Here is a 115,343-nt window from a genome sequence, read left to right as displayed (position 1 = left end):
GCAAAAAAAAGATTCCTGGCGTATTGACATCGACCATTCTGGAGCGTGGAATTACCATTCCAAATGTGCAGGTGGCTGTAGTTGGAGCTGACCAGCCAATCTTTGATGCAGCAGCATTGATCCAAATATCAGGGCGCACTGGCCGAGCTATAGACTATCCGGAGGGTGAGGTCATATTTTTTCACAATGGCATTGTTCGACAAATGGATAAAGCAAAAAAACGCATCATTTCTTACAATAGAGAGGTGATAAAGTGAACTGTTATTTATGTGATCGTGACATGCCCCTTCAGGTCAGCTGGAACAGCATCTTTTTCAATGAACTGGAAGAAGTGATTTGTGGGCGCTGCCGCAGCGGTTTCGAACGGATAGCAGGAGGCTGCCCTTTCTGCAGCGCGCCAGGAGAAGGGATATGCCGTAATTGCTCTAACTGGGAAGCTACTGAATATGCAGGAGTGATTGATTCGGGCAAAAGTTTGTACTGCTACAATCCAGCGATGAAAAACTACTTGCATCAATTTAAATTTCTTAAAGACGTGGTATTGTCAGAAGTTTTTGCGGAAGTTTTAAAAGAAGAATTACGCAGCCAAAAATCACTGATTGTTCCTATCCCGATGAATGAAAATAAGATGAAAGAACGTACATTCCCCCAAGTTGATCGCTTGCTTGATTCGGCCGCTGTACCCTATATACATTTACTTGGGAAAAATGAAGTGGGTCTGGCTGGGAAATCAAAGTTTGAGAGAATGGCCTTACAAGACGTTTTTTGGTGGAATGGAAATCCAGTACCTGAAAAAGTATTGCTGTTTGATGATTTATATACGACAGGCAGTACAATGCGTTTGGCTGCAAAAGTCCTAAAGGAAAAGGGCGTAAAGGAGATTAAGGTTTTGGCGCTTATCCGTGCATAGCTAAGAGTTTATAATGGAAGAACAATAGGAGGGACAGCCATGTTTTATAAACGGTCAGAAAGTTTTCGCTATACATTCGGCACTCCACCGGAAATATTTCTGCGAGTGAGAGATCTGCTTAAAAATAAAGTTTTGCCTGCCAACATCTATTGCCTATTGTTTGATATTTCTCCTAAGGGAGCAAAACTGTTTTCCGAAAAAGAATTCAAATCAGGAGAAGAAACCGTAAGATTGGAATTTATTCTGAATCACGAAACAATTATTGCGAATGCGGAGATCGTCTGGAAGCAGCCATACGAAGAGGGCTGGATGTATGGAGCTGATTTTGAACGAAACCCAATAAAAGAAATGCTCATTTTAAATGAAATCAGAGAACTGAAGGAAATCGAAATGAATTGAAAAAAACCGGCTTCTGCCGGTTTTTTTCAATGGTTTAAGAAATAATCAACGTTAACTCTTTATTTCTTATGCCTGTCGGAGCCGAACAGGCGCTTCCGCTTTTCTTGGTGTCCAGACTCCAGCGCTTAGCTCCTCGGGTCATAAGTCAACCCATCTGCGTGGCAACGAACGCCACACTGCTGGTCTGCCTTATGCCTGTCGGAGCTGAACAGGCGCTTCCGCTTTTCTTGGTGTCCAGACTCCAGCGCCTAGCTCCTCGGGTCATAAGTCAACCCATCTGCGTGGCAACGAACGCCACACTGCTGGTCTGCCTTATGCCTGTCGGAGCTGAACAGGCGCTTCCGCTTTTCTTGGTGTCCAGACTCCAGCGCCTAGCTCCTCGGGTCATAAGTCAACCCATCTGCGTGGCAACGAACGCCACACTGCTGGTCTGCCTTATGCCTGTCGGAGCTGAACAGGCGCTTCCGCTTTTCGTTAGTGCTCATAAATCATTTTTCTTGTCATGCCGCCATCTATGTTCAGGCATTCTCCTGTGATAAAGGAGTTTTGTGGGTTGCTTAAGAACAAGCAAGCGCGGGCAACATCGGCGGGTTCTCCGGCGCGGCCGCTCCAATGTTGCTGATGATCGACGTCACGCAGTTTTGCTGTGTCGCCCGTATGAATCCAGCCTGGAGCGATTGAATTGACGCGAATTTCCTTTTCACTTAAAGTCGCTGCGAGTGAATGGGTTAAAGCGAAGATGCCGCCTTTTGATGCCGAATAGGTTTCGGTATTGGGTTCCGACATGAATGCCCGTGTCGAGGTCATATTGATAATGGAACGGATGTCCTCCGACATATAGCGTGCTGCTTCTCGGCTACAAATAAAGACGCTTTTCAAATTAGTATCCAGAACATGGTCCCATTCCTGCTCATCCACTTCCCAGATGGATTTGAATGTTGAAATTCCGGCATTGTTGATCAATGCATGGATAGCACCGTAATCTTCATTGATTTTTTTGAATACAGCTATGACGTCTTCGAAGTTGCCGACATCGCATTTTCGGTATTCAACGCCTTCTAGTTGAATTGGCTGAATGTCCAACCCAATGACACGTGCGTTTTCAGTGGCAAAATGCGCCGCAATGCTCTTGCCGATGCCTTGGGAAGCACCGGTTACAACGATGGTTTTATTAGTAAACATGAACTTCATCTCCTTGTCATACTGTTTACCTGTAATCCATATTCTTAAAACTTTTTTGGTTTTAAGAAGGAAAGACAAGGGAAGATGTAGAAGTGTACAAGTAGCATAATAGAAGGAGGAGTTAACATGTTGCAATTTAACATCAGAGGCGAAAATATTGAGGTAACTCCCGCAATACGTGAACACATCGAAAAGAAAGTAGAAAAGATTGAAAGATATTTCACAGACGGTGCAAATGCTACCGCAATGGTCAACCTGAAATCATACAATCACAACCAAACAAAAGTGGAAGTTACTATACCGATGAAAAACCTGACATTACGTGCTGAAGAACGACATGATGATATGTACGCAGCAATAGATTTGATCGTCAGCAAGCTAGAGCGTCAAATTCGCAAGTACAAAACAAAAGTAAATCGTAAATTCCGTGAGCGCGATGGTATGGGCCTTGCATTCGCCACTGCTGAAAATGATACACGCGTCCAAAATGAAGCAGAAGAAGATGACGAGGATTTCACAATTGTCCGCACAAAGCAGTTTGACTTGAAACCGATGGATGAAGAAGAAGCAGTTCTGCAGATGAACATGCTTGGGCATAATTTCTTTGTCTTTACAGATGCGGAATCTAATGAAACAAACATTGTCTACAAACGAAAAGATGGAAGCTATGGGTTGATTGAAACTTCTGCACAATAAAAATTGATCATGTATTTTCTGTTACTAGTTCTTATAGCCAGACATTAAAGCCTCTCTAAATGAGAGGCTTTTGGTTTGCTTTCTTTTATGAAGATTCTGAAGGCGTTAATAATTTTGAATAAGTTGGATCTGTTTTAAGCTCTTTTATCGATAAAGGAACTATCATCATTATTTGCACGCATTTCTGCACAGTGTTAAAATGAATAGTGAGATTTTTTTAAAATTGACTGATGATGATTTGGATAAATATGTTCTTTAGGCGCCAGCGCTTAACAGGGCACTATAAAAGCTAAAGCGATCACCCGGCATGTTAGATGCCGGCGGACACTTACGCAGGGAGCGGTATAATTATGCTAGGAGTATTGAATAAAGTATTTGATCCGAATAAACGGGATTTAAAACGATTGGAAAAAGTAGCGGATCGAGTTGAAGCATTGGCTTCAGATTTTTCAGCTTTGACCGATGAAGCATTAAAAGCGAAGACAGAAGAATTTGTAGAGCGTCATGCTAAAGGTGAGTCCTTGAATGACTTGCTACCAGAAGCCTTCGCGACGACTCGTGAAGCATCGAAGCGCATCCTTGGACTATATCCATTCCGCGTGCAGATTATGGGTGCTGTTTCTCTTCATGAAGGGAATATTTCAGAAATGAAGACAGGTGAAGGTAAAACCTTAACCTCAACTCTATCTGTTTACTTGAATGCCATCAGTAAAAAAGGAGTTCACGTAGTAACGGTCAATGAATACTTGGCCAGCCGTGATGCTTTGGAAATGGGCGAGCTGTACGAATGGCTTGGATTGTCTGTCGGCTTAAACTTAAATAGTTTGACCAAAGATGAAAAGCGAGCAGCTTACTTGTCTGACGTAACGTATAGTACGAATAACGAACTGGGCTTTGATTACTTGCGGGATAATATGGTGCTTTATAAAGAAGATATGGTCCAACGTCCATTGAATTACGCCGTAATCGATGAAGTCGACTCTATTTTGATCGATGAAGCGCGGACGCCTCTGATTATTTCAGGACAGGCAGCCAAAGCGGCACAATTGTACCAACAGTCAAACGCGTTTGCGCGTTTGCTGACAAAAGATACGGATTACACCTATGACGAGACGACCAAAGGTGTTGTTTTGACAGAAGAAGGTATCGGAAAAGTTGAAAAAGCATTCGGTATCGACAATCTTTTTGATATTAGCCATGTTCGCCTGAATCACACAATCAATCAATCATTGAAGGCATATGTGACGATGCACAAAGATGTGGACTATATTGTCCAGGAAGAGGAAGTTGTCATTGTCGATCAGTTTACCGGTCGTTTAATGAAAGGCCGGCGTTATTCTGATGGTTTGCATCAGGCGATTGAGGCTAAAGAAGGCCTAGAAATCCAAAATGAATCGATGACGATGGCTACCATCACTTTCCAGAACTATTTCCGTATGTACGATAAATTGTCTGGTATGACCGGTACAGCGAAGACAGAAGAAGAAGAATTCCGCAATATCTACAATATGTACGTCATTGTAATTCCAACCAATCAACCAATTATCCGTGAAGATCACGTTGATTTGATTTATTCTACTACTGCGGGTAAATACAAAGCGGTAGGGGACGATATTGCAACTCGCCATGCCAAAGGTCAGCCGGTGCTTGTCGGAACAGTGGCCATTGAAACATCAGAAATCATTTCGGAGTATTTGACGAAAAAAGGCATTAAACATTCCGTATTGAACGCGAAAAATCATGAGCATGAAGCGGAAATTATTTTAAATGCTGGTCAAAAAGGTTCTGTAACGATTGCTACTAATATGGCGGGTCGAGGAACTGATATTAAACTCGGAGAAGGTGTTATTGAAGCGGGTGGACTTGCAGTTATCGGTACAGAACGTCACGAATCACGACGCATTGATAACCAGTTGCGTGGACGTTCAGGTCGTCAAGGTGACCCCGGTGTTACTCAATTTTACCTGTCTCTTGAAGATGATTTGATGCGCCGTTTCGGTTCAGACGCAATGCGTACGATGATGGGCAAATTAGGTATGGACGATTCCCAGCCATTGCAATCGAAAATGGTAACACGTTCTGTTGAGTCCGCGCAAAAACGAGTGGAAGGTAATAACTTCGACGCTCGAAAACGCCTGCTTCAATACGATGATGTTCTTCGTCAACAACGAGAAATCATCTACAAAGAGCGTATGGAAGTGTTGGAAACTGAAAATATGCGTGCACTGGTTGAAAATATGATCAATAGTTCAATTGAGCGTATGGTCTACACGCATACAGCAGAAGAAAAACAGGAAGACTGGCACTTGAAATCACTGAATGAATTGATTGCTGCAAATCTTCTTCCAGAAAACACAGTAACTGAAGCTGACCTTCAGGGTAAATCCCAAGAAGAGCTGATTGCTAACATTAAAGAAGCGGTTAGCATGCGTTACGATGAAAAAGAAATAGAAATGACGCCTGTACGTATGCGTGAATTTGAGAAGGTTGTCTTGCTCCGTTCAATCGATACAAAATGGATTGATCATATTGATGCAATGGATCAACTTCGTCAAGGGATTCACTTGCGTGCTTATGGACAGAACGATCCACTTCGTGAATACCAAAGTGAAGGCTTTGCGATGTTCGAAGCAATGGTCGAGGCTATTGAAGAAGATGTAGCGAAGTATTCGATGAAGGCTGAGATTCGCAACAATCTTGAGCGTGAAGAAGTTGCGAAAGGTCAAGCAGTCAATCCGAAAGAAGACGGACCGGCTCCAAAAAAGAAAAAGGCACCTGTCCGCAAAGAAATGGAAGTTGGGCGAAACGATCTTTGCCCGTGCGGCAGCGGCAAGAAGTATAAGAACTGTCATGGGACAGTTTCATAAGAGAGTGTGAAAAGACCGAAGAGCTTTTGCTCTTCGGTGTTATTTTGAGGAGGAACATACGATGGAATTAGCAGACATCCGTAACGAGCTCGACAAATCAGCCAGTAAATTGGCGGACTTTAGGGGGTCTCTTTGACTTAGAAAACAAAGAATCCCGCATACAAGAGTTAGATGAAATGATGCTCGATCCTGATTTTTGGAACAACCAGGAATCTGCGCAAACGGTCATTTCAGAATTGAATGGACTAAAAGAAATCGTCAATACCTATTACAGCTTCATGGAAACGCAGGAGAACATGGAAATGTCTTTAGAGCTGTTAAGAGAAGAAGACGATGATGATCTGCATGAAGATGTCAATAAGGATATGAAGCAATTTATCTCCGACCTGGCAGATTACGAATTGACTATGCTGCTCAGTGAGCCTTACGATAAAAACAATGCCATTTTGGAATTGCATCCGGGTGCAGGTGGAACAGAATCTCAGGATTGGTGCTCGATGCTGTTGCGTATGTATACGCGATGGGCAGAAAAACGGGGTTTTAAAGTTGAGACTTTGGATTATCTGGCTGGCGACGAGGCAGGCGTCAAATCCGTTACTCTTGGTATTCGGGGACACAATGCGTATGGCTACTTGAAAGCTGAAAAAGGTGTTCACCGTTTAGTTCGGATTTCACCTTTTGATTCATCTGGGCGCCGCCACACTTCATTTGTTTCTTGTGAAGTAATGCCGGAATTTACTGGTGAAATTGAAATCGATATCCGCACGGAAGATTTGAAAGTCGATACGTATCGGGCAAGTGGAGCCGGTGGACAACATATCAATACCACAGATTCTGCTGTTCGAATCACTCACCTTCCAACAGGCGCCGTCGTGACATGCCAGCAGGAACGTTCGCAAATCAAAAACCGTGAAAAAGCGATGCAGATGCTGAAAGCGAAATTGTATACATTAAAAGTTGAGGAAGAAGAAGCCCGTCTTCTAGAAATCCGTGGAGAACAAAAGGAAATTGGCTGGGGAAGTCAGATCCGTTCATATGTATTCCATCCGTATTCGATGGTCAAAGATCACCGAACCAACTACGAGACAGGCAATTTAGGAGCTGTCATGGATGGCGATATTGATGGATTTATCAATTCCTTATTGCGCTCCAAAATGGAATAGGAAAAGAGCAGAACGAAAGGTCCGAAGCATATCCGCTTTCGGACTTTTTTTATATTCTTCAGCTCTGTGAAGTCTTGCTTTACCCGGATGAAGTTCACAAAGCTGTAAGCGTTTGGTATACTCTGACAGGGTTTAATCGAACATAAAAGAGAAGAGGACGAAAAACAAATGACAAAAAAAAATCGACGTATTCGCAAAGATCCTCATCCCTTGCTGACTTTGTTCATAGACTATGCCAGCGTTATCATCGGATCAACGATTGTCGCTATCTCCTTCAACGTATTTTTATTGCCGAACGAAGTGGCTTCAGGTGGCGTGAGCGGCATTAGTACTATATTGAAGGGTTTGTTTGAATGGAAGCCGGCATTTGTTCAGTGGGCTTTTAATATCCCTTTGTTTGCTGCAGGATTAATTTTATTGGGGAGAAATTTTGGCATTAAAACCGCTGTAGGTACAGTGTTCCTGCCCCTTGTGGTGTTTTTGACAGAATCATGGGAGCCTTGGACGCAAGATCCTCTGCTGGGAGCTTTATTTGGCGGGATTATGGTAGGACTTGGACTTGGCATCGTTTTCCGGGGCAAGGCATCCACCGGGGGAACCGATCTGGCTGCACAGATTATCACAAAATATACCGGCTGGACTCTGGGTACCAGTGTGGCGATGATTGACGGCTTTATTGTTTTGGCTGCCGCATTGGTCTTTGATATTGAAAAAGGGCTATACGCATTGATCGGCTTGTATGTCACGACCAAAACCATTGATCTTGTCCAAGTGGGATTCGGCCAATCAAAACTGGTCTATATCATCACTACAAAGCAAATGGAAATCCGCGATGCTATCTACGAAGAAGTCGATCGCGGAGTAACGGAACTGACAGCGACAGGCGGCTATTCTGGAACTGAGAAGCCATTATTGATGGTAGTTATTCCTCAAACAGAATTTACAAGACTCAAACAATTGGTTAAATTTATCGATCCCTCAGCTTTTGTCATCGTCTCAGACGCTTCTGAAGTTTTAGGTGAAGGTTTCAAAAGACCGTAACTTTGGTATACTCTAATAGAAAGAAACAATTCATTAGAGGAGGTCACCAAATGAAAAAGCAATTGATGGCGATGCTGTTCGGTGCGACACTTTTATTGGGCGCATGCGGAGGCGGCGATGAAACAACAGAACCAGAAGAAGCGCCTGCTGATAATGGCGGGGAAGAAACAGCCTCAATTGATGCTGAGCAAGTGGTTCAACAAAATTGTATTTCATGCCACGGTGAGAACTTGGAAGGTGCAGGGAATTTTCCGGCCTTGAACGACGTAGGATCGCGTTTGTCCCAAGACGAAATTCGTTCGATCATCGAGAATGGGCAAGGCGCAATGCCAGCCAACATTATTGAAGGCGACGAAGCAGACGCAGTTGCGGAGTATTTGGCGAATATGAAATAAACTTGCTAAAAAGCAAGTTTATTTTTTTTGTTTATTAAAAATGCGTATAATACTTTTTTGTTGTATAAAGTTATAATATGGAAGTTAAATAATAGGTTAGTATCTGCTAATTTATTTTTTCTTATAGTTCAGATTATTCAGATTGTATTTTAAATGATACAGAAATGTAATAAAAATATATGTTTAAGGTGTTATAATGAGTTTGCTGCAAAATTCTATGGAAATAATTTGGCTTAAGCCAATTACTAATAGGTGGGTAATAAAAATGATACAAATGAAAAACGTCTACAAAAAATATCCCAACGGAATTGTCGCTTTGAACGGCTTGAATGTTGAAATCGAACAAGGTGAATTCGTTTATATCGTGGGTCCAAGTGGTGCAGGAAAATCAACATTCATTAAAATGATGTATCGCGAAGAACGACCATCTTCTGGTCAAATGTTCGTCGATGATATTGATATAGCAACATTAAAACGCAGAAAAGTGCCAATGCTGCGCCGTCAGATCGGTGTCGTGTTCCAGGACTTCAAATTGCTGACAAAGTTGAGTGTCTATGAAAACGTAGCATTTGCGCTCGAAGTCATTGAAGAAAAGCCTGAAGACATCAGAAAGCGGGTTATGGAAGTATTGGATCTAGTCGGGTTAAAGCACAAAGCTAAAATGTTTCCAACAGAACTATCCGGTGGAGAACAACAGCGTGTGTCCATCGCAAGGTCTATCGTCAACATGCCAAAAGTGATGATCGCGGATGAGCCAACAGGAAATTTGGACCCTGAAACGGCCTGGGATATCATGAATCTGTTTGAACGCATCAACAAAGCAGGGACCACCGTTATCATGGCAACTCATAATCAACAAATCGTCAATACGCGGAGACATCGCGTAATCGCAATAGAAGGCGGATTAATTGTCCGCGATGTAGCTGGAGGTGACTACGGCTATGAAGGCTAGAACAATGGTGCGCCATTTTAAGGAAAGTTTTAAAAGCCTGGGACGCAATAGCTGGATGACATTTGCATCTGTAAGTGCTGTAACAGTAACGTTATTGTTGGTCGGTGTATTCGTTTTAATCATGATGAACCTGAACAAAGTAGCTGATGATCTCGAAAATGACGTCGAAATGAAAGTTTTTATTTCATTGGATGCTACAGAAGAGACAGTGCAAAGCCTAGAATCGCAAATTAGTGAAATACCAGGTGTCGAATCGACCGATTTCTCAACCAAAGAAGAAGAGTTGACGGATTTAGTTCTTGATTTCGGTGATGAGTTAAGCTTATTCGAGCAAAACAATCCATTATTCGATGTTTTTTATGTAAAAGCAGTAGATCCTCAGCAAACTGAAAAAGTAGCTACAGGTATTGCAGCTTTAGAGAATATAGAAAGAGTTGAATACGGCAAAGACAAAATACAGAAACTTTTTGATTTCTTGAATGCCGGAAGAAATGTCGGATTGATTTTAATCCTGGCATTGTTGTTTACCGCCATGTTCTTGATTTCAAACACGATTCGCATTACGATCGTCGCTAGACGTCGAGAAATTGAGATCATGAAATTAGTCGGTGCCACTAACTGGTTTGTCCGCATTCCATTTATCTTGGAAGGCATGTGGCTTGGAATATTGGGATCCATAGTACCGATTGGCCTGGTAGCGTTGCTTTACAACGAGGTAACTAAACTTGTACAGCCTCGTTTAAGTGGAGAACTGTTTCAGTTGCTGGAATTCACTCCGTTTATCTACCAGGTAAGTGCCTTAATTTTATTAATGGGCGTATTTATTGGCATTTGGGGAAGCTTTATGTCGATTAGAAAATTTTTACGGGTTTAAGATAGTGTTAGTAACGGTCTGAATCTACTAGAGAGACTCCAGGCAGTTTGGGTAAAATAGAGAAAACTTAGAGAGATAGAAAAGAACGTAAAGCCGAAAGGGGAACGCGAACTTGAACTCGAAGTCGAAATGGTTGTTGACTGGTGTTTCATCTGTATTGGCGCTTACCTTGTTGATTCCAACAGTTAACGCAGATACTTTAAGTGAATTGCAGCAAGAGCAGCAAAAAATGGAAGAAAAACAAAATGAGTTAAATTCAGGTATTACTGTGAAATCCACTGAAATAAACCAAAACCAATCCACACTGGAAAGTATTATGGCTGAAATCCAGGATCTGGAGAACAAAATACAAGAAACTCAGTCAAAAATTAGCGGAGTTCAAGGTGAAATCGATCAGACTATCATCGAAATTGATGAACTGAAGAAATCTATTGTAGAATTGGAAAGAAAGATCGCTGAACGTACAGAGTTGCTTCAAGAACGTGCACGTGCCATTCAGCTGAGCGGAGGCTCGGTTGATTACATAGATGTATTGTTGGGCGCCAATAGCTTTGTAGATTTCATTGACCGTTTTTCAGCAGTGAACACATTAATCGATGCAGATCGTGAAATCATGAGCGAACAAGCGGAAGATAAAAAGCTGTTAGGCGAACAGCAAGCTCAAGTTGAAACAAAGCTTGCTGAACAGGAAGAACGCCGCGCAGAACTTGTCGGCCTTAGAGAATCATTGGACGGACAGAAAGCCGTGCAGGCGGGTCTTGTTAAGGATTTGAAAGCTGAGCAAGAACGCTTGGCAAAAGAAAAAACCACACTTGTTCAACAGCGTGACGAAACGATTGATGTGAGTGCGGAATTGGAGACGAAAATTGTCAACGAACAAGCCCGTCTCGCAGAGCTGGCTAGAAAAGCTGAAGAAGAACGCTTGCGCAAACTAGCGGCAGAACGCGCAGCAGCAGAAAAAGCAGCAGCAGAAAAAGCAGTGGCAGAAAAAGCAACAGCAGAAAAAGCAACGGCAGAACGTCTAGCGGCAGAACGAGCAGCAGAGCAGGCAACAGCAGAAAAAGTAGCGGCAGAAAATGCAGCCTCACAAAAAGCTGCAAGTAAGCCTGAAGCCTCAAGTGCTCCTGCTTCACCGAGCGCACCAAGTACTCCAACACCAGCATACAGCGCGCCTGAACCAGCAGTTTCTGTTAATACAAGTTCTGGATTTATCCGTCCAACTGCTGGGCGCTTTACTTCTAAATTCGGGTGGCGTGATATCGGTTCTGGACCAGAGTTCCACCAGGGCGTAGATATTGCCAACAGCAAAGGCACGGCTATTATCGCTGCGGCAAACGGATTCGTGTCCTATGCCGGTTCAATGGGTGGATACGGCAACGTAGTTATCATCACCCATTCGATTAATGGGCAAACGCATGCGACAGTTTACGCGCATCTAAATTCAATTGGCGTTTCAGTAGGCCAACAAGTATCGCAAGGGCAGAATGTAGGCGGAATGGGGAATACCGGACGTTCATTCGGCGATCACCTGCACTTCGAAATCCATGTTGGACCTTGGAACGGCGGCCGGACAAACGCAGTCAATCCAGCAAGCTATATTTCATTATAAGTTCAAGACAGCCGGCATCTTAATGTCGGCTGTTTTTTTAGATCCTAGTTATTCTGTCACATTTTCAAAGAAACTTAGTGGAATAACCGGTCTCATTTATCGTATGATGAAAGTTGAATGGAGTGAATAACAGATGCCTAAAAAAATAATCGGCTTATTGGTACTGGCCACTATGGTAGTACTCGTTATAATCGGGGCTGTTAAAAACAACATGGCGGAGTCCGAAGCGCTTGATAATATGGCAATCGGCAGTAATGTAGATTTTTTGCCAACGGACGAGGGCTTGGCTAAAGGAGAAAAAGCTCCAGATTTTCAGTTGACCGCATTAGATGGTCAAGAGGTCACATTATCGGATTATCAAGGACAGAAAGTGTTATTGAACTTCTGGGCGACTTGGTGTCCTCCGTGCAGAGCGGAAATGCCGCACATGCAAACTTATTTTGATGAGCATGCTGAAGATGAAAATGTAGTCATTTTGTCGGTCAATTTAACGACAGAAGACAAAGGGTTGGAAGAAATCGAAGAGTTTGTCGAAGAATTTGGACTAGAGTTCGCCATTCCGATGGACGAAAAAGGCGATGTTGGTGCCACTTACCAAGCGGTATCTATTCCGACATCTTATATGATTGATACTGAAGGGCGTATTCAGAACAAAGTTGTGGGTCCAATGGATTTACCAATGATGGAGCAATTAGTGGAAGCAATGGAATAGGAGATGGAAAAATGACATCAATCGAAACAAAATCAGTGCATACCGCTACAATGAAGGAACGGACGATTCAATCGAAAGTCATGCCGCTTTATCAAACTTCGGCGTTTTCTTTTTCATCTTTGGAAGAGCTTGAAGGTTATTACGAGGGCAATGGTACTTATTTGTATTCACGGACAGCCAATCCGAACACTGATGCACTTGGTCAGACCGTAGCTGATTTAGAACAAGCACCTAAAGGAGTTTCGGCGTCTTCTGGAACTTCAGCGATTCTAGCTGGAATCCTATCTGTAGTAAAATCCGGCGATCATGTTCTAGCCGCTCAGGATGTTTACGGCGGAACGTTTCATTTGCTAAAGGAAGAATTGGTGCTGATGGGAATCCAAGTTCATTTTGCAGATTTTTCAGATCGTAGTGAAATCGAACAAATTTTAATTGATTTCCCTGAAGTCAAATTGCTATTTAGTGAATCAATCACTAATCCATTTTTGCGCTTAGAAGATATGGAAGTTTTATGCCAATTGAAAGACCATTACGGAGTGCGTGTCATGATCGATAACACCTTTGCTACACCTTACACAATGTCTCCTTACTTGCTTGGGGCAGATTTAGTAGCACACAGTGCGACAAAGTATCTAGGAGGTCACAGTGACGTTACATCTGGCGTTTTAGTTGGAGATGCAGACTTGATTGGTATTGCTGAAAAGCGTGTGGTCAATTTAGGGTTGAATTTAAGCCCATTTGAAGCATGGCTGACGATTCGCGGGATTAAAACCTTAGCGCTACGAATGAAAACACAAACAGCAAACGCTGTGGCAATTGCTGCTTTTTTAGAAGATAAAGCACGCGTCTGGTATCCAGGAGTTGGAGCAATCGTATCGTTTGAATTGCCGGAAACAGTTGATGTGTCGAAGTTTTTTTCATCACTTGGCTGGATCAAAATTGTCCCAACATTAGCTGGTGTGGAAACGACTGTATCGTATCCATATGGAACGTCGCATAGAGCACTTTCGACAGAAGAAAAAGAGAAAGTCGGCGTGACACGCCAAGTAATTCGACTGTCTGCTGGAATTGAAGGCATTGAAGATATTTTGGAACAATTGGGTACCGCATTTGGTTAACTGAAAAAGAAGTGTAGAAAGCCGGCTATTTTTGGTACAATGAGAGATAGCGTTTATTGTCGGTGATAGGATGGTGTAAGTATAGTGATAATGGATTTAATGTTAGCGATTGGTGGATTTTTTATAAATCCGGTTTTATACATAGCATTGCTCGCTGCAGTGCTGTTGGGATATTATCGTGTAAAGAAAGAACGTAAAATTTTTAGGATTCGGATTGTCTACGGATTGACCGAATTTAAACGGCTGATAAAGGATGGCTGGTTGTATGCCCTCATCTTTTCTGTGTTGTTTGCAGGAATTGGCTTGGTTGTGCCAATCGGATGGCTGATTGCTTTAAGTATCGTTTCTATTCTATTGATGGTAACGACTTTTTATCAGGCAGGCTCGTTCATTTATTTGGCTGCAGCGGCAGTTGGGCTAAGTTGGTTATTTGATGCTAACGAATGGTCCTTAAATTTTGGGTTATTCCGATTCGAAGGAACAGAGTTTAACTATCAGTGGTTGATTCCTGTAGCACTTATTACAGGAGCATTGGTATTTACTGAGGGTAAAATGATTGATAAAGCGGCAGCAGAAGCGGCTTCTCCAAGGTTGCATAAATCAGGACGGGGACTTAAGGCCGCAGCTTATATTTCGAAACGTTTATGGCTGCTGCCGATTCTTTTGGTGGTGCCGGGTGAATTGATCGATTCGTATGCGCCATACTGGCCTCAGTTGCCGATTGGGGAAACCAGCTTTTCGCTGATTCTGTTCCCGTTCATCTTTGGCTTCAAGGGACGTTCTCAACGGACATTGCCGGTTTACCTTTATCCTGTGGTTAGTAAAGCTGTCTCCACTTTGGGAATCATTATCGTTGTGCCAGGTTTAGCTGCGTTATTGTGGCAGCCGTTAGCATTTGTCGCACTGGCCGTCGGAGTGATTGGGCGCATAGCCATCTCGGTCCATTTCGCACTGAAAGAGCGCAGCGGTAACTATGCGGTCACACCTCAGTCTCAAGGGGTTATGATTGTTGATGTGTTGCCGGGTTCTCCAGCTGACAAAATGGGCTTATTGCGCGGAGAAGTCATCCGTAAAGTAAACGGCATTGCGATTGCAAACGAGTCGGAGTTGTATGAAGCAATTCAAGTTAATGCTGCACACTGTCGTTTGGAAGTGCTGGACCATAACCTTGAAGTGCGTTTGCGCCAGCATGTTATTTTCCGTCACGATCATCATCGATTGGGATTATTAGTAGTCAATTAAGGAGATAACTAAATGGAATCAATGGTAACGAAATTTTTCCTGTCACTGCTAGTACCGGGATTGCTCGTCATCTTATTTACGAGAGTCACGTTTAACCACATTGTTGCATTGATTTTGACTGTGGCACTTATAGCGGCCGCTGTTTATGCGGGTTATACCCAAACTTGGCTGCTGTTCATCGCAAATGCGGCTTCTCTTACTGCCGGGTTCTGGTATTCCACAAGGATGTTCAATCGCAGAAAAAAAGCCGAAGCTCATGAAAATGAGTAACGGCTTTTTTTGTGTTTTATAAAGTTTATGTTTGCTGTAACACTTGCTACCTGCATTTTTTAGATGAACAGGCTATAAACCGCAAGCACTGCGATAGAACCGAGAACGACAATCATGACATTTGCGCCTGCACTAGCGATACCGAATGCTGCAATGGCACCAATGACACCGAACCAGATATTTTCTTGGATAAAAAAGATAGCTGGAAAAATTAGCGCTCCTAAGACGGCGTAGGGAATATTCCGCAAAACACCTTGCACTGCTTCAGGCAACTCGCGACCTTCCAGGAAAGTCAGCGGGATGGCACGAGGGATATAGGTCACTACAGCCATGCCAAGTATCATCCACCAATACCAAGAATTCATACGGCTTTCACACCTTTCCGGGAAATCCATTCAATGAAGATAGCGGATACCAAAGTTGAAACCATGATGGCCCAGCCAGTCGATAGCCATTCTGTAAAATAAAAAAAAGAATTGAGCAGACCCGCTATGAGCGCCAGACTGGCTACTTTTCGATTGCCGCGCATCGATGGCACCAACAATCCGACAAACATAGCATAAAGTGCAATCGTCATGGAAGCCTGGAGAAATTGAGGCAGATTGGCGCCAATCAAATGACCGACTGCTGTAAAAATGACCCAACTGCCATAGGCGATGACGATAACACCAGCCGCAAAAGCAGTAGATAATTTATTGCCTTTTTGTGTAGCTAACACTGAAAAAGTTTCATCTGTGATTCCAAAAGCGTAAAGTGCTTTTTTCCAGCGATCATCTGTTTGCATCTTTTCATTGAGTGAAGCCGTCATAAGAAAATGGCGGATATTGACGATAAAGGTGTTCAAAACAATTAAGACTGGAGCGACTCCAGCTGTGATGAGCGATAGTGAAATATACTGTGCTGCACCCGCAAAAACAAAAATACTCATCGCCGTCGCTTCTAGTAAGGAAAGCCCGGTGGTTTTTGCCAGCAAACCAAAGGTCAATGCGATTGGGAAATAACCAATCGCGATGCTAGTCCCAGCCCTTAATCCGGCAAAAAACTCACGTCCGTTCATTTTTCTCGCTCCCTATGTATAAGTATTTCCTTTTCCAAACTCTTTAAAAGAGTGTAAAGTAATTACAATAGCATATCACAAAAACTTTTTGGTTTGGACTAATATTTTGAAAAATTAAACAGATTAAAGGACTGAGCTTATGTCAGAGTTTTTTTCTATGGAGAACATTGTTGAATTGACCCAGTCCTACCGGGCTTTTGGTCCGTTAATTGGTTTCTTGTTGCCATTTGTCGAAGCATTCTTGCCGTTTTTGCCGCTATTTGTTTTCGTCTTTGCTAATGCCACAGCTTATGGATTATGGTTCGGGTTCTTATTATCCTGGGGTGGGTCAGTAATCGGCGCTTATGCTGTGTTCTTATTGGTGCGTAAATATGGCCGTGCACGTTTCATGAATTTTATGACTCGTCACGAGAAAGTACAAAAGCTCATCCATTGGGTAGAACGCAACGGCTTTGGTCCACTGTTTCTTTTGCTTTGTTTGCCTTTTACTCCATCTGCACTCGTTAACCTTGTAGCTGGCTTATCAAATATTCGCAAACATTATTACTTGTTGACGGTTATGGCAGGTAAATTTGTCATGGTATTGACCATCTCTTATGTGGGATATGACCTGCGTGCACTTTTTACGCAGCCAATCAGGACAGCAATTGTATTATTGGTAATCATTTTGCTGTATGTAGTCGGCAAAATTCTTGAAAAGCGATTGCATAAAAAAGTAGAAGCGGATTTCCGCTTGGCAAAAGAAGAACGCAAAAAACAGAAGCTGTAAAAGATGTTTTCAAAGTAGCAATCAAAGTAAGAAAAAAGTATAATTAGAACAAACGTTCTTATTCAGAGGAGTGATATATGTGTCTTTACGCATTGTATACGGCAGAGCAGGAGCGGGAAAAACTCGTTTTGTTCAGGAGGAAATTGTTGATGAGTTAAAGCGGCAGGCAGATGGAAATCCGGTCTTCCTTATCGTGCCGGACCAAATGTCATTTTCCACCGAATACAGCCTTGCTACCGCATATGGTATGAATGGCATGATTCGGGCACAAGCTGTCACCTTTAAGCGGCTGGCCTGGCGGGTGTTGCAGGAAGTAGGAGGCATCAGTAGGAAAGAAGTGGATACCTTCGGTTATCGCATGCTGATCCGCAGTTTGCTGGAGGAACATCGTGATGACTTTCAATTATTTCGCAGAGTGGCCGGAAAGCGGGGCTTTACCGATCAAATTGAACAATTGGTAAAGGAATTTGCCCGCTATTGTGTGAACTGCGAAGAATTGAGTTCGATCCGCTCTTCATTATTGGAAGCGGGTGCACCAAAAACCCTGCTCGATAAGGCTGAGGATCTGGAATTGATCCTGACAGAAATCGAAAGCCGTCTGGGTAAAGTGTTTGTAGATTCTGAAGGCCATTTGGCACTGCTAAGTGAGAAAATTTCTTACTCCGATTTAATCAAATCGGCGACCATCTACATCGATGGATTTGTAACATTTACAGCGAGAGAGTATGAAATTCTCTTTGAATTGATGAAGTATGCCAAATCGGTGACCATTGCCTTACCAATGGACGAACGCACAGATCCGAATGACGAGCAGGCTTTGTTTTACCAGTCTGCCAATACGGCTCGCCGCCTAAGCGAACAAGCAGCCAAAGAGGGTATCGAGATTGACAATCCGGTGCACCTTGATTTGTCGCGTCGATTTGTACAGCCGGAACTAGAGCATATCGAACGGCATTTTGATAATTACCCAACCCAAAAAATTCAAGGTCAAGGCCATGTTTCGCTCATCGAATCTTCGAACAGAAGAGCTGAAATGCATGCTGTGGCTCGGAATATCAGGGATCAAGTGAGAAATGGATTTCGCTACAACGAAATTGCGATTTTGTACCGTCAGCCTGAAATTTATGATGAGTTGATCAATACCATTTTTCCGCAATATGAAATTCCGTATTTCATCAGCCAGAAAAAATCGATGCTGCACCATCCTTTAATTGAATTTAGCCGCTCGGTTCTTGAAGCCGCTGTCTCCAATTATTCTTATGAGTCAGTGTTTCGGGCCGTTAAAACGGATTTGTTTTTTCCGGTAGGACCGGTTTCCAAATGGCGTGAACGCAGCGATGTACTAGAGAACTTCGTCATTGCTAATGGCATATATGGGGAACGCTGGTTTGAGGAAAAACGCTGGTTTTATAAGAAATACCGCGGCCTCGAGTTCCATACATCCATACAAACAGACGAAGAATTGGTAGCTCAGATGGAGCTTCACGCTGTCCGTGATTTAATTAGAGAACCTCTAGCTCAATTAAAAGAACACCTGAAAAGCAGCAAAACCGGAAGAGACGTCGCGGAAGCTTTGTTCTTGTTTGTTGAAAAATTGAATGTTTACGCGAAAATCCAGGCATTGAGAGAACGTGAAGAAAAAGAGCATCGCCTATTGGCGGCTACTGAACATGAACAGGCTTGGAACCAATGGGTCGGTGTGTTAGATCAGTTTGTGCTAATGTTTGGAGACAAAGAGATCAATTTGGCGACAGCTGTCAAAATATTAGACGAAGGATTTGAAACTCTTGAATTTTCTCGCATCCCTCCGTCCCTAGATCAAGTAACGGTGTCCAAAATCGATTTGGCGCGTTTAATGGATATTAAATCTGTATTCGTTATCGGAGCCAATGATGGCGTACTGCCCAAACGCATTGAACAAGAAGGACTTCTGACCGATACGGACCGTGACTGGTTTGCACAGATCGGCTTTGAACTCGCTCCGACTTCAAAAATGCGCTTAATGGACGAAACTTATATGGTCTACCGTGCATTTACATCAGCCTCGGAACTGCTGACTGTATCGTTTCCGATTGCAGATGAAGAAGGAAAAGCGCTGCTGCCTTCTCTCTACATCCAAAAACTAAAAGATATGCTGTCAATCGATACAGTTCCTGCAGTTATCGACCCCGAAGAGCTGCTGGACAGCTCACCATTGGCTTATATTTCACATCCACGGTCGACCTTGGCTTATTTGACCTCACAGATTCGCAACGGGGAATTGACAGCCGAATGGCGTGCCGTTTTGAATTATTACCGCGAAGATCCATTTTGGTCTTCTGTCATTGAGCGGATTTTAGCGCCGATCAAACGAAATACAGCGGATTCACTGCGTCAAGATATTGCCGATCCCCTGTATGGCACGCCAATCTCCTCCAGTGTATCAAGGGTTGAAACTTATTACGGCTGTCCTTTTGCGCATTATGTCGCCTATGGTCTACGGCTTGAAGAACGCAGCCAATATAAATTGGCTGCGCCAGCAATGGGTGACTTATTTCATGCCGCAATTAAATGGATTTCAGATGAAGTTTTACGGCTTGGAGTTTCGTGGTCTTCTCTGACTAGACAGCAATGCCAGAATTTGGCTAAAGAAGCAATCGAGCAGTTGTCGCCTTATTTCGTCAATCACATTCTGATCAGTTCACATCGTTATCGCTATATCCAGCATAAATTAGAGGGCATCATCCGCCAGACAGCATTCATGCTCAGTAAGCACGCCAAAGTTTCCGGATTTGTGCCAGTCGCTTTGGAAGTCGGATTCGGCCCTCAAGAAACGATTCCGCCGCTCGACATTCCATTGAATAACGGACGTAAAATGAATGTCCGTGGTCGGATCGACCGGATCGATTCGACTGAAATTCATGGCAAACCGTATTTGCGCATTGTCGACTACAAATCATCCAAGCAAGGGCTTGACCTCAGCAATGTCTATCACGGGTTGTCTTTGCAAACATTCACATATCTGGATGTAGCATTGACCCATTCTGACCGTTGGTTTGGAGAGGAAGCGGAACCAGCTGGCGTACTTTACTTCCACATGCACAATCCCATACTGAAGCTGACCAAGTTGATGACAGCCGAAGAGCTGGAAGAGGAAATGGCTAAATCATTTAAAATGAATGGCTTGGTTGTTGAAGATCCCGAGGTGATCCAGGCAATGGATGATGGAATTGAGGGTTATTCTAATGTCATACCGGTAAGACTCAATAAAAGTGGCTCAGTGTCTGTATCCCAGTCAAAAACGGTAGTCAAAGAGGACATGCAGACCATACGCCGGTTTGTCCGCGGCAAGCATCAGCGTGCTGGCAATGGCATATTGGAAGGAAATACGAGCATAACGCCATATAAATTGAAGGAAGACACCCCTTGTCAATTTTGTTCTTACCGCTCCGTTTGCCAGTTTGATCCGACAGATCCGGAACAAAGCTACCGCAAACTTCCGGCTTTATCGGTGGATAAGGCAGTAGAATTGATCAGAAAGGAGACCGCCGAAGATGATACCAAAAAAACCGATTGATGCCACATGGACCGATGAACAATGGCAGGCGATTTGGGCAAAAGGCCAGGATATGCTCGTGTCAGCTGCAGCCGGTTCAGGAAAAACAGCTGTCCTGATCAATCGGATGATTGAAAAGGTGCTGGCTGAAGAAAATTCCATTTCAGTGGACGAGCTGTTGGTCGTTACTTTCACCAATGCCTCAGCTGCTGAAATGCGACATCGCATGTCGAATGCATTGGAAAAAGCAGTGGCAGAAAATCCTCAATCAAACCATCTGAAAAAACAATTACGGTTGATTAATAAAGCTCAAATCTCTACGCTGCATTCTTTTTGCCTGCAGGTGGTAAAACAATATGCCTATTTGCTCGAGATTGACCCAGGTTTCCGAATTGCGGGAGAAACAGAAGCAGCCTTGCTAAGGGATGATGTGCTTGAAGCGGTTCTTGAAAATGCCTATGAGGGAGAAGACGCGGATGCGGTATATCGGCTGGCGGACAGCTTCACTTCTGACCGCAGCGACCAAGCGATGGAAGTACTGCTGAGTAAACTCTATGATTATTCGCGTGTGCACCCTGACCCAGAAAGATGGCTGCAGCAAGTGCCGAACTTATACGACGTGTCAGAATCTGCCACCATCGACGAACTGCCGTTTATCGGTGACCTCAAACTAACGATACGACATGCTTTAGAGGAAGCGTTGCAGCTGGCGCAGGAAGGCCTTCAATTGGCCCTGCAGCCGGAAGGTCCTTCCTTATTGGAAGTGACTTTCCGAACAGATGCAGAAGTAATCAAAACTGCCATTTCTTCATTGGAAACATCCTGGGACAGCCTTTACGCTTTTTCCCAGTCGTTCAAGTGGGAAAAGGCGGCCAGCATCCGGAAGGACTCGTGCGATCCGGCAATTGCAGAAGAATCGAAGGCTATGCGCAATGAAGTGAAGAAAATCGTCAGTGGCCTGTTTGACGCCTATTTTACGCGGTCGCCAAAGCGGCTTCTTGACGAAATGCGCGAAATGGCACCGTTGATGAAGACCTTAGTAGAGCTGACGCAGGTTTTTGCTGATCAATACAAAGCGTTGAAAATCGACCGAGCATTGGTTGATTTCTCTGATCTTGAGCATTATGCGCTGGAGATTTTATCAGACGGTGGCGAATCTTCCGCCATAGCAAAAGAATACCAGAATCGTTTTAAAGAAGTCCTCGTGGATGAATACCAGGACACCAACTTATTGCAGGAAACTATTTTGAAACTAGTAAAGTCCGGAGATGAACACGATGGTAATCTGTTCATGGTAGGAGACGTTAAGCAATCGATTTATCGCTTCCGGCTCGCTGAACCGATGTTGTTTTTAGGGAAATATTCTCGTTTTCGTCATGACGCGAAAAATTCAGGACTGCGCATCGATTTGAATGCGAATTTCAGAAGCCGCAAAGAAATACTGGATGGCACCAATTATATTTTTTCTCAGATTATGGGAGAGCGGGTCGGAGAAATCGATTATGATGAAGCCGCTGCATTAAAAGCGAAAGCCCCTTATCCAGAGCAGCAGGTTCCAATTGAATTGGCCTTGATTCACGAGCCGGAAACTGAAGAGGAAGCAGTGGATGAGGACCTGGCTAAATCCCAGTGGGAAGCACGCTTTATCGCAAAGAAAATAAAAGAAATGATAGATCAGGAAATGCTTGTAAATGATCCCTGGACACAGCAGCAACGGAAACTGGAATACCGTGACATTGTTGTCTTGATGCGCTCCATGACATGGTCGGGAGATTTTGTGGACGAGTTCAAAATGGCTGGTGTTCCTTTATATGCAGAATTGACCGGCGGCTATTTTGATGCACTTGAAGTGATGATTATGCTCAATACGCTGCGTGTCATCGATAATCCATATCAAGACATTCCACTTGCTTCTGTTTTGCGTGCGCCGTTTATCGGCTTGAAAGAAAATGAATTGGCCGAGATTCGCTTAGCAGCGCCACAAGGCTCGTATTACGAAGCAGTGAAAATTTTTATGCGCACCGGTACAGGAATCGATTCTGCAGCGGCTGAAAAGCTTCAGCGTTTTGTGCTGCAGTTGAAAGGCTGGAGAAATCTGGCGCGCCGTGGCTCCCTAGCAGAGTTGATCTGGCAGGTCTATATGGACACAAATTATTACGAGATGGCAGGTGCCATGACTAATGGCAAGCAGCGGCAAGCAAATTTGCACGCTTTACATGACCGTGCCTTGGAGTATGAAAAAACTTCTTTCCGCGGATTGTTTCGCTTTTTACGTTTTATTGATCGAATGCGTGAACGGGGTGATGATTTAGGAACAGCTAAATCACTCAGTGAAAAAGAAAATGTCGTTCGGCTCATGACTGTCCACAAGTCAAAAGGACTTGAGTTTCCAGTGGTCTTTTTTGCAGGTACTGGCCGATTCTTTAATGAAATGGATTTCCGGAAATCTTACTTGTTCGATCAGGACTATGGATTGGCGGTCAAGGCGATCAATCCAGATACCAGAATTGAATACACATCTTTACCTTTCCTAGCGGTCAAAGAAATGAAGCAGCTCCAGATGAAAGCGGAAGAGATGCGGGTGTTGTATGTAGCGATGACACGGGCAAAAGAACGACTGTATTTGACGGCTTCTGTAAAAGACATCGATCAACTCTTGGGGAAATGGAGAGTTGGCACCGAAGATGTCCGGCTACCAGATTTCATGCGTTCACGTGCAAAAGGCTATTTGGATTGGATTGGACCGGCCATTGCCAGACATCCTGACGCTGCGGAACAATTGAATGTTAACAGCCATATTCTCAGTCATACATCTCGCTTCCATATTGAAATCATTGAATCCCAAACTTTACTTCCTGGAATTGTGAATCTGGATGAGTTGCTAAAAGGCGGTAATTCGAATTCAGATTACCAACAGCTTGTCAACGAGCGCTTTAATTACCGCTATCCGCATCAGCAAGCAGTTGAGAAGCGCTCCAAACAGTCGGTGACTGAAATGAAAAGGCTGCAAATGCTGCAGCGTTTGAATGAACCTGAATCCTTCATTCAAACGGCAAAACCTGAAAGATCGATGCTGCTGCACCGACCGAATTTCATGATGGACAAACGATTGTCAGCTGCTGATGTCGGTACAGCAGTCCATGCGGTCATGCAGCACATTCCACTGGATCGTACGATGGATTCCGCAGAGATAAAAGAATTCATCGAAACGCTAGTAGGGATGGAAATCTTATCGCCTGATGAAGGAAAAGCGGTGAAGGTTGAAGAGATTGAACGCTTTTATGCCAGCGAAACCGCATCCCGTCTCCGTTCGGCGAAAAATATCAAACGGGAGGTTCCTTTCACATATGCGAAAGCCGATGCGGACGGAGATCATCAGATTATCCAGGGAATCGTCGATTGCCTGTTTGAGGAACCGGATGGCTGGGTGCTGCTCGATTACAAGACTGATCGAGTGACACATATCAGCGATGTTACTATGGAAATGAACGAACGATATGCTGTCCAGTTAACTGTCTATCAGGAAGCTGTTGAAGCGGTTCTTCGCATCCCAATCAAAGAGCGACTGCTATACTTATTTGCGGCAAGCCAAGAAGTGAACATTTAGGGGGATTATTTTGAACTTACAGCCAGTTTCTATAAATGAACGAGTAAAAGCAATTGATTTGATGAGAGGGTTTTCACTTTTTGGTATTTTAATCATTAATATGCTGGCTTTTCATTCGCCACTTTCCTATATCGATCCCTATAAATGGTTTGATGGAAATGTGAATGAAGGTGTATACCTGTTTATCGATATATTTATCCAAGCCAGTTTCTATCCTTTATTTGCCATGTTGTTCGGCTATGGGTTGGCGATGCAATTTATGCGTGCAGAAGCTAAGCAACGTCCCTTTACGCTATTAGCCGTCAAACGCTTAGCAGTGCTACTGCTGTTCGGCATCATCCATGCTTTTTTAATCTGGTATGGGGATATTCTGATTACTTACGCCATCATGGGCTTTTTGCTGATTGGCATGATCCGACTGCCATCTAGCTGGCTGATGGGCTTTGCGGCCATCATCTATGCCGTTCCGCATTTGCTGCTATTGGGTATTATGTTTATAGCAGTTGCAGCGGATCCGAATACTTATGTAGGTTACTTGGAAATCGAAAGCTCAATCCAATTTTACCAATCAGGCAGTTTTGCAGAAATTTTCAGTCAACGGTTAGCGGATTGGACCTACAGCAATAATTTAGTAGGCTATGTTATTCTGATCGCCACGATCCTGCCATTCCTGATGGTTGGAGCGGCTGCAGCAAAATGGCAGCTGATTGAGCGGACTCAGGAAAAACGCAAACTGTGGCTGTTTTTAGCCGTCGTTCCTTTGCTGATGGGTTTGTTGCTGAAGACTGCGCCATTTCTATTTGAACCAAACTACGCGTTTATCTATCTGCAAGATATTTTCGGAGGACCGCTTGTAGCAATCGGCTATGCGGCAATAATCGCTTTGTTGGCACAAAAAACTAGTATGCAGAAGCTGTTATCTCCGGTTGCCAAAGTGGGGCGGATGTCGCTGACGACATACATCACGCAATCCATATTGGCAACACTGATCTTTTATTCGTACGGCTTTGGTCTGTATGGACAAGTGGATCTGCTGACTGGAACATTGATTGCCATCGGAATTTTTATAGTTCAGCTGATTTTTGCTGAACTTTGGTTCGAAAAGTTTTCAAGAGGACCGCTCGAAAGTGTCTGGAGAAAATGGACATATGGAAATAATTTCGAAAAAACTAACAATTCAAAACCCTAAATGTGTATAATGAATTCAATCAAAGAAAAGGAGTGTTTGACGAATGAAGCTGTTATCATTTCGCTATGAAGAAAAAGAAGGATTCGGACCAAAGGTTAAAAAGGAGGAAGCTGTCTGGGATTTGCTTGCCATCCAACAGCAATTAGAGGTCCTGCCGGCATTCCCATCACAGTTGATTGATGGAATTCCACAAGGATTAGAGTTTGTCGAACAAATTCGCAAATTGACGGAAGCTGCTGTCCAATCTGAACGCTCTGAAGAATTCAAACACTCATTTTCAGAAATTGAATGGTTAGCTCCAATTTCCAGAACACCTAAAAACATTATTGGTATTGGAAAGAACTATGCGGATCACGCCAAAGAAATGGGTGGGGAAGCTCCTGTAGACCTAGTGGTTTTCACAAAGTCGCCTACTTGTATTTCAGCAGACGGCGAAACTGTTTCTGTTCATAGTGACGTGACCGATGCCTATGATTACGAAGGGGAACTCGCTATCATCATTGGAAAAGCGGGTCACAAAATACCAAAGCAAATGGCTTATGATTATGTTTTTGGCTACAGCATCGCGAATGATTTGACTGCCCGAGACCTACAGGAAAAGCACCAGCAGTATTTCCTTGGGAAAAGCTTGCCGGGCTCATGTCCACTAGGGCCTTATATTGTGACCAAAGATGAAATTCCTCAATCACAGAATTTGTCGATCGTAACAAAAGTCAATGACGAAGTACGCCAAAATGGCAATACAGAAAATATGATTCGCCGTGTGGATGACCTCATAGCGGAAGTTTCACAGTATGTTGAACTGGAACCAGGGGATGTTCTGCTTACTGGCACACCGGCTGGAGTTGGAAAAGGCTTTAATCCACCAAAATTCCTTAAAGCGGGAGACACTGTTAAAGTATCAATTGAATCCATTGGCACCCTCGTCACACATTTGTCATAAGATATGAGCTCTTCCCATCGTCCGATTTGTGATAAACTGGAAAGGACTTTATTAGAAGAGGTGAGCTTTTGGATATTTTTACACAGACTACACATCTACACATCACAACATGGGTCATTGCCGTCGTCTTGTTCCTAATTGCGGCATTTATGCAGCGCGATAGCAAAGGCCGCAAGATTTTGCACATGGTCTTGAGGTTGTTCTACATTTTGATCATCATCACAGGACTTACTTTATTCATCGAATGGTCTTCATCAGATCCGATGCTGTACGGCATTAAGTTCTTATTGGGTGTTTTGGCGATCGGAATGATGGAAATGATTTTGGTTCGTTCGAAAAAACAAAAACCGGTTACGATGTTTTGGGCATTGTTTGTCTTATTCCTATTTGCCACAATGTTCATCGGTTTCATGTTGCCGATCGGTTTGAATTTCTTTTAAGAAAAGCAGGCAGGTGCTCAATGCACTTGCCTTTTTCTATGGAGATTTTCACAGTTTAGACGAAACTTAGGCAAGTCATTGCTGAAACCCTAACTTAACATGGCAGCGGTAGCTTGAATTTGATAAAATTAACCGTGTGGCACGCAATAGCAACCTCATTGAAGGAGGATTTCAGATTGAAGGCAAAATGGATTTTAAGCATCATATCAAGCGTACTAGTGTTAACACTCGTTAATCCGGCTTTTGCTGCAGACGAGCGCGAACTAAAAGATGAGCTCATCTATGATGTACTGGTTGACCGTTATTTCAATAAAAAGATCGATAATGATTACGAAGTAAATGCATTGGATCCTGCAAGTTTCAATGGAGGCGACTTTGATGGCATGGCCAGTGAACTATTATTTGTGAAAGAAATGGGCTTTACCGCTCTTTCGATAGGACCTGTGTTTTCGACAGCTACATATGATGGGAAAAGAGTATTGGACTACACCAAATTTGAGCGCCATTTTGGAACAAAAGAAGAATTTGAAGAATTGGTAGCTGAAATCCATGATCAGGATATGAAAGTGATTGTGGATGTCCCAACGCAGCAAGTAAGTGAGGAACATGTTTGGGTAGCTGAAAATCCAGATTGGTTTACGGAAAATGAAGATGGCAGCCTGGCTTTGGATACTTCGAATCTAGAAGCACAGGAAGCATTGATTTCCACTTTTACGGAATTTAGTGAGACTTATGAAATTGATGGCTTCCGTCTGCAGAATGCAGACCAGTTGGATGAGTCATTTGTAAGTGATTTTTCTGACGCCATTAAAGACGTCCGGGACAGCTACATCTTAAGCGACAGAGAAATGGCAGAGATGCCTGGGGTTGATGCAGTGGTCTTGCCAGGAGTAGAAGAAACCCTGCGTGCGGCTTATAAGAATTTCGACCAGGATTTGACTGGAATTTCTTCTATCATGGAAGAAAGCGAAGACAACCTCATTCAAGTGGATTCTTTAATAGGATCTCGGTTTACAGCCGATATTGTCGAAGAAAATGGTTTTCCACCAACACGCTGGACACTGCTGTTGACTCAGTTATTGACAATGCCCGGAATCCCAGTCGTCCAGTATGGCTCCGAATCAGCAATGAACGGCACTGAGCTGCCCGAATCACATCAAATTTTGGATTTAGCTGTGGACAAAGAACTAGTTGATCATATCACGGACTTGACATCATTGCGCAATTCATCTGAGGCTTTACGGACAGGCGAATTGGAAATTCTACATGACGAAGATGGCTGGCTGGTCTACAAACGCTCCAATGATGAAGAAACGTGGATTATCGCCATCAACAATTCTTCAGTAACTAAGAATATTAACCTACCTGCTGAGGTTATTGGAGAAGGACAGGAAATGCGCGGTTTGTTTGAAAGCGATATTATCCGCCAAGAAGACAATGGAGAATACCGTTTGACGCAGGACCGTGAAATTGCAGAAGTTTTCCATGTGACCGAAGAAACTAAACTAAATTCCGCTTACATTGCGGTTCTTGCTATCATGTATGTCGTGTTCATGCTGTTTTTGTGGGTTGTTTGGCGCAAAGGCAAGCAGCGTAAAGCAGACGCAGCAAAACAAAAGGCAAATGAAAAAACGGTATAATAGTTTTATCAAAATAAAACAGGCAAAGAAAAAGCGATTCGCTTTTTCTTTGCCTGTTTTCGTGTGGGTACTATTTGGTGATGGCCTTATAGCCAACCATATTGATCGGATCTTTGGGTGAAGAATAAGGCGGTGCATAACAGAGCTCGAGTGCCTGCAAGTCGTCAATTGTCAATCCGCCGTAAATAGCTGTAACGATAACATCTATTCGCTTATCAACCCCTTTGCCGCCAATGCATTGCGCTCCAAGAATCTTTCGAGTCTGTGGATCGTAATGGACCTTTAATGTGAGTTTCGCATGCTCGGGATAATAGCCTGCATTCGAGTTGCCGGTATGTGTAACTGTTGCGAAAGCCAGATTTTTGTCCTGAATGGCTTTTTCGTTCAACCCGGTCATCGCAGCGGTCAACGAAAAAATCTTTAAGACAGAAGTTCCGAGTAATCCTTTTTTCGCTATTTTATCTCCCGTCAGATGACGTGCTGCGACGAATGCTTGACGATGAGCGGGGGACGCAAGAGGCACTCTCTTTGGATCTCCCGTTACCATATCAAAATTCTCTGAAGCATCACCGATTGCATAAATTGATGGATCATTTGTCTGCATGAATTCATTGGTTTGAATGCCGCCGGTTTCACCGATTTTCAACCCGGCTTTCACAGCAAGGCCGGTATTAGGGCGCAAGCCAATGCTCATAATGATGAAATCAGACTGTAGCTCAATGCCATTCTGTAATTTAATGGTTTTGCCTTCAGTCTTTTCAATCGTGGTTCCAGTAATAAGCTTGACGCCGTGTTGTGACAGTTCTTTTTCGATGATCACCGAAATATCGGTGTCCAAAATGGACATGATAGTCGGAGATTTGTGCACCAGCGATACGTCCAAGCCCAGGTTTTTGAGGTTTTCAGCCATTTCAAGACCGATAAATCCGCCGCCTGAAACCACACAATTTTTAGGCCGCTCGTCCTTAATGAACTGATCAATCTGCTGCATATCATCAAAATTGCGTAAAGTGAAGACCTTTGAAGAATCCAGTCCCTCGACTTTAGGCACAATGGCAGAACCGCCTGGAGCCAAGATTAAAGCATCATAGGGCTCCTCAAATTGTTCGCTTGTTTCCAGGTTCCGCACACGGACTTTCTTAGCTGCTCTATCGATTTCCAGCACTTCATGTCGCAAATGAACATCAATATCTCGCTTTTTCTTAAATTGCTCGGGATCCGTCATGATGATTGAGCGTTCATCTTCAATGACATCGCCTATAACGTATGGTGTTCCACACGCTGCGTAGGACATTGTTGAATCACGATCAAACACAACGATGCGTGCTTCCGGATCGTAGAATCGAATTTGGCCAGCGGCTGTGGCTCCTCCACCTACTGCACCTACAATGACTATTTTTTTCAAAGCCCAATCAGCTCCTGATCAATCTGATTAAAGAAGAACAAAGCCAAAGTACCCGGTCCGGTATGTGCGGCAATGACAGAGCCAATCATATGGATTTCAACACTACGGGGATGGAAATTCTCTTCTATTTCCTGCTTCAGGACATTGGCGAACTCTTCATCGTCACCATGGCTGATGGCGATTATTTGCTGGTCCAAGTCAGTGCCACGTTCTTTCATTAGTTCAATCATGCGTTTAATGACTTTTTTGCGTCCACGCAGTTTCTCGATCGGCACTAATTTGCCGTCTTCTACATGGAGTAATGGTTTAATGTTCAGTAACCCCCCAACAAAAGCACTGCCTTTGGAGATACGCCCCCCCTTAGCCATATAGTCGAGATCTTCCACGGTAAAGAGACTTTCCAAATGATCGGCCATAAAACGGGTCTTTTCAATAATTTTATCCAGTGGCTGTTGGGCATCCCGCAATTTTACCGCTTCTTTAACCAGTAGCCCATAGCCAAGTGATGCGGCTTTTGAATCCAGTATCGTAAGCTTTAAATCAGGATGTTCTTCGCGTACCTGATCTGCAACCATCACCGCAGTGCTGTATGTGCCCGACAGTTCAGAAGAGAAGGCAATGTAATAGCCCTCATCGCCGTCTTTTGCCAGTTGCTCAAAGGCAGACAGCATTTCCTCAGGTGAAACCTGCGATGTTTTTGGATGGTTGCCATTCCGGATATTATCGTACACTTTGATCGATTGAATGCCTCTTATGTCTTCAAAATCCTGGTCTCCAATGTGGACACGCAACGGGAATAAAACAACATTTTCGTTTTCGAAAAAATCCTTTGGCAAATCCGATGCGCTGTCAGCGAATAATCTCATAGGTAATCCCCCTTTTTATTTACAGTTTCAATCTGTCAATCAGCAATTCTGCGATACCGTCATCGTTATTTGTTAAAGTGATTTCATTGGCGATATTTTTTAAAGGATCGATGGCATTGCCCATGGCCACACCAACTCCTGCAAAATCAATCATTTCAAGATCATTATCTTCATCGCCAAAAGCAATGATGTTTTCCCGCGAAATGCCCAGTGATTTGGAAACACGGTCTAGTCCAACAGCTTTACTCATGCCGCTTTTGACAATTTCAATAACGTGCCAAGGAGCTCCCCAGCGGCGATGGTCGATCATTTCGGCGTGGACGGAAGACAAATGATCATGGATTTCCTGCACTCGCTCAAATGGTGCGTGGATTAAAATAGACGTCGGGTCAGTTTTTAAATAATTACGCAAATCCCCCGTTGTGATGGTCGGATCTCCAAAACGGAAAATATCCATCAATTTTTCATCATGATGGTGAACATAAACATCATCCAGAACTTCAGCGACGATATTGTGGAAATCGTAATCGTGCATTGATTCCACCACTTCGTGGACTACGTCCAATCCGATAGGCGTATGATGCGTCCCCCAATGCCGATTGGTCGGATGATGGACAAATGCACCGTTAAAGTTGACGATTGGTGTCGTTAGCCCCAGTTCCTTGTAATAGGTTTCACTCGAACGATAGGGCCGGCCAGTTGCAATCATTACCTGATGCCCTGCTTCAAGTGCTTTATTTAAAGTCAGTTTCGTTTTTTGTGAAATGACTTTCTGATCTGTCAATAAGGTTCCATCTAAATCAAGAACGATTAAATGTTGTTTCATAAAATAGCCATCTCCTTTCTATATATTACTAGTGTAGCGATAAAGCAAGGGATTCGTCAAAAAAATTTAAGTAAATCAAAAGACTTTAATTGGAAAGGAATTGGTGTTTGCCAGGTATCTGGAAGATTGGTACGATTGATGATGAAGGAAGTGAATTCAGTTGAGAGTTCAACGACAAATTTGGGGACATATCCCTTTGCTTCATATAACTCCGAATCAGGATGCGGAAGTAGCATTGCCAACAGTTGTTTTTTTTCATGGTCATATGAGTGCCAAAGAGCATAATTTGCATTATGCCTACCAGTTGGCTGAAAAAGGACTTCGTGTAATTTTGCCGGATGCGCATCTTCACGGAGAACGCAGCGAAGGATTGGATGAAGTTCAAATAAGCTTGCGGTTTTGGGAAATCGTGCTTACTTCAATAGAAGAGCTAGCATTTCTGCATAAAGAACTACATAAGCGTGAGCTGGTCACTGGTGAACCGGGGATAGGTGGAACTTCCATGGGCGGCATCACCACTCTGGGGGCAATGACGGTTTATCCATGGATCCAAGCGGCGGCCGTTATGATGGGCGCAGGAAATTACGTAGAGTTGGCGCAGGCGCAAATGGCTCAATATGAATCGAGAGGTTTCCAGTTGCCAATCAGTGCAGAAGAACGCGAACGCATGCTTTCGACTTTAGCTATTTTTGATAGTGGCCGGAACAAGCCGAAATTCAACGGACGGCCGATTTATTTCTGGCATGGGGAACAGGATGTGACGGTGCCATTTGAACCGACCTATCGTCTGTTTAAAGAGCTTAAGAATCAGTACGAAGCAGTACCTGAAAAAATTAACTTTACCCGTGAAAGAGAAGCTGGACACGCGGTAAGTCGAAACGGAATGCTCGAGGCCACAGACTGGCTCGCAAAATACTTAATCGAGTAAGCGTGTCAATTTCAATTCTGTACGAAGTTTGTTAAGATAGTATTATTAGTAAAGGGAGGGATTCTAAATGGATCAAGATATGAAAGACAGCATGATGGGTGCGTTGGAAACAGTAATCGATCCCGAATTGGGAGTAGATATTGTCAATCTCGGGCTAGTATATGATGTAATGGTGACTGAAGATGGCTTTGCGGTTGTTACTATGACCTTAACGTCGATGGGATGTCCAATGGGACCTCAAATCGTGGAAATGGTCAAAGCTTCCTTGTATGAATTGCCTGAAGTCGAAGAAGTCGATGTTAAAATCGTCTGGACACCAGTATGGGGCAAAGACCATATGTCACGTTATGCAAAAATGGCGCTTGGCGTCCGATAATCGATATTCAAAAAGCCTTGCCGAAATTTATTCCGGCAAGGCTTTTCTGTTCGCTAATGATATGCACAATCCTTAGAAGAAGGAGCAGATGATGGCACCTGTCCGAGCAGGCGTTTTGACGAACCCCTTTTCCTTCATCGCTGCGCCAGCTTAATCACAAAGAGGTGTTCCAAAAAACTTTAGGTGTGTCTTTTCGAAAGCGTTTGCTTGGGGTGATTTCTTTAAATAATATATCAATTTGAAAGAACAATAAATTTGGGTCATAATAATTGATTATTCCTGAAAAATTGACTATAATTTAATTAGTCAAAGATAGTCAAACAATTTGAAAGGTGTGATTATTATGGTTCAATTCCCGAATAACACAGATCAAAAATCCCCGTTGGAGCAGTTTGGACGAAATATGGTGGAACAGGCGCAAGCGGGGAAAATGGACCCTGTTATCGGCAGAGACCAAGAAATCCGCAACGTTATCCGGATCTTGTCACGGAAGACCAAAAACAATCCAGTATTGATCGGAGAACCTGGTGTCGGTAAAACGGCGATTGTCGAAGGGCTGGCACAGCGGATTGTCCGTAATGATGTCCCGGAAGGCTTGAAAAACCGGACTATTTACGAGCTTGATATGAGCGCATTGATTGCTGGAGCCAAGTACCGTGGTGAATTCGAAGAGCGTTTGAAAAGTGTCCTAAAGCAGGTCAAAGACAGTGAAGGACAGATTATTCTCTTTATCGATGAAATCCACACCATTGTCGGAGCCGGTAAAACAGAAGGGGCGATGGATGCAGGGAATATGCTGAAACCGATGCTTGCGCGCGGGGAATTGTATTGTATTGGAGCAACCACTCTGGACGAATACCGGAAGCATATCGAAAAAGATCCAGCATTAGAGCGTCGTTTCCAACAGGTGATGGTACGAGAGCCTTCGGTCGAAGATACGGTCTCCATTTTACGCGGGTTGAAGGAACGCTTTGAATTGCATCACGCTGTTCGGATTCATGACCGGGCGATTGTAGCTGCAGCTGCAATGTCAGACCGTTATATTACAGAGCGATTTTTGCCGGACAAAGCCATTGACTTGATAGATGAAGCTTGTGCAATGATCCGCACGGAAATCGACTCGATGCCTCAGGAGCTTGATGAAGTGACACGTCGCCTTATGCAGCTCGAAATTGAAGAGCAGGCTCTAATGAAAGAAAAAGATGAGGCGAGTAAAATTCGATTGAAAACCTTGCGCGAAGAAATCACCGACCTGCGTGACTCTTCGGCCGGAATGAAAAATCAATGGACCGAAGAAAAAGAGTCATTGAAAAAAATTCAGGAAAAGCGTGAGCGGCTAGATCAATTCCGCCGACAGCTGGAAGATGCTGAAAACCGGTATGATCTGAACGCAGCTGCTGTTTTGCAGCATGGTAAGATTCCAGAATTGGAAAAAGAGTTGGTGGCACTAGAAGCGGATCTGGAAAAAGGTGGTGCTGAGCGCTTGCTGCGTGAAGAAGTCACCGAAGAAGAAATTGCAGGAATCGTAGGCAGATGGACCGGCATTCCAGTGACAAAATTGGTGGAAGGTGAGCGGGAGAAGCTGCTTCGTTTGGATGAAACCCTGAAAGAACGGGTAATCGGTCAAGACAAAGCAGTTGAGCTAGTCACTGAAGCAGTATGGAGAGCACGCGCAGGCATCAAAGACGAAAGAAAACCAATCGGTTCTTTTATTTTCCTTGGGCCAACAGGCGTTGGTAAAACGGAATTGGCCAAATCTCTGGCAGCCAATCTATTTGACTCAGAAGATCATTTTATCCGGATCGACATGTCCGAATATATGGAAAAACATAGTGTTTCCCGTCTGATTGGAGCACCTCCTGGCTATATTGGCTACGAAGAAGGGGGTCAACTGACAGAAGCGGTGCGCCGCAATCCTTACTCCGTTGTGTTGCTTGATGAAATTGAAAAAGCACATCCGGATGTCGCAAATATTCTGTTGCAGATATTAGATGATGGACGCATTACCGATAGCCAAGGGCGGCTGGTCAACTTCTCGAACACCGTGGTGATTATGACTTCCAACATCGGATCGGCTTACATCAACGATACCAGTAGCGAACATGATATTGAAGACATTGTTATGGGGGAATTGCGCCGGCATTTTAAACCGGAACTGTTGAATCGCATCGACGATATCGTCATATTCCATGCGCTCAATAATCGTCATTTTTATGGCATTGCCAAGAAAATGATCGCGGAACTTGCTGCCCGTATCAGCCAGCAGCACATCAAACTTACTGTAGATGATTCAGTCATCAGTTATATTGTAGAAGCTGGAACCGATCCATTATTTGGTGCACGTCCGTTAAAACGTTTTATTCAGCGGAATATTGAAACGAATATTGCACGTGAATTGATTAAAGGCGGAATTGTCGCCAATTCGGAATTGGAATTGACTATGGGAGAAAATAAACAAATCATCATCAACAAAAAAGAAGCGTAATCCGGATTTCCGGATTGCGCTTCTTTTCTTATTAATGCTTTTCAGGAGCAGGTCCTTCTGGAATAATGGCCGACATAACAAAAATCAGAATTGAAACTCCGACTGAAATGTAAACGCCGATCATGAAATCGAAAGGTACGTTCTGTACTGCACTTACCACGTAGTTAACCAATGAAATCAATAAAAATGACCATAAAAATGTTCCAATATATTGCATCTAGTTTCACCTCTACATAGAATATCTAGCCTAATCATAGCACAAGCCTCAACGGACAGAAAGAAAGATTCCAGACAATGAAGAATTTTTGTCGAAATTATGTCAGTTAGTTGAAATTACAGACATGGTGGCGTATTATTAATACCAGGTACTAATATATGATGATAACTGAAATGAGGGATATAAGATGAATGCTGGAATTATCGGTTTGGGTAGATGCCTTCCGGAAGATATATTGACGAACTTTCAATTAGAGCAGCGCATGGATACCAGTGACGAGTGGATCCGTACAATGACAGGCATAGAAGAGCGCCGAATTGCAAAAGACGATCAGGATACTTCTGACATGTCACGGGAAGCTGCAAAAAAAGCGATTGAAGATGCTGGCATCGATCCTGCTGAAATCGGTTTGATCTTAGTGGCGACAGTCACACCCGATCAGCCCTTTCCATCGATGTCTTGCGTGATTCAGCAGGAAATTGGAGCTGTTAATGCTGCAGCCATGGATATTTCTGCTGCATGCGCAGGATTCATGTATGGAGTGATTACTGCAAAACAATTCATTGATTCTGATGTTTATAAATATGTACTGGTTGTTGGTGTCGAAAAATTATCGAAAATCACCAACTGGGAAGATCGTAACACTGCTGTGCTGTTCGGTGATGGTGCAGGAGCTGCAGTAATCGGAAAAGTTTCCGAAGGACGAGGAATCCTATCTTTTGAACTTGGGGCAGATGGTTCAGGGGGAAAACACCTTTACCAGGACGAAGAAGACCATTTACAGATGAATGGTAGAGAAGTATTCAAGTTTGCTGTACGCCAAATGGGTGAGTCAGCGATAAATGTTATCAAAAAAGCGGGATTACAAAAAGAAGATGTCGATTTTCTCATCCCGCATCAAGCCAATATCCGCATTATGGAGGCGTCTAGAGAACGTTTAGGCCTTCCGGTTGAGAAAATGTCGAAAACAATCCATAAATATGGAAACACTTCAGCCGCATCGATTCCGGTTTCTCTCGTCGAAGACGTCGAAGAGGGCCGTGTTAAAGACGATGATGTCATCGTCATGGTCGGATTTGGCGGCGGTTTGACATGGGGCGCGATTGCTATGAAGTGGGGTAAATAATCAGGTATGCGAAAGGAAGAAGATAGAATGGAAAATCGTCGTGTAGTTATTACAGGAATTGGTGCTGTCACACCTTTAGGCAATGATATTGAAACAACTTGGGAAGCTGTCAAAAGTGGGAAATCCGGAGTTGGTCCTTTAACCAGATTGGATGCAGATTTATATTCAGCGAAAGTTGCCGCAGAAGTAAATGACTTTTCGATAGAAGATTATATTGAAAAGAAAGATGCTCGGAAAATGGACCGCTTTACGCATTATGCACTTGCTGCTTCGATCATGGCAATGAAAGATGCCAAGCTTGAACTGGATGAAAAAACAGCTCTACGGACAGGTGTCTGGATCGGTTCAGGTATTGGTGGTATGGAGACAATTGAAAACCAGATGAACGTGCTGAATACGAGAGGCGTTCGCCGCATCAGTCCATTCTTAATTCCAATGATTATTCCAGATATGGCATCAGGTCAGGTCTCGATTTACTTTGGCGCCAAAGCGATCAACTCTTGTTCAGTAACAGCTTGTGCTTCAGGCACAAACTCGATAGGCGATGCTTTTAAAGTTATTCAACGCGGAGATGCAGATGCTATGATTTCCGGCGGAGCAGAAGCACCTATCACACAATTGTCAGTAGCCGGATTTACAGCGAACACGGCATTGACGACAAATACCGACGCAGCGACAGCCTCTCGTCCATTCGATAAAAACCGTGATGGATTTGTCATTGGAGAAGGTGCAGGAATTGTTATCCTTGAAGAGTATGAATTCGCAAAAGCACGAGGTGCCAAGATTTATGCCGAAATTGTTGGATATGGTTCAACTGGAGACGCCTATCATATTACTGCTCCTGCTGAAGGTGGAGAAGGTGCAGCTCGTGCAATGGCACAAGCCTTGGCAGATGCAGGAATTGAAACAACGGATATCGGATACATTAATGCACATGGTACAAGTACAGCCTATAATGATCTATACGAGACCATGGCGGTTAAAACGGTATTTGGAGAACATGCCTATAAATTAGGAATGAGCTCAACCAAATCCATGACGGGCCACTTGCTTGGCGCTGCCGGTGGAGTCGAAGCGATTTTCACCGCATTGGCGTTGAAGGAAGGCATTATGCCTCCGACAACCAATTATGAAACGCCTGATGAACAATGTGATTTGGATTATGTTCCAAACGAAGCACGGAAAGCAGAATTTGAATTTGCAATGAGTAATTCACTTGGATTTGGTGGACATAACGCTTCGCTAGTATTCAAGAAAGTGTAAGACTACTTGTTAAAAATGGCAATTTGCAGCTTTTTTCTGCAAGTTGTCTTTTTTATTTTTTGAAAGTAAATCATTAGGGGATGAACCCATAATTTTATAAAAATTGAAAAAGTTTTCCGATTGCTGATTATCTTATGTTATTCTAAATAAGAGCAATAGTATTGAGTTATTTGGATGTACATTACAAGTTATGTAAATAATACCGACTACGCGAAAAACCAGCATCAAAAGTGTTCATACCTATTTGCCAGTAAAACAAATTATTTTCCATTAGCTAGTAACCGTCGAACTCTCAGAAGAAAGAATGGAATGCTTCTGCATTAAGCGATTTCTTCAAACTTGCTCCTCTTTAAAAGTCCCAAAAAAGCTTGCTCTTTACTTCAACTTATACAAAATGAATTAAAGCGAAGACTGTCGATGGAATTGGATTTAAGCGATGAAAAATAAGCTTTGTACAAATTTAATTTTTGCAAAATTGAAAATTTTTCTTTGATTTCATTGTAATAAAATCAATCAAAGAAACTAGTTTCCTAAAAAAAGTAGTGTAGCTTAGTTGCAGTGTTGCGTAGGCACGGTGGACCAGTTCCTATTTCTTTTTTTGATACAATAAATCAGAAGATTTAATTTTTTTGATTTAAAAACCAATTGTAACGAGAAGACAGCCATAGAATGGCTCTATGTTGAGGGGGGATAACTGTGAATGAGGTTTTACTGAATATCAAAAATCTAAAAACGTCCTTCAGAATTAAAGATGCACATTACGCTGCGGTTGATGACGTTTCATTAACAGTCAGAAAAAATGAGGTATTGGCGATTGTGGGTGAATCGGGTTCTGGAAAAAGCGCATTTGCGTTTTCTATTATGGGGCTTCATACGAGAGCTAAAATTGAAGGAGAAATCAATTACAAGGGCAATAATTTGGTCGCAGCAAATCCTAATCAAATGAAAAAGTTACGAGGCAGTGAGATGGGAATGATTTTTCAAGATGCCCTTTCAGCGCTTAATCCGCTTATGGTAGTGGGTGCTCAGATTGATGAAGCGATCTTCCTTCACAATCCGAAAAGTTCAAAAAGTCTGAGAAAAAAGCAAGTTATTAACTTACTGAATCAGGTAGGTATTCCGCGGCCTGAAAAAACATTTTACCAATATCCGCACGAGCTATCAGGAGGGATGCGTCAGCGCATTGTCATCGCAATGGCAATTTCAAACCAGCCTGAGCTTCTGATTGCGGATGAACCGACTACTGCTTTGGATGTGACCATCCAATCACAGATTCTAGATTTAATCAAAGAATTAAAAGAAACGATTCATGCTGGCATTATCCTGATTACGCATGATTTAGGCGTAGTTGCTGAAATGGCAGATCGAGTAGCTGTGATGTACGCGGGGCAGATTGTTGAAATTGCAGATATTTACTCATTAATGGAAAATCCCCAGCATCCATATACACGATCGCTGTTGAATTCTATACCGACCTTGTCTGAAGTGAAATCCGACCTCCATGTTATCCAAGGCGTCGTGCCGTCACTTCAGAACTTGCCACGAACAGGGTGCCGGTTTGCTTCTCGAATTCCCTGGATCGAAGAATCGGCCCACGAGGCTTCACCGGAACTTCACGAAATTAGTACTGGCCACTTTGTGCGGTGCACATGCTATAAGGACTTTTACTTCCCAGAACAAGCCGAGGAGGAACTCACCTATGCCACTAATTGAAGTCGAAAATCTGAAAGTCCATTTTCCGGTTCGTGGAGGTGTCTTTCAGACAGTGAAAGACCATGTTAGAGCAGTTGATGGTGTCTCATTCTCGATTGAACAAGGCCAGACATATGGGCTTGTAGGGGAATCTGGATCAGGAAAAACGACGACAGGCCGTGCGATTATCGGATTGAATGATATAACTTCAGGAAAAGTCATGTTTGAAGGCAGGGACTTGGCTTCTGTCAGCAAAAAGGAATATATTGATGTGCGAAAAGATATCCAGATGATCTTTCAAGATCCATTTTCATCGCTGAACCCGAAAAAACGGGTAGCGGATATTGTTGCTGAACCGCTTCGCAATTATGAAAACTTATCTCCCAAAGAAGAACGGATCCGTATTCAGGAATTGATGGAGTTGGTGGGGCTGAGTCCGGAAGCAATTTATAAGTACCCGCATGAATTTTCTGGGGGACAGCGGCAACGGATTGGTATTGCCCGTGCTATTGCGCTGAACCCGAAATTGATTATTGCGGATGAACCGGTTTCTGCTCTAGATGTATCCGTTCAGGCTCAGGTTTTGAACTTTATGCGGGAAATCCAAAAAGAACTGAACTTGACGTATTTATTCATCAGTCATGACTTAGGTATTATCCAGCATATGTGTGATCATATCGGCATCATGTACAAAGGGCGGTATGTCGAACACGGCACTTCACAGGAGATTTTCAACAACCCGCAGCATATTTACACAAAACGCTTGATTGCGGCAATTCCGGATAGCAATCCGCGCAATCGGGAAATGCATTACGAAAATCGCAAACTGGTGAAAACCGAGTATGACAAGCTGGAAAACGAATTTTTTGATGAAGAAGGTTTGCCTTTCTCGTTAAAATCAATTTCAGCCACCCATCAAGTAGCGTTGCCTGAGAGAGGTTGAATGGTATGTGGAAATTAATTGTACGCAGAACACTCATAACAATTCCGCAAATTATTGTCTTGAGCATTTTGGTATTTATTTTAGCTCAAGCAATGCCCGGAGATGCATTGACCGGGCTGATTGATCCAAGTATTGACCCAGCAACGATTGAAGCGATGCGAGAGCGTCTTGGATTGAATAACCCCTGGTATGTACAGTATTTCGAGTGGGTCAAAGGAGTTTTGCAGGGAGATTTCGGCCAGTCATTCCGCTTTAAGATGCCGGTATCTGAATTGATCGGTGAACGTATCATTAACACAATGTGGCTATCGTTGGCAACGTTGGTCCTGACATACCTAATCGCCATCCCTTTAGGAATCATCAGCGGCCGTTTTAATGATACATGGTTGGACCGTGCTATTACAGGCTATACGTATATTGGCTTTGCAGCTCCATTATTTATTTTTGCATTGGTTATGCTGTTCATTTTTGGATTCCAGCTGGCGTGGTTCCCGACAAGTGGCAGTGTTGCCCCCGGCACAGAACCGGGTACCTTCGCATATTTCATCAGCAAACTGAATCATTTATTATTGCCGGCGTTGTCTATGGCATTGATTACAACTGTCTCTACTGTCCAGTATTTAAGAAGTGAGATCATTGATACAAAACAAAAAGATTTTATCGTAACAGCCCGTGCTAAAGGGGCTTCTGAGTCAAGAGTCTATAATCGCCACGTGCTGCGAAACTCTTTGCTTCCAATAGCTGCTTTCTTTGGCTACGAGATTACAGGGCTGATTGGCGGAACCATATTCATCGAAAACATTTTTGGCTATCCAGGAATGGGTGAATTGTTCCTTTCTTCCATCAGCTTGCGTGATTACAGTGTAATGACGGCCCTTGTTCTGTTGTTCGGACTTGCAGCAATTATTGGCGCATTATTATCTGATATCATCTTGAGTTTGGTAGATCCACGTATCCGGATTAAATAATAAATGATAATTTTGAGGTGTAAATATGAGAATTGACAAAGACAGCGGAACACAAATTCCAGATGTGGATCTCGGCAAAAGCCTATCTGGATTCAGTATATTACTAAGAGAGTTAATAAGGGACAAGATAGCATTTGTTTCCCTGCTGTTCCTGTTTTTGATCATTGTCGGTGTTTTTGGTACATCGCTTATCATGGATCAATCTGAAATCATCAAAGTCGATCTTTTCGCTCTTTATGAACCGCCATCGGCCACTTATTGGCTGGGCACGGATTACGGTGGGCGGGATATTTTTGGTCAATTGATCATTGGGACACGCAATTCATTAGCCATTGGTTTTTTGGTCACGCTGTTGACAGGAATTATTGGCATATTGGTCGGACTAATTTCTGGATATTATGGTGGCACCGTGGACAATGTTTTCATGCGCCTTGTTGATTTCTTTATGGTTTTGCCAATATTGATGATCGTCATCGCGTTTGTAACAGCTGTACCTGGATACAGCATCGTGTCTTTCTCGTTAATTATGACTGCTTTCTTATGGATGGGGATTGCACGGCTGATTCGTTCAAAAGCGCTTCAGGAAAAAGAATTAGATTATGTAAAAGCCTCTAAGACATTAGGGACATCCGATTTCAAAATTATGTTTTTCCAAGTTTTGCCGAATTTAAGTTCGATCATCATCGTTACGATGACGTTAAATTTGGCAGGTAATATCGGAATTGAGTCAGGGCTGTCCTTTTTAGGATTTGGCTTTCCGGAATCGACTCCGAGTTTAGGGACCTTGATAAGTTATGCAAGAAATCCTCAAACACTGGAATTAAGATGGTGGATTTGGTTACCTGCATCAATTCTAATTTTTGTGTTGATGCTTAGTATAAATAATGTCGGGCAGGCCTTAAAGCGCGCTACCGATGCTCGACAGCGCAGAGGGTAACAAAAAAGTGGGGGAAAAGGGGGATTAGGGTTCTCGGTACCAGAAAAAAACAACTCTATTCACGTGCAACAGCAGTCCGAAAGAGCTTTATCTAAGAGGAAAGAGGAGGAAACAGAGAATGCCGAAAAATAAATGGTCTAGACATTTAGCTTTACCAATGTTGTCTTTTGTGTTGATCTTGGCAGCTTGTACTGGTGATGATACGTCCACTGAAGAAAGTGGCGGAGAAACGGGCACTGATGGTGGGCAGGAACTTGAGAACGGTGGTATGTATTCAATTGATGACTTCAGCAATGTGAAAACAAATGAAGGAGAAGCCATTGATGGCGGAACTATTACATTTGGTTTAGTATCAGATACAGTGTTTGAAGGAACATTAAACTGGAATTTCTACTCTGGTGCACCTGATGCAGAAATTTTGGAATGGTTTGATGAAGGGTTACTAACTTGGGATGAAAACTACGTTTACACAAATGATGGAGCTGCAACCTATGAAGTTTCAGAAGACGGCCGTACCTTCACTTTCAAGATTGGTGATAATGTCAACTGGCATGACGGTGAACCTGTGACAGCAGAAGATTGGTTGTTTGCACACGAAGTAATCGGTAACCCTGATTACGACGGCCCACGCTATAATTCGGACTTTACCAATATTGAAGGAATGGAAGAGTATAACAGCGGATCGGCTGATACGATTTCTGGTATTGAAGTTATTGACGATAAGACATTATCAATTACGTATATCGAGTCAACGCCTTCTTTATTGACAGGAAGTATCTGGTCTTATCCATTGGCTAAGCACATTTTTGGAGACATGTCAGTTGCCGATATCTCTTCTTCACCTGAAGTTCGTGAAAATCCAATCGGTTTTGGACCATTCAAAGTGGATAGCATCGTACCTGGTGAGTCTGTAACTCTTACTAAGAACGAAGACTACTGGCGCGGTGAACCAAATCTTGATGGCGTCACGATCAAAGTAATCAGCAGTTCAACAGTAGTTCAGGAGCTGGAAACTGGAGGAGTTGACTTGATCAGCGAATTCCCAGTGGATCAATTCCCTGACAATGCTGAAATGTCGAATGTAGAATATTTGGGAGCGATTGATCGCGCCTATACTTATATTGGCTTTAAATTGGGAACATGGGATGCTGAAAGCAACACAGTTGCCTACGATCCTGAAGCGAAAATGAACGATGTGGCGCTCCGTCAAGCAATGTGGCATGCGGTGGACAATGCAACAGTTGGTGAACGTTTCTACAACGGTTTGCGTTGGAATGCAACAACGTTGATTCCACCATCCCATCCTGAATTCCATGATGACAGCAATGAAGGAAGAACGTACGATCCTGAAGCAGCAAATCAGCTCTTGGAAGATGCGGGATACGTTGACACAGACGGAGATGGCTTGCGTGAAGATCCGGAAGGCAACCCGCTTGAAATCAACTTCATTTCAATGACTGGCGGCGATACAGCAGAACCATTGGCACAATATTATGTTCAGTCGTGGGAAGCGGTTGGGTTGAAAGTTAACTTGGAAATGCTCGAGTTCAACTCATTTTATGACCGCGTCGGAAACGGTGGAGAAGATGATCCAACTGTAGATGTCTTCCAGGCAGCATGGGGAGTTGGCATTGACGTAGATCCTTCAGGACTATACGGAGCGAACGCCATCTACAACTTTGCGCGTTGGGAAAATGAAGACAACGAACGTCTTCTTGCAGAAGGGCGCTCAGCAGAATCGTTTGACCTTGCATACCGCCAGGAAGTTTACAACGAATGGCAGCAGTTGATGGTCGACGAAGTGCCAGTATTCCCGACATTGTACCGTGCAGTCTTAAGCCCGGTTAACGATCGTGTATTAAACTATGCAATCGGCGATGGCACCGAAGTTTACTTGAATGAACTTGCAGTTAGTGCAGAATCACCAGTCACTGCAAAATAACAACCAAAGGAAAAGGAGCTGCGATTTTGCAGCTCCTTTTTATGTTATTTTCTTTTACGTCCAAGACCCATAGCATTTTCCATTTTGTTTAATGTCTTGTTTGCCAAGGAATTGGCTTTTACAGCGCCACTATCAAGAATTTTGTCCAACTCGTCCGAGTCGATCAAAGCAGCATATCGTTCTTGGATGGGTGCCAAATGTTCAGTAACGGCTTTAGCAACGGAAGCTTTGAAATCTCCATAGCCAGAACCTTCGTATTTGGCTACCAGATCGTCGATTGATACACCGGTCAGCGCAGTTTCAATGGTCAATAGGTTGGCTACACCCGGTTTGTTGATAGGGTCATAGCTGACGATGCCTTCAGAGTCGGTAACTGCGCTTTTAATTTTCTTTTCAATTGTTTTCAGATCATCCAGTAAAGTAATGATCGATTTTTTATTGGTATCGGATTTGCTCATCTTTTTCGTTGGGTCCTGAAGAGACATAATGCGTGCTCCATTTTTCGGTACACGGATGTCAGGAATCGTAAAAATATCGCTGTATTTGCGGTTAAACCTCTCTGCTAGGTCGCGTGTCAATTCGATATGCTGCTTTTGATCATCGCCGACAGGCACGATATCGGTCTGGTACAACAGGATATCAGCAGCCATAAGTGGAGGGTACGTCAACAATCCAGCTAGTACAGAAGCATTTTTGGCTGACTTGTCCTTATACTGCGTCATACGTTCAAGTTCGCCGATGGTCGAAACACATTGAAGCATCCATCCGGCTTGGGCGTGCGCTGGAACTTCCGACTGAACAAACAAAGTCACTTTCTCTGGATCGATTCCGACAGCCAGATAAAGCGCTGCTAACGCTTTGATGTTCTTACGGAGCTCTAAGCGGTCCTGGGGCATCGTGATGGCATGCTGGTCAACGATGCAAAAGATGCAGTCATATTCATCCTGTAGATCTGTGAATTGCTTAAAGGCTCCTATGTAATTGCCAAGTGTAACCGTACCGGTAGGCTGAACGCCTGAAAAGATTTTTTTCATCCCAATTCCTCCTCAAAATAAAAAACACAGCACACATCCCTTAAAAAAGGGACGAATGATGTGTTTTCCGCGGTACCACCCTAGTTGCCGTAAACGGCCACTTTTCTTCATAACGTGAAGAACACGGAACCGGCTACTGTTCATTCACCGGTTCAGCTCAAAAGTCCATTCAATGCAGCACTTCGTCTGTTTTCACCAACCACAGACTCTCTTTATAGAAGGAACTGCATTTACTTATCTTTTTCATCGCTCATTAATATATCTTATTATTATAATACATAAGCAATTTAAGAAGCAATACTAGAAACCGTAAATTACTAGACAAATCACCATTAACAGTAAGGTGACAGTTCCAGTAACAAGCAATAGAGAACTTGAAAATCCTAGTGCTTCGGAGGGTGGACGCATTTCATCATTTTCTAATGTGGTTTTTAACCTGAAGGCTTTTCTCATGCTAATCGTAAATATATCAAATACACCTGTCCGTACGACGAAAACCCACAAACCTAAAAACAGTAAAACTCCGCCATACATAAATGAGTTATTAATATATGACAGTAGCGAGAGATTTTCTTCTCGAAAAAATATAGTAGTAAAAATTAAGATTTGAATGATTCCTATGGAAAAAACAAATTTTTTCAAACTTTGCACCTCGATTCTTATCAATTGTAGAAGAAATATAAAAAAAAATCAAAAAAATCTTCATTTATCGTAGACGCCGAAAACGCTTACAAATCCAATATTCGTGCGGTGTCCTGTAATGTTAATGTAACGGAATTGTTACAAGAGTGTAAAAATTTCCAAAAAAAGTTCTGTACAAGAAAAAAATAATATGTATAATTAGCAGTGTACCAAAATTTTCAGAAAATTTAAGGGGGTCAATTTAGTGAAGAACAGCAAGATTTTTTGGCTATTAAGCCTAGTTTTAGTTCTAAGTGCTTTTCTAGCAGCATGTGGCGGTGGAGATACTGACACAGGGACTGATACTACAGACGACGCAGAAGGTACAGAAACAGCTGGGGATTTAGACTCAGAGCAAGTCCTTAACTTGATGGAAACTGCAGAAATTCCTACAATGGATATTTCTTTAGCTGAGGATGCGGTTGCGTTTAACATTTTCAACAATGTTAACGAAGGTTTATTCCGCTTAGATCAAGAAAATATTGCTAAACCAGCACTTGCTGATGGCGAACCTGAAGTCAGCGAAGATGGATTAACTTACACATTCAAATTGCGCGATTCTAACTGGTCAGATGGTACTCCAGTTACTGCCAACGATTTCGTTTACTCTTGGCAACGTTCAATTGATCCTGACACAGGTTCTCCATACGGAGCTTACATGATGGCTGGTTCAATTGTTAATGCTACTGAAATTGCTGCCGGCGAAATGGAAGTATCTGAACTTGGAGTGACTGCTGTAGACGATAACACTCTTGAAGTAAAACTTGAGCGTCCAGTACCTTACTTCATGTCACTAATGTCTTTCCCAACTTTCTATCCGCAGAACGAAGCTTTCGTAACTGAAAAAGGCGACGCTTATGCTTCTAACTCTGAAAACTTGATTTTTAACGGACCATTCACATTAACTGATTGGGACGGAACTGGTTTAACTTGGAAAATGCAAAAAAATCCTGAGTACTGGGATGCAGAAACAGTTAAACTTGAAACAATCAACGTAGACGTAGTAAAAGAACCTGCTACTGCGGTTAACCTTTACAACTCTGGTGAAAAAGACCGCGCTGGTTTGAGCGGAGAATTTGCTAGACAATATGCAAACGACGAAAACCTGATTACTGATTTGGAGCCAACAGTTTTCTACTTCAAACTTAACCAAGAACGTAACGGTGAAGAAAATGCACTTTCGAACGTTAACATTCGTAAAGCAATTGCAAAAGGCTTTAATAAACAAGATCTAGTTGACGTAGTTTTGGCTAACGGTTCATTGCCTGCCAACTACTTGGTACCAACTGAATTCACTATCGATGAAAGCAATGCCGATTTCCGCGAAGTCAATGGAGATCTAATCGAATTTGACGCTGAGGAAGCAGCAGAATTATTTGCTACTGGCCTTGAAGAACTAGGAGTAGAAGAAGTTACGCTTGAAATCCTAGGCGGCGACACTGAAACTGCTAAAAACATGGATGCATACTTGAAAGAACAACTTGAAACGAATCTTGAAGGCTTGACGATCAACCTTAAAGCTGTTCCTTTCGGAGTTCGCTTAGAGCTTGACGAATCACAGGATTATGATATCCAAACTGCTGGATGGGGACCAGATTACCAAGATCCTATGACATTCATCGACTTGTTTGTTACTGGATCTGCACAAAACAAAATGTCTTACTCTAACCCAGAGTATGATGCTTTAGTTGAATCAGCTAAAGGTGAATTGGCAACAGACCCTGCAGCACGTTGGGAAGCAATGGCACAGGCTGAAAAAATCCTTTTGGAAGATGACGCTGCAATCGCGCCAATCTATCAGCGTGGAGCAATGGCTCTTCAACAACCTTATGTTAACGACATTATCAAACATACATTTGGTGGAGACTTCTCTTACAAATGGGCATACATTTCGGGCAAATAATAATTTAATCCCGCTACTGTGAAAACAAAATAGAAAGAGAGTATATCGCATTTATGGATCGATATACTCTCTTTTCTAATGCTGAGTAATTGACGGAAAATTAACACTTTTTCGCTAAATAATGAATGCTGCAAGTCTGCATTTTCGATATGTTGGATTTGTTAAATAGAATCATTTTGGAGGTGCACTATGGCGAAGTATATTGGCAAGCGTTTAATTTATATGGTGATCACTTTAGCACTGATCGCTACTTTTACTTTTTTCTTAATAAAAGTTTTACCAGGGTCCCCCGTCGCTTCCGCAGATAAATTATCTCCAGAACAAAGGGCAGTCGTAGAAGCCAGATATGGATTGGATAAACCACTTCCGGTTCAGTATTTTGATTACATGTTTGGGCTATTACAAGGTGATTTAGGAATTTCCATTAACCAGTTTAAAGGAGCGGAAGTTACAGATGTCATTTTAAGCCGAATGGGTCCTTCAGCTCAAATAGGTTTTCAGGGAATGGTTTTGGGAACCGTTTTGGGAATTTTGTTGGGAATGATTGCAGCTCTAAGGCAAAACACATGGATTGACTACACCAGCACATTTGTAGCGATTGTCGGAATATCGATTCCTTCTTTCGTCTTTGCTTCACTGCTGCAATATTGGTTCGGATTAAAATGGGATTTGTTCCCGGTAGCTTTATGGAAGGATGGCTTCATGTCCAGCGTCCTGCCATCTGTTGCGCTAGCAATGTTCCCACTCGCTACGGCAGCACGTTTCATCCGTACTGAAATGATTGAAGTTCTTGGTTCGGATTATATTACACTAGCGAAAGCTAAAGGTGCCAGTGGATCAGAAATCGCATTCAAACATGCATTCCGGAACGCATTAATCCCGTTAATTACGGTTTTAGGACCGATGGCTGTAGCTATTCTTACAGGATCACTCGTTGTCGAACAGATTTTCGCAATTCCAGGCATCGGGGAACAGTTTGTTAAATCGATTATCGTCAGCGATTTCTCCATCATTATGGGAACCACTATTTTCTTCTCAGTATTTCTGATTGTGATTATCTTGCTGGTAGACATTTTGTATGGTGTCATTGATCCCCGTATCCGTCTTTCAGGAGGTAAAAGTTAATGACTCAGAAAATTGATAAAATTCCAGAATTGCCAAAAGGTTCGTTTGAGCGGATTACATTGGATTCTCAGCAGGCTGAACGTATCACAAAACCAAGTGTCAGCTTTTGGCAAGATGCCTGGTATCGCATCCGTAAAAACAAAGGTGCGTTGTTTAGCATGATCCTATTTGGCTTGATCGTTATCATGGCATTTTTAGGACCGGTCATCAGTCCGTACGAACCAAACGATCAAACCATCACTCATGCAAATCTGCCGCCAAAAATTCCAGTCATTGAGAACTTGGGAATTCTTAATGGTGTCGGTACTTTGGCTGGTGAAGAAGTTGACTTATATGAGATGAAAAATGTTGAAGTCAACTATTGGTTCGGGACAGATGGACTTGGACGCGATATGTTCTCGCGTGTCTGGAAAGGGACTCAAGTATCTTTATTTATTGCCTTCGTTGCGGCAGCAATTGATATGCTAATTGGGGTCATTTACGGAGGAGTTTCAGGATACTTCGGCGGACGTATTGATGACTTTATGCAGCGGATCGTTGAAATTTTAACAGGAATTCCAAACCTGGTTGTGGTAATCCTCTTTATCTTAATTATGGACCCAGGGATACTAGCCATTATCATCGCTTTGACCATCACCGGATGGACGGGAATGTCCCGAGTCGTTCGTGGACAAGTCCTCAAATATAAGAGCCAGGAATTCGTTTTGGCTGCCCGTACCTTAGGTGCGAGCGATAGCCGCATTATCTGGAAGCATTTAATGCCGAACGTTTTAGGGGTAATCATCATCAATACGATGTTCACCATCCCAAGTGCTATTTTCTTTGAAGCTTTCCTAAGCTTTATCGGACTTGGACTTCAGGCGCCGGATGCTTCGCTCGGAACCTTGATTAACGACGGTTATGCGTTAATTCAATTTGCACCGCATATTCTAGCATTCCCGGCCGTCTTGTTGAGCTTAATTATGATTGCATTTAACTTGATCGGTGATGGACTTCGTGATGCCCTCGATCCGAAGATGAAAGATTAAGGAGGAAAGTTAATAATGGAGAAAATTTTACAAGTAAAAGACCTTGAACTTTCCTTTAACACCCAAGGCGGGGAAGTTAAAGCGATACGTGGGGTCAACTTTGATCTATATAAAGGTGAAACTTTAGCAATCGTAGGAGAGTCGGGTTCAGGGAAATCTGTTACGACAAAATCCATTATGCGTTTACTGCCAGAACAATCGGCAGAATTTAAAAGTGGTGAAATTTTATTTGGTGGTCGAGATTTGACAAAATTGAGTGATCGGGAGATGCAGAAAATCCGAGGAAAAGAAATTTCAATGATTTTCCAAGATCCGATGACTTCCTTAAACCCAACGATGCCGATTGGCCGGCAATTGACAGAACCTTTGCTGAAGCACCAGAAAATTAGCAAAGGCGAAGCGAAAAAAGTAGCAATCGACTTGTTGCGTCTAGTCGGTATGCCAAAACCTGAATTGCGGATGAAACAATACCCTCACCAATTTTCAGGCGGACAGCGCCAACGGATCGTTATCGCCATATCACTGGCATGCAATCCGAAAATCTTGATTGCAGATGAGCCTACAACTGCTCTTGATGTAACAATTCAAGCGCAAATTTTGGAATTGATGAAAGACTTACAGAAAAAAATCGATACATCTATTATTTTCATCACACACGATCTTGGTGTTGTGGCGAACGTAGCAGATCGTGTAGCTGTTATGTACGGTGGGAAAATTGTTGAAATCGGTACGGTTGATGAAATTTTCTATAATCCGCAACATCCTTATACATGGGGCTTATTGAGCTCGATGCCATCATTGGACACTGAAGATGCAAAATTATATGCAATCCCAGGAACACCACCTGATTTATTGGATCCACCGAAGGGAGATGCCTTTGCTCTTCGAAGTGAGTATGCACTGAAAATCGATATGGAACAAAATCCTCCATTCTTTAAAGTCAGTGATACACATTCAGCTGCAACATGGTTGTTGCATCCGGATGCGCCTCAGGTAGAACCGCCTTTAACTGTTATTGAACGCATGAAAAAATTCCCAGGAAGCAGATATTATGAAGGGGGCGCGGTGTAATGGCTGAGAAATTACTCGAAATTAAAAACCTAAAACAATATTTCAATATCGGTAAAGCGAATGAAGTCCGCGCGGTAGATGATATCAGCTTTGATATTTACAGGGGAGAAACTTTGGGGTTAGTTGGCGAATCAGGTTGTGGAAAATCCACAACTGGACGCTCCATTATTCGTTTATATGATGCAACGGATGGCGATGTTTTCTATGAAGGCGAAAATGTTCACGGCAAGAAATCAAAGCAGGACTTGAAAAAATTCAACCGTAAAATGCAGATGATCTTTCAAGATCCGTATGCTTCGTTAAACCAGCGTATGAAAGTAATGGATATTATTGCTGAAGGTATCGATATCCATGGCTTAGCAAAAAACCAGACTGAACGTAAACAGATGGTCTATGATTTACTCGAGACAGTTGGGTTGAACAAAGAGCACGCCAACCGCTACCCGCATGAGTTCTCCGGCGGACAGCGGCAGCGTCTTGGCATCGCTCGTGCTTTAGCTGTAGAACCAGATTTTATCATTGCGGATGAGCCGATCTCTGCATTGGATGTTTCTATCCAGGCACAGGTTGTTAACCTATTGAAGGAACTTCAAGAGGAAAAAGGATTGACTTTCCTGTTTATCGCCCATGATCTATCAATGGTTAAATACATTTCAGATCGCATCGGTGTTATGTATTTTGGCAAATTAGTGGAGCTTGCACCTGCTGAAGAGCTATACAATAACCCGTTGCATCCATATACACAATCTTTATTGTCGGCGATTCCACTGCCAGATCCAAACTATGAGCGCAACCGGATCCGTAAATCCTACGATCCGGCAGTACACGACTATACAAAAGCTGATGATGTTCGCATGAGAGAAATCAGCCCTGGCCATTTTGTACAATGTTCAGAACGCGAACTAGAATCGATCAAAGCGGCTTCAGTGACCCTTTAATAGCAGAACGATGTCCTCTGGGACATCGTTTTTTTGATGGCTAGCATCCTTCTTTCTGCGCCGGAGGCTATGTTTACAGTGTCCATGGTGTTTCTTTCGAGAATGGCCCATGTATCGACAATTTTCTTATTTCAATTAGTCAAATAAATGATAGAATGGAAGAACAATGGATATAAGGGAGCTTTGATTGATAAAGATTCTTCAACCCTGGTTGATTGCTAGGAAATCCAATTGAACTTTTGCGATGTAGAGTCTCCGCTTGGAGAAATGAATGTTTTGTTGACCGCAAAAGCAAGTTAAAGGGGTGCAGAGGATGGCAAAATCTTGGAAATGGCTGGCAATTTTTGCAGCAAGTATCAATATAGCAAGTGCAGGCAACGTATACGCTGCTGAGGAAGACAAGGCTCCAGATTTTACACCACGAGCTTACCATACCGTTGAAATGGACTCACGGGTACTGGCAACATCGAAGCTATATAAGTTTGATTCAGGGTTGGAATTTGCCTATCCGGATGCTGTCCGCGGAATTTTCGTAACAGCCAATTCTGCTGGAGGAGAACGGTTTGACTCGTTGATTAACCTGGTCGATGAAACAGATTTAAATACTATGGTCATTGACATAAAAGAAGATATTGGCCACTTGACATACATACCTGAAGAAAGTTCCGCCTTGGCAGAGCTTGGAATGGGAAAAGCTTTAATAAAGGATCCGAGAGCAATGCTGGAACGATTAGAGGATAAAGAAATTTACCCGATTGCCCGTGTTGTTGTTTTTAAAGATACAGTTCTGGCGGAAAGCAAGCCGGAACTAACATTCATGGATGGTGATCAGGTCTGGAAAAATAACCGCGGAGAATCATTCGTTAATCCGTTTCTCCAGGAGGTATGGGATCATAACGTCCAGATTGCTATCGAAGCGGCTAAACTAGGGTTTAAAGAAATTCAATTCGATTATGTCCGGTTCCCCGAAGGATTTGAAAACCGTGCTGATGATTTAAGCTATTCACTTGGCGACTATGCAGATTCTGAAGTTGATCCTGTACAGAGAAGAGTCGAAGCAGTCACTGATTTTGTTGCTTATGCAAGAGAGCAATTAGAGCCTTACGGAGTTGAAGTGTCGGTAGACATTTTCGGTTATGCTGCAACTTTAAAGGAAGCACCAGGCATCGGACAAAATTTCTCAAAGATCTCCGGGAATGTGGATGTCATTTCATCTATGATTTATCCTAGTCATTGGACCTCTTATTTTGGGATCGCCAAACCGGATCTTGAACCTTACCAGCTGGTGGCTGAGTATGCCAAGGTGGAAAACCAAGTACTATCCACTTTGGACAATCCACCTGTCTCACGACCGTGGCTACAGGACTTCACAGCGAGTTACCTTGGGAGCGGCAACTACATGAGATACGGCAAAACGGAGGTAGAAGCTCAAATCAAAGCCTTGAATGATAATGGAATTGATGAATTCCTTCTTTGGAACGCGAGCAATTCCTATTCACCAGGCGTGGATTATACACCTTGACCTTTCGTGGAGAAATCGGTCTTAGGATTAAAAATAGTTTTTCCACATGCACAAAAGGGGTCTTCAAATAAATCGCTTAGCGCTAACCTCAAAACGGATCTTGTTAGTAGAAAGTGCAAGGCGATCTGTTCGGTCAAAACGATTTGTTCAGTATGTATTTGTGGTTTGTATGAAACTATTTTCTTTTTGAAACGTAATATATATGTAAAGGATTTATGTATAGGATTTTCAAAAGGAAGCTGTAACTGAGAATAAATAAATCCAGTTTGGAAGTTTACGACAAAAGAAAAAGGGGTAAATTAAGTTATATAGTCATGAAAGTATAAAGAATATATAGCTATTTTGTGACAAAAAGGGTAGTTTTTATTTTTTTTCTTGATAAATACTATTAAAACTCCTAGATACATTGTATAATGAATGTAGAGCCTCTAAACTATAATGATTCTAATTTGAAAAATGAATTACACTAATTTTCAAGAATCCGAAAGGAAGTGCTCCATTATGATGGTTACATTATTCACTTCTCCGAGCTGTACATCTTGCAGAAAAGCAAAAGCTTGGCTTGAGGAACACGAGATCCCGTATACAGAACGCAATATTTTTTCTGAACCTTTGACAATCAGTGAAATTAAAGAAATTTTACGCATGACTGAAGACGGCACAGATGAAATCATCTCTACCCGTTCTAAGATATTTCAAAAATTGAATGTAGATGTTGAGAGTTTACCGCTTCAGCGCCTATATGAGTTAATTCAAGAGCATCCAGGACTGTTGCGTCGCCCGATCATTATGGACGAGAAACGCCTGCAGGTTGGCTACAATGAAGATGAAATCCGTCGATTCCTACCACGTAAAGTTAGAGCTTATCAATTGCTCGAAGCTCAACGAATGGTGAACTAACAATAAGCACATCAGCTGTCCGGTCTTTATGGTATTTCATAAGAGATCTGGGACAGCTTTTCTTTATTTTAAATTAGTTGCAAAAATCAGTTGAGTAGATTAAACTCTATGTACTTGAAACTTGTCTTTGGGTATAGGCATAAACTTTTTCTTTGTCCGTGAAAAAAGTTATACTTGTGAAAAGAAACATAGCACGGCTCTGAGGAATGTTCTCTTAGTCCAAACCGTAAAGGAGAGGTGTAAAATGGAAATAGAACGTATCAACGACAACACAGTTAAATTTTACATTTCCTATCTCGACGTTGAAGAGCGAGGGTTTAGCCGTGACGAAATCTGGTTTAACAGAGATAAGAGCGAAGAGCTTTTTTGGGAAATGATGGATGAAGTCAATGAAGAAGCAGATTTCGTAATGGAAGGTCCGCTTTGGATCCAAGTCCAGGCTATGGACAAAGGTCTTGAAGTTACTGTCACACGTGCTCAATTAACTAAAGATGGGCAGAAGCTTGATATGCCTGATGATATAGAAGAACGTCGTAAAATGTTTGCAAGTGAAGACGCGGCCACTCCGGAATTTGATGAGTTCGAACCGGTTTTCGATGAACCTGATATTAAGAAACTTGAATATACGTTTGTTTTCTCTGAAGTGGAAGAATTGTTGCCGATTGCGCGCCGGTTGATGTATGTTCCAATCGAATCCGCAGTTTATCATTTCGACAACAAGTATTACCTTTATACAAATTTTGATGAAATCCTTCATTCAGAAGAAGATATTAAAAATAATGTCAGCATCATCTCAGAATATTTGCGCACATCACCGGTAACGGTGCACCGTCTTGAGGAATACGGAAAACCAATTTTCAAAAAAGACGCGCTCTCAAACGTACTTCATTATTTTGGCTAAGATCTCCTTCCGAGGAGGTCTTTTTTTATTGCCAAAGTCACTCTCGTTCCATAAACTAGAAGAAAGGAGAGTGATTACTATATTAGTGGCCAAAACTAGACAACAGGAATTGTTCTATTTGACCGGAAAACATGCTCGGGCAGAACTTAAGGAGATTCGTTTGCGGGAGAAATTCTTCTGTCCTTCCTGCAAGGCGCCGCTGCTTTTGAAAATCGGAGAAATTAATATCCCTCATTTTGCGCACCAAACTCGTTCAGACTGCGATCATTTCAGTGAACCTGAATCCTCTCTACATCTTCAAGGAAAACTTCTTCTATATCAATTCTTTCAACGGTTAGACTTAAAAGTCGAATTAGAAAGCTATATTCCTCAAATCCGTCAGCGTGCGGACCTTTTGGTCAATGGGCAGTTTGCGATTGAATTTCAATGTAGCACAATACCAGTCCCACTACTTAAACAGCGGTCAGAAGGTTATCGCAAGCTGAATATACGTGCCATTTGGATAAAAGGCTTAAAAGCGCCTTGTCGTGAAGAAATTGGGATGTTGCATCTAAAGACACATGAAGTAGAGATGAGAAGAAGTACTGAGCAAGTTTCTTTTCTTCTTTTGTTTTATCCACCAAGTAATCGATTTTATTATCATTCAAATTTGTTTTATGTGAGTACGAATCGTTGGGTGGGGAAAACCAAATCGATTGGGACGAACAAACAGGTTTTTCCTTTCGCTGTACCAAAAGCACTGACAAAAGAGGAATTTAATGTGGTGTTGGGAATTTTTCGGAATGCCAGACAGCAATACATCCGAAGTCAGCTGTATTTCGACAACCGGATAAAAAGTTTATATTGTCGCCTATGCTATGAACTGCGTCTGGATATGACGAATTTGCCGGCTTGGTTTGGGATTCCTATACTCGGTGCTGAATGTTTGAAGCAGCCTGCGGTATTGTGGCAATTACAGGCAGTTGCTGGCTGGGAGAAAGGTATTTCGGTGGATATGCTGATTGCTTCCGGAAAATTGGTGTTATCCAATCCTGCCCGAGCAACTCAAGCGACAGTACTGGTGTCAGATTACCTGGCCTTATATCTGATTTCGAAGGATCATTCTTCGAAAGATTTCAAACTTTTGGATATCGCCTATGATAACTATTGCAAAAGCTTGCGAAAATTGAGAAAATAAGATGTAGTTCGTTTCCCGAAAGAACGGGACAGAGGAGGAAATTAAATGGTGAACAAAGTATTGGCAAGAGAAGAAGTTCCGACAGAACTAACGTGGAAATTGGAAGATATATTTGAAACCGATGCATTTTGGGAAAAAGAGTTTGTCGAAGTTGCAGCTATCGGAGACAAAGCAGAGTCGTATCAAGGAAAACTACAGGAAAGCGCTGAATCCCTTTACGAAGTGCTGGTTTACAAAGATGAATTGACCGAGCGCCTAAGACGCCTTTATACGTATTCGCATATGCGCTACGATCAAGATACGACAAACTCGAAATACCAGGCGATGGATAGCCGTGTGAAATCTTTATTTGCAAAGGTATCGGCTGGCTTGTCGTTTCTGACGCCTGAAATTTTGGCTTTGGAGGAATCTGTATTAAACGGCTATGTGGAAAGCCATGAAGGTCTCAGTTTATACAAGCAAGCGCTTGAGGAATTGAATGCGCTCCGTCCGCACGTGTTGCCCGCAGAGCAGGAATCCCTGCTGGCGCAGATGTCCGAAGTAAGCCGAGCGTCTTCAGAAACTTTCGGTATGCTGAACAATGCAGATTTAGAGTTTCCGGAAATAGAAGATGAGTCGGGTGAAAAAGTACAGATTACGCATGGCAATTATATCCGATTTCTGGAAAGCAAGGATCGCCGCGTGCGTGAGGATGCATTTAAAGCAGTTTATGCAACCTATGGCAAGTTTCGTAATACATTCGCTTCAACGCTATCCGGCAACATCAAGCGTGATAATGTTGATGCAAGAATTCGTAAATTTGAATCGGCGCGCCAGGCAGCATTAGCTGACGATCATATTCCGGAAGCGGTATACGATAACCTAGTGGAGACCGTCAACAACAATCTGCATCTTTTACACCGCTACGCAGCACTGCGCAAGGAAGTACTTGGAATCGACAAAGTTCATATGTGGGACATGCATACACCTTTGGTCAAAGAAGTAAAAATGGAAATTCCGTATGAAAGAGCTATAGAACTTATGCTTAAAGGGCTTGGAGCACTTGGTGAGGAATACGTAGGCATTGTCAAAGAAGGCATCGATAATCGCTGGGTAGACGTGAAAGAGAACAAAGGAAAGCGCAGCGGGGCATATTCATCGGGCGCCTATGGAACTAATCCCTATATCCTGATGAACTGGCAGGACAATGTAGACAATCTATTTACTTTGGCGCACGAATTCGGACACAGTGTCCACAGCTACTATACCCGCGCCAATCAGCCATACGTCTACGGAGATTATTCGATTTTTGTAGCAGAAGTGGCTTCGACGACCAATGAAGCATTACTAAACGAATACATGGTAAATTCTACACAAGATGACCAGGAGCGTATTTACCTGCTGAACCACTGGCTTGATGGATTCCGTGGAACGGTATTCCGCCAGACGATGTTTGCCGAGTTCGAACACTTGATTCACAAAATGGACCAAGACGGTGAAGCATTGACTGCAGATCGCTTAACAGAAGTCTATTATGAGCTAAATCAAAAATATTACGGACCTGACGTCGCGGCTGACGAAGAAATTGGTATGGAGTGGGCACGTATTCCACACTTTTACTATAATTATTATGTCTTCCAATACGCTACAGGCTTTAGCGCAGCTACAGCATTAAGTAAAGTGATTTTGGAAGAAGGACAACCAGCAGTCGATCGTTACATCAATGAATTCCTCAAGGCAGGAAGCTCAGATTATCCAATAGAAGTGCTGAAAAAAGCCGGTGTTGACATGACCCAATCAAAAGCTGTTAAAGAAGCTTGCATGGTGTTCGAACAAAAATTAAACGAACTCGAAAAATTATTGCTGAATAAATAAAGCATAAAAAGAAGCAGCCTTAATGGGGTTGCTTCTTTTTTATATTATTTTTAAATAACGATTAGATGGATAAAAAATTTCATTCTGACTACAAATATGACAAGTTTGTGAAACTGCTTGTGAAATATTGATTTAACTATTATTCCGTGATAAGATAATCTTGTGAAATAAATCACATACAAACATACACCCCTTTGTTTGAGCGTGAATATTTCTCCCATCCCCTTTGTGTAATATAGAAAGACGCCTTCCGGACGTGGAAGGCGTCTTTTACTTTGTCTACAATGTGAGTAGCTATGCTGAGGTCTTTTTTTGCCAGTTAATTGGATATACTTTCTGATTGCATCTAAATACTTTCTGTTTGAGGCAGAATACTTTCCGAAAGAGATCAAATACTTTCTGGAGATCTCCAAATACTTTCTCAAGCCACTTATACGCCTAAAAAAATAACCTGTCTCCCGTAATTGGGAGACAGGTTATTTTACTTTCCATAAGGTTTCTTTTGGCATGCAGATGCGTTCGAGTTTTTGTTGCAGAACCTGCTTTTTCAGTTCGCATTCTGCTGTTTGTTCGGAAATATTGTATATAGAAGCAATTTCTTTAGTTGCCATAGTTGAATATTTGGTAAAGAGATCGTCCAAGGATGGCGGGGTTTGCCGATTCAGGCTTTCTTCTCCCAGCATTTCCTGTAAAATTGTTTGATAAACATCATATGAATAAAGTCCGGATACTTTGACGCCTTCGTCTTCAATACATTCATTGAAAAAGACAATACTTGGCACTTCGTTGATTTCCATCTCGCGTGTGATCTGTAAATCGCATTGGAACGCTTTTGCGGTATGTACAGAATGGAAATCCAATTTGAATTCTTCTTGATCTAGTTCTGCTTCTTCCGCTATTTCCAGTAAGACGCTGTAAGAAGAGACATCTTTCGATTGAAGAAACAGGTGCTCCTGTAATTTGTGAAGGAAGCGGTTCCCAGAACGTTTTCCCTGGAGTTCTGCAGCCTTGATCGCTACAGAAGGCAAGACGGGATGGGTTAAGTTATCCGTGTCAATATTTGATGAAGGTGTTGTTTTATTTAAGTTAAATAATTGCGTACTCAACACAATGCGCATGGAAAAATAATGACCGTATTCAATCTGTAATTTTCGGATAATCCCCTGAAGTTCCCAACACTCTGAGTTCAAAGGATCTACGAAAACATACAATTCCATTGGTTTAAAGGAATTCGCAGGCTCACGAGTTTCCTGAGCCAAGTCTAGGTTGCTCACTCCAACTCCTCCTCACTATCAGACTCATTGATCATATGATGTGCAGTTAAAACAAGTCGGTTGTATAAGGTTTCACGGAACATTCCATTCAGTCCCACTTCATCCATTGCCTCGCTCATACACTCCAACCAAGCTTGAGCTCTAGTAGGTGTGATGGCAAACGGGTTATGTCTTGCCTTTAGTCTCGGGTGTCCATGTTCTTCTGAATAAAGATTCGGTCCACCTAGGTATTGGGTTAAAAATTGTTTTTGTTTACGGGCGGTTTCTGAAAGATCATTTGGAAAAATGGGCTGCAGCTTTGGATGTGCCCCTACGCGAGCATAAAATGCATCGACTAACTGTGACAATGTTTCCGCACCAATCTCTTCGTACGGAATAATCGGTTTTCCAGTCATCATCGTGTCTCCTTTGCTTTAGCTATCATTTCATTCTAACAACGCAGCACAAATATCTCAAATAAATCGATTGAAATGCTGGTAGAATTTAGGTTTAAAAATGCTATTCTGCAGATCGAGCAGAAGCTGAGTCCATAAAGCGTGCGATTTTCTTGTTAGCCGGACGTTCAGGTATCTCTCGCTGCTGCAGAAAAGCTAGGAAGCGTTCATGGCCTGCAGTAGCATCTGTTACTTCGAATTCTACTTCGAAATCTTCCTGGCCGTTATACTCGGAATGGTCGATTACTAACAAGCCTTCCAAGTGGTCGAATTCCACACGGTGCGTGGTCAATGTGCCAATCGCTTTCAAATCTGCAACCGATACATCAAGTTTTTGCATAGCATCTGATACTTCAGCAGCTTCAAAGGTTTTTAATTCGAGCATGCGGCCTGCTTGCTCTTTGGTCAATTGATCGGTAATTTCGTAATATCCGATAGCTGCAGGAGTTTTCAGCGTGCACTCGAAGTGGTCGTTTTTATTTCGGATGCGCAGAGCGCTGCGCTGTTTTTTCAATTGAAAATCACTAGTATCAAAATAATGATTGTGCTGTGTGACAGGGCCGTTGTGAAAAACAGCGAAGTCTTTTAGCAAGCGTCTGTATTCTTCTTTGGTCAGCATGTTTTTAAATTCGATTTCAAGTTCTTTTGTCATGTCGAACACCTCTTCATATTAGTTAAACTAAAGACTTTATCTGTTATATATCGATTCGGCCTTTTGCGCTATGGTTTCCGCAAAGAGTTAAAAAAAGAACGCCAGTTTACGTGCTTGACTCATTTTATGGACGTGCCTTCACAAAAAAATAATGAATTTAGAGAGAAGCCTCCATTTTCCACTGTTTACATAATGACATGGGGCAAGTCCGTAGCAAAGCGCAGCTGTTTTGCAGAATAGTAACTAATGAAAATCGTTGGTCCAACTTATTCATAACTTCATTATCGGATAGTTCCGTGCAAACTGCAACGAATGACAGAGCTGTGTTAAAATATCATTATTAAGAAGCTAGAAAGGAAGGATCAATTTGCATAAATTAGTGGCGATAAACCGAACCGAGATTACTGAAAACAAAATTGAATTTTTCATCGAAGAAACCGAACCGGCTGAAGCAATTGAAGCGTCGGGGCAAATGCTGACAGATTCCGACAATCAAGCGTTTGTCTATTTGCTGGATACGGGTACAGACTATATATACGTTCAGTTTGATGTACATACATGGCCAGCCCTAACCAAAGCGCTGCAGCAAGAAAAAGTTCCGCTCCTGACTTGGGGTAAACAAGTCATGCCGCTGGCAAATTTCCATGAAGAGCTGTGGATGCTGGTAGAAAATATAGAGGGCAACGACAACTACGGGGAAGCTTTCCGTACTGCTGTAGAACAGTCATTTCATGAGGCACTTGCTTCACGATCTTAAAAGAAGTGAGGAGGACCGGACATGGGTCAATGGAATCGATTTTTAGCACCCTATAAACAGGCAGTAGATGAATTGAAGATAAAATTCAAGGGGATGCGAAGCCAATTTGAAAACGACAATACAAATTCGCCGATTGAGTTTGTGACCGGCCGTGTCAAACCTTTGGCGAGCATCTACGATAAGACCTTGGAAAAAGGTATTCCGTTTGAGCCATCCAAAGAGCTTGCCCACCAATTGCAGGATATTGCAGGAATTCGAATGATGTGCCAATTTGTTGGGGATATCGAGACTGTAATTGGCTTGCTGAGGCAGCGAAAAGACTTGCGAATTGTGGAAGAAAAAGATTATATCTCTCATGAAAAACAAAGCGGCTATCGATCCTACCACGTTATTGTGGAATATCCGGTTCAGACCATCAACGGAGAGCGGCTAATTTTAGCAGAAATCCAGATTCGGACCTTAGCAATGAATTTCTGGGCGTCCATTGAGCATTCCTTGAATTACAAATATAAAGGTGTTTTTCCAGAGGAGATAAAGAACCGTCTTCAGCGTGCCGCCGAAGCCGCGTTTCAACTGGATGAGGAAATGTCGCAGATTCGGGACGAAATTCAAGAAGCTCAAGCCTATTTCACTGAGTTCAAGGAATCGCCTGGAACCCATTTTCGAAATGACAGAGAGGGAGGTCGACCAGAACGATGAAATTTTTTATCATATCGAGAAGTGACAAATTATCCAATGAATTGATGTCCACCGCAAAGAATTACCTGGAGGATTTCGGGATGGAGTGGAATGAAGAATCGCCTGATGTTGTCCTGTCGATTGGTGGAGATGGGACATTGCTTCACGCATTCCATAAATACAGCGAGAAACTGGCAGATGTGGCCTTTGTTGGGATACATACAGGCCATTTAGGTTTTTATGCCGACTGGAAGCCGATTGAAATTGAGAAGCTGGTTTTATCAATTGCTAAAAAGGAATATGAAGTGATCGAATATCCTTTATTGGAAGTCAGTATTCACTATCAGAACTTAGATGAACCAGCCGTTTACCTAGCGCTGAACGAGTCGACTGTCAAGTCTCCGGACGTTACATTGGTCATGGATGTCTTTTTGAACGAAAGCCATTTCGAGCGCTTTAGAGGAGATGGCTTGTGCATGTCTACGCCTTCCGGCAGTACAGCCTACAACAAAGCGTTAGGAGGAGCCATCATCCACCCATCACTGCAGGCGATGCAATTGACGGAGATGGCCTCTATCAACAATCGGGTCTTCCGTACAGTCGGATCACCGCTGGTTCTGCCTGGCCATCACCGGTGTGCATTGCGGCCAGTGAAAGCACCTGATTTCATGGTCACTGTTGATCATTTGCAATTGCTCCATAAAGATGTCAAATCAATTGAATACAAGGTAGCAAATGAAAAAGTCCGATTTGCCAGGTTCCGCGCCTTTCCGTTTTGGCAGCGGGTTCACGATTCCTTTATTGACAGTGAGCTTTCAGATTGAATGACATGAAACCCTTCCAACTGACGTATACTGCTGAAGCTCCGAACTTGTTGCGCGAGGCACTCGGGGAGTGGGGCATTTCCAAACGAACACTGGCTTCCGTCAAGTACGGCGGCGGACAGATTTTAGTGAATGGCACAGAAGTAACGGTCAGGCATGCCTTGGAAAAAGGCGATGCTGTGACCGTTATTTTTCCGAATGAAGAGCATGGAAAAGGGCTGGTTGCAGAAGAGGGTGACTTGAAAATTGTCTATGAAGATGCGGCCCTGTTAATCGTTGAAAAGCCGCCTTTCCAAAATACCATTCCATCGCGAGAGCATCCGTTTGGCAGCTTGGCCAATATTGTCGCCAAGCATTTCAACGACCACGGCATTCCTTCTACTTTGCATATCGCGACCAGGCTTGACCGTGACACTTCTGGACTTGTCTGCATCGCAAAAAACCGCCATATTCATCATATGATCTCGCTGCAGCAACAGGAAAAAAAGATGAAGCGGCGGTACGAGGCACTGGTTCATGGACTGATAGACAAAGATGAATTTACGATAACTGCTCCCATCGGACGAAAGAATACGAGCATCATCGAACGGGAAGTCCGTGAAGGCGGGCAATTTGCTGAAACCGAAGTCCGTGTACTACAGAGACTAGAAGGCTACTCACATATCATCCTGCAATTGAATACTGGCAGAACCCATCAGATACGCGTTCATATGACCCATATCGGCTATCCGCTGTTAGGTGACGATCTGTATGGCGGCAAAAGAGACCTGTTGGGACGTCAGGCGCTTCATTGTTCGAAATTGGAATTGATCCATCCAGTTTCAGGAGATCCACTGTTTTTTAGTTCTTCGTTGAATAAAGACATGCAGTCATTGGTTTAACTGAACCTGTGAAAACGATCAGGTTGATAAGGTTGCAAGGAAGGCACAGAAACGATTTCTTTTTCGGGATAACGGAAGGCAGTCAATAAGCCACCGAATACGCAACCAGTATCGATATTGACGGTGTTGTTGATAAAATAAGGCGTTTCAGTCGGCGTATGACCATAGACCACCCATTTCTGACCTCTATAGGATTTAGCCCAGTCGCGCCGAACGGGAGTGCCATCGGCATGAAACCTCCCGGTGATGTCGCCGTACAGCACAAAAATTGCAATGCCTTTGCTGAGCGGTTTTCCGATCATTTCAGCCTTTAAACCGGCGTGGGCGACAATGAGCTCATTTTCCAACTGTTGATAGTGAGGAAGCTGTTCATAAAAATGAATATAACGGTTTCTAAATTTCTGTCTATCCGGTTCGGACAGCTGCTTCCATTCGGCTACGGTCATCTCTAAGCCGTGAGCCAGTTCGACATCATGCCCTTTAAAAAATCGAAAAAGTTTATTGCAGTGATTTCCAGGGGAATAGTAAAGAATGCCCTCATCCTGTAGCGCAAACAACAATCTCAAAACATTGAGAGACTCAGGGCCGCGGTCCGTGGCATCACCGACAAAAGCGAGTTTCCGGTTTTCCGGATGAACGAATCCATTGCCTTGCTTTTCGTAGCCAAGACGTTGAATGAGTTGGATCAGCTCCTGATAGCAACCGTGTATATCACCGATAACATCATATTTCATATTAGACACCCCTTTATTTAAAATTTACTATACATACCCATGGTGTAGCGTATAGACTACTATAGCAAGCATAGAAGATCTTCGAAAGGAGGGAGTATACATGATGGAAGAAAAAGTAGTACGTGATGAAGAATTGAATGACGCATTGTTTACTGAATTGCTTATCCGCGGGGACGTCAAGGAATTCCGCGATGAGTTCTTGTCCCACCATCCATACGACCAAGCAAGTTTTTATGAAAAGGCAAATTCTGAGACCAGGCAGTTGCTGTATCAGTATCTCTCTCCTAAAGAGATGGCGGATATTTTTGAAGCTATTGAATTGGATGACGATGAATACGAAGATTTATTCGATGAGATGGATGCCCGTTATGCCTCAGATTTATTATCTTATATGTATACAGATGACGCGGTGGATGTCTTAAACGAATTAAATAAAGAACAAGTTGCCAGTTATTTGACAATCATGGACAAAGAGTCAGCACAGCAAATCAAAGACCTGCTACATTACGAAGAGTATACGGCAGGTTCCATTATGACGACAGAATTTGTGGCCATACCGAAAAACTCCACGGTCCGGTCGGCGATGAACATTCTAAGAAATGCAGCACCGAATGCTGAAACCATCTATTATGTTTTTGTGATTGATGATGATAAAAAGCTTTCGGGCATCGTGACTTTAAGAGATCTGATTCTTGCCGAGGAAGATACCCTCATCAGCTCCATCATGAACGAACGGGTCGTCAGTGTTTCTGTCAGTGAAGACCAGGAAGAAGTGGCGCGGATGATCAAAGATTACGATTTCCTAGCCTTGCCGGTTGTCGATTTCCAGCAGCATCTGCTCGGTATCATCACGGTCGATGATATAATTGATGTACTAGAAGAAGAGGCGTCGGACGATTACTCCAAATTGGCGGCTGTCTCCGATATGGATACGTTTGATAAAGGACCATTGACTGCTGCGAAAAAACGGCTGCCTTGGTTGCTATTGTTGACATTTCTTGGGATGTTGACAGCTAATTTGATGGGAATGTTCGAAGCGACACTGGACCAAGTGGCACTGCTGGCGGTTTTTATCCCGCTTATTGCCGGGATGGCTGGGAACAGCGGCACACAGGCATTGGCCGTAGCTGTCCGAGGAATTGCGACGGGCGACATTGAAGAACAAAGCAAGATGAAACTGTTGTTCCGCGAAGCCGGTACAGGACTGATCACAGGTGTTGTCTGCGGAGTCGTCGTTGTTGGATTGGTTTATTTCTGGAAAGGTGAGTTACTGATTGGGATGCTGGTCGGAACAGCGGTCATGAGCTCCATTTTCGTGGCAACATTGGCAGGATCGTTCATTCCGTTATTGATCCACCGAATGAAAATTGATCCAGCCGTAGCATCAGGGCCTTTTATAACTACCTTAAATGACATCATTTCAATTTTAATTTATTTGGGTTTAGCAACTACGTTCCTAAGCCGGCTCTAGAAAAGTGCGAATTGCACTTTTCTTTTTTGTGAGGTATTATTAGTACCAGGTAATAATAACAGACGCAGGGGGAATAGACATGTCAATATCATTAAAAGGAAAGACTTTTGTCATTATGGGCGTAGCCAACAAGCGAAGCATTGCTTGGGGAATTGCACGTTCGTTGGATCAATCCGGAGCAAATCTAATTTTTACGTATGCAGGTGAACGCTTTGAAAAATCGGTGCGTGATTTGGTGGCGACACTTGATGGCAACCATGAACTGATCTTGCCATGTGACGTAACAAATGATGAAGCTGTGGCTACGTGTTTCACGACCATTAACGACCAGGTAGGAACGATCCACGGACTCGCCCATTGTATCGCTTTTGCAAAAGGTGAAGAACTTGCAGGTGATTTTTCAGATACCTCACGAGACGGATTCTTATTGGCGCATAATATCAGCGCCTACTCATTGACGAACATTGCGAAAAACGCCAAGCCGTTGATGGCTGAAGGCGGCAGCATCGTAGCACTGACCTATATTGGTGGCGAACGCGTAATGCCAAATTATAATGTCATGGGTGTTGCGAAAGCTTCCCTTGAAATGTCCGTCCGTTATTTAGCCGCTGATCTTGGCAAACACGGCATTCGCGTGAATGCAATTTCTTCAGGTCCAATCCGGACATTGTCGTCAAAAGGCGTTAGCGACTTTAATTCAATTCTTCACGAAATCGAGGAGAAAGCACCGTTGCGCCGCAATACGACACCTGAAGAAGTTGGCGATACAGCTGCTTTCCTATTCAGCGATATGTCACGAGGAATCACTGGTGAAACCATTCATGTAGACAGCGGATTCCACATTCTATAGAAAATACAAAAAGCAGCTCAACCGATAACTCGGCTGAGCTGCTTTTTTCTTTTAATAACGCATTAGTTCACGATTTTCTCCATCGACTTATGGGGAATACCAGCATCCATGAATTCATCGGATGTGATGTCATAGCCGAGTTTCTCATAGAAAGCTAAAGCATGGGTCTGGGCATTCAATTTGAGCCTAAAAATGCCGTTTGCCCGTGCATGCTCCTCCATCTCATTCATCATCAGAACGCCGATGTGTTGGCCGCGGTATTCAGAAAGTACGCATACCCGCTCAACCTTTCCAAGACCTGCTTCCACTTCACGGATTCGCCCCGCAGCAATTGGCTGTTCGAGCTGGTAGCCGACAAAATGAATCGCAGTGTCATCGTATTCATCCATTTCAATGTGAATTGGAACGTGTTGTTCCTCTACGAAAACTTTTCTGCGAATATCAAAAGCCTGTTCTTTTTCCAGTTGGTTTTCAGCAATTTTTACTTTCAGCACTTATTGATCATCTCCAGTTAATCGGAATGTCTCGTAGACCGTCCATGAGCCACCTTCTAGTTGATAAAGCAGATGCATGCGGTCAATAACTTCTTCGTGGTCGATGCCGGCCATCTTCAATTGGCCAAAGACATCGGCATGTTCCGTATCGGATAATTTTTGTCCAATCGTGATATGAGGCACGAAAGAATGTTTTGGCATGCCACCGAAGAAATCAGAATGCAGATCTTCGTGTAAAGCGACGACTTCAGCATTCGTTTCCACCTTGAAATACAAGGTATTGGTAATCGGTGAAAACGTACTGACACGAGTGGTGTGCAGTTTAAACGGTTTATGACGGTTGGCGATGTTCAGCATTTCTGCTGCGACATCTTTAATTGTTGTTGCATCGACCTCAAATGGTTCTTTCAATGTCATATGAGGGGTAATTAGCTCGTAATGCGGATCGTAACGTTTTCGGTATGAATTGGCAAGATCCTGCAATTTTTTTGAAGGAAAAGCTGCAACTCCATATTTCATCTTAACGACCTCCTTGTCTGTGATAACCATTCATGGTTGTGGTGCCAACTATGTTTTGGAATATTGTCAACTTCTACATGCCGAAGTTTTGAATAAGGGCACGCCGCAAATCGGGTTGCCAGTGCTTCCAAGTATGGTCTCCTTCAAATTCTTCATAAAAGATCGAAAACCCTTTATTTTTCATTAAATTATTTAATTTCCGGTTTGGTTCAACGAAATCCTCGGTTTCCCCATTTCCCAGTTTGACAGCTGTTTCTTCTTTTCCGATCACATGGTAAACCGTGAAGGAGTTGGCCGATTGGAATGCTTCCACTGCTGTCAGCATTTCTTCCCCGACCTTTGGCGATTGCAGGATGACACGGCCAAAAATATTTGGGTATTTTAAAGCAGCCATCAATGACGCCGTCGCTGCCAATGAATCTCCGATTAACGCGCGCCCCATGCCAACTTGATAAGTTGGATATTTTTCATCGAGGAACGGTACCAGTTCGTGTGCCAAGAAGCGCAGATAGGCGCCGTGCTGTTCACCGGTAGGTTCGTATTTTTTGTTTCGATCTGCGACGCTCTTGTAGGGAACGCCGACTACAATAATATTTTCGATGTCTTGATTTTCCAATAATTCGTCCACAACACGCGGAATTCTGCCCAATTGAAAATAGTCTTTGCCATCAGAAGCGATGACCAGCGTGTATTTATATAATGGCGTGAAATTGGAAGGAAGATAGACGAGCAATTGCATGTCTTCTTGGAGTTCCTTGCTGTAGATGGATAAATCTTCTACCTTTCCAGTAGTCATTTATATGCCTCCTCTAAGGTTCTGTAAGAAAATTGTACCATATTGAATGTCCAAGGTATAATGGGAAAGAACACCAACTTATTAAGGCGAAAGGGGTTTTGGAAATGGATGGTGGAAAGTTCCGAGTTCACTCAGATGACGTGACAAAAGCGACACATGGAGCACTAGAGCGCAGAGGAGTCACGAATGAAGACATAGCCAAAATTGTTTTGGATATGCAACTGCCTTTTAATGAAGGACTTAAGATGGAGCACTGCATGGAATCGGTTGAAAGTGTTTTGCGTAAACGCGAAATACAGCACGCGCTGCTGGTGGGAATCGAATTGGATGAACTGGCAGAGCAAGGAAAACTATCACGCCCGCTTCAGCAGATCGTTGGCTCGGATGAAGGGCTCTTTGGCGTTGATGAAATGATCGGACTGGGTGCGGTATTGACTTATGGCAGTATTGCTGTAACGACATTCGGGCATCTGGACAAAAACAAAACGGGAATCATCCATAAGCTTGATACGAAATACGGCGGCCAAGTCCACACCTTTCTGGATGACTTGGTAGCAAGTGTGGCTGCATGTGCATCAGCTCGTATTGCCCACCGGACTCGTGACCTTGAAGAGCAGGGAAAAACCTTTGAAGACTTAGCTCCAGAAGATACAACGCCTGAAATATACGTAGAAGGTACTGAAACATAAGAAGTTTTCTAAATGTTCCCGCTGTAAGCGGTTGTATTTTTTGAAATGCATTGAAACTAGTAAGAAAGGCATGCTATTATGAAGTTGAAACATAGAAAACTATTATCGGAAAGGGAGGTCACTTTATGTCGAAAAAGAAATTTGGCTTGTTTGTTGCAGCAACTCTTGCAGGATCTGTATTTTTGGCAGGTTGCGGAGATGACGCAGAAACAGAAGGCGAAGGCGGCGGAGCATCTGATCCTGAATTCCTTAGCATCTTGACGGGCGGAACGACAGGAACGTATTATCCACTTGGTGGTGCAATGGCAGTAATCGTTGAAAACGAAACAGGCTTGGATACAACTGCTGAAGTTTCTCAGGCTTCTGCTGCGAACATGACGGCACTTGCTGATGGAGCTGCACAAATCGCTTTTGTTCAGACCGATACAGCATTTTATGCTGCTGAAGGATCGAATATGTTTGATGGTGAAGTAATCGATAATGTCTCTGCTATCGGTGCACTTTATCCAGAAACAATTCAATTGGTTACCACTGCAAATTCCGGAATTGCCTCATTTGATGATTTAGCAGGCAAAAGCGTCTCTGTTGGTGCACCTGGATCTGGGACTTATATTAATGCTGAACAATTATTGGAAATCCACGGTATGACAATGGATGATGTCAATGCTCAGAATCTTGACTTTGGTGAGTCACAGGAAAGCCTGCAGTCAGGTCAAATTGATGCGGCATTCATTACTGCCGGTACTCCGACAGGCGCAGTTGAAAGCCTTGGAGCGACATCAGACGTTGTAATTGTACCTGTAGAGCAGGACAAGGCCGACGAACTGATCGAAAAATATCCATACTATGCTAATGATGTAGTACCGTCAGGCATTTATGGATTGACTGAGGAAGTTCCAACTGTCTCTGTTTTGGCTATGCTAGTGGTTCAGAACGATCTTTCAGAAGATCTTGTCTACGACATCACGAAGGCAATTTACGAAAACACAGATCAGATCCAGCATGCAAAAGCTGAATTCATCAAAGCAGAAACAGCTCTTGATGGAATCGGCATCGATATTCACCCGGGAGCGCAAAAATATTTCGACGAAGTAAATTAATTGAATGAGCGATTGACTGACGGTAAAGCGCAAGCTCTGCCGTCAGTTATTTGTTTTGCAGATGGAGGAGAATGGACTATGCGGTTTACCCGGATACAAGTATTTCTTCTGTTAATCATTGCCCTCATCTTAATCGGCTCCTTGATCGCATTCACCCCTTTCCAGAAGTATTATGTGTTTATCGATAATGAGACTGAAGACATTGCGGCTTATGTGCCGTTGGAAAGCCCATATTTTCAACTAAATTATACGCATTCAATCCATCTGTCCGAAGTTATCGAGAGCTATAAAGTAGTAGACAATGATGATTTGATGATGACAGAGCTAGAGTATGAAGATTTTAACATCGGCATGCCCTCAAATGCAGGAGAAGGAGAGACCTTTGTCGAAAAGGACGGGAAATACTTTATCAAAAATATGACAAGGAAACTTCCAGAGTTCCGGCTGTTTGTAGGAGATGTTGATGCGAATTTGTCATTTATTACTAAAGGGTATCAGCTGGATTTAAAAAGAACGCTTGAAAGAGGTAAGTCGTATACTTTTCGAGTAGAGCGCCTATCCCTATTGCAACTAAGAGAAGGAGTGAGAATTGATGAGTGATAAGTTGCCTCCAGAAGAACGCGAAAAGCAAAAACTTCCGCCTGAGGATGAATCTTACATCTCAAAAGAAAAGCAAAAGGAGGTTTTACAGAAATACGATCCTGAGTCCAACACGCGCGATTTGAGTGGCATGATTAAACATGTGGTCTTTTTCGGGTTATTGGCATTTTCTCTATTCCAGCTATATACCGCTATTTTCGGACAGTATACCGCCTATATTCAGCGGTCGATTCACCTAGGGTTTGCTTTGTCCTTAATTTTTCTATTATTCCCTGCCAGAAAGCGCAAAGGCGTTCGCCATAAAGTTGCCTGGTATGATTACATACTGGCGCTGCTGTCAATTGGTGTAGCCGCCTATTGGCCAATTATGTATGAAGATTTGGTATTCCGTCTTGGACGGGTTACCGAATTGGACTTGATCGTCGGAATTTTAGCAATCCTGCTGACGCTTGAAGCGACGCGTCGGGCAGTAGGTATGCCGATTACAATCATTGCCAGTTTGTTTTTGACATACGCCTTTTTCGGACCCTATTTCCCTGGGTTTTTACGTCACAGGGGACAGGATTTGGACTCAATTGTCCAACTGATGTTCTACACTACTGACGGAATACTGGGAACTCCGATCGGCGTATCGGCAACTTTCATTTTCACCTTCTTGTTATTCGGTTCATTCCTGGTGAAAACAGGAGTAGGGCAGTATTTCAATGACTTGGCCGTATCACTGGCCGGAAATTTGACAGGCGGCCCGGCAAAAGTAGCGATTTTCTCCAGCGCCTTGCAAGGAACCATTTCGGGAAGTTCGGTAGCCAACGTCGTCACATCGGGTTCTTATACAATTCCCATGATGAAAAAACTGGGCTACAAAAAAGAATTTGCCGGTGGGGTAGAGGCAGCAGCTTCAACAGGTGGACAGTTAATGCCGCCGATCATGGGTGCTGCAGCCTTCCTGATGGTGGAATTTATCGGGGGAGTGACTTACTGGGAAATTGCCAAAGCTGCCACAATACCGGCTCTTTTGTATTTCACAGGTGTTTGGATCATGACTCATTTCGAAGCGAAACGGATCGGCCTAAAAGGTCTTTCTCCGGAAGAGATGCCGGATCGCAAAGAAGTATTGAAAAAGATTTATCTTCTGCTGCCAATTGTCGCAATCATCGTATTCTTGCTGATCGGCATTCCGACTATGCAGGCGGCACTTTACGGAATTCTTTTGACGATTTTCGTCAGTGCTTTCAATAAAGAAACACGCTTGAATTTCAAAGACGTCATTTTAGCGCTGGTCGACGGTGCGCGAACGGCTTTGGCTGTTGCAGCTGCAACAGCAGCAGCCGGTATTATTGTCGGCGTAGTCGTAAAGACTGGACTCGGATTGAGTTTAGCGAATGGACTGGTTTCAGCTTCAGGAGGAAATATCCTGTTGACTCTTTTCTTCACGATGCTAGCGGCAATTGTCCTTGGTATGGGATCTCCAACAACTGCTAACTATGTCATCACGTCTACGATAGCAGCACCAGCTATTATCACGCTGTTGATGCTAGATGAGCCAGTTGGAGCAGCTGTGCCGCTTGTGGTCGCTTTATCTGCCCATTTATTCGTTTTCTACTTTGGGATTATCGCAGATATTACACCACCTGTTGCGCTTGCAGCATTTGCCGCATCAGGCATCTCAGGTGGGGAGCCGATACGGACTGGTTTCACTGCAGCCAAATTAGCAGCAGCGGCGTTTATCATTCCGTATATGTTCGTTCTGTCTCCATCGCTCCTGATGATCGATACGACCTGGCCTGAATTGATCTGGGTATTGATCACTGCTTTGACGGGTATGATTGCCATCGGAGCAGGGCTTATCGGTTATTGGTACCGGCAGCTCAACTGGTTTGAGCGCATCATTACATTTGCAACCGGATTGGCTTTGATTTATCCAGAAGGTTTGTCTGATACGATTGGTTCAATTTTGTTCGTGATCCTGTTCGGAATCCAATGGATGGCACGCGATAAGAAACCTGCTAAAACAGCAGAAGCTTAATGAAAGACAAAACCGGTTGGGCTGATGCCCGGCCGGTTTTTTTATTGTTTTGTAATTTTAGTTTATCGAAGAACGAAAAAAGCCATCACCCGAAGGCGATGACTTTTTCAAAGCAAACTTTGTTCCTAAAGCTTGCAGTGGGTTTGGCACCCAATGATTCCTACTGATTTCAAGAAATCATAAGAACTATGGATGTCGAACTTCTTATTAATTGAATCATATATGGTTAATGGCTAAATGTAAAGTTGTTAGAAAGTTTGACGTTTTGAGAGAGAAATCAACTCTTCTTTGAATTGCGGACAGATAAATTAGGTAGAAAAGCCATAAAGATTTTTTTGGAAATGACTTTTAACTTGATTCAGACTTGCTGAATCAAAGGATAAATTTTTATATTTTCTCGAAAAGGATTGCCGTCAGCATATTCGTGGTATAGAATAAGAACATACGTTCCATTTTGAGAGGTGGTAATTATGAAAGTTCTTGAATTACCAGAACGATATATATTTTGCATCGACATGCGCGGCTTTTATGCCAGCGTTTCTGCAGTCGAACTGGGATTGGATCCACTGGAAGTTTGTCTTGCGGTTGTCGGCAATCAGGAACGGAAAGGAAGTGTGGTCTTAGCTGCTTCGCCGATGATGAAAAAAAGGTTTGGTGTAAAAACCGGTACACGGCTTTTTGAAATTCCAAACCATAAGGATATTGTGTTAATTGAACCGAAAATGAAGCTTTATTTACAGAAGTCCATGGCTATCACTGAGTTGTTAGGAGCCTATGTGCCGAAAGAATCGCTCCATATTTATAGTGTGGATGAAAGTTTTATCGAACTTACAGGAACTGAAAAGCTATGGGGGCCACCAACATTCACTATGCGCCGTATTCAGCAAGAGATATTGGATTGTTTTAAATTGCCTTCTTCAGTTGGTGGAGGACCGAACATGCTACTGGCGAAACTAGCATTAGATTTGGAAGCGAAAAGAACGGGATTTGCCTATTGGTCTTATGCCGATGTGGCAATGAAATTGTGGCTTGTGAGGCCTTTAAGCAGAGTGTGGGGTATCGGCTCCCGGACAGAAAAGACTTTGAATAACATGGGGATTTATTCTGTCGGCGATTTGGCCTGTGCAGATGTTTCCATCCTTGAAAATCAGTTTGGCATTTTAGGCAACCAACTGCACCAGCATGCTAATGGCATCGATTTGTCGGATATGGGTTCTCCCTTGATTGAGGGGCAGGTCAGTTACGGGAAGGGGCAGATTCTATACCGGGATTATATACAAGAAAAAGACATCATGACCATCATCCTGGAAATGTGCGAAGATGTTGCGATGCGGACGCGCCAAGCCCGGCGTGCAGGGCGGACCATCCACTTGAGCATCATCTACAGCAAGACGGCTTTTGGCGGTGGATTTTCCCGCTCGCGGTCCATTGATGAAGCCACAAACGACACGTTAAAGATGTACCAGGTCTGTCTGGAAATTTTTCGTGAGCATTTCCAGCATAAACCGGTGCGGCAAATTTCACTGGCCATCAGCAACCTGGAAGAGGAATCATCGATGCAGTTAAGCCTTTTTGATGAAAGGAAGTTCGAAAACAGAAGCCTAGGAGAAGCGATGGACACGATCCGAAAAAGGTACGGTTATTCGGCAATCTACCGGGGCGTATCAGGTACACGGGCAGGCACCGCCATTGCACGAACGAAATTGATTGGCGGACACAATAAAGAATAAGGGAGTGGTCCGATGAAACGCAATAAATACTTCAAAACAGTAGGTGACATCAAAGACCGCGGACGAATTAAGTGGACAGCATTAATGCTGCCAGAGCACGTCGAGATGATTCGGGAATGGTACGCGAAAGATGAACAAGTGCCGAAGCCAGATTTAACTGAAGACGATTTGCAGTTGCTCCAGGAGGAGATGGACATTGCGCTGAAGCGCCAATGCGAAGTTGTTATTCAAAGTTGGAAGGAAGGCATAATCCATGAGCGCAGGGGAACGATTGAGGGCATCGATGTAAGAAGTCGGATGTTGATTTGCGTGGAGTCAGAAAAAAAGTATAGGTTACGAATTGATGAAGTTGTTGCGATTGTCATGGTTGATTGAAAAACTGGCAGCGCCTCCGAAAAAAATGCGCAATCGTTGAAGGGCGCGCGGTTACTCTCATAAATCGAAGGAAATTTTTGTGGTACATCATCATGAATTGTAAGAATGCATTTGGAATGAGTTTTTAGAAAACGGAAGGGAGTTTAAACCTAGGCCCCCATTTCTAAGCAATTTGCTACTGTAAAAGCAGACCACGCAAAACAGGTTATTGAATAAAAATGTTTTTTACCAGTTTGAAAATCGATCATATCTTAGCATCTTGACGAAAAAAGCACAACAAAAAAGAGGCCCAAAGCATAATAGCTTCAAGACCTCTAATTCTTTAAAACATTGATATACCAATGGTTTAATGAGTTTCTTTAGATATGATTCCTACTGGGCTCGAACCAGCGACCTCTACCCTGTCAAGGTAGCGCTCTCCCAGCTGAGCTAAGGAATCTCAATTTCCAGGACAAATATAAGTATAGCTTGTCCACAGAAAAAGTCAATAGTTATCGAGGAAGAAAAAATTGCCCGTATTTGGGGTCATTCGACTAGTAGCGTGTTGGCAATCCACACTGCTTCGTGGAGCTAACCATCCTACTGCCCCACACCTCTAAAGCCAGCATCCTTTGCTTTCTGTTCCGAACAAAACCATTCTTCGGGATTGGTTTGTTCGTAAGAAGAATCGCTTGGCAGGTGATAGATTTTATTGCCGCTGCGATTGATATTGCCTTTAATGTCACAGTCGCCGTTCGCTTGCTCTTCGTTGGAAGAGCTGGCATTTCCGGCAGATTTTTGTCTGTACGCTTCCGAATCAAAGCCCCGTTCAGTCGAATAATTTTCGTATTGCCAGACGCCTGTTTCATTTTCTTTGGCAACTTGTTCCGCTTGCTCGAAGTCGCTGAGGTAGCGAGTGTTTGGAGGGAAGACATAAGCCACTCTCGCCAGGCCAGACTCCAGCATCTGCACCTGGATGCTTTCGCCATCAACATAAATATAAGCCAGCAGCCGGTCATAATCATCGAAACGATCTCCGACATCAAATTCGATCGACACATCACCCGATTCAATCAGCCGTTTGTTCGCTTCAGTAGCTTTCTTGCCAAGGGGCTGTTCGCCGAGTCGCGGGTGATTGGTTTCCGGCGTATCCACCAACAGATACCGCACGGTCACTTCTTCGCCTTCGTAGATGATTTTAATGGTGTCGCCGTCAATGACCTGTGTCACTTCTACTGGAATCTGATCGGTCGTGCCGGATGTGTCAGTCGAATCCGATATACCGCAGCCTGATAGGAAGAATAGGCACAGCAGTATAAGTTTTAGTTTCATAGGGATCCCCGCTTTCATCTCTTTCATATTATATGAACAAACTAACTTCCTTGCAATCAGGCGATTGTTTGCGGAACTCTGTCGGGGGTATCTCTAAAATTTTGCATAACAAAACGTCTTGTTCAATCCGAAAAATTGAACAAGACGCTAAAGTCCGATTAGATCAACTAACACTCAGTAGGGAATAACCCCACTAGGTGGAGTTTCTCTTTATGTACCCAAGCAACAAAAACGGGCAAGCTTCAGCAATTAAAGGGCTAACTCCATTGTTGATGCAGCTTCATCGTAATACAAGAAAGATTCCTCAGTAGTGCTTTCCAGCTTTTCTTTATTGACGCCGACTTCTAATTGGCCTGTGAAGATAGGCTCCCACCAATTTTTTTGTTCATTCATGTGATTTCCTCCTCGAGGGTGTAATGGTATTGTTTGACTATTCTATACCCTTACAGGTTACACTAATAAACAAACGGCGAAAAAAGCCAAAAGGTTTTACAAAGGGAGAGATTTTTAGTGATTTCAATCGGCATCATTGGAGCAGGAATTGTTGGAGAACGAATCATTAAACAAATTCAGCAGGAAAGCCATGTGGAAATAAAGATGGTCTATGATCAACAGACAGAACGTCTTAGTGAAATCAGCGAAACTTACGGAATTCCAATGGCGAAATCAGTAGAGGAAGTGCTGCATGCAGATGTCAACTGGGTTTACATTGCGACGCCACCGGCCTTTCATGCAGAAATCGCTGAACTTGCGGCCAGTGCAGGGATCAATATCCTGTGTGAAAAACCATTGGCACATAATGTAGAAGCCGGCGAAATGATGGCAGTAGCCGTGCAAGATAATCGTGTCCAAACGGCCATGCATTTCCCGTTAATGTATAAGCCGGCAGTTCGTGAAATGGCGAAACGCATCAAAGGGGGACAGATCGGAAAAGTGATCCGTATCGAACTGCAAACCTTCTTTCCGGATTGGCCAAGATTGTGGCAGCAAAATCCATGGATCGGTTCAAGAAGCCAAGGAGGCTTTGTCCGTGAAGTTTTCCCCCATTATTTCCAATTGATGAACCGGCTCTTTGGTGAGCTATCGTTTACGTCCCATCACATCACTTACCCAGAGCAGGCTGAAGAATGTGAAACTGGACTGATTGCCCACGGGCTTACCGCTGAACAGATTCCATTCTTGTTGACGGGTATCAGTAGCATCGGCCAGAAAGAATGCTTACAGTTCAAGGTTTACGGGGAGCAAGGGGTTATGACGCTGGAAAATTGGTCGAATCTCTACGAATCAAGAAAAGGCGAAGATCGTCAATTGATCACTGAATTTGAACAGGTCCCATCGCTTTTTGAGGAAATGGAAAACCAGTCAACTCTTTTGGTCAATTTTGAAGAAGGCCTGGTAGTCCAACGCTATATCGATCATTTATTAGCTGAGTAAGCTTTAGTTCTGAATCTTTACCAGATTTGATCAAAGAAATGCCTTTACATACCGCTGCGTAAAAACCATTGCCGCTGCGTTGCGGAATGTCGACAATCTAAATCATTAACTTAGCTTATACAAGCCCTTAATTGGTATAATGTAGAAAATCAAAGGAGGTTGAAAAGTGAATTTTACAGCAAACGACGTAGAACAAATGATAGAAGAACAGCGTACTTATTTTTATACAGGTGACACAAAATCAGCAGATTTTCGGATTGAACAATTGCACCGGTTGAAAAGTGTTATCCAATCCCATGAAGCGGAAGTAATCGATGCTTTGAAGAAAGATTTAGGCAAAAGCGAATTTGAAGCTTATGCGACAGAAGTCGGTTTTGTGCTCGACAGCATCAGCAGCATGGCAAAAAAATTGGAAGACTGGATGAAGCCTGAACAAGTCAAGACACCCATCCATCTTCAACCCGCTAAAAGCTTTGTCATTCGTGAACCGTATGGCTCTGTATTAATCATCGGGCCTTTCAACTACCCGTTCCAGCTGGTGATGGAGCCATTAATCGGAGCCGTTATTGGCGGGAATTGTGCGGTAGTCAAGCCTTCTGAAGCAACGCCTCATGTGGCAAAAGTCATCCGCACTATCATTGAAGAAGCATTTCCTGCCTATTATATTCGAGTGGTCGAAGGAGAGCGTGAAGAAGTGACAGCCTTGATCCACGCTTCATTTGATTATATTTTCTTTACGGGCAGTGTCAATGTCGGGAAAGTTATCATGAAAGCAGCGTCGGAGCGCTTGACGCCTATTACGTTGGAGCTTGGGGGCAAAAGCCCGGCAATTGTGGACCAGACAGCGAATCTTGATCTTGCTGCAAAACGAATTGCTTGGGGAAAATTGATGAATACAGGTCAAACTTGTGTTGCGCCTGACTATATTTGCGTACATGAGTCCGTCAAAGAAGAATTCCTAAAAAAATTAACAAAAACAATACAAAATTTTTACGGCAAAGATGCACAAAAAAGTCCGGATTACGGGCGTATTGTCAATCTTCAACATTTTGACCGCTTAGCGGAAATTGTACAAAAAGAAGCCAATCAGGTTATTTACGGTGGCAATATGGACCGTAATGATCTGTACATTGAACCTGTGATTTTGGATAATATCGGGTGGGATAACCCGTCGATGGAAGATGAAATTTTCGGACCGATTTTGCCGGTTATCAGCTATACGGACCTGCCACTGCTGCTACGCCAAATCCGTAAGTTGCCAAAGCCTTTATCGGCTTACTTGTTCTCAGAAAATGATCGTGCAACTCGGTTCTTCCTAGACCAATTGCCGTTCGGTGGCGGCTGCATCAACGACACAGTTTCCCACGTTGGCAGCACTTATCTGCCGTTTGGCGGGATCGGCACATCCGGAATCAATTCCTATCATGGCAAATCCAGCTTTGAAACCTTTACACACGCCAAATCGATTTTGAAGAAATCAACTAAATTATCGACAAATCTGGTCTTTCCGCCTTATAAAAATAAAGCGAAATGGATTAAGACTGTATTGAGATAAGCGGCCTGCGGGTCGCTTTTTTTCTGTTTTCAGGCGCCTGCGCTTGTCGGTGTCCAGACTCCGGCGCCCAGATTCTCGGGTCATAAGCCAACCCAGCTGCGTGGCAAAGAACGCCACACTGCTGGTCTGACTTGTGGCTGTCGAATCTACACGGGCGCCTGCGCTCTTCTAAATTCTGCTATTATAAACATTAAGAGGTGATGGCAATGGCAGAACGCATTTTAATTGTCGAAGATGAAAAAAGCATTGCGCGTGTGTTGGAATTGGAATTAAAATTTGAAGGATATGAAACAGGTGTGGCCCATACAGGGGCGGAAGGGTTAATTCAATTTCGAGAGCAGGACTGGGATTTGATTCTGCTCGATTTGATGCTGCCAGAAATTCATGGTCTGGATGTATTGAAACGCATCCGTTCTTCTGATGCGGTGATTCCAGTTGTTTTGCTGACCGCCAAAAACGAAGTGAAAGACAAAGTGGCCGGCCTGGATCTGGGTGCCAACGATTATGTCACCAAACCATTTGAGATTGAAGAGTTGCTGGCGCGGATCCGTGCCTGCCTGCGCTTGTCGAACGGCAACAGAAATTCAGCACTGCACCGTTTCCATGAGCTGGAGATGAACGAAAGTACGCGTGATGTCAAACGCAATGGACGCTTGATTGAATTGACACCACGTGAATTCGCTCTCTTACTGTACCTGATCAAAAATCCGCAGCAAGTACTGAGCCATGAACAAGTGCTGAATGCTGTATGGGGCTATGATTATTACGGAGATACCAATGTTATAGATGTCTATATCCGTTATTTGCGGAGGAAAGTAGATACCGGTGAAAGTTCAACCTATATCCAGACTGTCCGTGGAGTCGGATATGTATTGAAGGAGCACGACAATGAAGCTGAAAAATAAAATTTACATTTCGTCCGCATTGCTGATGCTGGTCATTTTGCTAGTATTGGCCATTGTTATTTATTTTTCCTTCAGCCAATTGACGTATTCAACAGAAGTGGATCAGCTGCAGGCAGAAACAAACGCACTGGTGGCTGAACTCAATGAAACTGAAGCTGCAGATCCCGGAATTGTGCTGCGGGCATATTTACCGGTTAACGGACTTGTCAAGGTAACTCTACCAGAAGGTAATCAGCCGTCACCCATCCAATCCCCGTCAGTGACTGTTGAGCTTCCCGCTGAACTAGATGGCCAGTCCGGAACTGTGGAAGTTGAAGGAGAGCGCTTTGCCTATGGTAAAGCGCCCATCATCTGGACAGACGGCCAAGTAGCTGAATTGACAGTTGCTCAGTCTCTAAGGGAAACGACAAATAATTTGAATACATTGCGCTTGGTCCTGGTAGTGGGGACCTTATTGGCCATGATTCCTGTCATTATTTCCAGCATCGTGCTGGGCAAAATCGTTACATTGCCGATTACGAACCTGACAAAGACTATGATGCGCATCCAGCGCAACGGCCAATTTGAAAAGCTTCCGGTAGAAGGAAAATCACAAGATGAGCTGGCGCAAATGGGCAATACGTTCAATGAAATGATGGGCTTGCTGGAAGAAAATTATTCCAAGCAGGAGGAGTTTGTTTCCAACGCTTCCCATGAGCTGAAGACGCCGCTGACAGTAATCGGCAGCTATGCAAAACTTCTGCAGCGACAAGGCATGCAGGATAAAAAGATCGCAGAGGAAAGCGTGTCCGCCATCCGTGCAGAAACCGATCGAATGAAGGCATTGATTGAACAATTGCTGCACATTGCCCGCCGAAGTGAATCCCAGATGGAGTGGGAAAAAGTGGATGTACTCGAGTTGTTGGAACAAACGGTCACAGCGCTGAACGCATCCTATGACCGTGAATTCAAGCTGATCACAACCGAACAGTCGCTACCAGTCGTTACGGACATTGCGAAGTTCAAGCAACTATTGTACATTCTGCTAGACAATGCACGGAAATACAGCTCCGACAAGGTCGAAGTGGTGGCCAGAAAGAATGGAGATACGGTCATTCAAATCCGCGATACGGGGATTGGCATTCCAAAAGAAGCCGTACCTTTGGTCTTTGAACGTTTTTACCGAGTAGATAAAGCGCGAAACAGAGAAACAGGTGGCTTCGGCTTAGGCCTGGCGCTGGCGAAACAATTGAGTGATTCGTTGAAAGTCGAAATCGAGTTGGAAAGTATCGAACTGCTGGGGACTACGGTATCCATCATTTTCTCAGAGAATTTTAATGTTGATGATGTACACTCAAATCAGGAGGGATTGTGATGCGTAAATGGATGTTAATGGCGTCAACAACGATCTTGTTTGGAGTGGCAGTTTTGGCTTTTCTACTGTTTCCGCGTTCCTCACCGGAAGTTACAGCAGAACAAGCCAATGAAACCGTGATTAGCCAGTATGGAGGAAAAGTGACGAAAAATACAGAGTCCGGAGATATCTATGAAGTGGAATTTCTGCGTCCGGATGGTCTTTATCTAGCGCTTGTCAACCGCCAGAACGGGCAAATAGAAACAATTGAATTGATAAAAAAAACAGAGCCTGCAAAAGAACTCACGGAACAGCAAGCAGAGGAGATTGCATTGGAACGGGCAATTGGAACGATTGAGGGAGTTACTTATAACGAAGAACGTAACGAATATGACGTCAAAGTGATGGAAGAAACGCAGTTGTCGACGATTGTCTTATCCGCAGCTACAGGAGAAGTGCGAAGCATCAGTCAAGAGCCGGTCGAAGCGGCAGCGCCAGCAGAAGAACCAGAGCAGGAACCCGATCGAATCATTACACGCGATGAGGCGGTCAGGCTGGCAAAAAATACGCTAAATGGAGAACTTCAAGAAGTCGAATTTGTGCAGACAGACGATGGTGGTTACTACCTGGTGGAAATTGAAAATGACCAGACTGAACAAGAAGCAACTATTCAAATCCATGCAATCCGTGGCGATACGATGTCAGTGGAGCGGAACGATTGATGCTGAGAATAGTTTCATGGATTTCTCATCAAATTCTCATAAACCCTTAACCTTCTACTCAGAAGAGAAGGTTATTGTAAGAGTAACAACAAATGAGGAGGAGAAATCACATGAAAAAACTAATTTATATTCCGGTAGCAGTAGGGATTTTGGTTTTTGGAGGAATTGTATTGGCAAACTCCCAAACTCCTGCAACAAATCCATCATCTGCAACAGGAGTGGTGACAAATGGAGTACAGGGAGCTTCAACAGCTAAAGAAATGCTCAGTTTTGAAGAAGTTTCAACGAAAGCTTTGGAATTGGCAAATGGCCGCATTACCGATATTGAATTGGACAAAGATGACAGAAGAGTCCACTACGAAGTCGATGTTGATTTTGATGGTTACGAATATGATTTTAAATTTGATGCCTACACAGGAGAAGTACTCGAGCAAAAATGTGAAAAAGACAGAGATAACAATTCCGAGCAATCGAGTGAAGCGACCTCTGTTTCATCGGTCGATCCATCTTCAGCTGTAAGTAATTCAAACAGCAAAACCACTCCATCAAGCGAAGGGCTGATTGGTTCTGAAAAAGCGATTGAGGCGGCTCTAGCCGTGGTAGATGGTACAGTTGAAGGCTTCGAACTTGAAAATGACGATGGTGTTTCATATTATGAAATCGGAATTAAAGATGGACGTTCTGAGCATGATGTCGAGGTCAATGCCAAGGACGGCTCTATCCTAAAAGTCGATTCGGAGACTGACGACGACTATAATGATGACTGGGATTGACCAAAATCGGTTCGCCCGACAAACAGCTAAGGTAAAAAAGACAGAAGGAGAAAAATCTAGTGATTTTTCTCCTTCTGTCTTTTACTTATTCTACTGGCAAAAGAATGGTGGCTACTGTTCCCACTCCCAGTTTGCTTGATATGGTGAGAGCGCCTTTGTGTTCTTGAATGATTTTCTGCGAAATAAGCAGCCCCAATCCTGTACCAGTTGCTTTTGTTGTATAAAAAGGCTGGAAAATTTCACCCAGATCTTTTTCTGAAATCCCATCTCCCGAATCGTTAAAGCTGATAGACAGCATGGAGTCACTTTCAGCCTTCAGCCGTATTCGAATTTCTCCAGGCTCATCCATCGATTCAATAGCATTTTTCAATAAGTTGATGAAAACCTGTTTCATGTGATGTTCTTCTCCATTAACCTGGAAATCTTCTTGCCACTCTTTTTTTATGTTGATGCCATGCATATTAAGCTCTGGACCGAAAAGTAGCAAAATATCGTCCAGTGCACTCTGTATGCTGAATTTCTTCAATGACGAAGCTTGTGGTTTAGCCAAAACCAAAAATTCGCTAATAATCAAATTAATGCGTTCCATCTCAGACTGGATCAAAGCCGTATATTCAGGAAAGCGATGGTCTGGGTCGTGGTGCATCATTTGAACAAACCCAGAAATAACGGTCATGGGGTTTCTGATTTCGTGTGCAACACCCGCGGCAATTTCTCCAGCGAGCTTTAATTTTTCCGATTGTAAAATCAGTTTTTCTGACTCTTTTTGATAACTGATGTCCCGCGATATGATCGAGGTGGCTATAACTTTTTCAGATTGGTCAAAGATCGGTGACAATGTAATCTGGGCGTGAAAGCGGCTGCCGTCTTTTCGGACATCCACAGTTTCCAGAAGAGAATAGCTTTTCCCTTGTTGGACTTCCAATGTTCGCATTTCGACGGCTTCTTTCATATCCTGTGGATAAAGCGGCAGCGTTTTTCCAATGGATTCTTCAGAAGTCCATCCGTACAGCTCTTCGAAAGCGGGGTTTACGGCGATGATTTTATTATTCGAATCGAAAACAGCAATGGCATCTTTGGCTGTTTCAAAAAACAACTGTAGATAGCCTTCTTTTGACATCAGTGCCATTTCCATTGACACATTTTTCATCTCCAATTGCTTCCAATACCGGCTGAAATAAATACTGTGAAGCAAGGTAATCGACAACACCGCAACAAAAAAAACGATGATGGACAATTGAATATAAGGCAGCGGGGCACTTGCAGAAAAGCGGTCAAATACCAATAACAAAAGAAAAAATTCAAAAGAAGTGACAAGGGCAAGCAGGACAATTGGCTTCGTGTCGTTGTATAAAGCAGCAGCGATAATGGGCACGACAAAGAATACAAGTGTTACAGAAGATAAAGATTCGAAATTCAAAATGAAGACATACAGGTTCATAGCAAACAGAATAGCGAATTGAAGCAATCGCTCTTTTAAATTGCTGGAAAATAGCACCAACAATACCAGATAGGATGCTATACCGAAAAATGGGGAAATCACCGCCGAATTCATTTCAACCCATTGATTGAGCAAAAAATGCAAGATGCTTGAAAATCCGTATAAATGGATAAATAATTGGTTTCTTTTGCGGTTGGTCAGATTGCTTTCCATTAGTCACCTCTAATTTTTTGCTTACTAATCTCTATAATATGTTGAACAAATTATTTATAATAGGTACTGTTCTATTGCGGATATTCTATGAACCAGTTCCGCTTTTTTGTGGATTTGCACATAGTGCCTGAGTGGATTGTTGCTCTGTTGCTGCACTGTTCCATCGGGGTTCTCTGCTGGATTGTTTCATATGTCTACTGATTCGTCATTTAATGTTCAGAGAAACTTGGAAGAAAGAGAGGGAGTCGGCAACTCTTGCGGGATAGCGTGAGCTGCGCCCATTAGACTGAACGAAGCAAAGGAAATATAAGCAGAAAACATCCGCTTCGAGTGATTTCTTCAGCTTTGCTTTTCATCAACCGTTATTAGATAGTTCAACGTATTCATCAATTTAAGTCCAATCAAAGAAATCATCTTCCGTATTGCTCCTGAAGTAAATAAAGCCGATATGGAGGAAAACAGTAAGTGAGTATAACTCAGCGGAATAGAATGAATTCAACTAAATACTATAATACTATAAGACAGGACTGTCCGAACATCTTTGATTTTGATATGATTATAAGACCAAGGAGTGATAGAGATGACTTACCAATGGAATCACAGCGAAACGATCGATTTATTAAAAGAAATAGTGGAAATTCCGAGCCCGTCTGGCTATACCATGGACGTCATGGAAAAAATTTGTACTTTACTGGCACAGTGGAACGTCGAATATAGGACAACGCACAAAGGGGCAGTGATTGCCACCATCAAAGGCAAAAATCAACAGCAGCATCGCCTGTTAACGGCACATGTAGATACACTCGGCGCCATGGTGAAAGAAATCAAACCAAGCGGACGTTTAAAGTTATCATTGGTCGGCGGCTTTAAGTTTAATGCCATCGAAGGGGAGAATTGCCTCATACATAAAGCGGACGGTTCAACTGTCTCCGGAACGATTCTGTTGCACCAGACGACAGTCCATGTCTACAAAGATGCGGGCTCAGCAGAACGCAATGCGGATAACATGGAAGTGCGCTTGGACGAAAAAGCTTTCTCGAAAGATCAAGTGCAAAATTTAGGTATTGAAGTGGGAGATTTCGTGTCGTTTCAGCCTAGATTTGAAGCTACGGCGTCTGGTTATATCAAATCTCGCCATTTGGATGATAAGGCAAGTACAGCTTTGTTGCTTCAGTTGGTCAAACACTTTAGCGAAACTGGAGAGCAGTTACCTCATACGACTCATTTCTATATTTCTAATAATGAAGAAATCGGCTACGGCGGAAATTCCAGCATCCCGTCAGAAACTCAGGAATACATTGCTGTTGACATGGGTGCCATCGGAGACGGTCAGGAATCAGACGAATACACCGTTTCCATTTGTGCTAAAGACTCAAGTGGTCCTTATCATTATGGATTGACCCGACATTTGATTTCTTTGGCGCAACGCCATGATATCGACTACAAAGTCGATATCTATCCTTATTATGGATCGGATGCGTCAGCCGCCATCAGTGCAGGACACGATGTCAAGCATGCCTTGTTTGGTCCCGGGATTGAAGCTTCCCATTCATACGAACGCACACATACAGATTCATTAAAAGCGGCGGCAGCATTGCTTCATGCATATGTTTTGTCTCCCTTGGTTTCTTAAGAATAAGGAGAGGTTTTCATGAACAGCAAAGAGTTACTTGCGGCAGTTCCCAATAAGCAGATTAACGGCACATTGCCGGAAACGATCGGGCACCTGACAATAGATTCCCGCGATATTCAAGCCGATTCGATTTTCGTATGTATTGCAGGCTATACAGTGGACGGCCATCATTTTGCACAACAGGCAGCAGATCAGGGTGCTACAGTGATTGTGGCAGAGAAACCATTAACGATTGATAATGCGACGGTCGTTCTTGTCGAAAGCACCTCGCGGACGCTCGGACTATTGGCTGCGAAATTTTACGATTATCCTTCCAAGCTTCTTCACATGATCGGCGTCACAGGAACCAACGGCAAAACCAGTGTAGCAGGGATCCTGCACTCGATGCTCATGGAGCTTGGCGAGAAATCGGCTTTAACAGGAACAATCGGATTTAACTTGAATGGCCAAGTGCATCCATCAGCTAATACGACAAACGATGTATTGACGACACAGCAGATGATTGCACGCGCACGTGATGAAGATTGTTCGCACATGACTATGGAAGTTTCTTCGCACGGATTAATTTTGGGTCGGCTAGCCGGAGTAGAATTTGATACCGCCATTTTTACCAATCTAACGCATGATCATCTGGACTTCCATGGAACAATGGAAGAATACGGCCATGCCAAGAGCCTGTTGTTTTCTCAGCTTGGTCAGGATCTTGCCAACCGGAAACAGGCGATTTTAAATGCTGATGATCCATGGTCCAATGAAATAGCAAAAATGACTCCTCATCCGGTGTACACATACGGGATTCAGAATAACGCGCAGTTCCAGGCGAAAGACATTCAATTGACGCATGAAGGAACAAGATTTACTCTAGATTGCAAAGAAGGACAATTTTCGGTGGCCATGAAGCTGCTTGGTGAGTTTAATGTATCGAACGCGTTGGCAGCAATTGCCGCTTTGTATGCGGAAGGCTATAAGCTGGGTGAAATCCTGACAGCTCTGTCAGCGATCGAACCGGTTGAAGGTCGTATGCAAAAAGTTGAATTGACGGCGCCGATTTCTGTTTTTATTGATTACGCGCATACACCCGACGCCATCGAAAAAGCGATTGAGGCTGTGCAGGATTTTAAAAAGAACCGCATTATTTTCCTGGTAGGCACGGGCGGTAACCGAGATAAAACAAAGCGTCCTATTATGGCTGAAAAAGCGTCGGTTGCAGATTACGTGGTCCTGACAACGGATGATCCGCGCGATGAAAGTTATGACAGTATTTTAGGGGATCTGAAAATCGGCATGACTCATAGCAATTTTGCCTGCATCGGAGACAGAGAAGAAGCGGTCAAGCATGCTGTGCAGCAAGCAGAGACGGGCGACATCGTCATTCTTGCCGGAAAAGGACATGAAGATTATCAGATTATCGGCTCTACCAAATATCCGCATAGCGACAAAGAAATCGCGACACAAGAAGCTTTGAAGAAGTTTCAGTAAAAAAGGAGCCTCCAAAGGCTCCTTTTTTATGCAGTCGTTAAAATTCCTTGTTTTTTTCAGTCCCCTTCTCTAATATGAAGAGAGTAGATTAAAGGAGCGTATAAACATGTCAGACCAATTAAAGAATGAAATTCAAAATAGAAGAACCTTCGCTATTATTTCCCACCCGGATGCCGGGAAAACGACTTTAACAGAAAAACTATTGTTATTCGGTGGAGCTATTCGTGATGCCGGAACGGTCAAAGCTAAAAAAAGTGGCAAGTTCGCAACATCTGACTGGATGGAAATTGAAAAGCAGCGCGGAATTTCTGTTACTTCTTCCGTTATGCAATTTGACTATGCGGGACACCGTGTCAATATTCTCGACACTCCTGGACACCAGGATTTCAGTGAGGATACGTACCGTACGTTGATGGCTGTCGACAGTGCAGTTATGATTATCGACGTTGCCAAGGGGATTGAAGCTCAGACCGTCAAGTTATTTAAAGTTTGTAAAATGCGTGGCATTCCCATTTTTACTTTTATTAACAAAATGGACCGCCAAGGTAAAGAGCCGTTAGAATTAATGGAAGAACTCGAGGAAGTTCTTGGTATCCAATCCTACGCAATGAACTGGCCAATCGGAATGGGTAAAGAATTTCTTGGGATTTATGACCGTTTCAACAAACGCATCGAACCGTTTCGTTCAGAAGGAGAACGTTTCCTTGAACTTGATGAAAAAGGAAAAATGATCGAAGAGCATGAAATGAAAAAGACTTCTTACTATACACAGGCAATGGATGATATTGAGTTGTTGGAAGAAGCCGGCAATGAATTTTCAATTGATCGTGTAAAAAAAGGTCAATTGACGCCGGTTTTCTTCGGAAGTGCATTGGCTAATTTCGGGGTTGAAACATTCCTTGAAACCTATTTGCAGTTTGCTCCTTCACCGCAGCCACGTATTACGCAGGAAGAAGAGATAATTGACCCAATCGATATGCCGTTTTCAGGGTTTATTTTCAAAATTCAAGCCAATATGAATCCAGCTCACCGAGACCGTATCGCTTTTGTGCGGATTGTCTCCGGGAAGTTCGAGCGAGGCATGAACGTGACTTTGACGCGTACTGGAAAAAACATCAAACTGTCACAGACAACACAATTTTTAGCAGATGATCGCGAACTGGTCAACGAAGCTGTTGCAGGAGATATTATCGGTCTTCACGATGTTGGAAATTACCAAATCGGAGATACGATTACGAGTGGGAAAAAATTCCGATTTGAAAGTCTGCCACAGTTTACACCAGAGCTTTTCGTTAAAGTAACCGCTAAAAACGTCATGAAACAAAAACACTTCCACAAAGGAATCCTTCAGCTTGTGCAAGAAGGCGCCATCCAATATTACAAAACACTTCATTTGGAAGAAGTCATTCTTGGTGCAGTCGGGCAGCTTCAATTTGAAGTATTCGAACACCGGATGAAAAATGAATACAATGTAGATGTACGAATGGAGCCAGTCGGTTCTAAGATCGCACGCTGGATTGAAAACGAAGAAGATGTTAAAGAATCAATGTCGAGCGGCCGTTCGATGCTTGTGCGTGACCGTTTCGATAACTATGTCTTTTTATTCGAGAACGAGTTTGCGACACGCTGGTTCCAAGATAAAAATCCGAACATTCGATTATACAGTCTGTTATAAAAATAAAAACCTGCTACTGGCAGGTTTTTTTGTTTTTTTCAAAAAAGTGGCAGATAAGTGAACAAGCTCTGTAAAGTTTGCGGTTGCAAGTTATTTTTCTTATGATAGAAGAATAAGGAAAGAGGGTTGAGCAAGTGAAAATAAGCGATTTTTCGATAAAAAGACCAGTCTTTACACTAGTTATCATGTTTTTGATCATTATTCTGGGAGCGGTATCATTTACTCGTATCCCGATTACGTTAATCCCTGAACTCAATCCGCCAATCGGTGTAGTTGTGACCAACTACCCAGGTGCAAGCCCGACAGAAGTAAATGAAAAAGTGACCAAGCCTCTGGAGGCGAACCTGGCGACGTTGCCAGGCATCAAATCAATTCAATCGAATAGCCAGGAAGGGTCAAATTTTATCCTGCTGGAATTTGATTGGTCAACGAATATAGACGATGTCCAATCAGATATTGCCCAAAGGATCGACCAGACGCCAATTCCTGATGATTCAAATGATCCGCGGTTTTTAAAGTTTGATCCTTCTCAATTCCCGATTCTTCAATTATCTTTGCGTTCAAGTGATCCAGATGCCGACGTGCGTGTAATTGCAGAAGAACTTGAAACGGAACTTCGCCAAACTGATGGAGTAGCTAGCGTCAACATTTCAGGTTCTTTAATAGAAGAAATTCAAATCGAGTTAGATCAGGCAGAACTTGAAGAGCGGGGTCTGCAGCAATCAGATGTTGTACAGCTGATCCAAGCTAACAACATTTCGCTGCCTGGGGAACCGATTGAGACTGAAGATGGACGCAACCTGACAACTCGGATTATCAGCACCTTGACCAATGTAGAGGAAATCCGGGATTTGGTTCTGACCATTGACCCGATAGAAGGCGATAATATCACAATTGGTGATGTGGCGGAAGTCAATGTAAGTGAACGCGAAAGCAATAGTGAAACAAGAACCAATGAAGAGCCGGCTGTCCTGCTGTCTGCACTGCAGGAATCGCAAGCAAATACAGCGGATGTATCAGATGCCTTCCAGGAAAGGCTGGATGAGTTGCTGAGCGAAGAGCGCTTCGAAGGAGTTCAAGCGGATATTCTGTTTGACCAAGGAGACTATGTCAAGCTCGCTATCGGCAATATTGGCCAAACACTGGTCTTGGGTGGTATTTTTGCCATGCTGGTCCTGTTCTTTTTCCTTCGCGGTATTAAGAGTCCAATCATTATAGGTGTAGCGATTCCGTACTCGGTTATCGTTACATTTGTTCTCATGTTTTTTGCCGATTTCGCCTTGAACATTTTAACGTTAGGTGCCTTGGCTTTAGGGATCGGGATGCTGGTGGATAATGCGATTGTTGTTATCGAAAATATTGAACGTCATTTAGCGATGGGCAAGAATGCTAAAAAGGCTGCTTCTGAAGGTGCCAAGGAAGTTTCCGGGGCGATCATCGCCTCTACCATGACTACCGTAGCGGTTTTCATTCCGGTCATATTCATCTCGGGATTGATCGGAGAAATTTTCTTTGAATTCGCTTTAACAATTTCGTTCAGCCTTTTTGCTTCTTTGGCGGTTGCCTTAACTGTCATTCCGATGATGGCATCGAGAATGCTAGGCAAACCAGGCACGAAGCCGAAAGTACAGAAAGACACTTCAAAAAGCGTCAAAGCATTTGAGGGCTCGGTTATTTGGGCATTGCGCCATAGAATCATCGTGTTGTTTACGGCATTGGTGTTATTGGTTGTCGGTGCTTTTGGTGTTATGCAGGTAGGTACAGAATTTATACCGGCTACAGATGAAGGATTTGTCAGTGTTTCTGTCGAACTCGAAAATGGTTCTTCTAGAGCTGCGACTGACGAAGTAGTCAATCTGATTGAAGATGAACTGAAGCTTGAAGAAGAAGTAGATGTCTACGTCAGCTTGATCGGTTCGACTCAGCAGGGACAGGCACAAGGATCTGCGGAATCGAATGTCGCTGAAATTTATGTGAAATTGGTGGATTTGGCAGATAGGGACCGTTCGATTTTTGATTTTGTGGATGACGTGCAGCCTCAGATTCTGGAAACTGTGGGAGAACGTGCGATGGTCAGCTTCAATTTGCAGACAGCAGCCGGCTCCTCACCAAACACCTTATCGTTCACTGTAACGGACACGGATCGTTCGCGTCTGGATGGAGCAGTCGCTGATATTGAGACTGCCTTGGCGGAGCTTCCGGAAGTTACGGAACTGACGAATGACCGTCAGGAAACCATCGATGAAATTCAAATGACCATCAACCGTGAAGCGGCTACTGAATATGGCCTGCCACCGGTTCAAATAGCTCAAACTGTCAATAACATCACGCGAGGGGTTCTAGCTACACAGGTGTTGACAGACAATGATGAAGTTCTTAGTGTTTATGTTGCCTACGAAGAAGGGGAAAGAAACAGCCTAGAAAAGCTCAGGGCTTTATCCCTTCGAACGCCCGCAGGAGAATTCGTGGAGCTTCAGGAACTGGCAGACATTGAAGTTGCCCAGGGTCCTGTCAGCATACAGCGTGTAGATCAGTCGGACAGCGTCTCCTTTACATTGCAGCATCAATCGAGTATCACATTGGGAGACATGTCTGACCAGGTGGATACTACAATCGAAAGTTTGAATCTGGATGAAAATACACTGATTTCATTCGGAGGCGACCGCGAGCTGCTGGATAACTCCATAAACGATATGATGATGGCTGTATTGCTGGCTGTTGTACTCGTCTATATTGTCATGGCCGCACAGTTTGAATCCTTTAAGTATCCATTAGTTATTATGTTCACCGTGCCATTGATGGCGATTGGGGTAGCGATTGCGCTGTTCGTCACTCAAACACCGATCAGCATCACTGCAGTTATCGGTATACTGGTTCTGGTAGGTATCGTTGTCAATAATGGGATTGTGCTGGTTGACTACATCAATCAACGGAAAGAGGCGGGAATGGATTCCTATGATGCCATCGTCACTTCGGTCCATGATCGCCGCCGCCCGATTTTGATGACAGCATTGACTACCATTCTTGGGTTATTGCCACTTGCAATTGGTATTGGAGAAGGGACGGAAATCAATCAGCCGATGGGAATTACAGTAATTGGCGGACTAATCAGTTCGACTCTGCTGTCACTTTACATTGTGCCGATTGTTTACAGCTTATTTGATCGACAAACGAGAAGAATGAATAAAAAGTAAGCCTTCAGGTTTACTTTTTTCTTTTGCGGAAATTTATCGGAAAATTTAGTATTATTAAATAAAAGGAGGTTGAAGCTATGACAGAAGTGGTGTTTACAGGATTTCCAGGGTTTATTGCCAGCCAATTGATCCGACAGCATGCGCAGCAAAACGAATCGATTTCAGCTATCATCTTATCGTCGGAGCGGTCAAAGGCAGAAGAGGAAGCTAAACGGATCCAAAATGAAACCAATTGCCCGACCATTAAGTTGATTGAAGGGGATATTACCAAAGTCGGTCTAGGTCTATCAGAAATTGATAAAGAGTATCTTAAAGGAAAAAAAGTGACCTTCTGGCATCTCGCTGCCATCTATGATTTGGCAGTTCCAAGAAATCTTGCGTGGAAAGTCAATGTGGAAGGAACTCGCCACGTCAACGAGTTTATAGCAGAATTGTCTAATCTGAAGCGTTATGTTTATTTCAGCACCGCGTATGTAGCAGGAAATCAAGAAGGAACTATTTACGAAGATCAGTTAAAGCGTCCGGAAGCCTTTAAAAACTTTTATGAAGAAACCAAGTTTGAAGCGGAATTGCTGGTGGACGAAATGAAGAAGACAGTTCCTGTTACAATTATCCGGCCCGGCATTGTCCGCGGCCACTCGGTTACAGGTGAGACAATCAAGTTCGATGGTCCGTATTTTTTCCTGAATCTGATTGATCAGATCAAGTTCCTGCCGATCATTCCATTTGTCGGGCGTTCCAAATCCTACATAAATGTCGTGCCGATCGATTATATTTTAGAGGCATCCAGTTATCTCAGCACACTGGAAGCAGCAGCTGGCCAAACCGTCCACTTGACGGATCCCAATCCTCATCCCGTTGAAGAAGTTTATCGCAGCATGGTCTATTTGATGACCGGCAAGAACCCAAATGGACGTATGCCCCATAGCCTGGCTAAATTGTCTTTGTCTATCGCTCTAGTAAGAAGAGCATTAGGTGTCGAAAAAGAAACCTTGGACTACTTGACGTGGTCAGCTGATTTTGACACTCGAAATGTTGAAAGGCTGCTGGCAGGAAGCGGCATACGCTGCGCTGATTTTCTGGAGACCATGCCAGCCATGGTGCAATTTTACAATTTGTATAAAAAAGACAAAAAATTTCAAATTCCGATCATTTAAACTACTACCTAAATAAAAATGATGCTATACTGATATTACAAAATAATACACTTTGACTTTCAGTCAAGGGGGAGTAGCTATAGGGAAAACTATTTCACAGTCGTCAATACATGGTTAGTAGCCATCGGTTGTGATAGCAAAAGAAATTTGCTTAGCGAGACCTTTGCCTTTATTTAGGCATTGGTCTTTTTTGTGGTCAAAAATAGGAGGAGAAAACTGAATGGAAGCAATAATATTGGAGTATGCTTGGGTCTTATTGGTTTTAGTAGGGCTTGAAGGGTTGCTTGCTGCAGATAATGCAGTAGTAATGGCGGTAATGGTCAAGCATTTGCCGAAAGAACAACAGAAAAAGGCCTTATTTTATGGATTGGTGGGAGCTTTTGTTTTCCGCTTTGCAGCATTGTTTATGATTACACTGCTGGTTAATATCTGGCAGATCCAGGCACTCGGTGCGGCTTATCTATTGTTCATTTCAATCAAGAGCATATATGATCAGCACAAAGGGGATACGAACGAAATTCTTGAAGGCGTTGATGCAAAACCTGAGAAAAAAGGTTCAAGCTTCTGGATGACGGTATTAAAAGTCGAATTGGCTGATATTGCTTTTGCCATCGATTCCATGCTTGCAGCAGTAGCTTTAGCGGTAACATTGCCGTATTTAAATGTCTTCGGTATGGCTGATATTGGCGGCATCAATTCAGGCCAGTTTATGGTCATGCTTGCCGGTGGATTAATCGGTGTAATTATCATGAGATTTGCAGCACATAAATTCGTGCAGTTGCTCGAAAAATATCCACAACTCGAAACAGCTGCTTTTGTTATTGTTGGTTGGGTTGGAGTGAAATTATTGGTCATGACATTATCTCACGAAAATGTAGGTGTATTGCCATATGACTTCCCACACTCTACGCCATGGACACTTATCTTCTGGACAGTATTGCTCGGCATCGTGGTAGTAGGTGGAATCTTGGGAGTCAAGCAAAATAAAGAAGAAGCCAAGGCACAAGAAGTAAATTAAAAAGACACTCTAAGTAGAGAAAATGAATAAAAGGTGCATTGAAGCCAATTCAATGCACCTTTTTCTGTAATCTTTTTGATGTGAAACATGAGTATAGTGATCTATTAGAACCAACCGACTAAAGAACAGCTTTACAAGCGAATAATTGTAGGAACGGAAAAATCTGCCTCTTTCCAATCTTATTCTTCAAAGTTACAATCAAATAAGCAGTGACTTTGAGAAGAGGTGAATGGTGTGCTTTTGTCATCATTAAGTGGGAGATTCGAACGTGTTGAAAAATCCGATACTGAAATAATGGTATTACAAGCACAGAGCGGCGACGAACAAGCGCTGAACGATTTGCTTTTTTCATATTCACCTTTTATGAAAAAAGTGGCATCTCAAGTATGCAAACGATTTATCGATGATCATGACGATGAATACAGTGTCGCGCTTTCTGCATTCAATGAAGCTGTACAAAAATTTGATCAAATTCACAATGCATCGTTTCTGACTTTTGCACATATGGTCATTCGCAGACGCGTCATTGACTTTATACGCAAGGAAAGCCGTCAGGCTGAATTCAGTCACGATTTCATGCCGGCGATTGACCCAGAATCACACAACTGCGTCGCAGATCATGCCGCTTCCATTGCCTATACCATAAAGGAACAAGATAAAAAAAGACGTGAAGAAATTTACTTGTACGAAGAAAAGCTTCAAGAGTATGGCTTATCGTTCGGGACGCTGGTCAAAGTATCGCCTGTCCACCAAGATGCACGCAAGACCTCCATTCAAATTGCTCAGTTAGTGGCTGAAACGGATGAATACAAGCATTACTTGATGGATAAGAAAAAGTTACCGATTAAGGAAATTGAAAATCTGGTAAAGGTTTCCCGTAAGACAATTGAACGCAATCGAAAATACATAATTGCAATGGCATTGTTGCAAATGAGCGATCTGCATTTCTTAAAAGATTATTTGAAGGGGTGGTTAAACTAATGCGGATAAAATCAGGAATATGCATTGAACTAAACCACGACCACTCAATTTTTTTGATAAAGAATGGACAATTTGTTCTAGGAACACCTGCTAGCAACTCTTCAATAGGAGAAGAAGTAAGTTTTTATCCGTTAGAGAAAAAACGGCTGCTTCACTGGAATCCCGTGATGGCACCTGTATTAGCAGCGGCGGCTGTCTTTATTCTGTTTATGTCTGCTTTGTTGTTCCCTGAGGAAGAGGCATTTAGCTATGTGCAGGTTGAAATTAATCCGGGCATTGAACTGGGAATTGATGACCGATATGAAGTAGTGTCTATCCGAGATTTGAACAGCGATGGAGGTGAACTGATTGATCAACTTGATGATTGGGAAAACGATTCCCTCTTCGATGTGTTAAACCGCGTGTTTGAACTGGCTGTTACCGAGCAGACTAAACAAATCGTCATCACTTCTGTTGGAGAAGACAGCAGTGAGTCTGAACAGTCTATAGAGAAAGTCGTCCTAGCGGTTTCTTCAATTGTGGAAAGCGATAAAGTAGCAATTCAGATGAAGGAAGCTACGAGGGAACAATGGCGTCAATCTAAGAAAAATCTTATACCGGTCGGTCAAATGATTGAAAAGGCTGAGACTTTGAAGGTCCAAAGAAATTCTGAAGTACAAGAACCGGTCAGAGAAACAGATGAGATGCCTGCTCCTAAAGAGAGAAAATCGATTGATAATCAAGAAACACCAAGCGAGAGGGAGACAGAAAATAAGTCTACCGAAAAAAATGACAACGCAAAAACAAATATGCAAAATGAAAATAAACCAGCTGAAAAAAAGAAACAAATTACTCCTGCAGTAAAAGAAAAAGTAGTTCTTCCAGCAGCAGAAAAGAAAAAAAACGATCCATCTCTGAAGAAAGAGCAACAGCATAAAACACCAAAGCAAAAGGATAAAAGGGATGAATCTTTAAGTAAAACCAAGAATACTGCTCCAGTGAAAACGAAAGATAAAGAAAAGCCGACAAATCGTGAGCTGAAAGAAAAGCCAGTCGAGAAAAAAAAGCAGAAACCCCTTCACAATAAAGAGCAGAAAAACAGTGAAGCAGCGAAACAGCAGAAGAAAAAGGAGGCATCCACTGGCAGCAACCCTGCAGTGAAAAAAGAAATAAAAACTCCACCGGGACAGCAAAAGAAAAAGCAACAAGCTGATGATGCTCCTGTTAAGAAAAAAGAGCAGAAGAAAGCCGGAAACTTCCCTAAAAAGGAAAGAGAAAAAGAGGATAAAAAGAAAGAGTAGAAGAAGTTCTTCTGCTCTTTTCAATTTTTGGATGCTGATTTTGGAGAATGAATGCTTCATTTATAAAACAATTGCTGAAAACTCAGTGCTCCTGCAACTCAGCAAAATCCAGAAAAATGCGAAAAAGAGTCTTCATCAAGAGATTGCTTCAGACATGCTCGCTCTAAGTGGTTTTAAAAGCAAATTCTTTAGTGTCGCATAAATAGATTTTCGATTTCTCTTTCTTTTTGTCTATTCTTTTCATAGAATGAGGAGAGAGTAAAACGCTGAAGGGAATCCATGTCTTATGAATAGATCATTTCAAAAAGTAAGGAATCTTACACCTGCCCAGGTAATTGTTTCGTATTATTTTGTGGCAATTGCTGTTTCATTCCTATTGTTGAGGTTGCCAAATGTCCATAAACCAGGGATGACCATCTCTTTAATTGATAGTTTGTTCACCGCAGTAAGTGCGGTGAGCGTAACTGGTTTGACAGTCATTAACGTTGTTGAAACCTATACGGTTTTTGGCATCGTCGTTTTGATGTTTATTTTGCAGTTAGGCGGAATTGGCATCATGTCGATCGGTACGTTTTTCTGGCTGCTCGTCGGCAAACGCATCGGCTTGCGTGAGCGTCAGCTGATCATGGTTGACCATAATCAGTCGAGCATGTCCGGTGTCGTTAAACTAATCGTTGAAATCGTAAAAATCCTATTGCTGATTGAAGCGATAGGAGCGATTATTCTGACAGTTTACTTTACCCAGTATTTTCCAACATTCCAGGAAGCGTTGCTACACGGAGTTTTTGGATCCATTACAGCCACGACAAATGGAGGTTTCGATATTACGGGAGAATCGCTGATGCCTTATTTTAATGATTATTTTGTCCAAATCATTAATATGATTCTCATCATTTTAGGAGCTATTGGTTTTCCTGTTTTGATTGAAGTAAAGGAATTCCTGTCTAATAAACAAAAGTATTTCCGCTTCTCTTTATTTACGAAAATCACAACAAGCATATTTGCGATTTTGCTGGCCGTCGGAGCCATTGGCATCCTGCTGCTGGAATCGTTCAATGCATTTAGAGGGATGAGTTGGCACCAGTCTGCATTTGCAGCAATCTTTCATTCTGTTTCATCGCGTTCTGGAGGTTTGGTAACTGTAGATATTACACAATTCAGCGATGCCACAAATGTTTTTATGAGCGCATTGATGTTTATCGGTGCTTCACCAAGTTCAGCGGGAGGCGGGATCCGGACCACGACTTTTGCCATCGCTTTTCTGTTTTTAATCAATTTCGCACGTGGAAAGAACACCATACAGATATTTAAGCGCGAAATCGAACTGATTGATGTTTTTCGTTCTTTTGCCGTTATCTTTCTGGCAGTCTCCATGGTGCTGGCTGCGACCATTACCTTGCTCATCACGGAACCACAGGCAACAATCGTGGAAATCATGTTCGAAATTACTTCGGCGTTTGGTACATGCGGAATGTCACTGGGCATAACCGATGATTTGTCGGACACCGGGAAGTTCATCATCATGGCTTTAATGTTTGTCGGACGAGTCGGTTTGATTTCATTCCTATTTACGATTGGTGGTAAAACAGACCCGACAAAATTCCATTATCCGAAAGAGCGTGTAATCATTGGCTAAAGGCATAAATAGATTCTAGAAGATGTTATTCAAACTTAAAAAGACTATAATTAGTGCAATGCAACTTAAATAGTGGAAAGAGTGGATAGAATGAATGAAGAGATCAAACAATCACTGAAATTATTTATTGTACTGTCGCGTGCACATAAAGCAATCACCGAACAGACAAATCATTTTTTTCAAGCAAGCGGAGTGAATCCGACTGAATTTGCAGTCTTGGAGCTTCTATACCATAAAGGAAAACAGCCTCTTCAAAAAATAGGAGGCAAAATCCTTCTGGCAAGCGGGTCCATCACATATGTGATCGATAAGCTTGAAAAAAGGGGCTATATCACGCGTGCTAATTGCCCAAGTGACCGTCGTGTGACTTATGCTGAGATATCAGAGCAAGGCAAAGAGTTTATGGCACAGATTTTTCCGGAACATGAAAAAAAGCTACACGAACTGACGAATGCGTTGTCAAGCGAAGAAAAAGAGCAAGCGATTGAGTTGATGAAGAAACTCGGTTTATCGATCAAAGACTTATCCTATTAAATGGAAAAAAGGCCATCCGAATTCCGGATGGCCTTTTTGTCGTTTTGGGTTATTGTTCTAGGTGTTCAATAGAGCTTCCCATGACGATAAAGTCTTCGGTGGCATTGACAGTGCTGTCGTCAAAAAGCGTCAGACGCACCAAAAGATCTTCTTTTTCAAAAACAATGCCGGTTACAGTACCTTCCGTGCTTGGCACTTCATAAGCCGTAACCTGTTCAAAAACAGCTCTATCGAAATCCATAACTTCAGTAGGCTCTTCATCGGGATTGACGGCTTGAAGGGTTTGTTTCATATTTTCTTCAGCAGCCGCAAAATCGACTTCTCCAGGAGCAAATGCCTCGATACGCATGAAGACAGCTGAATTATCTATTGCATACAGTGCATCTTTTTTCGGTTCTTCTGCTGTCAGGTCATAGCCATCTAGCACATATAATTCGTAATTTTGTTCTTCACTCTGTGTAAGTGTGCCAGCAGGTTCAGCTTCTTCTGAGCTATCACTGGTATCCGTCGTTTCTTCCGCTGCTTCTTCAGTTGGTACATTGTCATTTGTGTCTTCTTCAGACGTAGTACCTGTGTCTTCTTCTACAGCAGTATCTGGCGTTCCGCAAGCTGTCAGCAAGACGCCGATTGTTAGGAAAGATGATAAAAACAATAAATTCTTCTTCATAAAAAAATTCCTCCCTATCGATTTGTCTAGTAGACGTTCGAAAGGGAAGAATGTTTCACTTTATACAGGCAGTGGCAGGATCAAGAACAGCAGAACGATCATGATAAGATGGGCAACGATGATGACAGGCAAGCTTCTTTTCCATTCATAAAGCAGTCCTAAAATCAGCCCAGCTGCAATACCTGCCACCACACCAGGCCAAAATCCGCTCAATGCCAGTGCCAAACCGAAAAGAATGGCACTGCTTAAAACTGAAAGTGGTGTGGAGACATATTGCTTCAACTTTTGCTGGACCAAACCTCTCCAGAAAATTTCTTCACCCGGAACGATGATAAACATCAAAAGGAGATAATGCCAAATCGAGACAGGCGCAAATGCCGATAAGAAAGAATCGACAGGTCCCGATATGTTGAAAGGAGACAGAAGAAGTAGTTGGAATCCGGCAGCTATAATTCCATACAAGAGAGTTCCATAACCCAAGCCATAAACCAAAGATTTCCAAGTGACAAGTTCGTCATAAATTTTGACGAAAATAATAGCAAGAGACATTAAAATCAGCATTGCAAATGTGTACATATACCAAAAAATGGCAGTATTTTCAAAGGCTAAATTATATAAAAAGAAAGCCAGGGGCAGCATCAAAATCAAAGGATGCTGTTTCAAAAAGTTAATCATGTAAATCCTCCTATAAATTGAAAACGGGCCCACTTTATTGATAGCGGCATGGACAAAGGTGTCCGACTTGTTTTCTTGCTGTATACTATTGCCAAGTACAGATTTTCGAAGTCTGTCTGAAATGGCTTCAAATTATACTTGCTGAATACGATATTTATCATTCGTCTAGTATTATAACAGAAGGATTCATCAAAACTAAGTCAAAAGGAGAACTATTCATGATTGACTACAACCAGCAACTCGAAGAATTGAAAAAAAGGGAAATCGAATCTATTACGATTGAGAAAGAAAATTTTCTGGATTTCCGCAATATATTGATTGCACGAGAAGATTTCAAGCATTTTAGAGGCACAGCTCATCATCATGGAAAGACCGTTTATACGTACACAGAAGAACCGTCGAAATAACCAAGCATAAATGCAAGCGGAGGGGACAAAATGGAGAAGTTAACGCAGACCAAAGCGCAGTTAAATAAGTTGGTAGTTGGCAGAGAAAAAGAAATTGATTTTATGCTGATTGCTTTGATTCAAGGGGGGCATGTACTGCTTGAAAGTGTACCAGGTTCAGGCAAGACCTGGATGGCTAAAGCATTTGCCGGGTCGTTTGCCGGCCAATTTCAACGAATTCAATTCACACCGGATGTTTTGCCGTCAGACGTGACAGGCATTCGCTTTTTTAATCCGCAAACCCAGGAGTTTGAATTGCGAGCGGGTCCGGTGCAAACCAATTTACTGCTAGCTGATGAAATTAACCGTGCAACGCCACGGACACAGTCAAGCCTTCTAGAATCGATGGAAGAAAAACAGGCGACTATTGATGGTGAGACCATACAATTGCCGGATCCGTTCATTGTTATTGCTACCCAAAATCCTGTGGAATCGCAACAAGGAACATTTCCACTTCCTGCAGCTCAGTTGGATCGTTTTTTGTTCCGTTTGGAGATCGGTTATCCTGCATATGAAGAAGAGCTTTCCATCATCCGGAATTTCCGAGATAATGTTTCCCATAAAAAAGAAATTTTACCGATTGCTTCAGTTGAAGATGTCCGGACGTGGCGAGTTGAAGCTGGCAGAGTGGCGGTCCACGAAGATATTGAGACGTATATTTTAGCGCTAGTCCGGGCAACCCGTGAGCACCCGTCAATTGAACTCGGCTTGAGTTCGAGAGCTGCCTTAGCACTTGTTCATGCAGCTCAAGGGAGAGCGTTTATGGAAGGACGAAGTTTTGTGACGCCTGACGATGTCAAATACATACTCGAACCTGTAGCAGTCCACCGTTTGATGCTGACGGCTGAAGGGATGCTTGTCCACGAACCTGCAGCTGTTTTACACGAAATCTCAAATTCAGTGCCTTCTCCGGTAGAGGCTTTTTAGATGGTGTGGATACGTCATGATGACGATACGAAAAATATGAAATGGGTATTAGGCTTTTTAGTTGTCTTGTTTTTTATGGCGATGGCGTTTTTGCAGTTTACAGCTGCAGCTGTCATTGTTTTTGTAGCGGCCGTGGTTGGTTTGCAATTGCTTTACTCGAATCGAGTCGGAAAAAAATTAATGTTTCAAAACAGTCGAATACGCAAGCGTGTGCTGTACGGAGGAGATTCTTCTTGGAAACTCATTTTTAAAAATGATGGCTTGCCGATTTGGGGCGGCCAATTGAAGATCTGGTTTCACGATGCTGTGGAACCAACAGGCGAAAGAGTTGCAAACTTTGGAGATTTAGTAGAGCTTGATCTGCCTTTTACCATCGGCAGCAAACAGACGATTGAAATTGATGTGCCTATCAGCGGGAAAAGAAGGGGACTGTCACGCATTAAGAAAATGGAAGTGCTGATTCCACATCCGTTCGGAGAAGGCAGCATGACCCTTGAGTACCAGCCCATGATCCTGCATGAACAACTGGTATTTCCAAAACTTCAGAAATATCCTTTTGGTTATACACCGTCCCGTCAGAAACCAGGTCAATTCAATTTGCAGCATTCTCTGTTTGATGATGCCTTTCAGCCAGTTGGGACGCGCGATTACGTCTCAACTGATCAATTCAATCAAATCCACTGGAAAGCCAGTGTCAGAATGCAAAACTACCAGACCAAAATCTTTTCACAAGTAGCCAATGAATCGATGCTTTTTGCACTGAATGTTTCTGCGCATTACGGTACCATCTACGATCTGGAAGAGCGGATCGAAGAATTGGCGTCCTATATTGAGAACTGCTTTAGCGCGGGAGTTCCTTATGCATTGGCAGTCAATATCCGTTCAGCCGGTAAAATGCCTTATTTATATTTGTCTACGGGACTTGGGCAAAAGCAGCGGCAACAAGCATTAGAGTTGTTATCGGTTATTTCGAAAAACAACGCTACGCTCTCTTATCGTGCCATGCTGGGTCATTTGGATATCCATACAGACCTACCTTATACGACCTACCTATTGACCGATGAGCCGCTTGAAGCCATACGCTTTATCACCAAATGGGGCGGCCAGACGGAATTGACTGTCCTGCCAGGAAGAAAGGAACGTGATCCGGCATGAAGTCACGTTTAATATCAGCCATCTACTTTATGCTGGATGCTTTCATTATTTCTCTGGTATTGGTGTTTGTTTCTAAGGAAGCGGCGGCATTGCCGGTAGTTTGGAACTGGTTGTTAATAGCTTTGCTGGCATCATGCATTTCCTTTATGCTTTTTTCTAGGTACTCTTACCGACTGGTATGGGTAATCGGCATTTCTATTGTTGCGGTATTTGGCATGTGGATAACGGGTATTTCATTGTGGCTGGCGCTGATTTTAGGTATGCTAACTATTTACCTGCTCCATGGGCGCTATTCGGTTCTCAATGAAGAATTCAATCATGGCCATCATTTTTTGATGAAGTTTACGGTTGTTTTTAGTATCTGCTGGATTATACTTCTGCTAAATCCTGAAGAGCAGACAGGTCGCTTGCTTTTCACTATTGTTCCTGTTGTAGTGCTGTTCTATGTGGCTTCTCATCTGCTGTATGGTTACCTTCATTCCAGGGAAGACGGTGCGAAACTCAGTCAAGCGGCTGGTGCATTTGGTATTGTTTTCAGTATTTCTGCCTTAGCGGCAATCAGCACTTTCTTTGTTGCAGAAGAAGTCCGGAAATTGGTAGGTTGGGCTGCAGGCGGGGCAATTCGGATTGTGTTTTGGCCACTCGCTTTGTTACTTGAGCAGGCCAGTAAATTTTTGTCTGGCTTATCGACAGAAGGAGAAATGCAGGAAACGATAGACAAGCTTGGGCCGGAAGAGAAAGCAGCGCAGAACGATACTACAGCAAGCGAGACAATGCCGACAGATTTTCCAGTTGAAATGCTTTTGGGGATTGTCGTGCTGGTATGCGTAATTGCACTTGTGTTATGGCTGAGGAAAGTAAAACCCGATTCAGAAGCGCCGATGCAAGAAAGTTTAAGCAGCATCAAAAGGCATGACCATCAATCTTCAGAACAGCATATGCCGACTACTTACGCATCTTGTGGCACTAACATGAACTTGCACCAAATCAGAGAAGTTTTTCGTGATCTTGAGCAAATGGCAAAAGAGCAGGACTTGGGACGGAAAAATTACGAGACGGTCCGCGAGTGGATAACACGAGTGCAATGGGATGTCACAGACTCCTTTTACAGGACCTATGACCGAGTCCGATATGGGGATAAGCAATTGCCCGGGTCCCAGGCCACGGACTTTATTAATGAAATCGAAAAAATAAAAGGCAAATATTTAAAAGAAAATGTTTAAAGTGCTTTCAAGGAGGGCATAGTATACTTGAACACAGCAACATTCTCATTTCCCCCTTTTGTGGTCGGTCCGTTTACGGATCGGCTTCTTTTTTTTTGCAATTGCAGAGTGACAAGAACCTGTGGCTTCTTTCCTTTTTGGTTACAAGAGTGAATATCCTGAAGATTTTTGCTAAACTGATGGTATACAGAAGGAGGAAATACATATGAAGCTCGGATTTATCGGTACTGGAGTTATGGGCAATAGCTTGGTCAAACATTTACTAGAGCACGAGCATGAGGTTTCCATTTATACACGAACGGCTAAAAAAGCAGAAAACCTTGTGGAAGCAGGTGCAGTTCTTGTTGAATCGCCTAAGCAGGTGGCTGGAAATAGTGAGATTATTTTCACCATGGTCGGTTATCCATCTGATGTAGAAGAAATCTATTTTGGTGAGAAAGGCATTATTCAACATGCAAAAGCAGGATCTGTGCTGGTTGATATGACAACTTCCCAGCCGCGTTTGGCGCAACGGATTTTTGAAGCCGCTGCTGAAAAAAGTCTTCATGCTTTGGATGCACCGGTATCAGGCGGAGACATCGGTGCTAAAAATGGAGTTCTGTCTATTATGGTTGGCGGTGAAAAAGACGTCTTTAAGAAAATTTCTCCACTACTCAACCTATTCGGTGAAAATATTGTCTTCCAAGGTCCTGCTGGTTCAGGGCAACACACTAAAATGTGTAACCAAATTAATATTGCCAGCACTATGATTGGAGTTTGCGAATCACTAATCTATGCAAAAAAAGCCGGCCTTGATCCAGAGCGTGTTCTGCGATCTATTTCTTCCGGAGCAGCCGGTTCATGGTCACTGTCAAACCTAGCGCCGAAAATGATCAACGAAGATTTTCGTCCTGGCTTTTACATCAAACATTTCATCAAAGACATGAAGATTGCAGCAGAAGAAGCAGAGAGCTGGGGATTAAAGTTGCCAGGACTTCGTCTGTCCTTGAGTATGTACGAAGAACTAGCGGCTCAGGGGTATGAAGACAACGGGACTCAAACTTTAATTCAACATTATAAGGAATAAGAAAAGCCGGAACCCGTGGAGGTTTCCGGCTTAATACTCATATTAATCAAAATAAGATTTTTTTGGTGAATAAAACCGATCGATCTGACGGGGTTGATAGGATTTGGTGGAATTAGAGACTGCCGCTTCTTTTTTTTGTGGTTCCAATCCAGTCAGAGTCCGTAAGATTTCTTTCGCCACTTTCAAATTCATTCGGCTGGGAGGATTACGGTACGTATCGTCCAGATGGCCCAAATGTTCGAGTGATGAGAAATCTTCTTTTTTCGGAAGCGTATGAAAATAGTAATTGCCACATTTTACGAGGACTGAAGATTGTTGTTGACTTTTCTGAGGGTTTTTACTGAAGTGCAAACCAATTTTATGGGCGCGCTGCGTTTCAATCATTAGATTTAAAGCTTCTTTTTTCAGCGCATACAAATATTGATTGTCGGGAGCGGTTTTTGCGTGTCTGTTAACCGTGAAAATGGCTTGTGCGATATCTGAATCTGACTTGGTAGATGACATGTACTCATTCCTTTCATTCAAAATAATGGTGGTTTCGATACCATCATATCAAAATTACTAGTCACTGTATACTGAAGGAGTGCATGCAATAAAAAGGAGAAATCTGCGACTCTGTAGAACAGTAATGTAGTATAAGTTGAACTAAAAGGGGCTTCTCTTTTTGCCTTGCCTTATACAGCCTGTAGAAGGCAAGGCGTGCAGTCAATAGATTGTGATTATTATTCGGTGCCAGTTCGGCAGACTAGCGGCAGGTGAAAATTATTCGTTCAATGTAAGTAATCTAATCTAAAGGGGATGTTTGCATGTTTACGGATCAAACAATTATTGTTACAGGCGGCTCGAGCGGCATGGGGCTGCATATGGCTAAGAAATTTGCTTCAGAAGGGGCCAATGTCGTCATAACAGGACGCGACATGGAAAAACTTAACGAAGCTGTGAAAGCGATTTCAGGAGATCGCGGTTCAGTTGAGGTATTTCAAATGGATGTTCGGGAATCAGAACATGCCAAAGCGATGGTGAAATTCGCTCATGATAAGTTTGGAAGAGTGGACGGGCTGGTCAATAATGCCGCTGGAAATTTTATTGTCCATGCGGAAAAATTGTCGCCGAATGGCTGGAAGTCGGTAATTGATATTGTCTTGAATGGTACCTTTTTCTGTTCTCATGCGGTTGGCAACTACTGGATTGAAAACGGCACTAAAGGAAATATCCTGAATATGCTTGCGACTTATGCCTGGAATGCTGGAGCCGGAGTTGCACATTCAGCTGCTGCTAAAGCAGGTGTCATGTCGTTGACGCGAACACTCGCTGTTGAGTGGGGAACGCAATTTGGCATCCGAGTTAATGGGATTGCACCTGGTCCGATCGAGCGGACTGGCGGAGCAGATAAACTTTGGGAATCCGAGAAAGCGGCAAAGCGGACTTTGGAATCGATTCCTCTTGGCAGACTGGGTAAACCTGAAGAAGTGGCCGAACTTGCAGCTTTTATCATGTCGGAGAAAGCCGCTTATATGAATGGAGAAATCGTTACTTTGGACGGTGGCCAATGGCTGAATAAATTTCCTTTTTAAGTAAATTTGCACAGCAATTAAATAGTTTCAGTAATCCTGATGTGTTATGATGAAATTTGAATGGATGGCATCTAAATACAGAGGATGCAAAAGGAGTAGAGTACATGATTTCATTACCAAGCAGAGATTTTCTGGATACACCAATCGAAGACTATATCATTTCTTCTGAAAAAGTTGCACATGTCCAGATGGGCAATAGTGCTGAACATGCATTGCTCGTTCTGACAAAAACAGGCTATTCAGCCATTCCGGTACTGGATTTGAAATACCGCTTTTGCGGCTTGATCAATGCACAACGGATTACGGATGCAATTCTTGGAATGGATCATATAGAATACGAACGGCTTTCTGATATCCCCGTAGAAGATATCATGGAGAAAGATCTGCCTTTGATTCACGTCAACGAACGTTTTCAAAAAGCGCTTGATATGGTCATTAACCAAAATTTTCTATGCGTCATAGACGACGAAGAAATGTTTATGGGGATCTTGACGAGGCGCGTTGTGTTGAAGCAGCTCAAAAAGCAAATTTATCAGCTAAGAAGGTAAGCCTAACAATAATGGGAAAGGTCTCTTTTTAGAGGCCTTTTTTATGCTTATAAAAGGTGAAAATCAGTTCTATCTACAACGAACTAGATTCTAGCGCCTAGATTTCAGGGTCATAAGCCAATTTGATTGTGCGGCCGAACTATGCCGTTTCGCCAAATTGGCTTATGTCCGTTAAATCTACAAAAGCGCTTTCGCTTTTAATGTCAGTCGAAAAGAGGTTTGTTTAATGGATAAAACAAAAAGGCCACTGGTCTTGGCTGCTGTCATGCTGGCGATGTTCGTAAGTGCAGTCGAAGCGACCATCGTTTCGACTGCCATGCCAAGCATTGCTTCTGAACTAGGCGGGTTCGCGAAATATAGCTGGGTATTTTCTGCTTATTTGTTGATGAGCACCGTTACGGTCCTGATATACGGTAAGCTATCTGACATATTTGGTCGTAAGCGTATATTTGCTATCGGTATGCTACTGTTTCTGTTTGGTTCCTTATTATGTGGCTTTGCCAATTCGATAGAAGAACTGATTTTCTACCGGTTTGTTCAAGGAATGGGTGCGGGTGCAGTCATGCCGATTGCGACCACGATTGTTGGAGACATCTATTCACGTGAGGAACGTGCGAAGGTTCAGGGCTATTTATCGAGTGTCTGGGGCATTTCAGCCGTCACTGGTCCTGCAATCGGTGGTATTTTGGTGGCCACTGTCGGCTGGGAATATGTATTTTGGATAAATTTGCCTCTTGGTCTTCTATCTCTGATGGGCGTTCTGCTGTATTTGAAAGAACCAGTGAATAAGAAAAAACCGGTGATTGATTACAAAGGGGCGGCCTTATTGACGGCGGCCTTATCGAGCATGCTGTATTTGTTGGTGGAAGGTGGGGTATCGTTTGACTGGCTATCCAGGCAATCCTTAATTTTGCTAATGGCCAGTATGCTATTTTCTGTGCTGTTTATTTGGGCAGAGCACAAAGCTATTGATCCAATGATGCCTTTTGAAATTTGGCGCAACAAGACTATCCTTTATGCCAATCTCGTTTCCTTGGCGACCGGTGTCATATTAATCAGTATCTCCAGCTATTTACCTGCCTACGTGACAGGCGTAATGGAGCAACCAGCAGCCATCGCGGGCTTTACGTTGACTGCTATGTCGATTGGCTGGCCATTGGCTTCTTTTTTCTCAGGAAGACTCCTGCTGAAAATTGGCTATTTTAAAACGTCATTGACTGGCGGTATTTTTCTCGTCATCGGTACTTTATTGTTTATCTTGATGCAGCCTGAATTCGGCCCTTTATGGGCAGCCATGTCCAGCTTTTTTGTTGGCCTCGGAATGGGCTTGACTAGTACCGCTTTCATTGTCTCTATTCAAGCAGCTGTATCTTATGAACAGCGTGGATCAGCAACTGCTTCGAATATGTTCATGCGGAACTTGGGCAGCACGATTGGTGTAGCCTTGCTCGGCAGTATCTTAAATAGCTCTTTGCTACGGTATTTCGCTGCCAATGGTCAAAACTATTCCTTAAGCTCTATCAATGATTTGTTGAGTGTTGACAGCCGCGCTGAGATTTCTGGCGAAGCGCTGGGCTTCTTGCAGCAGGCATTGGCTGGAGCGCTTCAAAACGTCTATCTGGTCACCGCACTTTTCGCACTAGTTAGTTTTATTCTAATCTTTGGGCTTCGCGGACAAAAAGGAGTGAAGAGCAGTGTCAAATGAAGAATTGATCCTTAAGGTACTGGCCGAAGAAGGCAATATGAGAAAGGCGGCGGAGCGGCTGTTTTTATCCCAGCCGGCTTTATCCCAGCGCTTGCAATCTATCGAGAAAGATTGGGGCCAGCAATTATTCATCCGTTCCCAAAAGGGGCTTTCTCCGACACCTGCTGGAGAATTAGTCATTCAATATGCCAACGAAACCATCCAGCGCAAAGAAGAAGTGTTTGAAGTGCTGCATACGCTAACATCGAAAGTACATGGCACCTTAAAAATTGCATGTGCCACAATCATCGGACAAAATTGGTTGCCAAAAGTGCTGAAGGATTTCGTAACGCTTTACCCAGAAGCGAAAATCCAGTTGATTACAGGATGGAGCTCAGAAATTGTCCGCGCACTTTACGACGGCGAAGCTCATATTGGAATTGTTCGTGGACACACGGATTGGAAAGGCACTAAGTTGCATTTATTCAAAGATACCTTGTATTTAGTTGATAAAGAAATCCGTTCGCTGGAAGAACTTCTTCAGACAGAAAGACCATTTATCCAGTTTAAAAGTGATTCGACCTATTATGAAGAAATTCAGCAATGGTGGCAAAAATACTTTGCCTCTAATCCGAAACGGCAAATTACGGTAGACCAGATCGAGACTTGTAAGCAGATGGCTGTTAACGGAATCGGCTATGCGATCTTGCCATCTATTACACTGACGGGCACAGAAGATGTACATATGATGCCGCTGACGAATAATGAAGAAGAGTTGGCATTGACGCGAGATACATGGCTTATCGGTTATGAATCCGCTTTTCAGTTGCGTCAAGTTGAAGCATTTGTCGATATCGTTGAAAAACATGCCGCTTTATTAAGATGAAGCGGATGAATTTTTATGCTAAATCAGATATAATAACAACATCACTTAATAGAAAGAGGTTTTATTGATGAAACAAATGGACGCAACTGAAATAATTTCGTACATACAGAATGCAAAAAAAGCTACACCCGTAAAAGTTTACATAAAAGGTCACGGCGTTGCTGATTTAGATTACGGCACATCTTCCAAAGTATTTGGAGAAGGTAATTCAGTAACTATTTTTGGCGAATGGACAGAAATTCAGCAAGCATTAGAGACAAACGCTGCTGTTATCGAAGATTCAGTTGTAGAAAACGACCGCAGAAATTCAGCGATTCCATTATTGGATATGAAACAGATCAACAGCCGCATAGAACCGGGCGCGTTTATCCGTGAAAACGTGGAAATTGGCAATAATTGCATCATCATGATGGGCGCTGTCATTAATATCGGGTCTGTCATCGGAGACGGGACAATGATCGACATGGGCGTTATCATGGGCGGCCGTGCAACAGTAGGAAAGAACTGTCATATTGGTGCTGGAGCAGTACTAGCCGGCGTTATTGAGCCGGCATCAGCGACCCCTGTCATTATTGAAGACGATGTGATGGTCGGTGCCAATGCAGTTATTCTTGAAGGCGTTCGCGTTGGTAAAGGAGCAGTCGTCGCAGCAGGAGCCATCGTTATCGAAGATGTACCTGAAAACTCAGTAGTGGGCGGAACTCCAGCACGCGTATTGAAATTGATGGACGAAAAGACACGCTCAAAAACAGAAATCAAACATGAACTAAGACAACTTTAGTAGGTGAGCGCTATGGAATTAGTTAAAATTAGAAGAGCTTTGCATCAAATTCCAGAAATCGGTTTTCAGGAAGTGAAAACACAAGCGTATTTAATGGACATCATTTCTCAGTTTCCTCAAGAGCGTATTGAACTTGTAAAATGGCGAACAGGCCTCGCAGTTAAAGTGCGTGGTGACAACCCGACAAAACTGATTGGTTGGCGAACAGACATTGATGCCTTGGCGATTACGGAAGAAACCGGATTGGAATTCCAATCCCAGCATCCAGGATTTATGCATGCATGTGGCCACGATATCCACATGGCCATTACGATCGGTTTGTTGCATAAGCTAATCGATAAACCAATTCAAGATGATGTCGTCATTTTGTTTCAACCAGCTGAAGAAGGACCTGGAGGTGCATTGCCTTTTCGGGAATGGCTGAAAACCGACAAGCCAGATTTTCTACCTGATTGTATTTATGCTTTGCACATTGCACCAGAGCTGCCAGTCGGTACTGTTGGCACACGACCCGGATTATTGTTTGCCAATACATCAGAGCTGTTTATCGACCTTCACGGCAAAGGGGGGCATGCGGCTTTTCCTCATTTGACAGAAGACATGGCGATTGCAGCCGCTTCTATGTTGATGCAGCTCCAAACCGTGGTCAGTCGCAATGTGAACCCGATGGATTCGGCCGTGCTCACAATTGGCAAGCTAAGCGCTGGAACGGTACAGAATATCATTGCTGAACATGCACGGCTAGAAGGCACAATTCGCACACTTAATAGTGAATCGATGAGTCAAATTAAACTACGCATTGAAGCAATTTGCCGAGCGGTTGAACAAGCAAACAACTGCCAAGTCCATATTGATTATGGCTCGAGGTACCTTGAAGTTAAAAATGATGAGACTTTAGCAGAAAATTTCTTGCGCTACGCCGATCAGGTTGAAGGCATCCAAGCAATCCAAAGCGATGCCGCGATGACAGGCGAAGATTTTGGTTACTTTACCGAACAAATTCCAGGGGTCATGTTTTGGGCAGGCGTTTCGTCAGCTTATGGATTGCATCACTCAAAATTGAATCCTGATGAACAAATTCTTGAGTTGATGCCAGATTTTCTACATGGCTTCTTTTTAGAACTATAAAAGCAGACAGCCCAGGCTGTCTGCTTTTTTTATTAGAAACACTGAATAGGTAGAACTGGAAGCAATCGACAAGCTTGTTTACCAGAGTACCATCAGTAAGAATCGCAGGGTTCAAATTATTTAGATTTTGCTTGTGAGAAGATGGAACTAATTTAATTTACTAGCGTACTAATAAAGAGACGAGTAAAAGGGGGATTATCATGCATAAACGCTTGCTGGCATTTTTTGTTTTCGCATTATTCATGAGTTTGTTTGCCATGCCACAACCTTCTTTAGCGGCGCCACAAATCACTATTGATTCGAGTGCCGGTTTTCAAAATAAAGTAAAGTATGAAAAAGGATTGCCTCTCCAGTTCACAGTAACCAATGAAGGATCAGCATTTTCTGGGGATTTGGTGCTCAGTTTTTCAGAGACGTATAATCTCGGGGTCGGTATGGCCCTGCCAATCGAGCTTGCGGAAGGCGAAAGCAAAACGTTGCAAATCGCTTCATCTGGATTATCGGATATGTATTATTCTGGAGCACCGAGCGACCAAAGTATTTTCTTGTTTGAAGGTGGTTGGGAAAAAGGAAAGTCCATTAAGTTTAAAGGCAAGAAAACGATACAGCCATCTTACTATACGCCAATGTCATTATTTGTAGCGACATTAACAGATAATCCAGATCGTTTATCGCCTTTAAAGCAATTGACCGTTCCAACAAGCGAAGGAATCGAAGTATTCCACCTTAATCAACTAAAAGAATTTACAGTGCCGACTGAAGTGCAGGCTTGGGACATGATCGATTATTTGGTCATTGATGAGTTTGCTTATAGTGATTTGCCGGCACCTACGCAAAAAGCAGTTTTGCAATGGATTCAACAAGGTGGGCATGTTGTCACAGGCTCAACAACTAATCTACAAGTAGAACTTGGCAATTTGAGCGAATACTTGCCTTTGGAATTAGCAGATGTGAAAGATGTAAAAGTTCCAGGATTAGAAACGGCAGTTCCTGTTTTTCAAGCAACAGTTAAAGAAGGAGCGACAGCCAAGCTACAAAAAGACGGTCAAGTTTTTGCTGCTACACAACCAATTGGCTCGGGTAGCTTGACACAAATGAGTTTTTCACTTGGAGATGAAACGGTTTCCAGTCAAGAAGGATATAGCCAAATGATGTCGAGTTTTTTCCCAGCAGTTGCCACAAACTATAACTCAATGGGTGGACAATCCATACTTGATTATATGATCTATGAAGTAGGAAATGTTAACGAGCTATTTGAAAGCTTTGAAGTGTCAAAACCATTTATACTGGCGATTGTATTGCTGTATATTTTATTGATTGTCCCGGTACTTTATATTGTACTGAAGAAAAAAGACAAGCGAGAATATGCTTGGGTTATCATTCCAGCAGTTGCCATATTGACTTCAATTGGATTATTCGCTTTTGGTGCAAAAGACCGAATTGGCAATCCACAAATTCAACAAACCGGCTTTTTTGAAGTAGATGCGGATAGTGGATTAAAAGGTTATTATGTTAATTCGTTATTGTCAAACCGCGGTGGCAACTACCAGTTTACAGCACCAACTTCTACTACAATGACCAGTCGCATAGCAAACGAATTTTCTTCAACAGAGCCTTATCTTTCGGCAATTTTGGAAAGAGGTGCAACCAATAGTCAAATGACTTTGCGAGATATGCGTTATTGGTCTGTACAATCGATTATGGGACAATCGTATATAGAAGACAGTGGTGACTTTAACATCGACTTAACTGTAGCTGACGAAAAGATCACTGGAACTATTCAGAATAATTTTCCGTTTGCGGTTGAAGAGGTTTCAATTTGGACAGGTACACGTCTTATGGATGTAGGCGAGCTTAATCCTGGTGAAACCTTGAAAGTTAATGAAACCGTTCAGTCAGCGATTTTGTCACCGGCAGCGCCTGTCGGTCAATCATATGCCTATCAGCCCGTAGCAAATTTAAAAGAGTTGGAAAAAGCGCGTCGTCAAACTTTGCTATCCACATCTTTCGAGCAATTATCGAAAAACGGTAAATCACCTTATGTGGTCGCTTATACGAAAGATGCCATCGTACCAATCACGCTTGAAAATCAACGAGCATCTGTAAAATCTATTCACCTTATTGCACAAAGTTTTAAACCGCAACTAACATTAAAAGGCGACATCACATTGAATGTAGATGCCTTGACGATGAATCTGGTCGCAGCCAATAATACAGGTTTTTTTGAAAATGTCTCAAATGATCCGTATCTCTATTATTTTGAACCTGGTGAATTTGATCTGACCTATACTTTGCCAGAAGAAATTGATTTGAAAAAATCAACATGGACTGAATTAGCACTTACTAAAACAGGACAAAACGTCACTGTCAGCATATTGAATGTGGTCAGTGGAAGTTACGAAGAAATTACAGAGTCTAATCAAAAATTTGTCGAAAAAGCAAAACAGTATATCGGTCCAGAAGGCGCCATCAAACTGAAGTTGAAGATTACCGAAAGTTCAGGAAACCCTGAAGTGGTAGTGCCGAAAGTTAAATTGAAAGGAGTGATTGCTCCGTGATTGAAACAATTGGATTAACAAAAAAATATGGTTCTTTTTACGCCCTACAGGATTTGAATTTAATAGTAGAAGATAGTACGGTTTTTGGCTTTGTAGGTGCGAACGGAGCAGGAAAATCAACCACCTTTTCAATTTTGGCTACGCTTCTT

106 protein-coding genes, 1 tRNA gene and 1 other annotated feature (2 of these 108 running past the window's edge) are annotated in these 115,343 nt (G+C 43.0%); of the genes, 83 read left to right on the top strand and 24 right to left on the bottom strand.

The annotated features are described in order from the left end of the window. A protein-coding gene (locus BBH88_RS13165) for an ATP-dependent helicase ComFA (RefSeq protein ID WP_065537368.1) crosses the window boundary here: on the top strand, positions 1-257 show its 3' end. Its footprint begins 1,072 nt before the window's first position; the window shows 257 of its 1,329 coding nt (coding positions 1,073-1,329); the start codon falls outside the window, past its left edge; the stop codon is at positions 255-257. Positions 258-288: 31 nt separating this feature from the next. Here BBH88_RS13165 and BBH88_RS19425 read toward each other — a convergent pair whose 3' ends face one another. Further along, positions 289-471 carry a hypothetical protein gene (locus BBH88_RS19425; protein ID WP_169823194.1) on the bottom strand — a complete coding sequence of 61 codons (183 nt, stop codon included), beginning with the start codon at positions 469-471 and terminating at the stop codon, positions 289-291. Between the two features lie 37 nt (positions 472-508). On the opposite strand from BBH88_RS19425, the gene BBH88_RS13160 reads away from it, so the two are divergent. Both BBH88_RS13160 and BBH88_RS13155 read left to right on the top strand, forming a co-directional pair. Next, positions 509-910 carry a ComF family protein gene (locus tag BBH88_RS13160; protein WP_238323309.1) on the top strand — a complete coding sequence of 134 codons (402 nt, stop codon included), beginning with the start codon at positions 509-511 and terminating at the stop codon, positions 908-910. A gap of 39 nt (positions 911-949) precedes the next feature. After that, positions 950-1,309, top strand: coding sequence for a PilZ domain-containing protein (locus BBH88_RS13155; protein WP_006831577.1), 360 nt, complete (start codon positions 950-952; stop codon positions 1,307-1,309). A gap of 474 nt (positions 1,310-1,783) precedes the next feature. Here BBH88_RS13155 and BBH88_RS13150 read toward each other — a convergent pair whose 3' ends face one another. Further along, on the bottom strand, positions 1,784-2,491 hold the full coding sequence (locus tag BBH88_RS13150) for an SDR family NAD(P)-dependent oxidoreductase (protein WP_006829773.1): 708 nt from the start codon (positions 2,489-2,491) through the stop codon (positions 1,784-1,786). A gap of 126 nt (positions 2,492-2,617) precedes the next feature. Between BBH88_RS13150 and hpf the strand changes: the two genes are divergently transcribed. The 12 genes from hpf to BBH88_RS13090 all read left to right on the top strand — a co-directional run bounded on the left by hpf (position 2,618) and on the right by BBH88_RS13090 (position 15,430). Beyond that, positions 2,618-3,187 carry a ribosome hibernation-promoting factor, HPF/YfiA family gene (gene hpf, locus BBH88_RS13145; protein ID WP_040852294.1) on the top strand — a complete coding sequence of 190 codons (570 nt, stop codon included), beginning with the start codon at positions 2,618-2,620 and terminating at the stop codon, positions 3,185-3,187. A gap of 350 nt (positions 3,188-3,537) precedes the next feature. Further along, the gene (gene secA, locus BBH88_RS13140; RefSeq protein WP_065536711.1) at positions 3,538-6,054 is read left to right on the top strand and encodes a preprotein translocase subunit SecA; all 2,517 of its coding nucleotides are present in this window, start codon (positions 3,538-3,540) and stop codon (positions 6,052-6,054) included. 61 nt (positions 6,055-6,115) lie between these two features. Beyond that, positions 6,116-7,217 (top strand): peptide chain release factor 2 gene (gene prfB / locus BBH88_RS13135; protein ID WP_154669162.1). Its coding sequence is split into 2 segments (ribosomal slippage): positions 6,116-6,187 and positions 6,189-7,217, totalling 1,101 coding nucleotides; the frame shifts between segments, so codons are not numbered across the junction. Positions 7,218-7,385: 168 nt separating this feature from the next. Next, positions 7,386-8,258, top strand: coding sequence for a YitT family protein (locus BBH88_RS13130; protein WP_006829769.1), 873 nt, complete (start codon positions 7,386-7,388; stop codon positions 8,256-8,258). A 50-nt stretch (positions 8,259-8,308) separates the two neighbouring features. After that, positions 8,309-8,653: a cytochrome c551 gene (gene cccB / locus BBH88_RS13125; protein ID WP_065536712.1), complete on the top strand. Its 345-nt coding sequence runs from the start codon at positions 8,309-8,311 to the stop codon at positions 8,651-8,653. 265 nt (positions 8,654-8,918) lie between these two features. Further along, positions 8,919-9,605: a cell division ATP-binding protein FtsE gene (gene ftsE, locus BBH88_RS13120; protein WP_006829767.1), complete on the top strand. Its 687-nt coding sequence runs from the start codon at positions 8,919-8,921 to the stop codon at positions 9,603-9,605. After that, on the top strand, positions 9,595-10,479 hold the full coding sequence (gene ftsX, locus BBH88_RS13115) for a permease-like cell division protein FtsX (RefSeq protein ID WP_006829766.1): 885 nt from the start codon (positions 9,595-9,597) through the stop codon (positions 10,477-10,479). Before ftsE ends, ftsX begins: the two co-directional genes overlap by 11 nt. 112 nt (positions 10,480-10,591) lie before the next feature. Beyond that, on the top strand, positions 10,592-12,088 hold the full coding sequence (locus BBH88_RS13110; RefSeq protein ID WP_006829765.1) for a murein hydrolase activator EnvC family protein: 1,497 nt from the start codon (positions 10,592-10,594) through the stop codon (positions 12,086-12,088). 133 nt (positions 12,089-12,221) lie between these two features. After that, entirely contained in the window at positions 12,222-12,800 is a 579-nt protein-coding gene (locus BBH88_RS13105) for a peroxiredoxin family protein (RefSeq protein WP_006829764.1), read from the top strand. An 11-nt stretch (positions 12,801-12,811) separates the two neighbouring features. Further along, the gene (locus BBH88_RS13100) at positions 12,812-13,918 is read left to right on the top strand and encodes a trans-sulfuration enzyme family protein (RefSeq protein WP_006829763.1); all 1,107 of its coding nucleotides are present in this window, start codon (positions 12,812-12,814) and stop codon (positions 13,916-13,918) included. Positions 13,919-14,008: 90 nt separating this feature from the next. After that, positions 14,009-15,160 (top strand): PDZ domain-containing protein, encoded by a 1,152-nt coding sequence (locus tag BBH88_RS13095; RefSeq protein WP_006829762.1) that lies wholly within the window; start codon positions 14,009-14,011, stop codon positions 15,158-15,160. Between the two features lie 12 nt (positions 15,161-15,172). Then, the gene (locus BBH88_RS13090; RefSeq protein WP_006829761.1) at positions 15,173-15,430 is read left to right on the top strand and encodes a CsbA family protein; all 258 of its coding nucleotides are present in this window, start codon (positions 15,173-15,175) and stop codon (positions 15,428-15,430) included. A 59-nt stretch (positions 15,431-15,489) separates the two neighbouring features. On the opposite strand, the gene BBH88_RS13085 is transcribed toward BBH88_RS13090, so the two are convergent. Together BBH88_RS13085 and BBH88_RS13080 are read right to left on the bottom strand one after the other, a co-directional pair. Then, positions 15,490-15,795, bottom strand: a complete 306-nt coding sequence (locus tag BBH88_RS13085) for an AzlD domain-containing protein (RefSeq protein WP_006829760.1) — start codon at positions 15,793-15,795, stop codon at positions 15,490-15,492. Then, positions 15,792-16,487 carry an AzlC family ABC transporter permease gene (locus BBH88_RS13080; RefSeq protein WP_006829759.1) on the bottom strand — a complete coding sequence of 232 codons (696 nt, stop codon included), beginning with the start codon at positions 16,485-16,487 and terminating at the stop codon, positions 15,792-15,794. Before BBH88_RS13080 ends, BBH88_RS13085 begins: the two co-directional genes overlap by 4 nt. Positions 16,488-16,644: 157 nt before the next feature. Here BBH88_RS13080 and BBH88_RS13075 point away from each other — a divergent pair, with 157 nt between their 5' ends. The 7 genes from BBH88_RS13075 to BBH88_RS13045 all read left to right on the top strand — a co-directional run bounded on the left by BBH88_RS13075 (position 16,645) and on the right by BBH88_RS13045 (position 28,610). Then, positions 16,645-17,256, top strand: coding sequence for a TVP38/TMEM64 family protein (locus tag BBH88_RS13075; RefSeq protein WP_006829758.1), 612 nt, complete (start codon positions 16,645-16,647; stop codon positions 17,254-17,256). Between the two features lie 79 nt (positions 17,257-17,335). Beyond that, positions 17,336-20,812: a helicase-exonuclease AddAB subunit AddB gene (gene addB, locus BBH88_RS13070; protein ID WP_006829757.1), complete on the top strand. Its 3,477-nt coding sequence runs from the start codon at positions 17,336-17,338 to the stop codon at positions 20,810-20,812. Next, entirely contained in the window at positions 20,790-24,398 is a 3,609-nt protein-coding gene (gene addA, locus BBH88_RS13065) for a helicase-exonuclease AddAB subunit AddA (protein ID WP_006829756.1), read from the top strand. Before addB ends, addA begins: the two co-directional genes overlap by 23 nt. Before the next feature lie 10 nt (positions 24,399-24,408). After that, positions 24,409-25,587, top strand: coding sequence for a DUF418 domain-containing protein (locus BBH88_RS13060; RefSeq protein WP_006829755.1), 1,179 nt, complete (start codon positions 24,409-24,411; stop codon positions 25,585-25,587). 43 nt (positions 25,588-25,630) lie between these two features. Further along, on the top strand, positions 25,631-26,530 hold the full coding sequence (locus tag BBH88_RS13055) for a fumarylacetoacetate hydrolase family protein (protein ID WP_006829754.1): 900 nt from the start codon (positions 25,631-25,633) through the stop codon (positions 26,528-26,530). 68 nt (positions 26,531-26,598) lie between these two features. Continuing rightward, positions 26,599-26,970: a YisL family protein gene (locus BBH88_RS13050; RefSeq protein WP_006829753.1), complete on the top strand. Its 372-nt coding sequence runs from the start codon at positions 26,599-26,601 to the stop codon at positions 26,968-26,970. 176 nt (positions 26,971-27,146) lie between these two features. Beyond that, complete coding sequence (locus BBH88_RS13045; RefSeq protein ID WP_006829752.1) at positions 27,147-28,610, top strand: alpha-amylase family glycosyl hydrolase; 1,464 nt, start codon at positions 27,147-27,149, stop codon at positions 28,608-28,610. A gap of 70 nt (positions 28,611-28,680) precedes the next feature. On the opposite strand, the gene BBH88_RS13040 is transcribed toward BBH88_RS13045, so the two are convergent. Genes BBH88_RS13040 through BBH88_RS13030 form a run of 3 tightly spaced genes read right to left on the bottom strand, consistent with a single transcriptional unit; the run spans position 28,681 to position 31,707 of the window. Then, on the bottom strand, positions 28,681-30,015 hold the full coding sequence (locus BBH88_RS13040) for a CoA-disulfide reductase (protein WP_006829751.1): 1,335 nt from the start codon (positions 30,013-30,015) through the stop codon (positions 28,681-28,683). Then, a complete protein-coding gene (locus BBH88_RS13035; protein ID WP_065536713.1) occupies positions 30,012-30,881 on the bottom strand; it encodes a DegV family protein in 870 nt (289 codons plus the stop codon). The genes BBH88_RS13040 and BBH88_RS13035 overlap by 4 nt, the downstream gene beginning before the upstream one ends. A gap of 19 nt (positions 30,882-30,900) precedes the next feature. Next, the gene (locus BBH88_RS13030) at positions 30,901-31,707 is read right to left on the bottom strand and encodes a Cof-type HAD-IIB family hydrolase (RefSeq protein ID WP_065536714.1); all 807 of its coding nucleotides are present in this window, start codon (positions 31,705-31,707) and stop codon (positions 30,901-30,903) included. 160 nt (positions 31,708-31,867) lie between these two features. On the opposite strand from BBH88_RS13030, the gene BBH88_RS13025 reads away from it, so the two are divergent. The 3 genes from BBH88_RS13025 (at position 31,868) to BBH88_RS13015 (ending at position 35,496) form a co-directional block, all read left to right on the top strand. Then, positions 31,868-32,635 (top strand): prolyl oligopeptidase family serine peptidase, encoded by a 768-nt coding sequence (locus BBH88_RS13025; protein WP_006829748.1) that lies wholly within the window; start codon positions 31,868-31,870, stop codon positions 32,633-32,635. A 67-nt stretch (positions 32,636-32,702) separates the two neighbouring features. Further along, a complete protein-coding gene (locus tag BBH88_RS13020; protein ID WP_006829747.1) occupies positions 32,703-33,011 on the top strand; it encodes a metal-sulfur cluster assembly factor in 309 nt (102 codons plus the stop codon). A 343-nt stretch (positions 33,012-33,354) separates the two neighbouring features. Next, entirely contained in the window at positions 33,355-35,496 is a 2,142-nt protein-coding gene (locus BBH88_RS13015; RefSeq protein WP_006829746.1) for an ATP-dependent Clp protease ATP-binding subunit, read from the top strand. Positions 35,497-35,527: 31 nt separating this feature from the next. On the opposite strand, the gene BBH88_RS13010 is transcribed toward BBH88_RS13015, so the two are convergent. Then, complete coding sequence (locus tag BBH88_RS13010; protein ID WP_006829745.1) at positions 35,528-35,713, bottom strand: YjzD family protein; 186 nt, start codon at positions 35,711-35,713, stop codon at positions 35,528-35,530. Between the two features lie 187 nt (positions 35,714-35,900). Between BBH88_RS13010 and BBH88_RS13005 the strand changes: the two genes are divergently transcribed. The 7 genes from BBH88_RS13005 to opp4A all read left to right on the top strand — a co-directional run bounded on the left by BBH88_RS13005 (position 35,901) and on the right by opp4A (position 44,584). Continuing rightward, the gene (locus BBH88_RS13005) at positions 35,901-36,839 is read left to right on the top strand and encodes a beta-ketoacyl-ACP synthase III (RefSeq protein ID WP_065536715.1); all 939 of its coding nucleotides are present in this window, start codon (positions 35,901-35,903) and stop codon (positions 36,837-36,839) included. 27 nt (positions 36,840-36,866) lie between these two features. Next, complete coding sequence (gene fabF, locus BBH88_RS13000) at positions 36,867-38,102, top strand: beta-ketoacyl-ACP synthase II (protein WP_006829743.1); 1,236 nt, start codon at positions 36,867-36,869, stop codon at positions 38,100-38,102. A 696-nt stretch (positions 38,103-38,798) separates the two neighbouring features. Further along, positions 38,799-39,815 carry an ABC transporter ATP-binding protein gene (locus tag BBH88_RS12995; RefSeq protein ID WP_006829742.1) on the top strand — a complete coding sequence of 339 codons (1,017 nt, stop codon included), beginning with the start codon at positions 38,799-38,801 and terminating at the stop codon, positions 39,813-39,815. Next, positions 39,802-40,737, top strand: a complete 936-nt coding sequence (locus tag BBH88_RS12990; protein ID WP_006829741.1) for an ABC transporter ATP-binding protein — start codon at positions 39,802-39,804, stop codon at positions 40,735-40,737. Before BBH88_RS12995 ends, BBH88_RS12990 begins: the two co-directional genes overlap by 14 nt. Positions 40,738-40,742: 5 nt before the next feature. Further along, positions 40,743-41,705, top strand: a complete 963-nt coding sequence (gene opp4B, locus BBH88_RS12985) for an oligopeptide ABC transporter permease (protein ID WP_006829740.1) — start codon at positions 40,743-40,745, stop codon at positions 41,703-41,705. A 25-nt stretch (positions 41,706-41,730) separates the two neighbouring features. Then, on the top strand, positions 41,731-42,642 hold the full coding sequence (locus tag BBH88_RS12980; RefSeq protein ID WP_065536716.1) for an ABC transporter permease: 912 nt from the start codon (positions 41,731-41,733) through the stop codon (positions 42,640-42,642). Between the two features lie 118 nt (positions 42,643-42,760). Beyond that, positions 42,761-44,584 carry an oligopeptide ABC transporter substrate-binding protein gene (opp4A, locus tag BBH88_RS12975; RefSeq protein ID WP_006829738.1) on the top strand — a complete coding sequence of 608 codons (1,824 nt, stop codon included), beginning with the start codon at positions 42,761-42,763 and terminating at the stop codon, positions 44,582-44,584. A 44-nt stretch (positions 44,585-44,628) separates the two neighbouring features. Here the strand turns inward: opp4A and trpS are convergent, their stop codons facing one another. Continuing rightward, a complete protein-coding gene (gene trpS / locus BBH88_RS12970; protein ID WP_006829737.1) occupies positions 44,629-45,618 on the bottom strand; it encodes a tryptophan--tRNA ligase in 990 nt (329 codons plus the stop codon). A 44-nt stretch (positions 45,619-45,662) separates the two neighbouring features. Further along, positions 45,663-45,874 (bottom strand) — a binding site (T-box leader). A 44-nt stretch (positions 45,875-45,918) separates the two neighbouring features. Then, positions 45,919-46,269, bottom strand: a complete 351-nt coding sequence (locus BBH88_RS12965) for a DUF3899 domain-containing protein (protein WP_269147305.1) — start codon at positions 46,267-46,269, stop codon at positions 45,919-45,921. Between the two features lie 235 nt (positions 46,270-46,504). Here BBH88_RS12965 and BBH88_RS12960 point away from each other — a divergent pair, with 235 nt between their 5' ends. The 10 genes from BBH88_RS12960 (at position 46,505) to pepF (ending at position 58,718) form a co-directional block, all read left to right on the top strand. After that, positions 46,505-48,202: a peptide ABC transporter substrate-binding protein gene (locus BBH88_RS12960; protein ID WP_006829735.1), complete on the top strand. Its 1,698-nt coding sequence runs from the start codon at positions 46,505-46,507 to the stop codon at positions 48,200-48,202. A 189-nt stretch (positions 48,203-48,391) separates the two neighbouring features. Continuing rightward, positions 48,392-49,327, top strand: a complete 936-nt coding sequence (gene opp3b / locus BBH88_RS12955; protein WP_006829734.1) for an oligopeptide ABC transporter permease — start codon at positions 48,392-48,394, stop codon at positions 49,325-49,327. Beyond that, entirely contained in the window at positions 49,327-50,355 is a 1,029-nt protein-coding gene (gene opp3C / locus BBH88_RS12950; RefSeq protein ID WP_006829733.1) for an oligopeptide ABC transporter permease, read from the top strand. Before opp3b ends, opp3C begins: the two co-directional genes overlap by 1 nt. Positions 50,356-50,370: 15 nt before the next feature. Continuing rightward, a complete protein-coding gene (locus BBH88_RS12945; protein WP_006829732.1) occupies positions 50,371-51,426 on the top strand; it encodes an ABC transporter ATP-binding protein in 1,056 nt (351 codons plus the stop codon). Next, entirely contained in the window at positions 51,426-52,364 is a 939-nt protein-coding gene (locus tag BBH88_RS12940; protein ID WP_006829731.1) for an ABC transporter ATP-binding protein, read from the top strand. The genes BBH88_RS12945 and BBH88_RS12940 overlap by 1 nt, the downstream gene beginning before the upstream one ends. Before the next feature lie 313 nt (positions 52,365-52,677). Continuing rightward, a complete protein-coding gene (locus tag BBH88_RS12935) occupies positions 52,678-53,886 on the top strand; it encodes a putative glycoside hydrolase (RefSeq protein WP_006829730.1) in 1,209 nt (402 codons plus the stop codon). Positions 53,887-54,390: 504 nt separating this feature from the next. Further along, complete coding sequence (spxA, locus tag BBH88_RS12930; protein WP_006829729.1) at positions 54,391-54,786, top strand: transcriptional regulator SpxA; 396 nt, start codon at positions 54,391-54,393, stop codon at positions 54,784-54,786. A 244-nt stretch (positions 54,787-55,030) separates the two neighbouring features. After that, positions 55,031-55,687, top strand: a complete 657-nt coding sequence (mecA, locus tag BBH88_RS12925) for an adaptor protein MecA (protein ID WP_006829728.1) — start codon at positions 55,031-55,033, stop codon at positions 55,685-55,687. Between the two features lie 70 nt (positions 55,688-55,757). Next, positions 55,758-56,864, top strand: a complete 1,107-nt coding sequence (locus BBH88_RS12920; protein ID WP_238323308.1) for a competence protein CoiA — start codon at positions 55,758-55,760, stop codon at positions 56,862-56,864. A gap of 45 nt (positions 56,865-56,909) precedes the next feature. Further along, entirely contained in the window at positions 56,910-58,718 is a 1,809-nt protein-coding gene (gene pepF / locus BBH88_RS12915) for an oligoendopeptidase F (RefSeq protein ID WP_065536718.1), read from the top strand. Positions 58,719-59,194: 476 nt separating this feature from the next. Here pepF and BBH88_RS12910 read toward each other — a convergent pair whose 3' ends face one another. The 3 genes from BBH88_RS12910 to BBH88_RS12900 form a co-directional block, all read right to left on the bottom strand. Further along, a complete protein-coding gene (locus tag BBH88_RS12910) occupies positions 59,195-59,992 on the bottom strand; it encodes a ClpXP adapter SpxH family protein (protein ID WP_006829725.1) in 798 nt (265 codons plus the stop codon). Continuing rightward, entirely contained in the window at positions 59,989-60,387 is a 399-nt protein-coding gene (locus BBH88_RS12905) for a globin domain-containing protein (protein WP_006829724.1), read from the bottom strand. Before BBH88_RS12905 ends, BBH88_RS12910 begins: the two co-directional genes overlap by 4 nt. A gap of 103 nt (positions 60,388-60,490) precedes the next feature. Then, complete coding sequence (locus tag BBH88_RS12900) at positions 60,491-61,078, bottom strand: CYTH domain-containing protein (protein WP_006829723.1); 588 nt, start codon at positions 61,076-61,078, stop codon at positions 60,491-60,493. 367 nt (positions 61,079-61,445) lie between these two features. Here BBH88_RS12900 and BBH88_RS12895 point away from each other — a divergent pair, with 367 nt between their 5' ends. The 4 genes from BBH88_RS12895 to BBH88_RS12880 are packed head-to-tail and all read left to right on the top strand — an operon-like array spanning position 61,446 to position 64,218. Beyond that, complete coding sequence (locus tag BBH88_RS12895; protein ID WP_006829722.1) at positions 61,446-61,835, top strand: UPF0738 family protein; 390 nt, start codon at positions 61,446-61,448, stop codon at positions 61,833-61,835. Positions 61,836-61,856: 21 nt separating this feature from the next. Continuing rightward, entirely contained in the window at positions 61,857-62,534 is a 678-nt protein-coding gene (locus tag BBH88_RS12890; RefSeq protein WP_006829721.1) for a GTP diphosphokinase, read from the top strand. After that, the gene (locus tag BBH88_RS12885) at positions 62,531-63,337 is read left to right on the top strand and encodes an NAD kinase (RefSeq protein WP_006829720.1); all 807 of its coding nucleotides are present in this window, start codon (positions 62,531-62,533) and stop codon (positions 63,335-63,337) included. Before BBH88_RS12890 ends, BBH88_RS12885 begins: the two co-directional genes overlap by 4 nt. Positions 63,338-63,342: 5 nt before the next feature. After that, positions 63,343-64,218, top strand: a complete 876-nt coding sequence (locus BBH88_RS12880) for an RluA family pseudouridine synthase (protein ID WP_040852297.1) — start codon at positions 63,343-63,345, stop codon at positions 64,216-64,218. On the opposite strand, the gene prpE is transcribed toward BBH88_RS12880, so the two are convergent. Then, the gene (gene prpE / locus BBH88_RS12875; protein ID WP_006829718.1) at positions 64,215-64,952 is read right to left on the bottom strand and encodes a bis(5'-nucleosyl)-tetraphosphatase PrpE; all 738 of its coding nucleotides are present in this window, start codon (positions 64,950-64,952) and stop codon (positions 64,215-64,217) included. The two genes, BBH88_RS12880 and prpE, sit on opposite strands and share 4 nt — an antisense overlap. A 100-nt stretch (positions 64,953-65,052) precedes the next feature. Between prpE and mgtE the strand changes: the two genes are divergently transcribed. Continuing rightward, a complete protein-coding gene (mgtE, locus tag BBH88_RS12870; protein ID WP_006829717.1) occupies positions 65,053-66,423 on the top strand; it encodes a magnesium transporter in 1,371 nt (456 codons plus the stop codon). Between the two features lie 79 nt (positions 66,424-66,502). Continuing rightward, positions 66,503-67,273 carry an enoyl-ACP reductase FabI gene (fabI, locus tag BBH88_RS12865; RefSeq protein WP_065536719.1) on the top strand — a complete coding sequence of 257 codons (771 nt, stop codon included), beginning with the start codon at positions 66,503-66,505 and terminating at the stop codon, positions 67,271-67,273. Positions 67,274-67,335: 62 nt separating this feature from the next. Here the strand turns inward: fabI and BBH88_RS12860 are convergent, their stop codons facing one another. The 3 genes from BBH88_RS12860 to BBH88_RS12850 all read right to left on the bottom strand — a co-directional run bounded on the left by BBH88_RS12860 (position 67,336) and on the right by BBH88_RS12850 (position 69,082). Beyond that, the gene (locus BBH88_RS12860) at positions 67,336-67,767 is read right to left on the bottom strand and encodes a GNAT family N-acetyltransferase (protein WP_006829715.1); all 432 of its coding nucleotides are present in this window, start codon (positions 67,765-67,767) and stop codon (positions 67,336-67,338) included. Continuing rightward, positions 67,768-68,286 carry a YjcG family protein gene (locus tag BBH88_RS12855; protein WP_006829714.1) on the bottom strand — a complete coding sequence of 173 codons (519 nt, stop codon included), beginning with the start codon at positions 68,284-68,286 and terminating at the stop codon, positions 67,768-67,770. A gap of 73 nt (positions 68,287-68,359) precedes the next feature. Beyond that, positions 68,360-69,082, bottom strand: a complete 723-nt coding sequence (locus tag BBH88_RS12850; protein WP_006829713.1) for an alpha/beta hydrolase — start codon at positions 69,080-69,082, stop codon at positions 68,360-68,362. Between the two features lie 104 nt (positions 69,083-69,186). On the opposite strand from BBH88_RS12850, the gene BBH88_RS12845 reads away from it, so the two are divergent. From BBH88_RS12845 to BBH88_RS12820, 6 genes are all read left to right on the top strand, one after another. Next, a complete protein-coding gene (locus BBH88_RS12845; protein WP_006829712.1) occupies positions 69,187-69,771 on the top strand; it encodes a phosphatidylglycerophosphatase A family protein in 585 nt (194 codons plus the stop codon). A 125-nt stretch (positions 69,772-69,896) separates the two neighbouring features. Beyond that, positions 69,897-70,871 (top strand): TAXI family TRAP transporter solute-binding subunit, encoded by a 975-nt coding sequence (locus BBH88_RS12840; RefSeq protein ID WP_006829711.1) that lies wholly within the window; start codon positions 69,897-69,899, stop codon positions 70,869-70,871. A gap of 78 nt (positions 70,872-70,949) precedes the next feature. After that, on the top strand, positions 70,950-71,471 hold the full coding sequence (locus BBH88_RS12835) for a DUF1850 domain-containing protein (protein WP_006829710.1): 522 nt from the start codon (positions 70,950-70,952) through the stop codon (positions 71,469-71,471). Then, on the top strand, positions 71,464-73,497 hold the full coding sequence (locus BBH88_RS12830; protein ID WP_006829709.1) for a TRAP transporter permease: 2,034 nt from the start codon (positions 71,464-71,466) through the stop codon (positions 73,495-73,497). Before BBH88_RS12835 ends, BBH88_RS12830 begins: the two co-directional genes overlap by 8 nt. A 470-nt stretch (positions 73,498-73,967) precedes the next feature. Beyond that, positions 73,968-75,227, top strand: coding sequence for a Y-family DNA polymerase (locus tag BBH88_RS12825; RefSeq protein WP_006829708.1), 1,260 nt, complete (start codon positions 73,968-73,970; stop codon positions 75,225-75,227). Between the two features lie 12 nt (positions 75,228-75,239). Next, positions 75,240-75,602, top strand: coding sequence for a YolD-like family protein (locus BBH88_RS12820; RefSeq protein ID WP_006829707.1), 363 nt, complete (start codon positions 75,240-75,242; stop codon positions 75,600-75,602). A 366-nt stretch (positions 75,603-75,968) separates the two neighbouring features. Here the strand turns inward: BBH88_RS12820 and BBH88_RS12815 are convergent. From BBH88_RS12815 to BBH88_RS19420, 3 genes are all read right to left on the bottom strand, one after another. Continuing rightward, positions 75,969-76,041, bottom strand: a tRNA-Val gene (locus BBH88_RS12815). 140 nt (positions 76,042-76,181) lie between these two features. Beyond that, positions 76,182-76,913 carry a thermonuclease family protein gene (locus BBH88_RS12810; protein WP_065537370.1) on the bottom strand — a complete coding sequence of 244 codons (732 nt, stop codon included), beginning with the start codon at positions 76,911-76,913 and terminating at the stop codon, positions 76,182-76,184. Positions 76,914-77,162: 249 nt separating this feature from the next. Next, on the bottom strand, positions 77,163-77,306 hold the full coding sequence (locus BBH88_RS19420; RefSeq protein ID WP_169314370.1) for a hypothetical protein: 144 nt from the start codon (positions 77,304-77,306) through the stop codon (positions 77,163-77,165). 117 nt (positions 77,307-77,423) lie between these two features. Between BBH88_RS19420 and BBH88_RS12805 the strand changes: the two genes are divergently transcribed. The 6 genes from BBH88_RS12805 (at position 77,424) to BBH88_RS12780 (ending at position 83,635) form a co-directional block, all read left to right on the top strand. Then, a complete protein-coding gene (locus BBH88_RS12805) occupies positions 77,424-78,347 on the top strand; it encodes a Gfo/Idh/MocA family protein (protein ID WP_006829705.1) in 924 nt (307 codons plus the stop codon). 166 nt (positions 78,348-78,513) lie between these two features. After that, on the top strand, positions 78,514-79,902 hold the full coding sequence (locus BBH88_RS12800; RefSeq protein ID WP_006829704.1) for an aldehyde dehydrogenase: 1,389 nt from the start codon (positions 78,514-78,516) through the stop codon (positions 79,900-79,902). A gap of 206 nt (positions 79,903-80,108) precedes the next feature. Beyond that, the gene (locus BBH88_RS12795) at positions 80,109-80,807 is read left to right on the top strand and encodes a response regulator transcription factor (RefSeq protein ID WP_065536720.1); all 699 of its coding nucleotides are present in this window, start codon (positions 80,109-80,111) and stop codon (positions 80,805-80,807) included. Beyond that, on the top strand, positions 80,791-82,161 hold the full coding sequence (locus tag BBH88_RS12790; RefSeq protein ID WP_006831519.1) for a HAMP domain-containing sensor histidine kinase: 1,371 nt from the start codon (positions 80,791-80,793) through the stop codon (positions 82,159-82,161). The genes BBH88_RS12795 and BBH88_RS12790 overlap by 17 nt, the downstream gene beginning before the upstream one ends. Then, positions 82,161-82,862, top strand: coding sequence for a PepSY domain-containing protein (locus BBH88_RS12785; RefSeq protein ID WP_065536721.1), 702 nt, complete (start codon positions 82,161-82,163; stop codon positions 82,860-82,862). The genes BBH88_RS12790 and BBH88_RS12785 overlap by 1 nt, the downstream gene beginning before the upstream one ends. A 110-nt stretch (positions 82,863-82,972) precedes the next feature. Further along, positions 82,973-83,635, top strand: a complete 663-nt coding sequence (locus tag BBH88_RS12780; RefSeq protein WP_065536722.1) for a PepSY domain-containing protein — start codon at positions 82,973-82,975, stop codon at positions 83,633-83,635. An 85-nt stretch (positions 83,636-83,720) separates the two neighbouring features. Here the strand turns inward: BBH88_RS12780 and BBH88_RS12775 are convergent, their stop codons facing one another. Then, positions 83,721-85,289 (bottom strand): ATP-binding protein, encoded by a 1,569-nt coding sequence (locus BBH88_RS12775; protein ID WP_006831516.1) that lies wholly within the window; start codon positions 85,287-85,289, stop codon positions 83,721-83,723. Positions 85,290-85,869: 580 nt separating this feature from the next. On the opposite strand from BBH88_RS12775, the gene BBH88_RS12770 reads away from it, so the two are divergent. The 10 genes from BBH88_RS12770 (at position 85,870) to BBH88_RS12725 (ending at position 99,876) form a co-directional block, all read left to right on the top strand. Then, complete coding sequence (locus tag BBH88_RS12770; protein WP_006831515.1) at positions 85,870-86,922, top strand: M42 family metallopeptidase; 1,053 nt, start codon at positions 85,870-85,872, stop codon at positions 86,920-86,922. Positions 86,923-86,940: 18 nt separating this feature from the next. Continuing rightward, entirely contained in the window at positions 86,941-88,401 is a 1,461-nt protein-coding gene (locus BBH88_RS12765) for a UDP-N-acetylmuramoyl-L-alanyl-D-glutamate--2,6-diaminopimelate ligase (RefSeq protein WP_006831514.1), read from the top strand. Positions 88,402-88,507: 106 nt separating this feature from the next. Next, positions 88,508-90,076, top strand: a complete 1,569-nt coding sequence (locus BBH88_RS12760; protein WP_006831513.1) for a peptide chain release factor 3 — start codon at positions 88,508-88,510, stop codon at positions 90,074-90,076. A 134-nt stretch (positions 90,077-90,210) separates the two neighbouring features. Next, entirely contained in the window at positions 90,211-93,270 is a 3,060-nt protein-coding gene (locus BBH88_RS12755; protein WP_065536723.1) for an efflux RND transporter permease subunit, read from the top strand. A gap of 77 nt (positions 93,271-93,347) precedes the next feature. Next, the gene (locus BBH88_RS12750; protein WP_006831007.1) at positions 93,348-94,427 is read left to right on the top strand and encodes an SDR family oxidoreductase; all 1,080 of its coding nucleotides are present in this window, start codon (positions 93,348-93,350) and stop codon (positions 94,425-94,427) included. A gap of 220 nt (positions 94,428-94,647) precedes the next feature. Further along, the gene (locus BBH88_RS12745) at positions 94,648-95,445 is read left to right on the top strand and encodes a TerC family protein (RefSeq protein WP_006831008.1); all 798 of its coding nucleotides are present in this window, start codon (positions 94,648-94,650) and stop codon (positions 95,443-95,445) included. Between the two features lie 234 nt (positions 95,446-95,679). Then, positions 95,680-96,426 (top strand): RNA polymerase sigma-I factor, encoded by a 747-nt coding sequence (sigI, locus tag BBH88_RS12740; RefSeq protein WP_006831009.1) that lies wholly within the window; start codon positions 95,680-95,682, stop codon positions 96,424-96,426. Then, positions 96,426-97,706 (top strand): anti-sigma-I factor RsgI family protein, encoded by a 1,281-nt coding sequence (locus BBH88_RS12735; protein ID WP_006831010.1) that lies wholly within the window; start codon positions 96,426-96,428, stop codon positions 97,704-97,706. The genes sigI and BBH88_RS12735 overlap by 1 nt, the downstream gene beginning before the upstream one ends. Before the next feature lie 286 nt (positions 97,707-97,992). Next, entirely contained in the window at positions 97,993-99,342 is a 1,350-nt protein-coding gene (locus BBH88_RS12730; protein WP_006831011.1) for a TrkH family potassium uptake protein, read from the top strand. 90 nt (positions 99,343-99,432) lie between these two features. Further along, entirely contained in the window at positions 99,433-99,876 is a 444-nt protein-coding gene (locus BBH88_RS12725) for a MarR family winged helix-turn-helix transcriptional regulator (RefSeq protein WP_006831012.1), read from the top strand. A 49-nt stretch (positions 99,877-99,925) separates the two neighbouring features. On the opposite strand, the gene BBH88_RS12720 is transcribed toward BBH88_RS12725, so the two are convergent. Both BBH88_RS12720 and BBH88_RS12715 read right to left on the bottom strand, forming a co-directional pair. Next, complete coding sequence (locus tag BBH88_RS12720) at positions 99,926-100,543, bottom strand: hypothetical protein (RefSeq protein ID WP_006831013.1); 618 nt, start codon at positions 100,541-100,543, stop codon at positions 99,926-99,928. A gap of 60 nt (positions 100,544-100,603) precedes the next feature. Then, the gene (locus tag BBH88_RS12715) at positions 100,604-101,218 is read right to left on the bottom strand and encodes a CPBP family intramembrane glutamic endopeptidase (protein WP_006831014.1); all 615 of its coding nucleotides are present in this window, start codon (positions 101,216-101,218) and stop codon (positions 100,604-100,606) included. Between the two features lie 218 nt (positions 101,219-101,436). Here BBH88_RS12715 and BBH88_RS12710 point away from each other — a divergent pair, with 218 nt between their 5' ends. The 5 genes from BBH88_RS12710 (at position 101,437) to BBH88_RS12690 (ending at position 106,035) form a co-directional block, all read left to right on the top strand. Beyond that, positions 101,437-101,625: a hypothetical protein gene (locus BBH88_RS12710; RefSeq protein ID WP_006831015.1), complete on the top strand. Its 189-nt coding sequence runs from the start codon at positions 101,437-101,439 to the stop codon at positions 101,623-101,625. A gap of 30 nt (positions 101,626-101,655) precedes the next feature. Then, positions 101,656-102,591 carry an AAA family ATPase gene (locus BBH88_RS12705; RefSeq protein WP_006831016.1) on the top strand — a complete coding sequence of 312 codons (936 nt, stop codon included), beginning with the start codon at positions 101,656-101,658 and terminating at the stop codon, positions 102,589-102,591. Continuing rightward, positions 102,592-103,746, top strand: coding sequence for a DUF58 domain-containing protein (locus tag BBH88_RS12700; RefSeq protein ID WP_006831017.1), 1,155 nt, complete (start codon positions 102,592-102,594; stop codon positions 103,744-103,746). Next, positions 103,743-104,969 (top strand): purine-cytosine permease family protein, encoded by a 1,227-nt coding sequence (locus BBH88_RS12695; RefSeq protein WP_006831018.1) that lies wholly within the window; start codon positions 103,743-103,745, stop codon positions 104,967-104,969. The genes BBH88_RS12700 and BBH88_RS12695 overlap by 4 nt, the downstream gene beginning before the upstream one ends. Positions 104,970-105,174: 205 nt before the next feature. Beyond that, on the top strand, positions 105,175-106,035 hold the full coding sequence (locus BBH88_RS12690; protein ID WP_006831019.1) for an NAD(P)-dependent oxidoreductase: 861 nt from the start codon (positions 105,175-105,177) through the stop codon (positions 106,033-106,035). A gap of 42 nt (positions 106,036-106,077) precedes the next feature. Here the strand turns inward: BBH88_RS12690 and BBH88_RS12685 are convergent, their stop codons facing one another. After that, entirely contained in the window at positions 106,078-106,539 is a 462-nt protein-coding gene (locus BBH88_RS12685) for a YkyB family protein (protein ID WP_065536724.1), read from the bottom strand. A 302-nt stretch (positions 106,540-106,841) separates the two neighbouring features. Between BBH88_RS12685 and fadH the strand changes: the two genes are divergently transcribed. From fadH to BBH88_RS12645, 8 genes are all read left to right on the top strand, one after another. Continuing rightward, the gene (fadH, locus tag BBH88_RS12680; protein WP_006831021.1) at positions 106,842-107,609 is read left to right on the top strand and encodes a 2,4-dienoyl-CoA reductase; all 768 of its coding nucleotides are present in this window, start codon (positions 106,842-106,844) and stop codon (positions 107,607-107,609) included. Between the two features lie 104 nt (positions 107,610-107,713). Continuing rightward, positions 107,714-108,157 carry a cyclic-di-AMP-binding protein CbpB gene (gene cbpB / locus BBH88_RS12675; protein WP_006831022.1) on the top strand — a complete coding sequence of 148 codons (444 nt, stop codon included), beginning with the start codon at positions 107,714-107,716 and terminating at the stop codon, positions 108,155-108,157. Between the two features lie 226 nt (positions 108,158-108,383). Then, the gene (locus BBH88_RS12670) at positions 108,384-109,862 is read left to right on the top strand and encodes an MDR family MFS transporter (protein ID WP_006831023.1); all 1,479 of its coding nucleotides are present in this window, start codon (positions 108,384-108,386) and stop codon (positions 109,860-109,862) included. Further along, complete coding sequence (locus BBH88_RS12665; RefSeq protein WP_006831024.1) at positions 109,852-110,727, top strand: transcriptional regulator CcpC; 876 nt, start codon at positions 109,852-109,854, stop codon at positions 110,725-110,727. Before BBH88_RS12670 ends, BBH88_RS12665 begins: the two co-directional genes overlap by 11 nt. 67 nt (positions 110,728-110,794) lie before the next feature. Continuing rightward, entirely contained in the window at positions 110,795-111,508 is a 714-nt protein-coding gene (gene dapD / locus BBH88_RS12660; protein ID WP_065536725.1) for a 2,3,4,5-tetrahydropyridine-2,6-dicarboxylate N-acetyltransferase, read from the top strand. Between the two features lie 12 nt (positions 111,509-111,520). Then, entirely contained in the window at positions 111,521-112,636 is a 1,116-nt protein-coding gene (locus tag BBH88_RS12655; RefSeq protein WP_065536726.1) for an N-acetyldiaminopimelate deacetylase, read from the top strand. Between the two features lie 200 nt (positions 112,637-112,836). Continuing rightward, positions 112,837-115,194 (top strand): hypothetical protein, encoded by a 2,358-nt coding sequence (locus tag BBH88_RS12650; RefSeq protein WP_065536727.1) that lies wholly within the window; start codon positions 112,837-112,839, stop codon positions 115,192-115,194. Then, a protein-coding gene (locus BBH88_RS12645; RefSeq protein WP_065536728.1) for an ABC transporter ATP-binding protein crosses the window boundary here: on the top strand, positions 115,191-115,343 show its 5' portion. It continues 783 nt past the right edge of the window; 153 of the gene's 936 nt are visible here — the first part of the coding sequence; the start codon lies at positions 115,191-115,193; the stop codon falls past the right edge of the window. The genes BBH88_RS12650 and BBH88_RS12645 overlap by 4 nt, the downstream gene beginning before the upstream one ends.

This window comes from Planococcus antarcticus DSM 14505 (assembly GCF_001687565.2).
Taxonomy (GTDB): Bacteria; Bacillota; Bacilli; order Bacillales_A; family Planococcaceae; genus Planococcus; species Planococcus antarcticus.
This window is presented reverse-complemented; position numbering and strand designations above follow the sequence as displayed.

Bases quoted from the DNA above. Each gene is read 5' to 3' on its own strand.
- BBH88_RS13155 (WP_006831577.1), top strand. From the start codon at position 950: ATGTTTTATAAACGGTCAGAAAGTTTTCGCTATACATTCGGCACTCCA.
- BBH88_RS13150 (WP_006829773.1), bottom strand. From the start codon at position 2,491: ATGTTTACTAATAAAACCATCGTTGTAACCGGTGCTTCCCAAGGCATC.
- hpf (WP_040852294.1), top strand. From the start codon at position 2,618: ATGTTGCAATTTAACATCAGAGGCGAAAATATTGAGGTAACTCCCGCA.
- secA (WP_065536711.1), top strand. From the start codon at position 3,538: ATGCTAGGAGTATTGAATAAAGTATTTGATCCGAATAAACGGGATTTA.
- BBH88_RS13130 (WP_006829769.1), top strand. From the start codon at position 7,386: ATGACAAAAAAAAATCGACGTATTCGCAAAGATCCTCATCCCTTGCTG.
- cccB (WP_065536712.1), top strand. From the start codon at position 8,309: ATGAAAAAGCAATTGATGGCGATGCTGTTCGGTGCGACACTTTTATTG.
- ftsE (WP_006829767.1), top strand. From the start codon at position 8,919: ATGATACAAATGAAAAACGTCTACAAAAAATATCCCAACGGAATTGTC.
- ftsX (WP_006829766.1), top strand. From the start codon at position 9,595: ATGAAGGCTAGAACAATGGTGCGCCATTTTAAGGAAAGTTTTAAAAGC.
- BBH88_RS13105 (WP_006829764.1), top strand. From the start codon at position 12,222: ATGCCTAAAAAAATAATCGGCTTATTGGTACTGGCCACTATGGTAGTA.
- BBH88_RS13100 (WP_006829763.1), top strand. From the start codon at position 12,812: ATGACATCAATCGAAACAAAATCAGTGCATACCGCTACAATGAAGGAA.
- BBH88_RS13095 (WP_006829762.1), top strand. From the start codon at position 14,009: ATGGATTTAATGTTAGCGATTGGTGGATTTTTTATAAATCCGGTTTTA.
- BBH88_RS13090 (WP_006829761.1), top strand. From the start codon at position 15,173: ATGGAATCAATGGTAACGAAATTTTTCCTGTCACTGCTAGTACCGGGA.
- BBH88_RS13085 (WP_006829760.1), bottom strand. From the start codon at position 15,795: ATGAATTCTTGGTATTGGTGGATGATACTTGGCATGGCTGTAGTGACC.
- BBH88_RS13080 (WP_006829759.1), bottom strand. From the start codon at position 16,487: ATGAACGGACGTGAGTTTTTTGCCGGATTAAGGGCTGGGACTAGCATC.
- BBH88_RS13075 (WP_006829758.1), top strand. From the start codon at position 16,645: ATGGAGAACATTGTTGAATTGACCCAGTCCTACCGGGCTTTTGGTCCG.
- addA (WP_006829756.1), top strand. From the start codon at position 20,790: ATGATACCAAAAAAACCGATTGATGCCACATGGACCGATGAACAATGG.
- BBH88_RS13055 (WP_006829754.1), top strand. From the start codon at position 25,631: ATGAAGCTGTTATCATTTCGCTATGAAGAAAAAGAAGGATTCGGACCA.
- BBH88_RS13035 (WP_065536713.1), bottom strand. From the start codon at position 30,881: ATGAGATTATTCGCTGACAGCGCATCGGATTTGCCAAAGGATTTTTTC.
- BBH88_RS13030 (WP_065536714.1), bottom strand. From the start codon at position 31,707: ATGAAACAACATTTAATCGTTCTTGATTTAGATGGAACCTTATTGACA.
- BBH88_RS13020 (WP_006829747.1), top strand. From the start codon at position 32,703: ATGGATCAAGATATGAAAGACAGCATGATGGGTGCGTTGGAAACAGTA.
- BBH88_RS13015 (WP_006829746.1), top strand. From the start codon at position 33,355: ATGGTTCAATTCCCGAATAACACAGATCAAAAATCCCCGTTGGAGCAG.
- BBH88_RS13010 (WP_006829745.1), bottom strand. From the start codon at position 35,713: ATGCAATATATTGGAACATTTTTATGGTCATTTTTATTGATTTCATTG.
- BBH88_RS13005 (WP_065536715.1), top strand. From the start codon at position 35,901: ATGAATGCTGGAATTATCGGTTTGGGTAGATGCCTTCCGGAAGATATA.
- fabF (WP_006829743.1), top strand. From the start codon at position 36,867: ATGGAAAATCGTCGTGTAGTTATTACAGGAATTGGTGCTGTCACACCT.
- BBH88_RS12990 (WP_006829741.1), top strand. From the start codon at position 39,802: ATGCCACTAATTGAAGTCGAAAATCTGAAAGTCCATTTTCCGGTTCGT.
- opp4B (WP_006829740.1), top strand. From the start codon at position 40,743: ATGTGGAAATTAATTGTACGCAGAACACTCATAACAATTCCGCAAATT.
- BBH88_RS12980 (WP_065536716.1), top strand. From the start codon at position 41,731: ATGAGAATTGACAAAGACAGCGGAACACAAATTCCAGATGTGGATCTC.
- opp4A (WP_006829738.1), top strand. From the start codon at position 42,761: ATGCCGAAAAATAAATGGTCTAGACATTTAGCTTTACCAATGTTGTCT.
- trpS (WP_006829737.1), bottom strand. From the start codon at position 45,618: ATGAAAAAAATCTTTTCAGGCGTTCAGCCTACCGGTACGGTTACACTT.
- opp3b (WP_006829734.1), top strand. From the start codon at position 48,392: ATGGCGAAGTATATTGGCAAGCGTTTAATTTATATGGTGATCACTTTA.
- opp3C (WP_006829733.1), top strand. From the start codon at position 49,327: ATGACTCAGAAAATTGATAAAATTCCAGAATTGCCAAAAGGTTCGTTT.
- BBH88_RS12945 (WP_006829732.1), top strand. From the start codon at position 50,371: ATGGAGAAAATTTTACAAGTAAAAGACCTTGAACTTTCCTTTAACACC.
- BBH88_RS12940 (WP_006829731.1), top strand. From the start codon at position 51,426: ATGGCTGAGAAATTACTCGAAATTAAAAACCTAAAACAATATTTCAAT.
- BBH88_RS12935 (WP_006829730.1), top strand. From the start codon at position 52,678: ATGGCAAAATCTTGGAAATGGCTGGCAATTTTTGCAGCAAGTATCAAT.
- spxA (WP_006829729.1), top strand. From the start codon at position 54,391: ATGGTTACATTATTCACTTCTCCGAGCTGTACATCTTGCAGAAAAGCA.
- mecA (WP_006829728.1), top strand. From the start codon at position 55,031: ATGGAAATAGAACGTATCAACGACAACACAGTTAAATTTTACATTTCC.
- pepF (WP_065536718.1), top strand. From the start codon at position 56,910: ATGGTGAACAAAGTATTGGCAAGAGAAGAAGTTCCGACAGAACTAACG.
- BBH88_RS12905 (WP_006829724.1), bottom strand. From the start codon at position 60,387: ATGACTGGAAAACCGATTATTCCGTACGAAGAGATTGGTGCGGAAACA.
- BBH88_RS12900 (WP_006829723.1), bottom strand. From the start codon at position 61,078: ATGACAAAAGAACTTGAAATCGAATTTAAAAACATGCTGACCAAAGAA.
- BBH88_RS12890 (WP_006829721.1), top strand. From the start codon at position 61,857: ATGGGTCAATGGAATCGATTTTTAGCACCCTATAAACAGGCAGTAGAT.
- BBH88_RS12885 (WP_006829720.1), top strand. From the start codon at position 62,531: ATGAAATTTTTTATCATATCGAGAAGTGACAAATTATCCAATGAATTG.
- BBH88_RS12880 (WP_040852297.1), top strand. From the start codon at position 63,343: ATGAAACCCTTCCAACTGACGTATACTGCTGAAGCTCCGAACTTGTTG.
- prpE (WP_006829718.1), bottom strand. From the start codon at position 64,952: ATGAAATATGATGTTATCGGTGATATACACGGTTGCTATCAGGAGCTG.
- mgtE (WP_006829717.1), top strand. From the start codon at position 65,053: ATGATGGAAGAAAAAGTAGTACGTGATGAAGAATTGAATGACGCATTG.
- fabI (WP_065536719.1), top strand. From the start codon at position 66,503: ATGTCAATATCATTAAAAGGAAAGACTTTTGTCATTATGGGCGTAGCC.
- BBH88_RS12855 (WP_006829714.1), bottom strand. From the start codon at position 68,286: ATGAAATATGGAGTTGCAGCTTTTCCTTCAAAAAAATTGCAGGATCTT.
- BBH88_RS12850 (WP_006829713.1), bottom strand. From the start codon at position 69,082: ATGACTACTGGAAAGGTAGAAGATTTATCCATCTACAGCAAGGAACTC.
- BBH88_RS12845 (WP_006829712.1), top strand. From the start codon at position 69,187: ATGGATGGTGGAAAGTTCCGAGTTCACTCAGATGACGTGACAAAAGCG.
- BBH88_RS12840 (WP_006829711.1), top strand. From the start codon at position 69,897: ATGTCGAAAAAGAAATTTGGCTTGTTTGTTGCAGCAACTCTTGCAGGA.
- BBH88_RS12835 (WP_006829710.1), top strand. From the start codon at position 70,950: ATGCGGTTTACCCGGATACAAGTATTTCTTCTGTTAATCATTGCCCTC.
- BBH88_RS12830 (WP_006829709.1), top strand. From the start codon at position 71,464: ATGAGTGATAAGTTGCCTCCAGAAGAACGCGAAAAGCAAAAACTTCCG.
- BBH88_RS12825 (WP_006829708.1), top strand. From the start codon at position 73,968: ATGAAAGTTCTTGAATTACCAGAACGATATATATTTTGCATCGACATG.
- BBH88_RS12820 (WP_006829707.1), top strand. From the start codon at position 75,240: ATGAAACGCAATAAATACTTCAAAACAGTAGGTGACATCAAAGACCGC.
- BBH88_RS12810 (WP_065537370.1), bottom strand. From the start codon at position 76,913: ATGAAACTAAAACTTATACTGCTGTGCCTATTCTTCCTATCAGGCTGC.
- BBH88_RS19420 (WP_169314370.1), bottom strand. From the start codon at position 77,306: ATGAATGAACAAAAAAATTGGTGGGAGCCTATCTTCACAGGCCAATTA.
- BBH88_RS12795 (WP_065536720.1), top strand. From the start codon at position 80,109: ATGGCAGAACGCATTTTAATTGTCGAAGATGAAAAAAGCATTGCGCGT.
- BBH88_RS12790 (WP_006831519.1), top strand. From the start codon at position 80,791: ATGAAGCTGAAAAATAAAATTTACATTTCGTCCGCATTGCTGATGCTG.
- BBH88_RS12785 (WP_065536721.1), top strand. From the start codon at position 82,161: ATGCGTAAATGGATGTTAATGGCGTCAACAACGATCTTGTTTGGAGTG.
- BBH88_RS12780 (WP_065536722.1), top strand. From the start codon at position 82,973: ATGAAAAAACTAATTTATATTCCGGTAGCAGTAGGGATTTTGGTTTTT.
- BBH88_RS12775 (WP_006831516.1), bottom strand. From the start codon at position 85,289: ATGGAAAGCAATCTGACCAACCGCAAAAGAAACCAATTATTTATCCAT.
- BBH88_RS12770 (WP_006831515.1), top strand. From the start codon at position 85,870: ATGACTTACCAATGGAATCACAGCGAAACGATCGATTTATTAAAAGAA.
- BBH88_RS12765 (WP_006831514.1), top strand. From the start codon at position 86,941: ATGAACAGCAAAGAGTTACTTGCGGCAGTTCCCAATAAGCAGATTAAC.
- BBH88_RS12760 (WP_006831513.1), top strand. From the start codon at position 88,508: ATGTCAGACCAATTAAAGAATGAAATTCAAAATAGAAGAACCTTCGCT.
- BBH88_RS12750 (WP_006831007.1), top strand. From the start codon at position 93,348: ATGACAGAAGTGGTGTTTACAGGATTTCCAGGGTTTATTGCCAGCCAA.
- BBH88_RS12745 (WP_006831008.1), top strand. From the start codon at position 94,648: ATGGAAGCAATAATATTGGAGTATGCTTGGGTCTTATTGGTTTTAGTA.
- BBH88_RS12735 (WP_006831010.1), top strand. From the start codon at position 96,426: ATGCGGATAAAATCAGGAATATGCATTGAACTAAACCACGACCACTCA.
- BBH88_RS12730 (WP_006831011.1), top strand. From the start codon at position 97,993: ATGAATAGATCATTTCAAAAAGTAAGGAATCTTACACCTGCCCAGGTA.
- BBH88_RS12725 (WP_006831012.1), top strand. From the start codon at position 99,433: ATGAATGAAGAGATCAAACAATCACTGAAATTATTTATTGTACTGTCG.
- BBH88_RS12720 (WP_006831013.1), bottom strand. From the start codon at position 100,543: ATGAAGAAGAATTTATTGTTTTTATCATCTTTCCTAACAATCGGCGTC.
- BBH88_RS12715 (WP_006831014.1), bottom strand. From the start codon at position 101,218: ATGATTAACTTTTTGAAACAGCATCCTTTGATTTTGATGCTGCCCCTG.
- BBH88_RS12710 (WP_006831015.1), top strand. From the start codon at position 101,437: ATGATTGACTACAACCAGCAACTCGAAGAATTGAAAAAAAGGGAAATC.
- BBH88_RS12705 (WP_006831016.1), top strand. From the start codon at position 101,656: ATGGAGAAGTTAACGCAGACCAAAGCGCAGTTAAATAAGTTGGTAGTT.
- BBH88_RS12700 (WP_006831017.1), top strand. From the start codon at position 102,592: ATGGTGTGGATACGTCATGATGACGATACGAAAAATATGAAATGGGTA.
- BBH88_RS12695 (WP_006831018.1), top strand. From the start codon at position 103,743: ATGAAGTCACGTTTAATATCAGCCATCTACTTTATGCTGGATGCTTTC.
- BBH88_RS12690 (WP_006831019.1), top strand. From the start codon at position 105,175: ATGAAGCTCGGATTTATCGGTACTGGAGTTATGGGCAATAGCTTGGTC.
- BBH88_RS12685 (WP_065536724.1), bottom strand. From the start codon at position 106,539: ATGTCATCTACCAAGTCAGATTCAGATATCGCACAAGCCATTTTCACG.
- fadH (WP_006831021.1), top strand. From the start codon at position 106,842: ATGTTTACGGATCAAACAATTATTGTTACAGGCGGCTCGAGCGGCATG.
- cbpB (WP_006831022.1), top strand. From the start codon at position 107,714: ATGATTTCATTACCAAGCAGAGATTTTCTGGATACACCAATCGAAGAC.
- BBH88_RS12670 (WP_006831023.1), top strand. From the start codon at position 108,384: ATGGATAAAACAAAAAGGCCACTGGTCTTGGCTGCTGTCATGCTGGCG.
- dapD (WP_065536725.1), top strand. From the start codon at position 110,795: ATGAAACAAATGGACGCAACTGAAATAATTTCGTACATACAGAATGCA.
- BBH88_RS12655 (WP_065536726.1), top strand. From the start codon at position 111,521: ATGGAATTAGTTAAAATTAGAAGAGCTTTGCATCAAATTCCAGAAATC.
- BBH88_RS12650 (WP_065536727.1), top strand. From the start codon at position 112,837: ATGCATAAACGCTTGCTGGCATTTTTTGTTTTCGCATTATTCATGAGT.